At 33.2% G+C, this 115,343-nt stretch carries 93 protein-coding genes, 1 pseudogene and 1 riboswitch (1 of these 95 running past the window's edge); of the genes and pseudogenes, 65 read left to right on the plus strand and 29 right to left on the minus strand.

Annotated features, from left to right (window positions below):
• The 9 genes from ACFCYN_RS03480 to ACFCYN_RS03520 form a co-directional block, all read left to right on the plus strand.
• On the plus strand, nucleotides 1-1,937 hold a 1,937-nt coding region (locus ACFCYN_RS03480), incomplete at its 5' end, for a dockerin type I domain-containing protein (RefSeq protein ID WP_375947523.1).
• 602 nt (nucleotides 1,938-2,539) lie between these two features.
• Nucleotides 2,540-3,319 (plus strand): IclR family transcriptional regulator, encoded by a 780-nt coding sequence (locus ACFCYN_RS03485; protein ID WP_375947525.1) that lies wholly within the window; start codon nucleotides 2,540-2,542, stop codon nucleotides 3,317-3,319.
• A gap of 462 nt (nucleotides 3,320-3,781) precedes the next feature.
• Nucleotides 3,782-5,386 (plus strand): OPT/YSL family transporter, encoded by a 1,605-nt coding sequence (locus tag ACFCYN_RS03490; RefSeq protein ID WP_375947527.1) that lies wholly within the window; start codon nucleotides 3,782-3,784, stop codon nucleotides 5,384-5,386.
• An 11-nt stretch (nucleotides 5,387-5,397) separates the two neighbouring features.
• Nucleotides 5,398-6,447, plus strand: a complete 1,050-nt coding sequence (locus ACFCYN_RS03495; protein WP_375947529.1) for an S-methyl thiohydantoin desulfurase family protein — start codon at nucleotides 5,398-5,400, stop codon at nucleotides 6,445-6,447.
• 33 nt (nucleotides 6,448-6,480) lie between these two features.
• Complete coding sequence (locus ACFCYN_RS03500) at nucleotides 6,481-7,425, plus strand: DUF1177 domain-containing protein (protein ID WP_375947531.1); 945 nt, start codon at nucleotides 6,481-6,483, stop codon at nucleotides 7,423-7,425.
• A gap of 45 nt (nucleotides 7,426-7,470) precedes the next feature.
• Complete coding sequence (locus ACFCYN_RS03505) at nucleotides 7,471-8,142, plus strand: AroM family protein (protein ID WP_375947533.1); 672 nt, start codon at nucleotides 7,471-7,473, stop codon at nucleotides 8,140-8,142.
• A 412-nt stretch (nucleotides 8,143-8,554) separates the two neighbouring features.
• Nucleotides 8,555-12,697 carry a S8 family serine peptidase gene (locus ACFCYN_RS03510; RefSeq protein WP_375947535.1) on the plus strand — a complete coding sequence of 1,381 codons (4,143 nt, stop codon included), beginning with the start codon at nucleotides 8,555-8,557 and terminating at the stop codon, nucleotides 12,695-12,697.
• A 289-nt stretch (nucleotides 12,698-12,986) separates the two neighbouring features.
• On the plus strand, nucleotides 12,987-16,511 hold the full coding sequence (locus ACFCYN_RS03515; protein ID WP_375947537.1) for a S8 family serine peptidase: 3,525 nt from the start codon (nucleotides 12,987-12,989) through the stop codon (nucleotides 16,509-16,511).
• Between the two features lie 365 nt (nucleotides 16,512-16,876).
• Nucleotides 16,877-20,995 carry a S8 family serine peptidase gene (locus tag ACFCYN_RS03520; protein WP_375947539.1) on the plus strand — a complete coding sequence of 1,373 codons (4,119 nt, stop codon included), beginning with the start codon at nucleotides 16,877-16,879 and terminating at the stop codon, nucleotides 20,993-20,995.
• A gap of 341 nt (nucleotides 20,996-21,336) precedes the next feature.
• On the opposite strand, the gene ACFCYN_RS03525 is transcribed toward ACFCYN_RS03520, so the two are convergent.
• Nucleotides 21,337-21,561, minus strand: a complete 225-nt coding sequence (locus tag ACFCYN_RS03525; RefSeq protein ID WP_172446061.1) for a hypothetical protein — start codon at nucleotides 21,559-21,561, stop codon at nucleotides 21,337-21,339.
• 280 nt (nucleotides 21,562-21,841) lie between these two features.
• Here ACFCYN_RS03525 and ACFCYN_RS03530 point away from each other — a divergent pair, with 280 nt between their 5' ends.
• Nucleotides 21,842-22,153, plus strand: a complete 312-nt coding sequence (locus ACFCYN_RS03530; protein WP_375947541.1) for a hypothetical protein — start codon at nucleotides 21,842-21,844, stop codon at nucleotides 22,151-22,153.
• Between the two features lie 265 nt (nucleotides 22,154-22,418).
• On the opposite strand, the gene ACFCYN_RS03535 is transcribed toward ACFCYN_RS03530, so the two are convergent.
• A complete protein-coding gene (locus ACFCYN_RS03535; protein WP_375947543.1) occupies nucleotides 22,419-23,309 on the minus strand; it encodes a LysR family transcriptional regulator in 891 nt (296 codons plus the stop codon).
• Between the two features lie 714 nt (nucleotides 23,310-24,023).
• On the opposite strand from ACFCYN_RS03535, the gene ACFCYN_RS03540 reads away from it, so the two are divergent.
• The 5 genes from ACFCYN_RS03540 to ACFCYN_RS03560 all read left to right on the plus strand — a co-directional run bounded on the left by ACFCYN_RS03540 (nucleotide 24,024) and on the right by ACFCYN_RS03560 (nucleotide 32,144).
• On the plus strand, nucleotides 24,024-25,262 hold the full coding sequence (locus ACFCYN_RS03540; RefSeq protein ID WP_375947545.1) for a helix-turn-helix domain-containing protein: 1,239 nt from the start codon (nucleotides 24,024-24,026) through the stop codon (nucleotides 25,260-25,262).
• 312 nt (nucleotides 25,263-25,574) lie between these two features.
• A complete protein-coding gene (locus ACFCYN_RS03545) occupies nucleotides 25,575-29,759 on the plus strand; it encodes a S8 family serine peptidase (RefSeq protein ID WP_375947547.1) in 4,185 nt (1,394 codons plus the stop codon).
• A 366-nt stretch (nucleotides 29,760-30,125) separates the two neighbouring features.
• Nucleotides 30,126-30,644, plus strand: coding sequence for a cysteine hydrolase family protein (locus tag ACFCYN_RS03550; RefSeq protein ID WP_375947549.1), 519 nt, complete (start codon nucleotides 30,126-30,128; stop codon nucleotides 30,642-30,644).
• 65 nt (nucleotides 30,645-30,709) lie between these two features.
• On the plus strand, nucleotides 30,710-31,183 hold the full coding sequence (locus ACFCYN_RS03555) for an SRPBCC family protein (protein WP_375947551.1): 474 nt from the start codon (nucleotides 30,710-30,712) through the stop codon (nucleotides 31,181-31,183).
• Nucleotides 31,184-31,376: 193 nt separating this feature from the next.
• Nucleotides 31,377-32,144, plus strand: coding sequence for a putative protein N(5)-glutamine methyltransferase (locus ACFCYN_RS03560; protein ID WP_375947827.1), 768 nt, complete (start codon nucleotides 31,377-31,379; stop codon nucleotides 32,142-32,144).
• A 91-nt stretch (nucleotides 32,145-32,235) separates the two neighbouring features.
• Here the strand turns inward: ACFCYN_RS03560 and ACFCYN_RS03565 are convergent, their stop codons facing one another.
• Nucleotides 32,236-32,871 carry a YczE/YyaS/YitT family protein gene (locus tag ACFCYN_RS03565; RefSeq protein WP_375947553.1) on the minus strand — a complete coding sequence of 212 codons (636 nt, stop codon included), beginning with the start codon at nucleotides 32,869-32,871 and terminating at the stop codon, nucleotides 32,236-32,238.
• A 21-nt stretch (nucleotides 32,872-32,892) separates the two neighbouring features.
• Nucleotides 32,893-33,333: a GNAT family N-acetyltransferase gene (locus ACFCYN_RS03570; protein ID WP_172446053.1), complete on the minus strand. Its 441-nt coding sequence runs from the start codon at nucleotides 33,331-33,333 to the stop codon at nucleotides 32,893-32,895.
• 116 nt (nucleotides 33,334-33,449) lie between these two features.
• On the opposite strand from ACFCYN_RS03570, the gene ACFCYN_RS03575 reads away from it, so the two are divergent.
• The 3 genes from ACFCYN_RS03575 to ACFCYN_RS03585 are packed head-to-tail and all read left to right on the plus strand — an operon-like array spanning nucleotide 33,450 to nucleotide 34,887.
• Nucleotides 33,450-33,902 carry a MarR family winged helix-turn-helix transcriptional regulator gene (locus ACFCYN_RS03575; RefSeq protein WP_375947555.1) on the plus strand — a complete coding sequence of 151 codons (453 nt, stop codon included), beginning with the start codon at nucleotides 33,450-33,452 and terminating at the stop codon, nucleotides 33,900-33,902.
• 21 nt (nucleotides 33,903-33,923) lie between these two features.
• Complete coding sequence (paiA, locus tag ACFCYN_RS03580) at nucleotides 33,924-34,442, plus strand: spermidine/spermine N(1)-acetyltransferase (RefSeq protein ID WP_375947557.1); 519 nt, start codon at nucleotides 33,924-33,926, stop codon at nucleotides 34,440-34,442.
• Nucleotides 34,443-34,476: 34 nt separating this feature from the next.
• Nucleotides 34,477-34,887, plus strand: coding sequence for a GNAT family N-acetyltransferase (locus ACFCYN_RS03585; RefSeq protein ID WP_375947559.1), 411 nt, complete (start codon nucleotides 34,477-34,479; stop codon nucleotides 34,885-34,887).
• Between the two features lie 693 nt (nucleotides 34,888-35,580).
• Here the strand turns inward: ACFCYN_RS03585 and ACFCYN_RS03590 are convergent.
• A complete protein-coding gene (locus ACFCYN_RS03590) occupies nucleotides 35,581-37,821 on the minus strand; it encodes an MMPL family transporter (protein ID WP_375947561.1) in 2,241 nt (746 codons plus the stop codon).
• A 118-nt stretch (nucleotides 37,822-37,939) separates the two neighbouring features.
• Here ACFCYN_RS03590 and ACFCYN_RS03595 point away from each other — a divergent pair, with 118 nt between their 5' ends.
• Nucleotides 37,940-38,563 (plus strand): TetR/AcrR family transcriptional regulator, encoded by a 624-nt coding sequence (locus tag ACFCYN_RS03595; RefSeq protein WP_375947563.1) that lies wholly within the window; start codon nucleotides 37,940-37,942, stop codon nucleotides 38,561-38,563.
• 515 nt (nucleotides 38,564-39,078) lie between these two features.
• Nucleotides 39,079-39,618 (plus strand): DUF2179 domain-containing protein, encoded by a 540-nt coding sequence (locus tag ACFCYN_RS03600; RefSeq protein WP_098119906.1) that lies wholly within the window; start codon nucleotides 39,079-39,081, stop codon nucleotides 39,616-39,618.
• Nucleotides 39,619-39,690: 72 nt separating this feature from the next.
• On the opposite strand, the gene ACFCYN_RS03605 is transcribed toward ACFCYN_RS03600, so the two are convergent.
• The gene (locus ACFCYN_RS03605) at nucleotides 39,691-40,731 is read right to left on the minus strand and encodes a YeiH family protein (RefSeq protein ID WP_375947565.1); all 1,041 of its coding nucleotides are present in this window, start codon (nucleotides 40,729-40,731) and stop codon (nucleotides 39,691-39,693) included.
• Nucleotides 40,732-40,980: 249 nt separating this feature from the next.
• Nucleotides 40,981-41,748, minus strand: coding sequence for a TSUP family transporter (locus ACFCYN_RS03610; protein ID WP_375947567.1), 768 nt, complete (start codon nucleotides 41,746-41,748; stop codon nucleotides 40,981-40,983).
• Nucleotides 41,749-41,993: 245 nt separating this feature from the next.
• Here ACFCYN_RS03610 and ACFCYN_RS03615 point away from each other — a divergent pair, with 245 nt between their 5' ends.
• A complete protein-coding gene (locus tag ACFCYN_RS03615; protein ID WP_375947569.1) occupies nucleotides 41,994-42,320 on the plus strand; it encodes a hypothetical protein in 327 nt (108 codons plus the stop codon).
• Between the two features lie 275 nt (nucleotides 42,321-42,595).
• Here the strand turns inward: ACFCYN_RS03615 and ACFCYN_RS03620 are convergent, their stop codons facing one another.
• The gene (locus tag ACFCYN_RS03620) at nucleotides 42,596-42,892 is read right to left on the minus strand and encodes a hypothetical protein (protein WP_375947571.1); all 297 of its coding nucleotides are present in this window, start codon (nucleotides 42,890-42,892) and stop codon (nucleotides 42,596-42,598) included.
• Here ACFCYN_RS03620 and ACFCYN_RS03625 point away from each other — a divergent pair.
• A complete protein-coding gene (locus ACFCYN_RS03625; RefSeq protein WP_375947573.1) occupies nucleotides 42,883-43,143 on the plus strand; it encodes a hypothetical protein in 261 nt (86 codons plus the stop codon). The genes ACFCYN_RS03620 and ACFCYN_RS03625 overlap by 10 nt on opposite strands.
• A 528-nt stretch (nucleotides 43,144-43,671) precedes the next feature.
• Here the strand turns inward: ACFCYN_RS03625 and ACFCYN_RS03630 are convergent.
• Complete coding sequence (locus ACFCYN_RS03630; RefSeq protein WP_375947575.1) at nucleotides 43,672-46,785, minus strand: efflux RND transporter permease subunit; 3,114 nt, start codon at nucleotides 46,783-46,785, stop codon at nucleotides 43,672-43,674.
• A gap of 286 nt (nucleotides 46,786-47,071) precedes the next feature.
• Between ACFCYN_RS03630 and ACFCYN_RS03635 the strand changes: the two genes are divergently transcribed.
• Genes ACFCYN_RS03635 through ACFCYN_RS03645 form a run of 3 tightly spaced genes read left to right on the plus strand, consistent with a single transcriptional unit; the run spans nucleotide 47,072 to nucleotide 50,478 of the window.
• Complete coding sequence (locus tag ACFCYN_RS03635; RefSeq protein WP_375947577.1) at nucleotides 47,072-47,770, plus strand: response regulator transcription factor; 699 nt, start codon at nucleotides 47,072-47,074, stop codon at nucleotides 47,768-47,770.
• Between the two features lies 1 nt (nucleotide 47,771).
• Complete coding sequence (locus tag ACFCYN_RS03640; protein WP_172446042.1) at nucleotides 47,772-49,130, plus strand: sensor histidine kinase; 1,359 nt, start codon at nucleotides 47,772-47,774, stop codon at nucleotides 49,128-49,130.
• A 43-nt stretch (nucleotides 49,131-49,173) separates the two neighbouring features.
• Entirely contained in the window at nucleotides 49,174-50,478 is a 1,305-nt protein-coding gene (locus ACFCYN_RS03645; RefSeq protein ID WP_375947580.1) for a VTT domain-containing protein, read from the plus strand.
• Between the two features lie 85 nt (nucleotides 50,479-50,563).
• On the opposite strand, the gene ACFCYN_RS03650 is transcribed toward ACFCYN_RS03645, so the two are convergent.
• A complete protein-coding gene (locus ACFCYN_RS03650) occupies nucleotides 50,564-50,827 on the minus strand; it encodes a hypothetical protein (RefSeq protein WP_483867238.1) in 264 nt (87 codons plus the stop codon).
• Between the two features lie 1,302 nt (nucleotides 50,828-52,129).
• Between ACFCYN_RS03650 and bioD the strand changes: the two genes are divergently transcribed.
• Both bioD and bioB read left to right on the plus strand, forming a co-directional pair.
• Nucleotides 52,130-52,810 carry a dethiobiotin synthase gene (gene bioD / locus ACFCYN_RS03655; protein WP_375947582.1) on the plus strand — a complete coding sequence of 227 codons (681 nt, stop codon included), beginning with the start codon at nucleotides 52,130-52,132 and terminating at the stop codon, nucleotides 52,808-52,810.
• A gap of 23 nt (nucleotides 52,811-52,833) precedes the next feature.
• Nucleotides 52,834-53,829 (plus strand): biotin synthase BioB, encoded by a 996-nt coding sequence (bioB, locus tag ACFCYN_RS03660; protein WP_172446039.1) that lies wholly within the window; start codon nucleotides 52,834-52,836, stop codon nucleotides 53,827-53,829.
• An 83-nt stretch (nucleotides 53,830-53,912) separates the two neighbouring features.
• Here bioB and pgmB read toward each other — a convergent pair whose 3' ends face one another.
• Entirely contained in the window at nucleotides 53,913-54,584 is a 672-nt protein-coding gene (gene pgmB / locus ACFCYN_RS03665; protein WP_375947584.1) for a beta-phosphoglucomutase, read from the minus strand.
• 22 nt (nucleotides 54,585-54,606) lie between these two features.
• Complete coding sequence (locus ACFCYN_RS03670; protein WP_375947586.1) at nucleotides 54,607-55,626, minus strand: LacI family DNA-binding transcriptional regulator; 1,020 nt, start codon at nucleotides 55,624-55,626, stop codon at nucleotides 54,607-54,609.
• Nucleotides 55,627-56,103: 477 nt separating this feature from the next.
• Between ACFCYN_RS03670 and ACFCYN_RS03675 the strand changes: the two genes are divergently transcribed.
• The 9 genes from ACFCYN_RS03675 to ACFCYN_RS03715 all read left to right on the plus strand — a co-directional run bounded on the left by ACFCYN_RS03675 (nucleotide 56,104) and on the right by ACFCYN_RS03715 (nucleotide 67,318).
• Nucleotides 56,104-57,786, plus strand: coding sequence for a sugar phosphorylase (locus ACFCYN_RS03675; protein ID WP_375947588.1), 1,683 nt, complete (start codon nucleotides 56,104-56,106; stop codon nucleotides 57,784-57,786).
• A gap of 11 nt (nucleotides 57,787-57,797) precedes the next feature.
• Nucleotides 57,798-59,087 carry an ABC transporter substrate-binding protein gene (locus ACFCYN_RS03680; protein WP_375947590.1) on the plus strand — a complete coding sequence of 430 codons (1,290 nt, stop codon included), beginning with the start codon at nucleotides 57,798-57,800 and terminating at the stop codon, nucleotides 59,085-59,087.
• Between the two features lie 161 nt (nucleotides 59,088-59,248).
• Nucleotides 59,249-60,133: a carbohydrate ABC transporter permease gene (locus tag ACFCYN_RS03685; protein ID WP_375947593.1), complete on the plus strand. Its 885-nt coding sequence runs from the start codon at nucleotides 59,249-59,251 to the stop codon at nucleotides 60,131-60,133.
• Nucleotides 60,117-60,971 carry a carbohydrate ABC transporter permease gene (locus ACFCYN_RS03690; protein WP_098121570.1) on the plus strand — a complete coding sequence of 285 codons (855 nt, stop codon included), beginning with the start codon at nucleotides 60,117-60,119 and terminating at the stop codon, nucleotides 60,969-60,971. The genes ACFCYN_RS03685 and ACFCYN_RS03690 overlap by 17 nt, the downstream gene beginning before the upstream one ends.
• Before the next feature lie 31 nt (nucleotides 60,972-61,002).
• Nucleotides 61,003-62,061 carry a zinc-dependent alcohol dehydrogenase gene (locus ACFCYN_RS03695; protein WP_375947596.1) on the plus strand — a complete coding sequence of 353 codons (1,059 nt, stop codon included), beginning with the start codon at nucleotides 61,003-61,005 and terminating at the stop codon, nucleotides 62,059-62,061.
• 57 nt (nucleotides 62,062-62,118) lie between these two features.
• Nucleotides 62,119-62,913, plus strand: a complete 795-nt coding sequence (locus ACFCYN_RS03700) for a sugar phosphate isomerase/epimerase family protein (RefSeq protein ID WP_375947598.1) — start codon at nucleotides 62,119-62,121, stop codon at nucleotides 62,911-62,913.
• Nucleotides 62,914-62,929: 16 nt separating this feature from the next.
• Nucleotides 62,930-63,964, plus strand: coding sequence for a Gfo/Idh/MocA family protein (locus tag ACFCYN_RS03705; RefSeq protein WP_375947829.1), 1,035 nt, complete (start codon nucleotides 62,930-62,932; stop codon nucleotides 63,962-63,964).
• Nucleotides 63,961-66,183 (plus strand): glycoside hydrolase family 65 protein, encoded by a 2,223-nt coding sequence (locus ACFCYN_RS03710; protein ID WP_375947600.1) that lies wholly within the window; start codon nucleotides 63,961-63,963, stop codon nucleotides 66,181-66,183. The genes ACFCYN_RS03705 and ACFCYN_RS03710 overlap by 4 nt, the downstream gene beginning before the upstream one ends.
• A gap of 13 nt (nucleotides 66,184-66,196) precedes the next feature.
• Nucleotides 66,197-67,318, plus strand: coding sequence for a glycerate kinase (locus tag ACFCYN_RS03715; RefSeq protein ID WP_375947602.1), 1,122 nt, complete (start codon nucleotides 66,197-66,199; stop codon nucleotides 67,316-67,318).
• Nucleotides 67,319-68,107: 789 nt separating this feature from the next.
• Here ACFCYN_RS03715 and ACFCYN_RS03720 read toward each other — a convergent pair.
• The 7 genes from ACFCYN_RS03720 to ACFCYN_RS03750 all read right to left on the minus strand — a co-directional run bounded on the left by ACFCYN_RS03720 (nucleotide 68,108) and on the right by ACFCYN_RS03750 (nucleotide 75,280).
• Nucleotides 68,108-68,416: a hypothetical protein gene (locus ACFCYN_RS03720; RefSeq protein ID WP_375947604.1), complete on the minus strand. Its 309-nt coding sequence runs from the start codon at nucleotides 68,414-68,416 to the stop codon at nucleotides 68,108-68,110.
• 238 nt (nucleotides 68,417-68,654) lie between these two features.
• Nucleotides 68,655-69,452: a DUF2628 domain-containing protein gene (locus tag ACFCYN_RS03725; RefSeq protein WP_375947606.1), complete on the minus strand. Its 798-nt coding sequence runs from the start codon at nucleotides 69,450-69,452 to the stop codon at nucleotides 68,655-68,657.
• A gap of 538 nt (nucleotides 69,453-69,990) precedes the next feature.
• Nucleotides 69,991-70,239 carry a hypothetical protein gene (locus ACFCYN_RS03730; protein WP_375947608.1) on the minus strand — a complete coding sequence of 83 codons (249 nt, stop codon included), beginning with the start codon at nucleotides 70,237-70,239 and terminating at the stop codon, nucleotides 69,991-69,993.
• A 295-nt stretch (nucleotides 70,240-70,534) separates the two neighbouring features.
• Entirely contained in the window at nucleotides 70,535-70,681 is a 147-nt protein-coding gene (locus ACFCYN_RS03735; RefSeq protein ID WP_375947610.1) for a hypothetical protein, read from the minus strand.
• Between the two features lie 1,521 nt (nucleotides 70,682-72,202).
• On the minus strand, nucleotides 72,203-73,309 hold the full coding sequence (locus ACFCYN_RS03740) for a GerAB/ArcD/ProY family transporter (RefSeq protein WP_375947612.1): 1,107 nt from the start codon (nucleotides 73,307-73,309) through the stop codon (nucleotides 72,203-72,205).
• Nucleotides 73,310-73,690: 381 nt separating this feature from the next.
• Complete coding sequence (locus ACFCYN_RS03745; protein WP_375947614.1) at nucleotides 73,691-73,933, minus strand: hypothetical protein; 243 nt, start codon at nucleotides 73,931-73,933, stop codon at nucleotides 73,691-73,693.
• 153 nt (nucleotides 73,934-74,086) lie between these two features.
• Entirely contained in the window at nucleotides 74,087-75,280 is a 1,194-nt protein-coding gene (locus ACFCYN_RS03750; protein WP_375947616.1) for a chromate transporter, read from the minus strand.
• Between the two features lie 160 nt (nucleotides 75,281-75,440).
• Here ACFCYN_RS03750 and ACFCYN_RS03755 point away from each other — a divergent pair, with 160 nt between their 5' ends.
• From ACFCYN_RS03755 to ACFCYN_RS03795, 9 genes are all read left to right on the plus strand, one after another.
• Nucleotides 75,441-76,778: a D-serine ammonia-lyase gene (locus tag ACFCYN_RS03755; RefSeq protein ID WP_375947618.1), complete on the plus strand. Its 1,338-nt coding sequence runs from the start codon at nucleotides 75,441-75,443 to the stop codon at nucleotides 76,776-76,778.
• A 304-nt stretch (nucleotides 76,779-77,082) separates the two neighbouring features.
• Nucleotides 77,083-78,558, plus strand: coding sequence for an aminotransferase class V-fold PLP-dependent enzyme (locus tag ACFCYN_RS03760; protein ID WP_172446022.1), 1,476 nt, complete (start codon nucleotides 77,083-77,085; stop codon nucleotides 78,556-78,558).
• A 239-nt stretch (nucleotides 78,559-78,797) separates the two neighbouring features.
• A complete protein-coding gene (locus ACFCYN_RS03765) occupies nucleotides 78,798-79,058 on the plus strand; it encodes a metal-sensitive transcriptional regulator (RefSeq protein ID WP_172446021.1) in 261 nt (86 codons plus the stop codon).
• A 126-nt stretch (nucleotides 79,059-79,184) separates the two neighbouring features.
• Nucleotides 79,185-79,661 (plus strand): DsrE/DsrF/DrsH-like family protein, encoded by a 477-nt coding sequence (locus ACFCYN_RS03770; protein ID WP_098121747.1) that lies wholly within the window; start codon nucleotides 79,185-79,187, stop codon nucleotides 79,659-79,661.
• A 22-nt stretch (nucleotides 79,662-79,683) separates the two neighbouring features.
• Nucleotides 79,684-79,980: a rhodanese-like domain-containing protein gene (locus ACFCYN_RS03775; RefSeq protein WP_172446020.1), complete on the plus strand. Its 297-nt coding sequence runs from the start codon at nucleotides 79,684-79,686 to the stop codon at nucleotides 79,978-79,980.
• A 53-nt stretch (nucleotides 79,981-80,033) separates the two neighbouring features.
• A complete protein-coding gene (locus ACFCYN_RS03780; RefSeq protein ID WP_172446019.1) occupies nucleotides 80,034-80,606 on the plus strand; it encodes a sulfurtransferase TusA family protein in 573 nt (190 codons plus the stop codon).
• A gap of 42 nt (nucleotides 80,607-80,648) precedes the next feature.
• On the plus strand, nucleotides 80,649-81,776 hold the full coding sequence (locus tag ACFCYN_RS03785; RefSeq protein WP_375947622.1) for an MBL fold metallo-hydrolase: 1,128 nt from the start codon (nucleotides 80,649-80,651) through the stop codon (nucleotides 81,774-81,776).
• 25 nt (nucleotides 81,777-81,801) lie between these two features.
• Nucleotides 81,802-82,029 carry a sulfurtransferase TusA family protein gene (locus ACFCYN_RS03790; RefSeq protein ID WP_098121743.1) on the plus strand — a complete coding sequence of 76 codons (228 nt, stop codon included), beginning with the start codon at nucleotides 81,802-81,804 and terminating at the stop codon, nucleotides 82,027-82,029.
• Nucleotides 82,030-82,068: 39 nt separating this feature from the next.
• Nucleotides 82,069-82,860 (plus strand): sulfite exporter TauE/SafE family protein, encoded by a 792-nt coding sequence (locus ACFCYN_RS03795; RefSeq protein ID WP_375947625.1) that lies wholly within the window; start codon nucleotides 82,069-82,071, stop codon nucleotides 82,858-82,860.
• A 386-nt stretch (nucleotides 82,861-83,246) separates the two neighbouring features.
• Here ACFCYN_RS03795 and ACFCYN_RS03800 read toward each other — a convergent pair whose 3' ends face one another.
• A complete protein-coding gene (locus ACFCYN_RS03800) occupies nucleotides 83,247-83,372 on the minus strand; it encodes a GapA-binding peptide SR1P (RefSeq protein ID WP_172446016.1) in 126 nt (41 codons plus the stop codon).
• A gap of 338 nt (nucleotides 83,373-83,710) precedes the next feature.
• A riboswitch (SAM riboswitch) is annotated at nucleotides 83,711-83,828 on the plus strand.
• A gap of 169 nt (nucleotides 83,829-83,997) precedes the next feature.
• Between ACFCYN_RS03800 and ACFCYN_RS03805 the strand changes: the two genes are divergently transcribed.
• From ACFCYN_RS03805 to ACFCYN_RS03820, 4 genes are read left to right on the plus strand one after another with little or no spacing between them, the layout of a single operon-like run.
• Complete coding sequence (locus tag ACFCYN_RS03805) at nucleotides 83,998-85,014, plus strand: methionine ABC transporter ATP-binding protein (RefSeq protein WP_375947628.1); 1,017 nt, start codon at nucleotides 83,998-84,000, stop codon at nucleotides 85,012-85,014.
• Nucleotides 85,004-85,672 carry a methionine ABC transporter permease gene (locus tag ACFCYN_RS03810; protein WP_098121739.1) on the plus strand — a complete coding sequence of 223 codons (669 nt, stop codon included), beginning with the start codon at nucleotides 85,004-85,006 and terminating at the stop codon, nucleotides 85,670-85,672. The genes ACFCYN_RS03805 and ACFCYN_RS03810 overlap by 11 nt, the downstream gene beginning before the upstream one ends.
• Complete coding sequence (locus ACFCYN_RS03815; RefSeq protein ID WP_375947631.1) at nucleotides 85,669-86,514, plus strand: MetQ/NlpA family ABC transporter substrate-binding protein; 846 nt, start codon at nucleotides 85,669-85,671, stop codon at nucleotides 86,512-86,514. The genes ACFCYN_RS03810 and ACFCYN_RS03815 overlap by 4 nt, the downstream gene beginning before the upstream one ends.
• Nucleotides 86,515-86,570: 56 nt before the next feature.
• A complete protein-coding gene (locus ACFCYN_RS03820) occupies nucleotides 86,571-87,761 on the plus strand; it encodes a M20 family metallopeptidase (RefSeq protein WP_375947633.1) in 1,191 nt (396 codons plus the stop codon).
• A 149-nt stretch (nucleotides 87,762-87,910) separates the two neighbouring features.
• Here the strand turns inward: ACFCYN_RS03820 and iadA are convergent, their stop codons facing one another.
• Both iadA and ACFCYN_RS03830 read right to left on the minus strand, forming a co-directional pair.
• The gene (gene iadA, locus ACFCYN_RS03825; RefSeq protein ID WP_375947635.1) at nucleotides 87,911-89,083 is read right to left on the minus strand and encodes a beta-aspartyl-peptidase; all 1,173 of its coding nucleotides are present in this window, start codon (nucleotides 89,081-89,083) and stop codon (nucleotides 87,911-87,913) included.
• 42 nt (nucleotides 89,084-89,125) lie between these two features.
• Nucleotides 89,126-90,547, minus strand: a complete 1,422-nt coding sequence (locus tag ACFCYN_RS03830) for a YfcC family protein (protein WP_375947637.1) — start codon at nucleotides 90,545-90,547, stop codon at nucleotides 89,126-89,128.
• Between the two features lie 272 nt (nucleotides 90,548-90,819).
• Between ACFCYN_RS03830 and ACFCYN_RS03835 the strand changes: the two genes are divergently transcribed.
• The 4 genes from ACFCYN_RS03835 to ACFCYN_RS03850 all read left to right on the plus strand — a co-directional run bounded on the left by ACFCYN_RS03835 (nucleotide 90,820) and on the right by ACFCYN_RS03850 (nucleotide 95,401).
• Complete coding sequence (locus ACFCYN_RS03835) at nucleotides 90,820-92,892, plus strand: sigma-54 interaction domain-containing protein (RefSeq protein WP_375947831.1); 2,073 nt, start codon at nucleotides 90,820-90,822, stop codon at nucleotides 92,890-92,892.
• Between the two features lie 196 nt (nucleotides 92,893-93,088).
• On the plus strand, nucleotides 93,089-93,478 hold the full coding sequence (locus tag ACFCYN_RS03840) for a YidH family protein (RefSeq protein WP_375947639.1): 390 nt from the start codon (nucleotides 93,089-93,091) through the stop codon (nucleotides 93,476-93,478).
• A gap of 74 nt (nucleotides 93,479-93,552) precedes the next feature.
• Entirely contained in the window at nucleotides 93,553-94,440 is an 888-nt protein-coding gene (locus tag ACFCYN_RS03845; RefSeq protein WP_375947641.1) for an alpha/beta fold hydrolase, read from the plus strand.
• 136 nt (nucleotides 94,441-94,576) lie between these two features.
• Entirely contained in the window at nucleotides 94,577-95,401 is an 825-nt protein-coding gene (locus ACFCYN_RS03850; protein WP_375947643.1) for a MerR family transcriptional regulator, read from the plus strand.
• A gap of 37 nt (nucleotides 95,402-95,438) precedes the next feature.
• On the opposite strand, the gene ACFCYN_RS03855 is transcribed toward ACFCYN_RS03850, so the two are convergent.
• The 4 genes from ACFCYN_RS03855 to ACFCYN_RS03870 all read right to left on the minus strand — a co-directional run bounded on the left by ACFCYN_RS03855 (nucleotide 95,439) and on the right by ACFCYN_RS03870 (nucleotide 100,470).
• On the minus strand, nucleotides 95,439-96,560 hold the full coding sequence (locus ACFCYN_RS03855; protein WP_375947645.1) for a Ger(x)C family spore germination protein: 1,122 nt from the start codon (nucleotides 96,558-96,560) through the stop codon (nucleotides 95,439-95,441).
• Nucleotides 96,557-97,627, minus strand: coding sequence for a GerAB/ArcD/ProY family transporter (locus tag ACFCYN_RS03860; RefSeq protein WP_375947647.1), 1,071 nt, complete (start codon nucleotides 97,625-97,627; stop codon nucleotides 96,557-96,559). The genes ACFCYN_RS03855 and ACFCYN_RS03860 overlap by 4 nt, the downstream gene beginning before the upstream one ends.
• Nucleotides 97,620-98,972 (minus strand): spore germination protein, encoded by a 1,353-nt coding sequence (locus ACFCYN_RS03865; RefSeq protein WP_375947649.1) that lies wholly within the window; start codon nucleotides 98,970-98,972, stop codon nucleotides 97,620-97,622. Before ACFCYN_RS03865 ends, ACFCYN_RS03860 begins: the two co-directional genes overlap by 8 nt.
• 145 nt (nucleotides 98,973-99,117) lie before the next feature.
• Nucleotides 99,118-100,470, minus strand: coding sequence for an Nramp family divalent metal transporter (locus tag ACFCYN_RS03870; protein ID WP_375947651.1), 1,353 nt, complete (start codon nucleotides 100,468-100,470; stop codon nucleotides 99,118-99,120).
• A gap of 434 nt (nucleotides 100,471-100,904) precedes the next feature.
• On the opposite strand from ACFCYN_RS03870, the pseudogene ACFCYN_RS03875 reads away from it, so the two are divergent.
• Nucleotides 100,905-101,345, plus strand: a pseudogene (locus ACFCYN_RS03875) (cupin domain-containing protein); the annotation flags it as partial.
• A 322-nt stretch (nucleotides 101,346-101,667) separates the two neighbouring features.
• Here ACFCYN_RS03875 and ACFCYN_RS03880 read toward each other — a convergent pair.
• Entirely contained in the window at nucleotides 101,668-103,404 is a 1,737-nt protein-coding gene (locus ACFCYN_RS03880) for a M4 family metallopeptidase (RefSeq protein ID WP_375947652.1), read from the minus strand.
• Between the two features lie 242 nt (nucleotides 103,405-103,646).
• Here ACFCYN_RS03880 and ACFCYN_RS03885 point away from each other — a divergent pair, with 242 nt between their 5' ends.
• The 5 genes from ACFCYN_RS03885 (at nucleotide 103,647) to ACFCYN_RS03905 (ending at nucleotide 107,909) form a co-directional block, all read left to right on the plus strand.
• Entirely contained in the window at nucleotides 103,647-104,303 is a 657-nt protein-coding gene (locus ACFCYN_RS03885; protein ID WP_375947654.1) for a hypothetical protein, read from the plus strand.
• Entirely contained in the window at nucleotides 104,269-104,826 is a 558-nt protein-coding gene (sipW, locus tag ACFCYN_RS03890) for a signal peptidase I SipW (protein WP_375947656.1), read from the plus strand. The genes ACFCYN_RS03885 and sipW overlap by 35 nt, the downstream gene beginning before the upstream one ends.
• A gap of 68 nt (nucleotides 104,827-104,894) precedes the next feature.
• Complete coding sequence (locus ACFCYN_RS03895; protein WP_172446001.1) at nucleotides 104,895-105,548, plus strand: TasA family protein; 654 nt, start codon at nucleotides 104,895-104,897, stop codon at nucleotides 105,546-105,548.
• Between the two features lie 354 nt (nucleotides 105,549-105,902).
• Entirely contained in the window at nucleotides 105,903-107,162 is a 1,260-nt protein-coding gene (locus tag ACFCYN_RS03900; protein WP_375947658.1) for a helix-turn-helix domain-containing protein, read from the plus strand.
• 258 nt (nucleotides 107,163-107,420) lie between these two features.
• Complete coding sequence (locus ACFCYN_RS03905; protein ID WP_172445999.1) at nucleotides 107,421-107,909, plus strand: DUF4183 domain-containing protein; 489 nt, start codon at nucleotides 107,421-107,423, stop codon at nucleotides 107,907-107,909.
• 61 nt (nucleotides 107,910-107,970) lie between these two features.
• Here the strand turns inward: ACFCYN_RS03905 and ACFCYN_RS03910 are convergent, their stop codons facing one another.
• On the minus strand, nucleotides 107,971-108,354 hold the full coding sequence (locus ACFCYN_RS03910) for a DUF4183 domain-containing protein (protein WP_172445998.1): 384 nt from the start codon (nucleotides 108,352-108,354) through the stop codon (nucleotides 107,971-107,973).
• A gap of 430 nt (nucleotides 108,355-108,784) precedes the next feature.
• Here ACFCYN_RS03910 and ACFCYN_RS03915 point away from each other — a divergent pair, with 430 nt between their 5' ends.
• The 4 genes from ACFCYN_RS03915 to ACFCYN_RS03930 all read left to right on the plus strand — a co-directional run bounded on the left by ACFCYN_RS03915 (nucleotide 108,785) and on the right by ACFCYN_RS03930 (nucleotide 112,730).
• Complete coding sequence (locus ACFCYN_RS03915; protein WP_375947661.1) at nucleotides 108,785-109,462, plus strand: response regulator transcription factor; 678 nt, start codon at nucleotides 108,785-108,787, stop codon at nucleotides 109,460-109,462.
• Complete coding sequence (locus ACFCYN_RS03920; RefSeq protein WP_375947663.1) at nucleotides 109,459-110,844, plus strand: sensor histidine kinase; 1,386 nt, start codon at nucleotides 109,459-109,461, stop codon at nucleotides 110,842-110,844. Before ACFCYN_RS03915 ends, ACFCYN_RS03920 begins: the two co-directional genes overlap by 4 nt.
• Nucleotides 110,845-110,961: 117 nt before the next feature.
• On the plus strand, nucleotides 110,962-112,047 hold the full coding sequence (locus tag ACFCYN_RS03925; RefSeq protein WP_375947665.1) for an ABC transporter permease: 1,086 nt from the start codon (nucleotides 110,962-110,964) through the stop codon (nucleotides 112,045-112,047).
• The gene (locus ACFCYN_RS03930; RefSeq protein WP_172445994.1) at nucleotides 112,047-112,730 is read left to right on the plus strand and encodes an ABC transporter ATP-binding protein; all 684 of its coding nucleotides are present in this window, start codon (nucleotides 112,047-112,049) and stop codon (nucleotides 112,728-112,730) included. Before ACFCYN_RS03925 ends, ACFCYN_RS03930 begins: the two co-directional genes overlap by 1 nt.
• A gap of 206 nt (nucleotides 112,731-112,936) precedes the next feature.
• On the opposite strand, the gene poxB is transcribed toward ACFCYN_RS03930, so the two are convergent.
• Nucleotides 112,937-114,673: a ubiquinone-dependent pyruvate dehydrogenase gene (gene poxB / locus ACFCYN_RS03935; RefSeq protein WP_172445993.1), complete on the minus strand. Its 1,737-nt coding sequence runs from the start codon at nucleotides 114,671-114,673 to the stop codon at nucleotides 112,937-112,939.
• 243 nt (nucleotides 114,674-114,916) lie between these two features.
• On the opposite strand from poxB, the gene ACFCYN_RS03940 reads away from it, so the two are divergent.
• Both ACFCYN_RS03940 and ACFCYN_RS03945 read left to right on the plus strand, forming a co-directional pair.
• Entirely contained in the window at nucleotides 114,917-115,297 is a 381-nt protein-coding gene (locus ACFCYN_RS03940) for a MerR family transcriptional regulator (protein WP_216853900.1), read from the plus strand.
• A 31-nt stretch (nucleotides 115,298-115,328) separates the two neighbouring features.
• A protein-coding gene (locus ACFCYN_RS03945; RefSeq protein WP_375947667.1) for an acyl-CoA dehydrogenase family protein crosses the window boundary here: on the plus strand, nucleotides 115,329-115,343 show its 5' portion. Its footprint extends 1,650 nt past the window's final position; 15 of the gene's 1,665 nt are visible here — the first part of the coding sequence; the start codon lies at nucleotides 115,329-115,331; its stop codon lies off the right edge, out of view.

Here is a 115,343-nt window from a genome sequence, read left to right on the forward strand (position 1 = left end):
TACCAAGTACTATATCTGTAGCTGCAGGAAAATCTGTCGAAATTAATCCAACAATTAATGTACCAAAACAAGCAGTAACAGGAAGATATGAAGGATATATTTATTTTGTCAATTCAAACAATAAAGAAGAAAACTATCAAATCCCATTTGCAATTAATATAAAAAATAGTAAAGGATTTGATTATATGCACGTGAGTAGGCCAATGATGTCGGATAATCCGGAAAATATACATCCTATGTCGACATTATTTGAAAATGTGTACTTTAAATTGTCAAGCCCAGCAACAGCGATCGATGTATTAGTGAAAGATGGAAATACAGGCGAACCAATTGGAGTTGTAGGTACTTTTGCTGCAAGTAATCTATTGACAGGTAAAGACTATTTTTCTCAGAGTCTATTTACTGGTATAATCTATCCATTTACAAATGATAAAAAACGACCTATTTCCAATCAAAAGGTAAGGCTGCCTGAAGGCGACTATACCCTTGAAATGGTTACGCATGATGACCAAGGAAAATCATACAGCATGGATTCTAACTTTACGATTGACAATACGCCACCTAAATTAGAAGTAGATATGAAGCCAGGTATTTATGAAGTGAACGATTCAATGTATACGACAGAAGCTGGATATAATGGGCCAGCAATCTGGATTCATGGTAACATATTTGATGCAGGTGTTGACCGACTGAAACAAAAAGGTTTAAATGTTGATCAATCGATTAATGGTGCATTAAATTTTGAATATAGCGTATATAATTATCGTCTACTTTCAATTGATCCGGATGGTAACTTTAGATTCCCAGTAACTAAGACTGAGGTTGACGGAGTAGGTTTTGTAGATTCGAATTTATTTGCTTTTGATAACGGAACAGCAGCAGAATCTTATCCAAAAGGCATTAAGCGTTACCAGTTTATTAAAGCAGGAACAGAATACGCAGTTCCAACTTATAACAAAGACAAGATTAAACTTGGTGACGAAATTACAATGACATTGAACTTAAACAATATTAAGCAGCTAGCTTCTGGAGAGTTCACTTTGCCTTTTTCTAATAACAATTATTCATTCCAAAGCGTAAAAATAAATGATGCATTTAAAAAATATGCTGAGGAAAAAGGTGCAAAAGTTAACTTAAATTCACCAGTTTTGAGTACAGGTTCTGTTAAAGTTGGTGCTTCTATTGATCAAGGAAGTTTAACAGTTGATAAAGATTTACCTTTCTTAGATGTTACACTTAAATTGACAAAAGATAATCTATACTTACAAGAAGGATATGGATTTGATGTATCATCGTTTAAATATAAGAAAACAGCAGATGCAACTACTACTAACTTAATTAAAGTATATAAAGACAAACCATTCTATGTATTACCGAAACAATCGACGGTGAGCGGAACTATGGCACCTGAAGCTTTCATGAAAAATGGACAAATAGATACTGCGGTAGATTACTCTAAACTTGGAGCAATCGTTTATGCACAGGATGCAAATGGTAAAATTTATGATGTAAGTAGTCTTACAAAAAGTTCTTACTTTACATTTAATAACCTACCTTTTTCAGATAAAAACTATGATATCTATGTGAAGGTGCCAGGACATCTTGCAAGTAAAGTATCAACAAATTTATCAAGAAACTTCGATGGTGAACTTGCCGGGGCTCAAAAGTTAGTAGAGATTGACAAAAACAATGCAGGTGATGTAAATGGCGATAATGTCATCGACGTAATGGATGCAATTTATATTCAAACTTATTGGGGAACTAATAAACGTGCTGCGGATATTAATTTTGATGGCGTAGTTGATGCGAAAGACTTTGCATTTGTAGAGAAAAACTACTTAATGCAAAATACTTCAATCGCAAATTCACCAGCACCTAAGAAGAAATACAAAACTGCTACTTTAGAGAGCATTAAGGAAGATCTTGGAATTAACTAATATAAAAGACGAATAAATTAAAAATATTTCTTGGTTTTATTGGCTCCGGTTGTGAACCGGAGTCTTTCTATATCTATAGCAGATTCAAAATTTGTTTTATAAATAATACTAGTTTTTTACTTTTACATATGGTTACAAAGAAAAATAAAATAAAAAAGAGGAAAATTTTTACAAAAATATAATTAGATAATAGATAGTACATTTGATAAATATAGTCGATTGGAGGATATGTAAGTGCATTTGTTCGTTTATCCTTTATTACTAGTGTTTTTATTTTTAACTTCAATTATTTTAATTCTAATGATCATAAATTAATGTGTTAAAATTTATTCAGTTATTTTCCTCTTAACAAGCCATAGCCAGAGATTATTATAAGATTTTGGATTTCTTTAAAATGTTTAGACATATTATAAGACTACCAAAGTATAAAAGTTGTATGTTGTCATACTGGATCTCTTTCTGATAGACATATTGTGAAGAAAATGAAACAGTTACTTATGACGGCTCTTCATTTTTTGTTTTATTCTTCCACAATTAAAAGTTATAATATAATTAAAAAAAGAAACTGCGGTTCCTATAGAGAGACATAGAGGTGTGGCAAAATGCTAAAGACGTTAGACAATTCATTAGAGCTATTGAAATGTTTTACAAAGCAAAATCCGTCTTGGGGTGTTCGAGAGTTATCTAAGGAAATGAATATGAACCATTCAGTCGTTTATAGAATCTTATCGACGTTTGAAAGTCATGGTTTTTTATCTCAGAACTCAGAAACAAAGAAATATGAACTTGGAATTCGTTTTCTGGAATATGGTCATATTGTTCAAGAAAAAATGAATCTTTCAGATTACGTCTATCCAATTATGAAAGAGCTTTCAGAGGGAACAGAAGAGTCTACTTTTTTAACGTGGTTAGATGGAGCAGATGGTGTCACAGTAGAAATTGCTGAAACTGAAAAAAGAATTAAATTTGCTGTTTCGATTGGAACGCGAACCGTCCTATATGCAGGGGCGTCTAGTAAAGTTATGATGGCCTATCTCCCAGAAGAAAAAAGAGCAGAGATTATTAATAAAGGGCTACAGGCATTTACAAGTAAGACAATTCTAGAACCTGAAAAATTGATGGCTGATTTAGAAGTAATTCGAGCAAAAGGTTGGTGCTACTCAATCGGCGAATATTCTGAATCTATATTTGCTTTAGCTGTCCCATTATTTAACAGTAATAATGAAATTATTGCTTCATTAACAATAGGGGGACCAGAATATCGAATGCCTGAATCAATTGTTCCTGAAGTATTACCGAAGCTCCAAAAAGCCGCAGAGAAAATCCAAAGCTACTTCTCCCAATATAATATGGGAACTCAAAATAGTTACATATCAAGATGAATTATATTATTGAATGATCTTTTTTCTAAATATGCAGAGTTAATTTAGTAAAAATTTGTTATATTTATATAGATCACGCTGAAATGCACGACGAATGTTAGTACATCTAACATTCGTCGTGCATTTTTTTATGACTAAGTGATGAACCTTAAACCAATAAAGTCATGTTATTTGTTCAAAAAAAATTATTTGCAAGCAAATTGGATAGCGAGCATTCATTTTTCGTTAACAAAGTCTGGAAGAATATTAATATTGAAAATTTTTAGATTATTATATATAATTAGTTTATAAAAAGAAACAGCGTTTCTAATATAGAAACAATAAAGACAATGGAGATAAATGGGGGGATATTCGAGCAGTACCAAAACTAAAAAACCATCTAAAGGTGGGCATAACATTTAATAACTTATAGAGAGAGTTTTTATTTGATAACTTTGGAGAATTTAAATGGGGGGATTTTTTATGAACGACAAAAAGAAGCATCCAAGTATTTTTGAACCCTTTGCACTGATCTTTAATATTGTAACGAGTATTATCGGAGCAATCATTGGAATGCAAATCATTACAACACTTGGAGTAACACCTAGTACATCTATCGTTGGTGCACTTGTTGCCATGCTAGTAGCTAGAATTCCAGGAGCGATGTTTAAAAAATACAAATCGGTTCATCGACAGAATTTAGTTCAAACTTCAATTTCTTCTGCGACGTTTGGAGCAGCTAACAGTTTGTTAATACCAATAGGAATTCCATTCGTTATGGGGAACTCTAAATTAATTGTTCCTATGTTAATTGGTGCTGCCTTAGCAATGTTTGTTGATGCTGCAATCTTATACAAAATTTTTGATTCTAGGTTATTTCCAGCATCTGAAACTTGGGCACCCGGAGTTGCGACAGCTCAATCCATCTTAGCTGGAGATAAGGGAGGAAAACGTGCGGCACTTTTAGGAGTTGGTACAGGAATCGGGCTAATTGGATCTTATTTTGGTATTTCAATGTCTGCATTTGGTACAGCATTTATCGGTAATATATGGGCGCTTTCGATGTTTGGGATTGGTCTGATGATTCGCCAATATTCGATTCCTTGGTTTGATTTTGATATTAATCAGCATTACATTGCTCATGGGTTCATGATCGGAGCTGGAATTGTAGCCTTATTCCAAGTTTCATTGCTGATTTTTGGGAAACAAAAGAAAGGTAATGAGAATTTACAGACTAGTAAAGCAGAGAAATCAGCTGAGGATACTTTAACTAGACCGATTAAGGAAGCAAGAAGAGCATTAGGCTATGGGTTTATTGCATATCTCATTATAGCCCTTCTGATTGCGATTACTGGTGGACTTATTACAAAAATGTCCCTAGGGATGTTACTTGGTTTTATGTTATTTGCAGCTTTTGCAGCATTTGTACATGAGTTAATTGTTGGGATTGCAGCTATGCATTCTGGTTGGTTTCCGGCCTTCGCAGTTGCATTTATTACGCTTCTATTTGGAATGTTGATCGGATTTCCACCTGTGGCACTTGCACTGTTAGCTGGATTCAGCGCTGCTACTGGCCCGGCCTTCGCCGATATGGGATATGATTTGAAAACTGGATACATTCTTCGAGGCAATGGTGAAGACAAAGAATATGAATTACAAGGAAGAAAGCAACAATATATTACTGGGATGATTTCTTTTGGGGTTGCGCTTTTAACAGTACTTTTCACTTATAAAGGGTATTTCGCTCAAAATTTAGTGCCTCCAATTGATGCCGTATATGTTTCAACAATTAAAGCAGGCGCATCTCCTGAGGTAGCAAAACAACTTTTACTCTGGGCAATTCCAGGTGCGATTCTTCAATTAATTGGTGGTCCTGGACGACAATTAGGAGTCTTATTTGCCACAGGCTTACTAATTCTAAGTCCAAATGCATGTTGGGCAGTTTTGTTAGGGATTTTAATTCGTGTTGTTGTATTAAAGGTAAAAGGGAAAGAAGCAGAAGCTCCAATGAGTATTTTAGCCGCGGGCTTTATTGCGGGTGACGCACTGTATAGTTTCTTTAATTCTATGTTTAAAATTAAAAAGTGAGGCGAAATCAATTGGCAACTATAAAATTAGATGAAAAAATGGTGGAATATGCAGTTTATGGAGGTGCAGTTCTAGGAGGCGGCGGTGGCGGCTGGATTGAAGAAGGTCTTAAAATTGGTAAGTTGGCTCTTCAAGTTGGACAGCCGCAACTTCTTACAATTGATGAGCTTGAAGATGAGGATACGCTTGTAACTGTATCTTTAGTAGGAGCTCCTGCTGCAAAGGATCAATTTGTTAAACCAATTCACTATGCTCAGGCATTAGAGCTACTTTCCAAAAAAATTGAAAAACCAATAAAAGGGATTATAACCAATGAGAACGGTGCCGCAACTTCTGTGAATGGTTGGTTTCAAAGTGCTGTAACGAATATCCCGGTAATTGATATACCTTGTAATGGACGAGCACATCCAACAGGCTCAATGGGCTCATTAAATTTATCTGAGCTTACTGATTATGTATCCCACCAAGCTGCAATTGGTGGAAAAGATGACAGATATGTCGAGGTGAGTATTTCAGGCTCTCTTGATAAGGCATCTAATATGGTTCGAAAGGCATCAGTTGAAGCAGGTGGAGTCGTTGCCGTTGCTAGAAATCCTGTGTCTGTAGAATATGCAAAGCAAAATGGAGCACCTGGTGCAATCAGACAAGCAATAGAAGTCGGTGAGGCTTTATTAAGCCATGAAGGTGAAGCTGCAATTGATGCGGTCGTTAAAAAGTTAGATGGAAAAGTGATTACAACTGGAATTGTCACTGAGTTTCAGCTTGAAACAGCGGGCGGATTTGATGTTGGAACGCTCTGGATCAATGATTCCTATGAGTTAACATTCTGGAATGAGTATATGACACTAGAAAAAGATGGAGAGCGATATGCAACTTTCCCGGATTTAATTATGACTTTTGACGCAAAAACAGCAAAACCAATTGTGTCTGCAGCAATCGAAAAAGGACAGCATCTTTCAGTAATTGCAGTACCAAAAGAAAACTTAATCTTAAGCTCTACAATGAGTAATGAGAAACTACTTAAACAAATTGAAGGTATTATAAAAAAATCAGTTCTTTAATACACAACGTGTAAATTAGGTGGAGGTTTTTATATGACATTGAAACAAACACTTTCGGTAATTGATTTACTAGATAATGCATATGTAAATGGGGAAAAAGTAAAGGAATTATTTACTTCATATCCTAATGTTACAGTAGAAGTAACAACGGTATCAGGAGAGCAAGGTAGTACAGATTTTATTAAAGTAATAATTCCTGGAGTAGAAGGAAAAAGTAGGGGTGGTGTGGCCCCTACTATTGGAATTGTAGGTCGTCTTGGTGGTATTGGTGCACGCCCTAGCCGTATTGGACTAGTTTCTGATGCAGATGGTGCCGTTGCAGCAGTTGCTTCTGCATTAAAATTAGCAGATATGCAAGTAAAAGGAGATACCTTAAAAGGTGACGTCATTGTTACAACTCATATTTGTCCAGATGCACCAACCTTGCCACATGAACCTGTAGATTTTATGGATTCACCAGTCGATATATTAACAATGAATAAATATGAAGTCCTATCCGAAATGGAAGTTGTTTTATCTATTGATACTACAAAAGGTAATCGAGTGATTAATCATAAGGGAATTGCGATCTCACCGACTGTAAAAGAAGGGTATATTCTTCGTGTCAGTGATGATTTGCTACGAATAATGGAGATGACTTCAGGACAGCTTCCTGTTACGTATCCAATTACAATGCAGGATATAACACCTTATGGAAATGACATCTATCATATTAATTCTATTCTACAGCCGTCCGTTGCTACGGATTCGCCTGTTGTAGGTTTAGCAATTACAGCGCAATCAGCTGTACCAGGATGTGGTACAGGAGCAAGTCATGAAACAGATATAGCATTAGCCGCTCGATTTGCAATTGAAGTTGCAAAGGAAACAACAAATGGTACTTGCAAATTTTATGATGAAGTTGAATTTGATAAAATTACGAAACTCTATGGTTCTATGAAAATCTTACAAACAATGGGGAATGAAGTTATTCATTGAAAGTAAGTGGTATGCCCACTTGCCTTTTAATGGGAGGAGTAGTAGATGGCAAAACTAGGAATGATTACAATCGGTCAAGCTCCGCGTCAAGATGTTGCACCAGTTTTTGAAAAATATATAGATGGCCGATCTGAATTAGTTCAGGTTGGTGTATTGGACGGTTTGAAGAAGGAATATATTGAGGAACATCTGTCACCCGAATTGGGTGATTATGTGTTAACTACTCGTTTAACAAATGGTGATTCTGTCGTGATGTCAAGGGAGAAAATACAGCCAATTTTACAAGAAAAGATCAATCAATTTGAGAAGATGGGAATCAAGCAAATTCTACTTCTTTGTACTGGCGTATTTCCAGGAATACACACAAAATCATCTTATTTGATTGAACCAGATAAAATTATTCCTCCTGTCGTTAAATCAATAGTTGGTCAGCGTCGATTTGGCGTTATTTTGCCTTTGGCAGAACAAGAAGAAAGTTTAAGGAGTAAGTTTACATCATTTGGAATGAATCCACACTTTGCGGTTGCTTCTCCTTTTAAGAATGACTTGACAAACTATGAAAATGCAGGAAATGAACTGAAGGATAAAGTAGATATTATTTTACTAGATTGCATGGCATACTCAGAACAGTCAAGACAATTAGTGTCAAAAGTAACTGGCCTTCCTGTGATTGTATCGAATGTAATGATGGGAAAACTAGTTTCAGAAATGATTTAATCGTTTCAACAGCATTCCTTTTAGTATAAAGCAATTACTCACCAAAAAAAAACGCTATTCTTTCTGTGTATTTTTAAGAAAGAATAGCGTTTTATTTATGAAGAAGTTTTTCGATAAAATATTACATTCATTTCCAATAGTTAACAACTTCATTAAAACGCTTATAGAAAACGCCAATCAATTGTTAGGACAGGGATTGGCGTTTGTTAATTCTATTAAGAAGATTTATTTAACTATTTTTTTTATTAGTTTAAATTAATCTTCTTGTTGAAAATTATCGATTTATATTTGGTAGTTGAATGATTTTGTCAAAATAGCAAATAAATCAATTCTCATTATAATGTGATTAGAATTTTAAGAAAATTCGAAATAACTAAACTATTTTATATTCAGAAGGGAGAGTACTAGATCAATGAGGCAACATAGTACCAATAAAAGAAAAAATGCTTTTAATGTAGTAATGAGCTTAGGCGTATTATTAGGAACAGTGACACCATTAAACTATCATTCTGTTGTAAAAGCTGAATCGAATGTAGATTCACAAGAAACTTTATCGCACTTAACTCAGGAGCAACGTTCTGCTTTGAGAAAGATGGAATTAAATGATAGTTCAGGTATAAAGCTTGATCCGAGTGTTGACCTAAATAGTGAAAAAGAAATTTCAGTTATTGTTGAATTTAAACAAAAGCCTGAAAAAGTTGCGCAGCTAGAAGCAGAGGTTAATGGAAATAGTTTAACTGCCAGTAAAGCAAGAAGTTTACGTGACAAAGACCAAGCTACATTTCAACAAGATTTAAAATCAATTTTTAAAGAAGATATTCAAAAAAAGAAATCTTCTTTTAAAGTAAAGCGCGTCTATAAGAACGCCTTTAATGGGGTGGCAATGACGCTCCCTGCAAACAAGGTTAAGAGCTTATTAGCTTCTGATGCTGTTAAATCTATTTGGAGTGATAAGGCTGTTCAACTAGATCTTCCAAAACAAGAAAATACAACAAAGCAGAATGCATCGGCGGTAAACATCCCTGGAGGAAACTCGTATCTTGGTGTTGATAAATTACATGATGAAGGTTATACGGGTAAGGGAGTTAAAGTCGGAGTTATTGATACAGGAATAGACTATAATCATCCTGATTTAAAGGGTGCCTATAAAGGCGGATATGATTTTGTAGATAATGATACAGATCCAATGGAAACGACATATACGGATTGGAAGAATTCTAAGAAAGCTGAAACAACCAATGGTTCAACGTATTATACAGAACATGGAACACATGTCTCCGGTATGATTGCAGGGCGTGGCGTAAACAATAGTGAGTATGCAACAACTGGTATTGCATCTGATGCTGACCTTTATGTATACCGTGTACTTGGTCCATACGGTTCAGGAACAACCGATGCTATTTTATCAGGGATCGATAAGGCAGTTGCGGACGGCATGGATGTAATAAATTTATCACTCGGTGCTGCTGTAAATGATCCACTTTTTCCAACAAGTATGGCAGTTAATTATGCCGTGTTAAGTGGAGTAACAACGGTTGTAGCAGCAGGGAATTCTGGCAGTGATCTGTATACATTAGGGTCACCTGGTGCAGCTGCACTGCCAATATCAGTCGGAGCAAGTGATGTACCAATTGACATGGAAACATTTACAATCTCGACTGATGGAGAAGATCCTGTACAAGCTCATGTACAATTAATGGCGAAAGCGTATTCAGATAATATACCAGGTTTAAAAGGAAAAACATTTCCTATTGTAGATGTTGGAGTTGGTAGTTCAAGCAACTATTTAGGTAAGGATGTAAAAGGAAAGTTTGTACTTGTCGCTCGAGGTTCGATTACTTTACAAGACAAAGTGAAGTATGCGCAACTAAAGGGAGCAGCAGGAATTTTAATGTATAACGACAATCCAAATGAAGGACTTATACCTTATTACCTTGGAGAAGGTACAACGAATATTCCAACATTCTCGTTATCAAATGCTGAAGGATTAGCTTTATTAAAACAAGTACAAGCAAGTAATGCATCTTTTACGTTTACAGAAATGGGCAAAGGTAGCTTGGAGGGAGACACATTAGCAGACTTCAGTTCTCGTGGACCTTCTCGTGTAAATTATGATATTAAGCCGGAAATCGTGGCACCTGGTGTTTCGATTTTGTCAACGGTTCCTTCCTATATAAACAGTAAGGATAATCAAAGTGACTATCATTATGCTTATCAAAGATTATCTGGAACTTCAATGGCATCACCTTATACTGCAGGGGTCGCAGCTGTAATGTTGCAAGCAAATCCGAATCTTCAGCCCGAAGATATAAAGTCGATAATGATGAATACGGCCGATGAATTGAAGAAACCGTACAGCGTATTTGAAGTTGGGGCAGGTCGAATTGACCCTTATAGAGCGGTCCATACAGGGATGGAGATTGAAGTCATAGATAAAACGCCACTTATTAGTAATGGGGTACAAACATCTATTGAAGAAAAAACAGGCGGAATCAGTTACGGTTCGTTTGGATCTACTGGCAATGATATTTTAGAGAGCCGTAAAATTAGTCTAACTAATATGGAAAGTGAGACTAAAACCTTTAGTGTAGATGTACAATTCCAAACTGGTGTAAGGGGTTCAATGGATGCAAAACAAAATGATGTACATTTAATTACAGATTCAGAAATTAAGGTGAAAGGGAACAGTCAAAAGCAGACGAAGGTGTCTATTTTTGTTCCGAAAACAGCTGAGAATGGTACATATGAAGGTTATATCGTTTATACAAACAAAGCTAATCCAAATGAGTCGTATAAAGTTCCTTTTGCAATTCGGACAGTTGAAGAAGGAATGGGTGATTTATCTATTGCTAATCCTTCAATGGCTACCGTAACAAATGGAGCGGATCAAGTTTATCCAACAAATTTACTTTTTGGCTTTAGTGTAAAGTCTCATATGAAAGTGATTGATGCAGTATTAGTAGATGGAGAAACAGGTAAGGATCTAGGTTATATTGGTCAGTTTGATGGAATAGCAGTCAATGAAAATGTAGACTATGGATGGCTTGGATATGATGGGTCATATTTTCCATATACTGGAGATAAAAATCAGCCAATCTCTGATAAAATTGTAAAAGCGCCACAAGGACATTACAAGCTTAAATTAATTGGTACAAATGATCATGGAAAGACATTTCCGATTGAAAAAGATTTCTTCGTAGACAACACAAATCCAGATTTTCAAACGAATGTCGACGATAAAAATGTAATTGAATATCCTGCCAATCAAACATCTTATCCAATTAAAGCGACAGTTATTGATCATGAAGTGGCAGAAATGCAATCTCTTGGTTTTGATATTGACCAATCTAAAAATAAAGTAGGATTTACGTATTCTGGTTTTTCCGGTTATCCTGACTCTATTAAACAAGTAGATACTAACGGGCAATTAGATTATGATATTCCACTAGATAATCGTAAGGATGTCATTACTGCATATATAGATGGACTTGATGCTGCAAACAATAGAAAGAGTCGTAAAACAGTTTATTTCTTGAAAGAAGGCACGACTTATTTAACAGGGGAAATGGACAAAGATGTAGTGAGGCCAGGGGAAACAGTAAAATATTCAATAACTGCTCAAAACCTAAAGAATTTTAAGCAGGTACAATTTAGACCATATATCGATCCGAAGCAAGTTGAAGTTGTAAAAGTAGATGTACGCCCTGAACTCTCCAAATATGGTTCAGTTGATCTAAAGCATGAAACTAGACCAGTAAATGGTGGAATGTATTCAAGCGAAATCTATACATTGACGATGGATGGCACTCAGGATGTGACAGGTGATATACCGATGGTTGATGTATATCTAAAAGTAAAAGAAGATAATCAGTCGAATTCAACCGGGTTTTTAAGTTTTGCTTCAACGTTCTATGATACAGCAGGAAAATGGGTATCACCTCAACCTTTCTTTCCTTACAATGGTATTCAAATTGCTCAAAAACAATCAATTGTATCAGGAAAGGTTATTTCTCAAGGTTTACTCACTGAAACTAATGCATGGAATGGGGCATTAGATTACTCAAAAATAGGTGGGAAGATTAAGCTGGAAGACTCTCAAGGAACCGTACTTGAACAAAACTTAGGATCTACTAGTTCATACAACTTTGGAAATGTACCACTGAATGATAAGGGATATACTGTATCAATTGATGTACCAGGACATTTCACATATTATGACACAGTTACAACTACTACTAAAAAAGGAAATTTCCAAGCTGGCTTAAACGCATTAGTTAGCGATGCGTACGTTATTGCAGGAGATGTGAATAAAGATAACGTTATTGATGTACTGGATGCTGAGTACATTAAAACTTATTGGGGAACGAACAAGCGTGCAGCTGACATTAATTTTGATGGCGTTGTAGATGAAAAAGATATGAAACTCGTAAAATTAAACTATTTAAAGAAAAATTCAACGTTAGAATATTTACATCCAGGTACATCTCCAGAAGCAAAGAAAAAATATAAAGGGGATACATTGGAATCCATTATGAGTGAGCTTGGAATAGAATAATATAGTTATGGTGTAATCAATTAAGTGACTGGTTCAATGAAAGCTAATGATGCAATCATTGAATCAGCCATTATTGATTGTTATCTATGCTAATTTTTTATTCACAAAGAGAATTTAAAAATAGTAAATAGTCTAACTTTTTAATTCTGAATATTCAGTAAAAAATGCGGATATATAATAGCTCGAGGTTATACATTCAAGTTGGAGTTGCTTACAGCCTAAAAGCTTCTTACTTGGAGTTAACATAAATTAATAATTTAATAGATTACGAGGGGAGAGTTTTAAGTTTATGGGTAATCGAAAGAAATTTCCATTCCGTGTCATTACGGCAACTACTTTAGCAGCAATGTTTATAACTACAACAGGATATGCACAAATTACAAAGGAGAATCAACCTTCTAGTTCGAAAGTTGATGAGATTGTGCATGAAGGGTTAAAAAGCTATTTAGCAGATCTTAATAAACAAGCATCTAAAACTTCTGATAAAGATGGTTATAGTAGCATCGATAAGAATAGCGTAAAAGCGTATGACCCTAATGAAAAAGTACGTGTAATTGTCGAAGTTCAAGAACCAGGGCAAGCTACACAAACGAAAGCTAAGTTAAGTAAAAAAGCTCTAATGAAACAAAATCAGGACGATGTCGTTTCTAAAATGACGAAAAAGAAATTAAATCCAAAGATTAGACACCGATTTTATGATGGCTTTAATGGGTTCAGCTTAGATACCGCATATAAAAATATTAAAGATTTACAGGCAACCCCTGGTGTAACAAATGTACATATTGCAAGAACTTATGAACCAACAATGAAAACAAGTAAAGAATTAGTACAAGCACAAAGTGTATGGGAAAAATATGGTTATCAAGGCGAAGGGCTAGTTGTTGGTGTAGTTGATTCAGGGATCGATTATACTCACCAAGATATGACGTTAACTGAAAAAGGAAAACAAAAAGAGAAGCTAACACAAAGTAATATTCAAAGTAAATTATCTGAAACTGCCGTTAATGATCAGTGGTATAGTGATAAAGTTCCGACTGGATACGACTGGGCTGATAATGATACGGATGTTATCCCACGTGGTGCAAATGGAAATCCTCATGGTACACATGTTTCAGGAACAATTGGTGCAAATGGGGATGAAGAGAATGATGGTGTACTAGGAATCGCACCAGGTGTTCAGCTGCTAGCAGAAAAAGTATTCTCTGATAGCGGAGGTGGAGCATACGAAGATGATATTATTGCAGGAATTGACCATGCTGTTGCCATGGGAGCAGATGTCATTAATATGAGTCTTGGAACTGATTCAGGATTCGTTGGCGAGGATAAAGATCCAATTCAAAAGGCAATTCGTGAAGCAACTGAACATGGAACACTTGTCGTAGTTGCAGGAGGAAACGCAGCATATAGTACGAAAAATAACATCATGTCGGCTTCTACTCAACCGTATGCAGATAATCCTGATATTGGGACTGTAGGAGAACCAGGCGTCAGTCCATTTGCTTTGTCAGTAGCTTCCTATGAAAATACGAAATACGAATTAAATACATTGGGGGAAGAAAATGGTTTACAACTCCCATATCAAGATCAATCTCAATATAATTTCAAACTTTCAAGAGTACTTTCTCCTAATGAAAGTTATGAGCTAGTTTACGTTGGTGAAGGATTTAAAGATGAGCATTATGCAGGTAAAGATGTAGCTGGAAAAATTGTAGTTTTTAAACCAAATACATCTTATTCAACCTATTCTTCAATGCAAAATCAGGCTAAAAAGCGTGGTGCTAAGGCAGTTATTTTAGTTCCGGCTACTAATATGGCAGATTATCCATACGTGAATTTAGGTAGTAATCTTACCCCTACAGCGACAACTAGTAAAGAAGCAGGGGATGCTTTAATTAATAAGTTAAATAGTGGACAAGTTGTCAAAATGAAATTAACAAAGAGTACATGGATAGATAATCCACTTCGAGATACAATGTCTTATTTTTCATCTTATGGAGCGCCAACTACTTTAGATTTTAAACCTGAAATTTCTGCACCAGGAGGAAAAATATACTCTACAGTACCAGGAAATGAGTACGAAGTTATGAGCGGTACATCAATGGCAACTCCGCATGTCGCAGGTGGTGCTGCATTAGTTCTACAATCACTTTATGAAAAAGGATTAACGCATTCAGAAGATACAGCATTAAAGGCAAAAATTGCTTTAATGAATACCTCTAATGTAGTAATGGATCCTCAAACTGATAGCAAAATCCCATATTCACCTCGTATACAGGGATCTGGTTTAATGCAAATACAAAATGCAATTAAAACACCTGTTATTGTGACGAGAAAAAATACACCTCTTGAGCAAGCGGGAGCAGTTGCATTAAAAGAAATTAAAAACGATAGAGCTATCCTCAATTTAAATGTTGAATCTCTTGTAGCAAAAGATACGAAAAAAGATTATGAATACACTATTAATGTAGACTTACTAACAGATGGAATTGATACAAAACAATTTGACTTTAATGGTGATGGAACTTTAGAATCAAAAGACTATTTATCATTAAAAAGTAAACGTATTGAGGGTGCCTCAATCTATGTAAATGGAGAGAAGCTTACTAGTGCTGAAGGTTCAACATTGCAAATTAAAGCAGGACAAACGAAAAATCTGAATGTAGAGATTCGCTTACCTAGAACATTAAGGAAAAATGAATTTGTTGAAGGATTTGTCCGCCTTGTACCAACTGGACAAAATAGTGACTCTGCAGTTCCTTTAACTGTACCTTATATGGGCTTTAATGGTGACTGGACTGAACCAAATAATATTGATCCTGCAGCTTGGGATCGAGAGGATGCATTTTTAGGTTATACAGCACTTTGGAATGATGAAGGTGCATCAGCTCCGATGGGATACGATGCTAAAACGGGTAAATTTAACATGAATGCAATCGCTACATCTCCAAATTCAATACTAAAAGGCGTATTCCCAACATTTACAGCATTTAGAAACTTGGCAAAAGCAGAGATGTATATTGAAGACAAAAAAGGAAAGATGATTAAGTATCTTGGAGACTTTAGTGAATATAATGGTGGTAAGCCTAATCCGCTTCGTAAAAACGTTATTTCCTCAACACGTTTCTATACGGGATATAACTGGGATGCAAAAGATCAAAACGGTAATACAGTAAGTGATGATACGTATAGTTTTGTCATTAAAACGACTTTAGACTATCCAAATGCGAAGCCACAAAAAGTAAAACTGCCGATTAAAGTCGACTCAGTTGGTCCAAATGTATCGAATGTTCAAGTGAAGCCAAAAGATGGTCAATATGAAATTTCATTCGACGCGGTAGATGCTGGAAGTGGTTCGGGCTATAAAGGGGCTATTATTTGGTATAATGGCACATATAAATCATTGCCAGTAGGTGCAACTTCAGTATTAGTCAATGAAGAACCAAAAAGCGTGGTTGTAATGGGAATTGATAATGCTATGAATGTCAGTTATAAAGTTTGGGGCGATACTAGTTATATAAACCCTAGTATGTTAGTAACTGTTTTCAATGTTTCTCCAAGCGCAAATGTTAGTCCGAGTAAGCCTGCTCAAATTACTGGATTAGCGAATACTCGTGTAAATTGGACAATTTATATGAAGGATTCAACTGGTAAAGTAGTAGAGAGTACAACAGTAAATAATGAGCATGAACTTCATCTGAAATGGACACCAGATGCAGATTTCCCGGCTGGAACATATTATTTTTCAGCTGATGCAGTTGATAAGCAAGGATTTAAAGTAACAACAAAAACAGTGTCCGTTACAATAGTAAAATAAGATAATGGAAGCCGATCTTCTTAATGGAAGGTCGGTTTTTTTATAACTCGAATTAATAATTTTCTAAACTCGTAATTAGTAACTCTTCAAAACTATCATCTGTCGAAAAGTCTTTGTTGAAGGACACGTATCTAAATTGCCAATTTCTCTAAGGTAGACAAGGAATTGAGCTTTCTAGGTAAAGGTCGAAGGGTGATATGATAGCTAGTTTCAAGTAGTTTATATAAAATTACTTGTTGAAATTTATCGATTAATATTAGTTAGTTGAACAAATTTGTCAAAATAACAAACTTATCAATTGTCATTATAATAAAATTAGATTTTTGTGAAAATTCTAAATTGTATTATGGAAGGACTTGATAAGATTGAAAAAGTCGAATAAGATAAAGCCTTTTGCTTCGGTGAAAAAGGCTGCAGTTGTCGTGTTAAGTACTGGTCTTTTACTAGGGCCAGTAGCGAATCTAAATTATACTTCTGTTGCACATGCACAAACAAATACAAATGCAGAAAGTATATTAGCGAGTCTGACGAAAGAGCAACGTGAGGCATTACAAAACTTAGATAATCATAAATTAAAAACTGGATTACAATTATCACGTGATATTGATTTATCAAGTGATAAAGATGTAACTGTTATCGTGGAATTTAAAGAGCTACCAGCAAAAGCAGCACAAATTGCCAAAGCGATTAAAGGCGAGAAGCTTTCTCTTGCGCAAGCAAATGAGAATGTAGAAAAATCACAAGTACAGTTTAAAAAAGATCTACAAACAAAAATAAAGAAGTCAAAATCAGGTAAAGAAGCCTATCACGTGAAATATACGTATAAGGATTCGATGAATGGTGTTGCATTAACCTTACCGGCAAATCAAGTAAAATCATTGCTAAATTCGAATGTCGTAAAGGCTGTTTATAGTGATTACACAGTACATGTTGATCCACCTGCTCAAACGGAAGAATCAGAAACGAAGGATCAAACAAAGGTTGATAGTATTCCGTTCCTAAATCTTGATAAACTACATGACGAAGGATACACAGGAAAAGGTGTTAAAGTAGGGGTTATTGATACAGGTGTTGACTATAATCACCCGGATTTGAAGCATGCATATAAAGGTGGATATGACTTTGTTGACAACGATAATGATCCGATGGAAACAACCTATGCGGATTGGCAAAAGTCAAAAAAGGCAGAGTATTCCAATGGTGAAACATATTATACAGATCATGGAACACATGTATCAGGAACAATTGCGGGGCGTGCAGAGAACAATTCTGATTATAAGGTCATTGGAGTAGCTCCAGAGTCTGATTTATATGTTTACCGTGTATTAGGACCGTACGGAAGTGGAACAACAGCTGCAATACTGGCAGGGGTCGATAAAGCGGTTAAAGATGGAATGGACGTTATTAACTTGTCGTTAGGTGCTTCCATTAATGATCCGTTATATGCGACTAGTATAGCAATTGATAATGCTGTATTAAGCGGAGTGACTGCGGTTGTTGCAGCTGGGAACTCTGGAGATGCGCTATATACGTTAGGATCACCAGGAGCTGCTGCGCTAGCACTAACCGTAGGAGCAAGTACGGTTACAAGTAAAGCTACAAATTTTGAGAGTCAATTTGTCTCTGGCAGCAGTAATACTGGTGCGACAATGCAGTTGATGACGAAAAAATGGACAGATGATTTCAGCAGTATATCTGGAAAATCCTTTGACATTGTAAATGTGGGCTTAGGCGGTCCTAACGATTACACAGGAAAAGATGTGAATGGTAAAATCGCGTTTGTTCAGCGTGGTACGTATGCATTGATTGAGAAGATGGAGTATGCAAGAGATCATGGAGCAGCAGGAGTAATCATCTATAATTCGAATCCAGACGAAGGACAAATTCCAATTTTCTTAGGTGAGAGTAACGATAATATCCCGACATTTTCCATGACAAATCATGATGGACTAGCTATCAATGATTTATTTGCAAAAGGTGTACCGACTGTCACATTTGGCGCAAAAAGTGAAAAAGATCTTCCAGGAGATGAATTGGCAACATTTAGCTCTAGAGGACCATCTGGCACTTTATATGATATTAAGCCAGAAGTAACAGCACCAGGTGTGGACATCTTATCAACAGTGCCTTCTTACATATCAAATAAAGATAATACGTCTGATTATTCATCGGCATATTTAAGAATGTCAGGTACGTCTATGGCGTCTCCGCATGTAGCGGGAGTTGCGGCATTACTGTTGCAAGCTCATCCAGAATATACGCCTGGTGATGTAAAGACTGTATTGATGAATACAGCAGATCCACTAAAAAATCCATACAGTGTATTTGAAGTCGGAGCTGGTAGAATCGATCCTATGCAAGCAATTCATTCCGATACATTTGTTAGTGTTCAAGATAATACACCTTATATTGATAATGGCGTAGAAAAAATTATTCCAGAACAAACAGGTGGCCTCAGTTACGGATTCGTTGCAGTTTCTTCAGATAAGGATTATACAGATACTAGGAAACTATCATTTAAAAACTTTGGTAGTAAAGATAAAAAGTACGAACTATCAGTTGAGTACAATGTAGGTGTAAAAGGTTCATTGGATGCGAAGAAAAATGGTGTAACTTTACAGGTGCCAAATACACTTACGGTAAAGGCTAATAGTACTAAACAACTTTCTGCAATACTAGATATTCCGAAAGTAGCTGAAAAAGGCATTTATGAGGGATATATTAATATTAAAGACAAGAACAATCCAGAAGAAAGCTATCGTATTCCATTTGGTGTAAAAGCTGCAGACGAAGGCTTGGCTTACTTTGAACCATATACTAAGAGTATTTCAACGAACCGAGTCATCAATTTATTCAGTCGAAAGGATACTGATTTAGATTTTAGATTAAACTCTTCGATGCAAACATTGGACTGGGTACTAGTTGATCCGAAAACAAATAAAGATCTCGGACTAATTTATTCTTCTAGTGCGACTGGTGTAGCTGTTGATACAGATTACACGTTAGACGGCGGGTTTTACGGCAGATATTTTCCGTTCACTGGAGATGAAAAAAATCCAATCGGTTATATGTCTGAAAAAGCGCCGGATGGAGTTTATGACATTAAAATGATTGGGACAAATAGAGCGGGTAAACAATTTGTGAAAACATCGAAAGTAAGTGTTGATAATAATGGGCCAACAATCAAGTTCGATGACACAAATGCAATGCCAAAAGGGGATACCCAAATTGTAGAACTGGCAGAAGGACAAAATACGGTAACAGTTTCTGGAACGATATTGGACCCTGAAATAAACAAAACACAAGAAGCAGGAATTCCTCTTACACAGGCGAATAATAAATTATTTTATGGTCCTGGTTCATCATCAGCGTATTCAATAAGTGCAGATGAAACTGGAAAGTTTAAAACTGATGTTAGTGTGGCTGGAACGATTAATCCAATCCAATATGTAGGTGCTGATTACGCAGGTAATGCAACATTACCTAAAATGGTTTATTATACGAAGCCAGGAGCTTCCTATATCTATGCAAAACCAAATAAAGATGCAATCGAATTTGGTGACAAAATTACCTATACATTCTATGCACATAATTTACGAAAAGCTAACACACTTAATTTCAGTATGGACTACGTAGCTAAATATATGGACAGCGTTGAGTTTAAAAAAGCAAATAGTTTACCAGAAGGTTCAGACCTAACAACAACTATAAAAGGTACTACAAGTTTAAATACGACAGTGAAACTTACTGTACCAGGTGATGGAATTACAGGAGATGTGGCGTTATTTGATATGAACGTTGATACAAACGCTAACGAATTCCTTAACCCATTTCCTCAAATTTTTAGTTTTACTACGGTGCAAGTAAATAACGAAAGTGCGAATAGACTTCAAATCATTTTAGGTACATTACCGATGTATCCAATTTACTCGACTGCAACAGCTAAGATCAATGGTGTTGGCTTATATACGGCTGCAGGTACTTACAACAGTAGCATTGATTATACGAAAGTTGGAGCAACAATGAAGCTAAAAGGTATGAATGGTGTTATGTACGATGGAGCAATAGAAAAAAATGGAAATGTTACGTTTAAAGGCATTCCTGCAGCAGTTCAAAAATATACAGTAATTATGGATATTCCGGGACATTTCACGACGTATACACCGCTAGAAATTGGCAGAACAGAGAGAGGAATTAATATTGGAGAAGCAGTTAACTACTCAACAGTTGGTGCTAAGCCAGGTGATATTAATAAAGATAATGTGATTGATGTGATGGATGCTTTAATGATTCAAACATATTGGGGCACGAATAAGCGAAGTGCTGATATTAATTTTGATGGAATTGTTGATGCAAAAGACTTAGCATTAGTTGAGAAAAACTACTTAATAGCAAATCCTTTTGTGACAGTAGCACCAAAGGCAGTCAAAAAATATAAAGGAAGTACGTTAGAATCAATTAAAAGTGATTTAGGATTGCAGTAAAACTTAATTTCATTTTTACAGCAGTACTAGAAGACATTTAAGTTTTTAGGTTTTGAAATAATGTAATGTAATTTATCCCCTTATAAAAGACAGTCAAACTTATTGAATTGCATTTTATAAAGGGGATTTTTTTGAGAAATTATACCAATATAATCATTGTTGCATTGTGGAAGACTATTTGAAAAGGCGATAAATCACTGCTTTTTTATATATTAATATAATTTTAAATAAAAAAAGACCTACATATAATATGCAGGTCTTTATTGTTCTTTTTAATGTTTACAATGTGATCTAAGGCAAGTGAATGAAAAAATAAATACCTAGAAAAATGATTCATTACATTAATAAAGTGGTTGTTGAGTATGACAAGGTGGAAATCCATTAATATCTTGAATCGTATGGAAATCGTACTGTTTTAAAGCAAATTGTGCTTGGTACATATATTCATAAACTAGAAGCTTATTACCGGATACACCACACAATACACCTGATGTACCTTGCCCGTTTGTAAATGAAACTCCAACGGGTTGACCGATTAAATATCTAACTTTTTGAGTCCAAGGCATTTTGATCACTCCTTTTAAAATAACTATATTAAAACGAGTAGAAAGTGGTGCTTGTGTAATTTTTATTGTGAGAGTTATATTACAAATAATTAAAAAAAGTTCAGGTTGATATTTTTTTTCAAAATTAAAATCAAATCAACTATGCATATAATGAAATTGCCAACTAAAATGATAACAGTTTAGATTTTGCTATGAGGAATCTTATTTTTAAATAAGATTTCTCCTTCCCTGTTAGATTCTATTATTTATATATTAAGTGGTGTAATATAGGAGGAACTGTATGAAAATTGAACAATTAAGTCATCTAAATGAAATAATAAAAAGTGGTTCCTATCGTATTGCAGCAGAAGTATTTTTAGTAAGTGAAGAGGTTATTAGAGAATCGATTATTTGTTTAGAAATTGATTTTGGTTTTAAATTAATTGAGTGTGATGACGATTCTAAAGTGGTACCCACATTTGAAGGATTAGGAATTATTAGTATAGTTAACGAAGTATTAAAGAAATATGAGGAGTTTGAAGAAAAAGTTAACTCACTAAGAAAGAATTCTGTTTCAAATTGCAATTTGATGTATGATGTGAGTATATTATAAATTATTTCTATGCCGAGCAATGAAATCTACTTTTCATTGCTTATATATATTGATTCGATAAAACTCTTAAAGATCTTCAATTAGAAGGTTTTTTTTTTGCGAAAATATATGTTAAAAACATACTAAACCGTTAGATATCCTATTCTATTATTACAAAGGAAAACGGATAAAAAGTGCTCTTGTAATGAAGTAATAATAGAATTCTAATATAATTTAAAAAGACCAAACCACTAAAGATTTGGTCTTTTTGGATATAATTTTGATGTTAGTTTTCTATACTAGCTTGAATATAATTAATAAAGATCTTTGAAATTTTAGTAAGAGGTTTACTTTTAAGATAAACAGTCCAGAGTTCATCACTAATATATGGTGAGAATTTTAAAGGAATTGACTTAAGTTGACCAGAAAAAGTATCCGGATGATTTTTGATTGTAATATCTCGGACAAAACTAATCCCTAAACCATTTTTTACTGCCTCTCGTATACTTTCTGTATTATTTGAAATAAAATGTATATTCATATTTTTTACGATTTGACGACTGTGCTCTACAAGTGAAGGAGTGTTATACAGGACAAAATTTTCATGGAGTAAATCTTCAGGTGTAACTTCGTCTAAATTATACAAAGGAGAGTTTTTTCCAACAAGTGCGCAATATTTAGTCATTGTCAAAAGTTCATATTGTACATCTTTATTTTCTTTTAGTTTACTTTCATCTGAAAATATGAATGCAATATCTGGCTGACCAACTGGTATATTACTTAGGACTTGGTCTGGAGCATATTCATAAACCTGAACATCAATCTTTGGGAAATCTTTTTTGAAATTAATAATCGATTCGTTTACTAAATAAACTAATCCAGGAGGGGTTGCAATTTTTAATTGAGTTTGATTTGTATCATTTTGAATTGCAATCTTTTCCTCTAATATTTCAAATTCATTTATTATTTTCTTAGCTTGATTAATGATTTCTTTGCCAGCTTCAGTAGGAACTGTCTTCATTTTTAAACGGATAAATAACTTCAAATTTATTCTCTTTTCAAACTCTCTAAGAGCTTGACTAACGGCTGAAGCAGAAATATGTAAATTTTTAGCCGCCTTAGTGATCGATTCTTCCTTCGATATTTCAACGATATATTTTAATTGTTCAATATTCATTGTTAATTACTTCTCCCCCATCAAACGTAAATGAATTATATATATGTTTCTAAACATTTTAAATTATTAATAAGTAATATGATAATGGAAAAATTTACTATTTTTATGTTTGTGAATAGTTTTACCATTTATTATGCGAATATAATTACTGAAAATTACAGAATTAAGAAATACTTAATACGTTGTAAACTATTATGCGTTTTACAGGACAAATTCAAATAACTACAATATAGATAATATAATATTTGGGAAGTTTAAGTGGTTCCTTTTCTGAAATTTTAGAAAAAAACAAAAATATTAAAATTGTTACTTTTTTAACTGTATTAAGTTGGAAGTGCAATTGGTTTTGTATTCTATAATAATTTTTTTATTCATTTTTTCCTCATTATTGTTATTTATTACTATTGGGAAATATTAACTTGTTGCGATCCACTTAATATGAGTATGGACAGGTTATGTGGATGTTGAATTCAGAATGCAATCCCTCTAGCACCGGACAAGTTATACTTGTCGTTGTTGCAGCTACATGGAAAATGGGATTAATCACAAAATCTTATACACGCAAATTTAAACAGCATCTTAGCATTTCAACATATTTAATTCCAATAAACAATAATTTTGATGCTGTAAACCATTTGTAAAATGGTTTATGGCATTTTTGCTTTTTATATTTAGAGATTAAAAATTATTAATATTAGGTGGGTGGGGTGCAACATGAATGATTTTCTACTTTATGAATTTACCAAGTTGATGAAGAAAAAAAAATGGAATCTTAAAGAGTTAGCATTTAATGCTGATATTCATTACAGTGACATGAGTAGAATTTTTAATAACAAAAAAGCACTTTCTTTACATTATTTGGATGCCATAACAGAAGCTTTCGATCTACCTAAAGGATCCTTTTATAAGGGGTATGTAAAGTTATGCTTTAATGAACGAAATCTTTTAGATAAAAGGAGAAGTGATGCTTTTGTTTATGAGTGTGCGAAAAATGGTTTTAAATCGGAATTATCTTATATTTTATCAGTTATGATTGAGGAAAAGTCAAAGGCAATTCGAACTAAATATTTTCAAAATTTATTTTTTACTGCTGAACAACTGTTTTTAGAAGGGAAAGAAAAAGAAGCATTACCTTTATACGAACTAATTATTGAACATATGCCTAATACAGCGACAGAGGAAGTTGCAATTAGTTATTTTCGAAAGTTTTATATGACGCGTTTAACAAACGAAGGGAGTTTAGTTTTAGTTCGTGTTTTAGAATATATTTCATATATGCCACCAAAATTTCAAGAATTAACGATCTTATGGATTACGGCTACTTACTATATGTTAAAACAATGGGATGAGGTTTTACATTATGCTAAGCGATTAGAAAAAATTGCGAAAATAGAAGACCATTTAGGCCGTGCATTAATGTACCAAGCATTTGCTTTAACTAGACTAGGAAACAATTTAGATGAGGTTTTAAACTTAATTGATCGATATGAAGAAATTAATGACTATTATGCAGATCTTGCTGCAGGAAATCGATATGTAGCGCAGATTGATTTTGGTGATGTTCAAGTTGTTGATTCATATTTTAATTGGTTGCGAAGCCGTGATGATTTTTATGTTGGAATACCAAGAATTCTAGAAAGTTATGTCAAATTAGGTCGTTTAAAAGATGCTGAAAACTTTATTGAAGATCACCATGACCAAATCGTCGAAATGAGCAATTCTACTAATTTATTAAAACAACATCTTTATTTAGATTACTGCTATGCGCTTGGTGTTTTAAAATGTGAAACAAATCAAATAAACGAAGGCTTAGATGAAATTTTAAACGTCGCATTAAAGGTGAAAAACTCTGAAATTCACGAGAGATTTCAAAAATGTTTAATAGCAATCTGGCATTATAGAGATTTTTTAAGTAAAGAACTAGAAGAAAAATATATTCGTATTTTAAGTTGAATAATTATTATAAAGGCTCTGGGTGTGTATTAAACCGGAGTCTTTTATTTTTATATTAATGAAAATCATGTATGGAATTCGGTGTTAATTTCTGAATAAACAAAATATAAAGGTTGGATTTTGTTGAAATTTATTAGAAAAAAATAGATTTAGATTAAAATTTAGTCGAAAATAATTGTTTTAATGTTGGGAATTGTCGGAATTTATCGATAAAAATGATGAAATTGATAATTTTTGTCAAAATGTCGAAACTGTAAACTCTCCGTATAATCAATTTTGAAAGAGAAATTTTTAAATGGGGGAGACAATAGGATGAAGCGTTTAATCAAAAGTACAGCAGTTTTGACATTAAGTACTGGTGTATTATTCAATGCATTTCCAGTAACTCAACATCAGTCGATTGTAAAGGCAGCAACACAATCTTCAATTGAAGAAGTGCTTGCAAAGCTTACGCCTGAGCAGCGTCAAGCTTTAAAAAAATTAGATGTTACTAGTCAAGAAGGATTACAGTTACCTTCTTCAGTAGACTTACAGAGTTCTAAAAATCTATCAGTAATCGTCGAGTTTAAAGAACAGCCAGCAAAAGTTGCCGTTTTAGAAGAGGCTGTAGAAGGTACCAGTTTATCTCTTGATGATGCAAAACAAAAGGCAGACGATGCTCAAGATACATTTAAAACTGATTTACAAACCATTTTTAAAGATGATTTAAAAGAAAATAAAAATCTTTATAAAATTAACCGAACTTACAAGAATACCTTAAACGGTGTTGCGATTGACTTGCCAGCGAATAAAGTTAAGTCATTGTTAAAATCTAAAGCTGTTAAGGCTGTTTGGCCAAATAATGTGATTCAAATTGAGCCAGAAAAAGCAACTGAAAGTGCACAAGGTACGACAACGAAAACGGAAACGGAAGTATTTCCTGGTGTAAGCAAATTACACGCAGAAGGATTTACTGGAAAGGGCGTTAAAGTAGGAGTCATTGATACAGGAATTGATTATAATCACCCGGATTTAACGGATGCTTATAAAGGCTATCGCGCACAACCTGGTGTTGATCCAAAGACAATCAGTCCTAGTTCTGTAAAAGGTTGGGATTTTGTTGACAATGATGCAGACCCAATGGAAACAACTTACGATGATTGGAAAAAATCTGGGCTAGGGGAAAAAGATCCACTTACTGGTGAAGCATACTACACAGAACATGGAACACATGTATCAGGAATCATCGCTGGTCGCGGTAAAAATAATACGGACTATGCTGTAACGGGTGTAGCACCTGATGCTGATTTGTATGTATACCGTGTATTAGGAAAATTTGGTTCAGGTACAACAGAAAATGTTTTAGGTGGAATTGATAAGGCAATATCTGACGGCATGGATGTTATCAATTTATCACTTGGCGCTAGCGTAAATGATCCAGAAAATGTTGAAAGTCTTGCATTAAACAACGCGGTCCTTTCTGGTGTAACGGCAGTTGTAGCGGCTGGTAATGCTGGTAATGGCATGTATACAGTAGGTGCACCTGGAGCTGCGGCATTGCCAATTACAGTGGGTGCAAATGATACAAAAACAGTCATTGCTACATCAAAAGGTACATTACATGGAACGTCTGATGTAAGTGCTGATTTAAAATTATTAGGTAAAGGTTTAAACGACAACGTAGATAGTTTAAAAGGTAAAAATTTACCAATCGTTTTAGTACCGAATTACGGTGCAGATACTGATTATAAAAATATCGATGTGAATGGTAAAATCGTACTCGTAAAACGAGGTTTAAATGCGCTGATTGATAAAATCACAATTGCCCAAAAACATGGTGCAGCAGCAGTTCTTATGGCTGACAATATAGCTGGTGAAGGGTTTATTCCAGCATACTTAGGTGCGGGCTATGGAATGATTCCGACCTTCTCTATGTCATATGAGCAAGGTAATGACCTGATCGCTAAACTTGGTACAGGTACGCCAACATTCTCATTTGATGAAATGGGACAAATAACGAATCCAGGAAGTACATTGGCGTCATTCAGTTCTCGTGGACCAGCTCGTATCACATATGATATTAAACCAGAAGTAACTGCACCAGGTGTTGCAGTATTCTCAACAGTTCCATCCTATATGCATGGTGCAGATCAAATTGGAAATTATCAGTATGCGTACGATAATTTATCTGGTACATCGATGGCTACACCTAACGTAGCTGGAGTTGCAGCTTTATTATTACAAGCAAATCCAAATTTAACACCAGCACAAGTGAAACAAACATTAATGAATACAGCTGACCCATTAAATGGTGATTATAGTGTATTTGAAACTGGTGCTGGACAAGTAGATCCTTATGAAGCTATTCACTCACAAACGAGAATTGAAGTAGTGGACGAAACGAAAGGTATAGCAGATAAAAAAGGAAATCTTAAAACAGTTAAAGACTTAACTGGCGCGCTTGCATTTGGTGTGTTTGCACCAGCTGGACAAAATATAAGTGACCAACGTTCAGTTAATATATATAACAATAGTAATCAAGCAAAAACTTATGATGTAAAAGTAACGTACCAAGCTGACCGCCGAGGATCATTAAATGCTGACGACAATGGTGTGCAAATTGTGACGGATAAATCCATTAAAGTTGGGGCAAATTCGAAAAAGAAATCAACTGTAGCGATTACGGTACCAAAATCAGCTAAATTAGGTATTTACGAAGGATTTGTAACTTATACAAACCATGATAATCCAGCTGAAACATACCAATTACCTTTCGCGATTAAAACAGTGGAAGAAGGAATCAATCCAATATCGTTTACACCACAAGCAATTACGCAAGTATTTGACTATGCGATTCCAGGCCAATTAGTGTATACAAATGCGATGATGAGTCTTAAATCACATATGCGTACATTTGACGCGATTCTTGAAGATGGCAACACAGGTAAAGAAATAGGGTATATCGGATCAATGGACGGTCTCGGAATGGATGAAAATATTAAATACACAGTAAATGATGTATTTAATGGCCAATATTACAAGCCGACAGGAAACGACGACCAACCATTCGAGTACACTTCAGATATGGCGAAACCTGGATACTACAAAATTAAAATAATTGGTACAAATGATGCAGGCAAAACATTCTCACAGGAAGCACCAATTTATTTTGACAACACAGCCCCTAAACTAACAGTAAATGCTCCAGATATTGTTAAATATAAAAATGGTGAATCTAGTGTCACATTTACTGGTTCGGTTTATGATAAAGAAACAGAAGAAATGCAAAAGCTTGGTATGAACTTTAATCAAGGTAGTACAAAAGTTTATTATAAAGATTATTTAGGTGGAAGAGATATTGCAGTACCAGTAAATCCTGACGGTACATTCTCTGTTACAATTCCAACAGTTGCAACAAGATCAATGGAACTTAATTTCTATGCAGTTGATGCGGCAACGAATAAAACTTATGTAGGCGGTAGAGATATATTTGTTACTCGTGATGACGTAACATATGGATATATACAACCTCAAGATCGTTCGGCAAAAATGGGTGAAACAACTCATGCGACATTCATGTTAAACAAAGCAAAAGATGTCAAACAAGTTGTTTATAAATTTACTCATTATGCAAATGTTGCATCAATGAATCTTTCACTTGATCCAAGTGTAGCTGATAAAGTGGACATGACTGTGACAGATAATCCGGTTGCTCCAGGAGCAAGTAATTATACAACTACAGTTACAATCAAAACAAAAGATGGAGTAGCTCCATTATCAGGTGATTTAAAACTTGCGGATGCAGCATTTAAAATGAGTAATACGTATACTGCAGCTCCTGCCATTTACGAAGGGTTAGCAGGATTAAGTAGCGTGACAGTAACTGATAGCAATAACTCGACAACTGCAGTTCAGGCTGGCAACCCAGTCGTAGCATACATGGACCCGACTTATTCTTTACTTCGTGGACCGAAAGCTGCAGAAGCATTCTTGGCTCCAAATGGTCAACCAATAGGTGGAACTACGCTTGATTATTCAAAATTGGGCATAAAAATAACAGCAACAAGTTCAAACGGTACTGTTTACCAGGGGTTAAATGATTCTTCTAATACATTCCAAGTACCAAATTTACCATTAACGGATGATACGTACGAGCTACAAGTCAATATCCCTGGACATTTTACAGTGCACAAAAACTTTACGATTGGATTCCATGAAGATGGAAAAGTAACTCATCAAAACCTTTATCTATATGGATTACAACCAACGTATGCAGGGGATGTAAATAAAGATGATGTCATCGATGTAAAGGATGCACTTTACTTACAAACATACTGGGGAACAAATAAACGTGAAGCAGATATTAACTTTGACGGTGTAGTTGATGAAAAAGATATGGCATATTTAGAGAATAATTACTTAATGCAAAACCCTACAATTAACTATGCTCCAACACCGATAACGAAATATAAAGGGCAAACTTTAGAAACTGTTAAGAGTGCATTAGGAATTAAGTAATAGAATCATAAATTTATAGTGTTAAGGGCTCCGGTATAAAACCGGAGTCTTTTTTGTTCAATATATAGAAATGACATATCACCAAAAAGAAAGATTTAAAAATATAAGTACAATGAAAACTTTAAAAAAAATCGAGAGAAGCTTGTCGAATTTTATCGGGAAATTAAAGCAACTCATTCATCATGTTATCTACGTTACCCTTATGGAGGTATAGATGACAGAGATAAGCAAATAGAGTGGTGATTAAACTTATACGTTTTAATTTGGAACAATACACTTAAATCTTATGATTAAAATAAAAACGAATACTACCCCTTTAAATGATAAAATGATAAATAAAATACTAATTTAATTGAGGTGAAAGTAATGAATACATGTGCAGATGTTTTAATTGTGATCGATTTGCAAAACGGAGTATGTAACAGCGGCGAGAACTTATTTGAATTAGAAAATTTACTTTTTAAAGTAAATAAAAGAATTTCCTTATATAGAAAATTGAATAAACCAATTGTTTTTGTTCAACATTGTGATGAAGAATTAATACCAGGAGAAAAACTTTGGGCTATACATGCTAATCTTGATGTTCAAGAACAAGATTTTTTTATTCAGAAAATACATGCAAATTCTTTTTACAAAACGAACTTAAAAAAACTTTTAGATCAATTAGATATACGCAGTATAGAATTTTGCGGAGCACAAACGGAATACTGTATGGACGCTACAATTAAATATGCTCAAGGATTAGGTTACGAAAACATGATGGTACATAGAGCAACGTCTACATTAAATAATCAGTTTATGTCTGCAAAAGAGACGATAGATTTTTATGAAAATATATGGAATCAGAGATTTTTAAAGTTCATAGAGGATGAAGTATCTAGCTAAAAGTTGAATAACTCTATACAACATGCGGATAAACTTAGTTTTATAGAATAAATGGAGGGATGGTCATGGAGCAAAATAAAGCAGCAAGTAAAATCACAACTCAAGTAGGTGATAATGAGATTGTGATTACCCGAATTTTTGATTCTCCACGTGAACTTGTGTTTGATGCATGGATGAAAGAGGAGCACTTGTCAAAATGGTGGGGTCCTAATGGGTTTACATCAACTTTTCAAAAGTTTGACATGAAGCCTGGTGGTAGATGGGAGTTTATAATGCACGGTCCTGATGGAGTTGATTTCCCTAATACTAATCTTATTGTAGAGCTCGTTCAACTCGAGAGAATCGTATTCAAACATGATGTTTTTCCACATTTTGTTGCAACAGCAATCTTTGAGGAGTTGGATGGTAAGACGAAACTGACTTATCGATCGCTTTTTGAAGAAGAATCTACTGTATTCGATAAAGTGAAAACATATGCCGTTCCAGGTGCTGAACAGACAATGGAACGCCTTGAAGAATACCTGGCAAATATGTCATAATGTACGTAACAATAAATAAAAAGCCCAAAAAACTAGAATATCTCAGTAGAAGGTATTCTTTTTTTTGTAATAAAATATTCACTACTAGCAAAAGAAGGTATATTCCATTTTTTAACGAACACCCATTAATAAACTTTATAAAGATTGGGTGGTAATTATAGTAAAGCTAAATCAAATTTATGGTAGTGGGCAAATAGAAAATAAAATTATAGAGAAACTTCGGAACGCTGGATGTGTTTATGCAGAAGAAGAGACTGAATTACTAATTTCAAAAGCTCAAACAATAGAAGAACTTATAACAATGGTAAACCTTCGAGCAACTGGTTCCCCTTTAGAACTCATACTAGGTTGGGCAGAGTTTTACGGCATAAAAATCGAAGTAGCCCCAGCTGTATTTGTTCCGCGCCGCCGGACAGAATTCCTTGTTCAAAAGGCTGTTGAATTTTCGATACCTGGTGTCAAAGTGGTCGATCTTTGTTGTGGTACTGGCGCAGTAGGTGTAGCGATTTCCAATGCTGTGGAGATGGTTGAATTGTACGCAGTCGATATTGATCATAATGCAGTACAATGTGCTAAACGCAATGTTTCTAAACAAGGTGGTTTTGTATTTGAAGGCGACCTTTATAATTCACTGCCTGCTCACTTACTTGGAAATGTTGATATTATAGTAGCAAACGCGCCATATGTTCCAACTGGGGCAATAAAATCTCTTCCTCTGGAAGCACGGCTATATGAACCAAAAGTGGCACTTGATGGCGGTATTGATGGTAATGATATTCATAGAAGAGTAGCAGAAGATGCCCCTTTATGGTTAGCTTCAGGTGGCCATCTATTAGTAGAGACAAGCAAGATGCAAGCTCCTCAAACTGTAGAATTTTTTACACAATGTGGATTAGTAGCTCATTCTCTATATAATAGAGAATTCGACGCTACAATTGTAATTGGTAAAAAGCCTTGCTAGTGAAATAAACAAAAAAAAACAGAAAAGCCAAAATTAAGGTTTTCTGTTTTTTAGTTTATTCAGCATTCGAGAAATAATAGGTTAATTTATGCTAAATAGAATGTTTTTTTTCTTGATCATAGCTACTAGAATGACTTAATACATGATCCAATATTTTTTTAGTAAAGGGCATAAAATAATTGAGTATTATACCTCCAAAACAAACTGTTATTACAGTTCCAACGCCAATTGGTCCCTTAAAAATTAATGCCATTATGAAGAATATGAGGTAGATTAATGTTTTTGAAAAAAATAAATTTGTTTTAGTTAATTCCTGTATGATTAATGTTAGTCGATCAACTGGAATCGGGGCGAAATTTGTGTGTAAATAGGTTGAAGTTCCTAGTCCTGAAACAATTAGGCCAATTCCAAACCAAATAACTTTGCTATACCATAACTCGGGTACTAAAAAATCGTGTAATATAAAAAGCCACATATCAATACTAGCACCTGTTATAAATGCAGTTATCAGCCCTAAAAATTCTGGTCTTTTTCTTTTTAAAATTGAATTTAAACATATCAATAGTAAAGCAATAATTATTTCCCAACTTCCAACAGTAAGCCCCACATTTTTGGATAACCCTACTAAAAGTGCATCAAAAGGGGGAACTCCAAGATTCGATTGAATAGTGATCGAAACACCAAGTGCTAAAATTAAAATTCCTAATACAAAAAAAACATAACTCATTTTCCTTGTTCGATTTAACATTTAATTAGCAGACAATTCTTTTTGCATTAGAATATGTGGAATTCCATCTTCCATAAAGATATCAGATGAAGTATGATAGCCAAGTTTTTTATAAAAACCTTCTGCATGTGTTTGACCATGCAATTTAACTTTTGTAGCCCCACGTTCTACCGCGATTTTTTCTAGTGCTTTAATAATAATTTTACCCAGACCGAATTTACGGAAAGACTCAAGGAGACAGATTCTTTCCAATTTACCTACTCCATCAACAAACCTAATTCTTCCAGTTCCGACTGGTTTCTCATTGTAATGAACTAATATGTGTTCGCAAATTCCATCTAGTGTATCAAATTGATCAAATTCATCTTCTAGTGGTACGCCTTGCTCTTTCACAAATACATCTTTTCTTATAGAAAACGCGATCTTTAAATCCTCATCATTTATTACCTTTTTTGCATTCATTTTGATCAGTCCTTTTAATTTAGAGTGTTTTGTTGCAAATACAACAAAATTAGATTAAATTAAATATATACAAATTTTATTGCATTTACAACAAAAATGATTACAAGGAGTAAATTATGAAGGAAATACTTCGTGAAATTGGAATGATTGCAAGGGCATTAGATTCGATCAGCAATATTGAATTTAAAGAATATGATCTTACAAAAGGACAGTATTTGTATCTCGTACGAATAGTTGAAAATCCAGGAATCATTCAAGAAAAGTTAGCTGAGATGATAAAAGTAGATCGAACAACAGCTGCACGGGCTATAAAGAAACTTGAAATTGCTGGCTTTATTGAAAAGAAAGAGGATAAGGAGAATAAAAAAATAAAAAAACTTTTTGCGACTGAACAAGGAGAAAATGTTTACCCGTTTATAAAAAGGGAAAATGATTATTCTAACCTCGTTGCATTAGAGGGATTTACAAATAGTGAAATGGAAACGGTTTTTGATCTCCTACAGAGAGTAAGAAAAAATGTAGAAAAAGATTGGGAATTTGTAAAAAAAGGAAACAAGAGAAACTATTGATATAGGGGGAATGTCATTTATATGTCTATACAAGTAAAAAAGTGTAGCTATGAGGATTCGCAATTATTACAGGAAATTGGTTTTGAAACATTTAATGAGACGTTTAAGGATCAAAATACTAAAGCAAATATGATTGCTTATCTGGAGAAAGCATTTAATTTAAAACAAGTAAAAAAAGAATTATCCAATACTTATTCAAAGTTCTTTTTCGTTTATTTTAATGATGCAATCGCCGGATATTTAAAGATAAATACTAGTGTTGCTCAATCCGAAGAAATGGGTGAGGAAACACTTGAAATTGAGAGAATTTATATAAAGAAAAATTATCAAAAACTTGGACTTGGTAAATATTTGTTTAATAAAGCTTCGGAAATTGCGCTGGAGCTTAATAAAAAGAAAATCTGGCTGGGTGTCTGGGAAAAGAATGAAAATGCAATTTCTTTTTATAAAACATTGGGTTTTGTACAGATTGGCGCGCATTCATTTTTTATGGGAGACGAAGAACAAATAGACTTTATAATGATGAAAACACTCGAATAATCTCATTTATTAGAACGAAGCAAAGGAGTAAAATATGGAAATCACAATTAGGAAAGTAGATAAAGAAGAAGTGTGGGAAATAAGACATAAAGTTATGTGGCCAGATAAGGCTTTTGATTATATAAAATTAAATGATGATGGTCTTGGGATGCATTTTGGACTTTTTAAAGAATCTACTTTAATTTCAGTCATTTCACTTTTTATAAGTAATAGTGAATGCCAGTTTCGTAAATTTGCAACTCTTCATCAAGAACAAGGTAAAGGATATGGAAGTTCTCTGTTAGATTATGCTATGAAAGAAGCGCAAAACAATGGTGTGAAGAAAATTTGGTGTAATGCCAGAATGAATAAAGCAAATTTCTATAAAAAGTTTGGCTTAGAAGAGACTAATGCTAGCTTTATAAAAGATGGCAAACAATACGTTATTATGAAGAAATATATGTAAGTGATTATTTAGTAGATAAAAAGTATTGACATTGAAATTGATAATCATTATCATTTAAATATGGCAACAGTTAATACAAACCACCCCGGTATTGATAAGTGGTGCCAAAAAGCCTTAATGTAATGAAAATTCCCCAACCCCTATTTCATATGATTAAACCAGAAAAGCTTGATTAGTCACCAAGCTTTTTTGGTGTTTTTAGGGAAATATTTGTCTAATTAATTGGATATTTAATGAAAATATGAAAATAATAATCAAATCACAACCAAATAATAAATTTGAAAGGAATTCACTTGAAAACTTTACTAATCGGTAGCATTATTATTTTCCCTATTATCATGTATGGATTAGCAAGAACTTATCCTATACTTAATACCGTTTTTAATTTCATAGCAATTATTTGTTATATAGTCTTTGGGGGAATAGTAGCAATATCAATTTATGAAATTATAAAACATAATGTTGTTTTTATGACAAATATTCATGCTGTTTTTCTTAATATTTATTTTATTATTTCTGGTTCTTATTTGGGTTTATATGGCTTGTATCAATTGATTAATTTGACGATGAAACAGCCTAATCCAACTAATAAATAATTTACTTAATTCAATTCAATAAAAAGATAGTTCTAACGAAAAACACCACAACGCATCATTTTCTGTAGATGGAATTACGTTGTGGTGTTTTTAAGTTTTATTTTTCTATTTGAAATTCTTGCTTATGGTCAAAATCCTTTTTCGAGAGTTCGCCTGGCCAATATGCGAATCTACCTAAAACAGTAGTGATTGCTGGAACTAAAAGTGGTCGAACGATGAATGTATCAATTAATACTCCAACACAAGTAACGATACCAAATTGTACTAATACTTGAATTGGTAGTGTTGCTAACACTAGAAATGTACCAGCTAAAATCAAACCAGCCGATGAAATAACGGCCCCAGTTTTTGCAACTCCATTCGATACTGCATCGCGATGGGGTTGTTTATTTTTATTTTTCCATATTTCAGAGACCATGAATATATTATAATCTTCACCTAATGCTACTAAAAATACAAATGAATATAAAGGAATTGAACCTTGTATTGCGCTAGCCCCAAAACCGTAGTGAAGAATTAGCCAGCCAGCACCTAATGCCGAAAGATATGATAATATGACCGTTAGAATTAAATAAATCATTGCCGTAAAGGAACGTAAGTAAGTTAACAACAATAATGCAATCAATCCAATCATGACCGGAATAATAACTGATTGATCTCTTTCAGTTGTATTTTTTGTATCTAAATTAGTTACTGTTTCTCCACCAATCCAGTAATGCTTATTTACTTTTTGGATATCATTTTTGTTCAATAGCTTCTTAATTTTTTTCTCAAGTTGAGGAATTCGCTCTAAACCTTTAATAGAATAAGGATTATCGACTAATGAAATCTCATATAATTGTAAATTTTTATGATCTTTACCTGTAATCGGTTCAGAAACTTCTTTTACGAATGAAAGTGATTCTAATTCTTTTTTTACAGGAATATTTTTATTTTCTGTATCGATAATCACTTTAACAGGTGCCAATAAACCTGATGAATAGTGGTCTGATATTAAATCAAATCCTTCTCTAGAAGGCATATCTTTAGGAAATGATTGAAGCAGATCATATGTGTATTGTACTCGAGGCACAAATAAAGCTAGCCCACCTAATAAAATGGTAGAAGCTAAAATAATTGTCCAAGGTTTAAGAGTAACTAGTTTTCCTATTTTTTGATTAATTGACAATTTGGTTTGCTCTGTTTTTATTAATTTTCCTTTTTTCTTAGCTCTTAATGCTTCCATTTCTTTTGTTCTAGGGATAAAAGGATAAAATGAAACTCTACCAAATATAGAAAGTAGGGCGGGAAGGATTGTTATTGCAGCAATACCCATAATAAGAACTGCCAAACTAAATGGAACTGCGAAACGATGGAACGCACCATAATGAGCAAATAAGAGTGTGCCTAACCCAATAACGACCGTTAAAGCACTCATCGAAATGGCCCCACTAGATTCTTTAATTGCGAGTTGCAATGCTTTATATTTATTTTCTTCATTAAGTAAACATTCACGATATCTAGATATTAAAAATAAACAATAATCAGTACCTGCACCAAATAATAATACTGTCATGATCGAAACGGCTTGTGAATCAACTGTAATAATACCTTTTTCACCTAAAACACCTAATAAAGGGTTTACGATTCCGTATGCGAAACCGACTACTATTAACGGCACAATTGCCATAATTGGTGAACGATATAGGAGGATTAAGAAAACTAATACAAGTGATACAGTAGATAATAAAAGTTTAACATCGGCTTGTGAAAATAAACTTACAGCGTCTGTTTGAATACCTACTGGACCAGAAAAGCGAACCTTTAGACCAGATTCTGATAATTTTCGTTTAACTGGGTCATCAACCGTATTATTTTTAATTAACTTTTCTAGTTTGTCGATATTTTTTTGTAGTACTTTATCATCAGCTTTTTTATCAAAAAGAACAGCTGTAATGATTGTAGTACCATCCTCAGAAGAACTTTGTTTAATTGCCTCGGTAGGCATCAAATCATATGACGGTGATGTTAATTGTTTTTCCAATGGATTGTTTCGAAGCGCTTTATAAACATTTTTAATGGCATTGAAATCTTCTCCATTTAGACCGTCTTTACGATTCCAAACAATTAATAAAGGGTTTCCAGAATCAGTTGGAAACTCTTTTTTAATTAACTGCTCTGCTTTTTGCGACATGGATTGCTTAGGTAGGTTATCTGCTGCATTATTTTCTACTTCATTTACAGATGGAAAAGTAAAAGATAATACTACCGTTAATAAAACCCACACCAACAATGTTATCCATCTTGTACGTTTACTACCAACAAATTTGCCCCATGAATGAAAGGGGTGATGTTTCATATGGAATTCACCTCTCGTAAAATTGATTACCATAATTATATATACTGGTCAGTTAATTATTCAAGAACTTTTAATATGATATAATGAAAAGGAATTAAAAGGTTAGGAGAGAAGCATATTGGAACAAATGAAACGTCCCCTCGGTAGACCGCCACAGGATTCTAAAAAAAAGCCTACAAAAACAATAATCGTTGAAAATGCAATCCAATTGTTTCTTCAAAACGGATATCAATTAGTTTCAATGGATGACGTAGCTAAACAGTGTGGTGTGACCAAAGCAACGGTTTATTACTATTATCCAACAAAAGCAGATCTCTTTACGGATGCAATGGTTCAAATGATGCTACGAATAAGTGACCGGATTGCTGAGATTTTATCAACGGAACAGTCTTTAAAAGAAAACCTCCACGAAATGGTAAAAGTTCATTTAAGAGCTACCTTTGAAATTGATTTAAAAACTTTTACGAAGGAAGCGAAAGTTTCTTTATCAGATGAACAATTACAACAGATGAATAACGCTGAAGAGAAGATGTATAATGTGATTGAAAAAGCAATGACAACTGCAATTGAGAACGGAGAAATACCTCAAGGGAATCCAAAGTTCTATACTCAATTGTTCTTTGCAATTCTATCCATTGGAAATTATAAAGACACAGATCAAAAGTCAATCTTTTCGACAATAGATGAAATGGCCGAACAAATCATCGATTTCTTTTGGAATGGAATAATGGGTAAAAAATAAAAAAAGATGATTTGAAAGTTGTTAGAAAACCCGCTTGGAATTGTGAATGAATTCCTGGCGGTTTTTTTTATTTGTTTGAAGATGATATTAAGCAAAATTAGTGAAGGGCGACTCAGAATGGATGATTTACGAGCCGGTTATAGTTAAATATTAACGAGTATTCGCATATATCAACGAATTTCAGCAAAATATCAACGAGCATTAGCAAAATATCCACCAAGTTCACAACTTTATCAACAATGTTCAAAATTTGTTCTCATAATTCAATATTTTAATCTTTAGAATGTCCTTAAAGAAAAGCAGGAATTTAATTGAACAAGTTGAATTACATACTACAACTGGTAAATAATACAAAAAAACAATTTAAAAAGGTAGTCGCATTGAGCATTCATTAATCCGTCATTTCTACTAGGCTCTCACTTTGAACTACTAGCAAAAGTGTTTAAAAGTAAGGCTTAGGGTGAATGATTTACATAAAATTGCTTTCCCGAAATTTGAACTTTGAGGTGTCAACATTGAAAGATATTTTGCTGATTTTATTATTGCAACTGATTTATGTACCTGTCTTAACTTTGAGAACTATTTTCCTTGTTAAAGGCTTGAGTGTGTCTGCCGCGCTTTTTGGTTTTTTAGAAGCAATTATTTATGTATTTGGATTATCACTTGTGTTTTCTGGAGACCAAAGTACATTATCAATGATTGTTTATGCGGTTGGATTTGGAATTGGTATTCTAATTGGAAGTTACGTAGAAAATCGCTTAGCGATTGGCTATACGACATTAGTAGTTAATTTAACGAATAAAAATAAATTGCTTATTAACCGACTTCGCGAGGAAGGATTCGGAGTGACGGTTTTCCAAGGTGAAGGAAGAGACAGTGAGAGGTATCATTTAGATATATTGACAAAGCGAAATAGAGAACCTGAACTAATGGATCTTATTGAGCATTATGAACCGAGTGCCTTTATTATTTCATATGAAGCGAGAAGATTTAAAGGTGGATTTTTATTAAACGCAATGAAGAAAGCAAAACATAAGAAATCGAATGTATTATAGCCACTAGATAAATAAAAAATCAGAGAAACAGGCGTATCGTTTCTCTGATTTTTTTGATTTAAAGGGTAGTTGTTAAATAAAAATATAAGTTACGAAAGACAGAAGAATTGATGTAATGATTATGGCGATTAGAGGGCGTAATGATTTAGTACGTAGTTCTTTTAGGTTAATATTAAATCCTAAGCCAGTCATAGACATTGTTAAGATAAAAGATGTAAAGGCAGCAATGTCTGACATGGATTTTTTTGAGATTGGAACTTCTTTACCAAGAATGTAACTCCCTACAAAACTCATAATGACGAATCCAATTAAAAACCATGGGAACTCCAATTTTGCTTCTCCGTCTAATTTTCCTTTTCTTTTCATCCAGAATAAAAGGATAAAACAAACCGGAATTAATAGAAAAACACGTGCAAGTTTGGCAAGAAGTGCATGAGCAAGAGCATCTTGACCAGTAGGAGCAGCTGCTAAAGCAACATGAGCAATCTCGTGAAGACTTATTCCGGCCCATGCCCCGTATTCAGTTGGACTAATCGGTAATAATGGATAGATTAAAGTATAAATAATGGAAAAAATTGTGCCAACTAATGCTATAATACCGACGGCCATAGCGGTGTCTTCATCTTTCGATTTAATGATTGGAGATACGGCAGCGACTGCAGCAGCACCGCAAATACCTGTTCCAATACTTAATAATAATGACAGATTAAAATCTGCTTTAAGCCATTTTGCAATAGCCAAAAGAACAACTATCGAAAAGATGATTGTTCCAGCACCTTTTAATAATAAAGGCAAACCATCGTTAAAAATAACAACCATGTTCAATTTCAAACCGTACAGAATGATGGCGAATCTTAAAAGTCTTTTTGAAGAAAATTGAATGCCAGCTCGTAATTTTTCAGGATATCCAAAAAATTGTCTATAAACTAGAGCTAGCAAAATGGCACATGCAAGTGGTCCAACATGATCGAATCCTGGTAACTTTGCCAATTGAAAGCCTAAAGTAGCTATGATGAATGTAAAAGTGATTCCATATATCATAGAAACATTTAATTGTTTAGAAGGTTTTTTTTGTTGATCAGGTTTTGTAGCAATTATAGCTTTTTGTTCCATCTTGTTCATCTCCTTGTGGGGTTCTTTATATTTATCCTATCGAATCATTTACTATAAGGAAAATAAATAATTATTATAATAATGATAGGTAAATACGATAATAAGAAGATGAAATGGATTAACTGCTATCAGTCTTGATGTTAGTGAATCATTTAAAAAGTATCTTATAAAAAAAAGGATAAGAAAATTATTAGTAATTTTGCTTATCCTTTATAGAATATTTCATTAGAGGACTTCAACATCAACATCTTAATGAAGATAATCAAAAGTATTTTTTGCTAACAGTAAAAACGTTACTGTGATAAAGAGGATGCGGACATAGCCACTTCCTTTTTTTATTGCAAATTTTGAACCACAAATTGCACCGGCTATTTGTGCAATACCCATAGCTAAACCATAGGCATAATGAATTTGTCCTAAATACATAAACATCAATAATGCAGCAATATTACTGCCGAAATTTAAAAATTTTGCATTCCCGGCTGCTTTTAAAAAATCAAATCCTATCATTAAAAAAGCAAATATTAAGAATGAACCTGTTCCAGGACCAATAAAACCATCATAAAAACCAATTGCAAAAATCAAAACCATAAACATGATAATACGAGTAGCTGACAGCTTTTTGTTGGAAGTAGTATCTCCCCAATTTTTCTTAAAAATAGTATAAATTGCGACTGCCGCAAGCATTACAAGCATTAGAGGTTTAAGAACTGTAGGGTCTATTAAATGGACAGTCCAAGCTCCAAAAATAGAACCAATAAAAGTGAGTGGGAATAACTTATAAACAGATTTTATATCAAGCTTACCTGAACGATAAAACATGATTGTGCTCGTTAAAGATCCAATTGACCCAGCTAATTTGTTCGTTGCAACAGCAGCAGCAGGAGAAAGCCCAGTAAATAACAATACTGGCAAAGTAATTAATCCTCCGCCACCAACTACGGAATCAATAAATGCAGCTAAAAATCCAAATACAATTAAAGTTAATAATAACGATGGATCAAGATGGAATATCATCAAATCTACCTTTCTTTTATCTACTAATTAGATAGTAGTTAAAATAATAAATAAAGTAAATCATTAATTTAGTAATATAAGAATATTTTTACTTTAACAACTGTAAAAAGCAGCTACGACACGTTTTTAATTTGCTAAAATTATTTATTGCAAAACTAAATGAGTTTTTAAATGTTACTTGTACCACTCTCTCTAAATTTTGCATATATTGGTATGTGATAAATTGCGGAAGGGGTGTACATGGTTTGAATATCGAACATTCAAATACTACAGGCTTAGGACAAGCAAAAGAGAAATATTTTGAAAAAAATATAAATCGTTTAATGAAAGAGGTTGTTTCAAAAATCGAAATGAAGATGGCACTTGAAGAACTCAAAATAGACCGTAATATCAGATTAGAAGGTCTGGAAAATACTGATGAAGTGATTAAACAAGTGCAAAAGGAATTAACTAAAATATTAGAAGATGCAATTGAAGAAATTCAACTTAAAATGAGTGAAATTGAGATTTATTTTAATTCATTAGAAGAAATAAAAGGCATTTCAACAAGGAAAGAAGATTTCAATAAATAAATATAGAGTGAGAAACACTAGGTTTCTACACTCTATTTTTTTGCCTTTGTTTGAGTTAGATTCATCAAGAGAAATTACTTATTTATTGTTAATGTTGATATTAATAGTAATTTGCTTATCACAATGAGATGATGATTGACTATTTTTTACAGCACTTAATATTTTAGCAATTAAATCTGTACAACAATCACATTTCTTGTGATCGTGACGGTCACAGTCATGGTCTTCGCAGCAGTTGCATTCATTTTTTTTACAACCACAATCAATATTAATATTCACCTTAATTCTGCAATCACAATTCTTGTGCTCATGACAATCGCATTTTTTATGCTCATGACATTCACAATCATGATGCTTGTGGCAATCACAATCACGATGCTTGTGGCAATCACAATCACGATGCTTGTGGCAATCACAATCACGATGTTTGTGGCAATCACAATCACGATGTTTGTGGCAATCACAATCACGATGTTTGTGGCAATCGCAGTCATGATGTTTGTGGCAATCACAGTCATGATGTTTGTGGCAATCACAGTCATGATGTTTGTGGCAATCACACTTGTGTTCACAGCAGTCACACTTCCTATGTTCACAACAATGGCATGGCGGACAAGGAGGACATGGTCGGCACGGTGGACAAGGTGGGCAAGGTGGAGTCGGCGGACTTGGCGGACTCGGTGGACTTGGCGGACTCGGTGGACTTGGCGGACTCGGCGGACTTGGCGGACTCGGTGGGCTCGGTGGACTCGGCGGACTCGGCGGACAAGGTGGAGTTGGTGGACACGGTGGTTTAATTGGCTTAAGTCTATCTTTCATTTAAATATCACCCATTAAAATAGTTTTATTTAGGTCTTCTAACTATTAATATGTTTAACTTGGACAGCTTGTCAGTGTTTTTGACTATACTTACTTTATTTATTTAGATGAAAATAAGTACAAGATTTTAGTCTAAAAAATATTTCTAAAAATTAATGGGCTTTTTTTCCAGCATAACAAGTTGAGTGCTGTTTTTGTAAGTAATTTTTAAACGTTCCTATCGCGGGTTCAGGTGATAATTAGGTCAGTACTATCAATATTAACTCCGAGTTGACATAGTGTACGTGCTCTTTGATTTCAAAACACATAATTTCAATAACTTAAAAATGGTCTGATCAAATTTATGAGCAAAATGCACTGTTTTATGAACAAAAAACCTAGATTTATGAACAAAATTCGTTACTTTATGAACAAAGTACATAATTTGTTCGTATTTCCTGCCATTCATCTCCATCATTCAATTACTCGATGACAAATAAAAAAGCCGCCCAAAAAGTCATCTGACTTTATGGACAGCCCCTTTAATTTGAAGTTAAAGTGAATTAACTTCCTCAGTTGAAATTACTTTATTCGACTGCTTTTTGTGCAACCATTGATAAATAATTGGTATGACTAAAAAGCTATTTAGAGTAGATGTGATCATTCCGCCTATTACAACTATTCCTAATGTCTGTGAAATAACTGTATCACCTTGATGTGAAAATGCTAGTGGTAATAGTGTTAAAATTGTTGTAGCTGCTGTAATTAAAATTGGTCTAATCCTTGAAAGACTTCCTGAAATAACGGCGTCTTCAATGTTCATACCGTTTTTACGATTACGTTCAATCTTATCAACAAGTACAATCCCATTTGTCACTACAATTCCTGTTAACATTAATACCCCAATTAATGCTGCTAAATTCCACTCTCCACCTGCGATTACTAAAGAGATGACAACACCACTTAATGCTAGTGGGATACTTAATAATACTGAAACTGGAGCTCTCCATCCCTTAAATAAGGTTGAAGTAATGACCATAACTAAAAGAATAGAGAAGGCTACCGCAATTGACATATCAAATATCATGTCTTTAACTTGTTGAGTTATACCTCCCATTGAGTAACTTACACCTTTAGGAAGAGCTTGTTTACTAATTACGTCATCAACTTGTTTAGAAACTTGGCTAATATCATTTGAAGTAATTTGTCCCGTTACGATTGAATAAGGCTCACCATTCCGTTCATTAATCGTTGAAGGAGCATTATCTTTCGTAATAGATGCAAGTTGTTCAAGTTTAATTGTCTTATTTCCTTTTGTTAGGAAAGTTTCATTTTTAAGAGAATTGATTACATCCGCAGGTGATGCATTTAATTGAACTTGCATTTTTCCACTACTGATTTGATCAAGGTACATGTCCACGGGTAGACTCATATGGTCCACTACAAATGTAGCGTCTTTAGATTGTGACATATAACGATTAATCACTTTCATTACATCTGCTAATTGAATTCCATTTTGATCAATTGCTTGTTGGTTAAATGTTATTTTATATTTTGGAAGACCGGATGTTAAATCGATTTTACCATCAACACTTAGACCGTTAATTTTCATAAGTTTTGATCTCATTTGATCTGCAACCTTATCTAGTGTTGCTTGATCAGAGCCAGTAAACATTACTTTCAATAATGAATCATCACCAGCAATACTTTGACTTGAAACAGTATAAGCTACATTCTTCGATAATTGTGGTAGCTGATTTCCAAGTTCTTTAATAACTTGGTCTGAGTCTTTATCATCCTTTAATACAACAGAAAGATTTGCTACATTAGGTTTTTGTAGGAATCCACCACCTTGGTCAAATACATCATCACTTTGAGGCGTGTTAGTCGTTCCAAAATTAGATGTATAAGATTTTACTTTTGGATTTTCTTTTAATTGGTTCTCTACCTTTTGAACCTCTGTATCTACTTGCGCTAGTGTACTTCCTTGAGGTAATTCTAGTTTAATTGCAACTTGACCAGTTTTAGCACTTGGCAAGAATGAAACTGGTAAAAATGAACCAAAGGCTACTGCAAAAATAAATAATAAAGCTGAAATGAAAATTGTAAGTTTTTTCTTCTTAAATGATGATTTTAGGATTGGTTTCATCAGTGGTTCTAAAGAAACTGCTTTTGTTTTCTTTGCATTGTTTTTCCAACCCATTAACGCAAGCGCTGGAATTACAAGGATTGCTACAAAGAACGATATAATTAATGAAATTACAACAGACCATGCAAAACCGCTATATGAAGCACTTATTGCTCCACCTACAAAGGCAATTGGAATATAAACAGCAATTGTCGTAAGTGTAGATCCTAAAATTGCAGGTGTCATTTCATAAACTGCCGAACTTAATGAAGATAGTAATGGTTGATCAGAATTTTGTTCTCTTTTACGGTACATATTATCAAGGATAACGATTGAATCATCAACAATACGGCCCATCGCGACAATTAAACCTGAAACCGTTAAAATATTAAGTGTAATGCCCATTGATTTTAGTATAGCTGTTGTTGCTAATAAAGAAATTGGTAATGAAATCGCAATGACTAATGTTGATTTTACATTGCGGAAGAAGAAAAATACGCAAATCATTGAGAAAAGACATCCAAGTAAACCTTCACGTATTAAACCATTTAATGAATCGTTTAATTCTTTTTCACGGTCTAATTGCGGAGTCAATTTGACAGTACCGTCTTTAACTTCTTGTAAACCACTAATTCTTTCCTTTACAGCCTTAGCTACGTCGGTAATGTTTGCACTTTGGGTTTTAATAACGTTTAATTGAACGCTTGTTTTTCCATCTGTTCTTGCAACAGTTTTTACATCATTTAAAGCGTGAGTAACAGTTGCAAATGCTGAAAGTGGAACTTGGTCACCATTTGAATTTTTGATTTTTACGTCGCTTATTTGTTTCTCATTTATTTTTAAACTATCAAATTTAACTGGGATGGACAATTGATTTTGAAAGATCGTTCCTTCAGGTAAGGATGGAACTGATACAGCTAATGCTTTATTTAAGTCGTCTAAAGTTAAATTGTTTTTTGCAAGGTCTTTCATTCTAACAGTTAGCACATAACCATCTTTAGCACCACCGAATACTGATACATCGGATACACCAGGAACAGTTTTAAGATGTTGTACAATATCCATTTGAGTAATTGATTTTAATGTATTATCATCTAATGAATCACTAGTTAAACTATAAGTTAAGATTGGAAATGAACTAGTAGTAAGTCTAGTAACAAGTGGTTTTGATGTAATTGTAGGTGGAATATCCGCATTTTCTAAAGCTCTATTTACATCAATTTCGGCTTGCTTCATATCTGTATTCATTGGAAAATACAGACTCATAAAAACTCCACCATCATAAGAGCTAGTTTCAATGTCTTGTAATCCTTCTGTTGTTCTTACAGCACTTTCAAGATTATTGGTAATATTTTGTTTTACTTGATCAGCTTGGTACATTGGTAGACGCATGCTAACTGTAAGAGTCGTATTATTAATACCTGGTAAATAATCACGTTGCATTTGGAAAGCTGATATAGCACCCCAAGCTACGATCATCACTACACAGACAATCATTAATATTGCTCTTTGCATGGTCCCTTCTACAAGTTTTTTCATTATTTTCCTCCTATTTTTAAATTTTAAGAAAGTTTGTTCAATCAATTCCATGTCATTGTAAAATTCCTAACTGAAACTTTAATGAATAATCAATTAAATTTAGATTAAAATGAAAAAAATGCGATTTAAAAGTTCTATAATGGCATGTATACAAGAAGAGAAATAGATTGGAAACATCACTCCTTGTACGGTTTCAAACTACTAAAGACTAATGTTTTCTATCAGTCTTAAATTTAGAATAGAGTTTGTGGACACACTAAACCATTAATAGAAATAGGTGAGTTAGATGACGAAAATCTTAATTATCGAGGATGAAGTGAATATTGCTCGAGTTTTAAAATTAGAAATAGAATATGAGGGTTTTGAAGTACTAGTCGAACATAATGGAAAATCCGGTCTAGAATCTGCTCTGAACAACAATGTAGATCTAATTTTATTAGATGTTATGTTACCTGAATTGAGTGGAATTGAAGTATTAAGAAGAATAAGAAAAACAAATCAATTTGTTCCTGTCATTTTATTAACAGCTAGGGATGCTACACATGATAAGATTATTGGTCTTGATTATGGTGCAAATGATTATATTACAAAGCCCTTTGAAATCGAAGAAGTATTAGCAAGGATACGTTCATGTCTTAGATCAAGCAAACTTGTTCATGAATTTAAGAAAAATGAAGACTCTGAACCTACTTTAGCGATTGAGGATTTAGTTGTTAATTTGGAATCTAGAGAAGTAAAGCGAAATGATAAAGTTATTGCATTAACACCAAAGGAGTATGATTTATTAGTTTATCTATTAACAAATCAAAATAAAATTGTGACAAGAGAAGGTATTATTACAACAGTTTGGGGTTATGAGTACGAAGGTGAGACAAATGTTGTTGATGTGTATATTAGACACTTAAGAAAGAAAATTGAAGAGGAATTTGATGTTCCTTTAATTCGAACGATACGAGGTGTGGGGTACACAATGAGGAAGGGTTAAGATGAAAATAACGACTAAAATAAACTTATTAATCACTTCATGGATCTTAATCATTCTCATTTTAATTAACGGTTTAGTTTTTTATTTGTTTATGAAAACGACTGTAAATATGGAAGAACATGTTGTCAGCCAAAAAGCACATGAAATCTTAAAAAAACTTGAAATACCAAAAAAATTGAATATGAAAAATGAAGGATTATATCCATTTATGTCCAATCATTCTTATATTCGAATTATTGATCCAAACTCAAAAATTGTGACAGAAATTAGTAACGATAAATTACTGAATCGTATAAAACCTAAGTTCACTAGAAAAGAAGAGACAAAACTAATCCCTTTTAGTGAGCATCAAAATATAGTCGTGCGCGTACCAATTATACAGAACCAACAAGTAATTGGAACACTAGAAATTGGGGAGTTGTTAGTTGGACTTGAAAGTCGAAAAGATATGTTATTAACAATTATGACAATCGTTACTGGCATTTCTGCAATACTATCAATGATGGCTGGAAGATGGTTAACACGCATTATAATGAACCCGATTACTTCTATGATTACAACTATGGAAGATATTGAACAAAGTGGAGTTCCCAAAAAGATTTTAATCAAAAATGAAACGAAAGATGAATTACACAAAATGGCAAGCACGTTTAATCGAATGATTAGCAGGCTGCAAGAAAACATTGAGAAACAAAAGCAGTTTGTTTCAGATGCATCTCATGAGCTAAAAACTCCAATTACTGTCATTAGTAGCTTTGCTAACTTATTAAGAAGACGTGGGTTTAAAAATGAGGAAATGGCAATGGAAGCTATTGAGACGATATATTCTGAAGCCAATCGAATGCAAGATTTAACGAAAACATTATTAACATTGGCCGAATCGGAACATTTAAAGAATATCGAAATGAATCCAGTAGATCTAGTAGCATTGTGCCATTCAACGCTAGTGCAACTGCAAAGTGTATATAAACGAGAAATTACATTACATGCACAAAAACAGAAAATAATAATTAATGGAAATGAACTTAAAATTAAACAAGTTATTATTATCTTTTTAGATAATGCAATAAAGTACAGTTCCGACAAAATTGAAGTAAGGATTAGTTGTAAGAGTGAAGCCGTTATTCTTAAAATAAAAGATTATGGAATTGGTATTCGAGAGGAAGAATTAGAAAATATTTTCGAACGATTTTATAGAGTCGATAAAGCACGTAGCCGTGAAATCAGTGGAGGTACTGGACTTGGTCTGTCGATAGCTAAGAATATAATTAACTTGCATAATGGGAAAATTAGTATAAAAAGTGTTGAAAATGTAGGGACGGAAGTAGAGATAGTATTTCCATTAAATGGGATTATGTGAAAATAGTAAGTACTTTAGAGTATTGAAAGATTGAGGTCTGAATATGAACGAAATCATCCATTTATTAAATGAATATGGGTATATCATTTTATTTTTATCATTGATGTTGGAATTGATCATAGTTCCTATTCCAAATGAAGCATTGATGAGTTATGTTGGGGTTTTATGTTTTCATGGGGAAATGAATATAGTATTGTCCATTATTTCTGCCGGCCTTGGAGGAATTGTTGGGGTTACTATTTCTTATTGGTTAGGATATAAACTAGGTACACCGTTTTTTCGGAAATTTGGTCATTATATCCATATGGGCCCAGAGAAGATAGAGAGAATGTCAAAATGGTATGAAAAATATGGGAAAGTATTATTACTAGTATCGTTCTTTATTCCAGGTATTAGACATTTCGCAAGCATTATTTCAGGGATCATCAAATTACCTTATCGCTCATTTGCCATTTTTTCATATATTGGTGTATTTCTTTGGATTGGAACGTTTATTTGGTTAGGAAAGGTAATGGGACCAAACTGGGATATATACCAAGTAGAAATAAAAAAATGGTTAGTATTAGGTAGCATATTATTAGGTATCATAGTTCTCACTTTTATTGTTGTAAAAGCAAAAAAAGAATTAATAAAAGAATCGTTAATATTAATATTTGAATCAAGTTTTAAGAGATTTAAAAGCTTCATGAAAATAAAATTGCTCATCTTAACGTGTTTAATTTTTTTCGTTACGTTTGTTATCTTAATGGTAGGGCTAATTCAAAACACAATTAGCAATGAATTTGATAAATTCAATTCTGTATTTAAGACCATTGTGTTTAATTTATTTAATCAACACTGGCATGGGCCGATGAACTTTATTTATTCATTATCGACCTGGAAGGTTTTATTGACAGTCTCACTTGCTACTATAATAGTCATTTTAATAAATAATAAAAATAAATGGCTAGAGTTGCTCTTTCTAATCGCAAGTTTAGCTGGAATCCTTATACTATCAGTAGGGATACCTTGGATTTTCAACTTTATGCTAGGTAGTAATGTAGGTAAAAACTTTCCAAATGAAAAGTCTATGTTGATTCTGACAGTATTAGGTTACTTCATCATTATGTTAATTCGGCACAACAAAGCTTATATGCTTAATACGATTATGTTCTTCTGTTTTATATTTGTTGTAGTACTATTTTCCATTAGCAGCGTCTATTTACACCACTTATTGCCTAGCGACATTGCTGCTGGATTCGTATTCAGCTCAGTTTGGCTAAGTGGAATCCTATTCTCACTGGAGTTGTTTCGTTTTGTCTCGCTGTTAAAAGAGAATATAAGTAAGGAAAAATTGATAAAATCGTGAATCAAATAGTCTTTATTAAATAAAAATCTATACAAAGAGAATCCCCGTAGTAAACACTATACGGGGATTCTTTATTTTTGATAGTTTAATTATCAAGACATTCTAACTCAATCTTTAAAAGTTTTATAAATTTATCATACAGCATCGACGAAACTGAGTTATTTGAACGAACCCATCCGATTGGTATTGTAGAAGGCTCCACATGGATTAAAGGAATTGAAACAGTCTGTCCATTCAATATGGAGGCCTCATTTTTTAAGGAAATACTTGTATCAAATGTGATTGCCAAGTCTTCAATTACTGCACCCCTTATAACCTCTAAATTTTCAGTTACAAATAATACATTCAATGGAAAATCCCTTAAATACTCAGATAAAGAGTTTATATAGTCTTCATTATAAAGGACAAAGTTTTCATTTTTTAAATCGTTAATTGTGACAGAATTTTTTAAAGCTAAATGAAATGACTTACTTACTCAAATATGAATAGGGCTTGTCAGTATAACTTCTGACTGAACACTTTTTATATCATTCATTAAATAATCTCGAAATTGAATTAGGCCAAAATCATATTTTTACTTTATTACACCTTCTAATAATATTAGTTATTACGAGCAGTACGGGGAAAAATTATATTCATATTATATTGAGCTTAATCAGTATGAAAAAGCGATTGAATTAGATATGGAATTCAAACCAGCATCCTATTTAAAATAGCAATGCAAACTAAAACCTTGTCATTAAGACAAGGTTTTAGTTTGCATTGCCAGCTCATTATTCCTATAAAATTCTCCATTTAGTAGACAATATAGAATCTTTCTTTTTACTGACTACTATAAAGAGAGGATTCCAATTAAGTTCTCAATAATTTTAATTTTTAAATGTATAATTATTTTTTAATTTTGTAAAAAAAGTAATATTACAGGAAATGATTTCTAGTATTTTTAAGTTGCACTTTGTATAAGTGGTTATTCATCAATTGTGGGTACACTACTAAATTGATAAAAATAATATTTTTGACCATTTATAAAAATTGTAAATCCTTTTTTACTAAGAGTAAGCTCTTCGTTGTTAAACTTTTTACTCCTTATTATATATTTTAAGTTTGATTTTTTTACATATGTACCAATATCTACTTTGCTGTTTACAGATAAATCCGGATTATAATAATAGAATTTATTGTGATCTCACTTGATCAAATACCATAGTCACTCGAGGGAGTTTTTTACATAAATAGGTTCCCCTTAAACTATGATTCTCAGCTTTTAAACTACAGCTACTAACTAAAATTAAAAAAACAAAAGCAAACGACGTTATACTAATTAATCTTTTCATTATAAATACTCCTGTCGTTTTATTTTCAACGGTTTTACATTTAGCTTAGTTGAATATTTCAAATAAACCAAGAATGCAGTAAAAAGACATATGTAAAAATTGGTAACTTTTTTAAGATAATTCCCGATATAGTTAATGGTTTATAAATGTTATTCTCCGAAAATGTATATGTTAACTTAAAATTAAATCAAGGTTGACATATAATTTAATTGCATGTAAATTTAATTTTGTCTGATTGTCAAATTTTACTAATTTTTCAAACTCAAAAATTAATGTTGCTAAGGCTAGAGACAATGAAAAAAAGGTGGCTGCTTAAGATGGGAAAAGGATATTTTGTTACTGGAATTGATACAAATATTGGAAAAACCTATGTAACTACTCAAATGGTAGCATGCTTGCAACGTAAAGGTATTGATGCCATTCCTTATAAACCAATTCAGAGTGGAGTAGTTAAAGTAAATGATAGATTTATAGGCGAAGATGTAGCGTTCTATAAAGAAAAATTACCGCTTTTAGAAGACGATCATTACTACAATACCTACACACTTGAAACACCTGTTTCACCACATTTAGCTAGTAAACTAGAAAATGTGTTTATTGATGAGCAAGTTATTTTGGAAAAATATAAGCAATTAGAAAACAAACATGATGTTGTTGTTGTTGATGGTGCTGGCGGAGTTGCAGTTCCGTTAAAAGAAAACTTTGGAACGATTGATTTAATTAAGCTGTTAAATCTACCTGTAATTCTTGTTACTACATTAAGGCTAGGAACGCTTAATCATACAGTTCTAACAACTGAGTACTTAAAGTCACACCAAATTAATATTTTAGGCTTACTTATTAATAAGGTACCGTCTACGATGAGTGAAATGGAAAAAGATAATTTAATGATGCTAGAGAAATTAACTGGTCAAATCATACTAGGCGTTATACCGGAACAGTCGGACTTTTTTACGGAAGATCATATTTTTGAAATTCAACAATTATTGACGAAATGATAAATGAGTAGGAGCGATACAAAGTGAATTGGACTAATTTGGCACATGAAGTTATTTTAGGTAAGGAAATTTCGGACGAAGAAGCATTAAGTATATTATCATGTGAAGATGATGACTTACTTTCACTTTTACAAGGGGCATTTATTATTCGCAAACACTATTATGGAAAAAAAGTTAAACTTAATATGATCATTAATGCTAAAAGTGGTTATTGCCCTGAGGATTGTGGCTATTGTTCACAGTCTTCAATTTCAAGTGCACCAATCGAGAAATATGCTTTTCTATCGAAAGAAGAAATTCTTGAGGGAGCAAAGCGCGCCTTTGATTTAAAGGCAGGAACATATTGTATAGTCGCAAGTGGACGCGGGCCGACTAACAAGGATGTAAATGTTGTTACTGATGCAGTTAAGGAAATTAAAGAATTATATGGTTTGAAAGTCTGTGCTTGTTTAGGACTTATTAAGGATCATCAAGCAAATGAACTTAAAGAAGCAGGGGTTGATCGTTATAATCATAATTTAAATACCTCAGCTGAGCATCATAATTATATAACAACAACCCATACATATCAGGATCGAATTGATACGGTTGAGAAAGTTAAACAGTCTGGTATATCTCCTTGTTCAGGGGCTATTATAGGGATGAAGGAAACAAAACAAGATGTTATTTCAATCGCGAGGTCATTACGACTATTGGATGCCGACTCTATTCCTGTAAACTTTTTACATGCGATTAATGGAACGAAACTAGAAGGTGTGAACGAATTAAATCCACGTTATTGTTTAAAAGTTTTGGCACTTTTTAGATTCATTAATCCAACAAAAGAAATACGTATTTCAGGAGGACGTGAAGTAAATCTTCGAAGTTTACAACCACTTGGACTTTACGCCGCAAATAGTATTTTTATAGGTGATTATTTGACTACGGAGGGACAGGAAACTAATCGTGATCATGCGATGCTTGAAGATTTAGGTTTTGAAATTGAGTTAGTTGAAAAGCAAGAATTGATGTTATCGTAATTAAAAAAACGAAAATCTCTAAAAATGAGATTTTCGTTTTTTTATAGTTTTATTATTATTCTGAGATAATTAATCTTTGTAAGTTATGATATTAAATACTTATCAATAATTCTATTAAGCTCTAATTCTTCTGTTGATGATAAAACTAAATTAGCATGGTTTAAAACAGTCGAGTCCCCAATAGCAACAGAGTACATATTTGCAGCATTAATTGCATCAACACCAGCAGCAGCATCCTCGACACCGATGCAATTTTCAGGATTAGCAGAAACTGCTTGGGCAGCTTTTAAAAATACTTCTGGATCCGGTTTTGAATTAATGACAGTTGCAGCGTCAACGATGTGATCAAAATAGTCAGTAATTCCTAAAGCATTTGCTACCATTAATGCATTTTTTGATGCAGAGGCCATTGCGATTTTAATGCCTTCTTTTTTTATTTGAATTAAGAAAGATTCAATTCCAGGTAATAGATCCTTTTCAGAAATATTACGGATTAACTCAACATAATGAGTATTCTTTTTTGTTGCTAACTCAATTTTATCAGCTTCGGAGAAATCATTTTGGCGGTCGCCTAGTTTCAGGATTCTTTCTAATGAGTCTGTTCGACTTACACCTTTTAGCGTTTCATTAAATTCACGATCAAACGGAATTCCTAAATCTGCACCTAGCTTCTTCCATGCTAAATAATGAAATTCAGCTGTATCGGTAATTACACCATCTAAGTCAAATATAATTGCTTCAATTTGTTTTTTCAAAATGGTACCCCCATCATTTCAATCAATTTATTTTGGCAACTGATTTTCGTTCGACCAGCTTTGTTGGAACAATAATATGTTCTGTTTTTTCTGGTTCATTTTTTATGCGTTTAAATAGTAAATCTGTCGCTGTTTCACCTAGCTTCATAACTGGAATTTCGATCCCGGTTAGAGGCGGAGAGAATAACGGTGAAAAAATGCCATTATTATATCCTATAATTGATAAATCTTTCGGAATTGAAATGCCTAACTTTGCAGTTGTATTATAAAGTCCAATCACTTTTAGATCATCTATTGCAAATATTGCAGTTGGTAAATCTTTAGATTTTAAAAGGGTTTCTGAAGTTTCATATGCTCTTTCCATTGTGTATCCGCTATCAATAATTCGATCGGAACGAAGTGGAATTCCGTTATCAATTAAACATTTTTTATAACCTTCCAATCTGTCAATTGAAACGTGGTAATCAAGAGAAGAATGAAGGCAAGCAATGTCAGTATGTCCCTGATTAATCAAGTGTTGGACTAGTTGATAGCTGTCATTAAAATTATCAGTATCCACAGAATAGATGTGTTGATAGTTTCCTTCAACTCTTCCAATAACGACTACAGGAATTTTATATTTATCTAATTCTTTGAAAAAATCCTCATTTGCAGGCGAACTCAACATAAGAATTCCCTTAATCATTTTGCCGCGAATTTTCTCAATACATTTATTTAACTCATCTTTGCTATTTTTTGATGTTTGTATGATGACATCGAAATTTTCTACTTCTGATCTCGTTGATATAGAGTGAATAATTTCAGAGAAAAACGTGTTTCCAGCAGTTGTTTTTGTCGAACGAGACATTACCAAAATTGCATCAAATCCAGATGATGTAAGAGCCCTAGCTAACTTATTAGGTTGGTAATTTAATTCTTCTATTGCCTTTAAAACTCGCAAGCGACTTTCTTCTGAAATATTTTCTTTATTATTAAGTACTCGAGATACAGTGGACTTTGAAACGTTAGCCACGCGAGCAATATCGTAAATTGTAGGGCCCATTTGTATGCTCCATTCATTTTTTATAATGTAGTAAAAACGTTTACATTTTATCTTTAATTAATTAGTTAAATTATTTTAGAAAAGAACTATTTAAATCGGTAAAGTTATATCGAAATATCATTTCTGGTTAGTAACTAGGAGCGGTTACCAGAAAAAATAATGCTGATAATATATCATGATAGTAACGACTTTTTTTAAAATTTGTCAAGACTGTGAACATAGCATAGTGAAAAATTAACTATTTATTACTAGGGCAATTATATGGAGAATATAAAAAAGTAGCAATACTAAATGTTTAGTCATAAAGAATTAAGAAATCCGAATGAATCGATCAGAGTAAATTCAAATCAAAAAAAAAATAAATTTTTTAAATTGACAGTAAGCGCTTTCTATAATATATTGAGTTTGGGAGCGGTACCAATTGAGTACCAATTTTTTTTACATCTCTGTGGGAGCGATACCACAAGGAGGAATCATATGAGTAAAATAAAAGAAAGATTAGCTTTTATTTATGAAAATGAAGATATAAATCGAATTAATAGTTTGATAGAGAAACGAATTGAAGAAGCAAAATTAAAAATTTCAAAAAAAAGAAAACAAAATTGGGACGAGTCAGATGTTGTTTTAATAACTTACGGTGATCAGTTTCAAGAAGAGGGAATACCAACTTTAGAAACCTTCAAAAAAATGTTTGATGAACATTTATCAAATAAATTTGAACTTGTTCACATTTTACCTTTTTACCCTTATACATCTGATGATGGTTTTTCAGTTGTTAACTATAAGAAAGTAAATCCAACACTCGGGGATTGGTCACATATTGAAAGCTTATCAAATTCAGCGAGAATCATGTTTGATTATGTATGTAATCATATCTCTAGTAAGAGTGAGTGGTTCCAAGGCTATTTGAACAATGATCCAAAATATAATGATTACTTCACTGAAATGGATCCATCAATTGATTTAAGCTCAGTGACTAGACCTAGGGCACTTCCATTGCTATCAAAATTTAAACTAGCTAATGGTGAGGAAAAACACATTTGGACAACGTTTAGTGATGATCAAATTGACCTGAACTTTAGTAATCCACAAGTTTTATTAGATATGATTGATGTTTTACTATTTTACCTTGAACAAGGAGCAGAATATGTAAGACTTGATGCTGTAGGCTATATGTGGAAAGAAGTAGGTACATCTTGTATCCATCTTGAAAAAACACATGAAATCGTTAAATTATTCCGAGATTTATTAGATGAAGCAGCTAAGGGTACAGTAATGATTACTGAAACAAATGTACCTCACTTAGATAATATTTCGTACTTTGGTAACGGACATGATGAGGCTCACATGGTCTATCAATTTCCACTGCCTCCATTAGTCTTATATTCACTTCATAAAGGAAATGGAAGTGCATTAACTAATTGGGCGAAGAATCTTGAAGGTTCTGGAGAAGATACTACGTTCTTTAACTTCTTAGCTTCTCATGATGGAATTGGTTTAAATCCAATTCGTGGAATTATTCCTGAAGAAGAAATTTTATCATTAGTAGGAGAGCTAAAAGAAGAAGGAGCATTAGTAAATTATAAGAAGAATTCGGACGGTACTGAGAGTCCATACGAAATTAATGTAACTTACCTAGATGCTTTAAATAAACAATCTTCAAGTGATGACCAACGAGTAAAGAAATTCTTACTAGCACATTCAATCTTGTTAACTTTCCAAGGAGTACCGGCAATTTATATTCAAAGTATGCTTGGCTCAAGAAATGATTATGCGGGCGTTGAAAAAACAGGTATGAATCGTTCAATTAATCGCCAAAAATATTCGCTTGTTGAAATTGAAAAAGAATTAAATGAAGAGGGAACTTTAAGAAATAAGGTTTTTACAGAACTGACAAACATTATTCAAGTACGTAAAGAAGAGAAACTATTTAATCCGAATGTATTAATGGAAGTACTTGAACTGAATGAGAAAATATTTGCTATTAAACGTACGAGTGAAGATGATCACATCATCATTCTTCATAATCTATCAAATGAACAAGTTTTATGTGGTTTAAATGGAAAGTATTTGAATATTTTAACTGGAGTTGTTGAAGAATTTAATGAATTTAATTCTTTAGATCCATATCAATTCCTTTGGTTAAAACCAGTAAATTAGGAGGAAGAACAATGAAGAAATTTCTAAGTATGTTCTTGGTTTTAATGTTAGCAATCGGATTAACTGCTTGTGGTGGCGGTAAAAAAGAGAATGGTAAAGTAACGATTGAGTTTATGCATTCTTCAGTTGAACAAGAAAGATTAGCGGTTATTACAGACTTAATTTCTAAATTTGAAAAAGCAAATCCAAATATTACAGTAAAGCAAGTTCCTGTTGAGGAAGATTCTTATAATACAAAGGTTGTAACTTTAGCAAGCTCTGGTAAACTTCCAGCTATTATTGAAGTAGGACAAGATTATGCAAAAGTTATGGACAAGGATCAATTAATTGATAAAGATGCAGTAAAATCAGTCATCTCTAAAGTAGGAGAAGATAAGTATTACGAAGGTGCATTAAAGTTATTAAAAACTGAGGACGGAAAAGATTATACAGGTGTACCAATGAGTGGTTGGGTACAAGGAATTTGGTACAACAAGCAAATGCTTGCGGACAAAGGATTTTCTGAGCCTAAAAACTGGGATGATATTTTAAAAGTTGCGAAGGCATTTACTAATAGTGGAAACAAAAAATATGGTATTGCAATCCCTACTGTTGAAGGTGGATTCTCTGAGCAAGCATTCTCACAATTTGCTTTATCAAACAATGCAAATATGTTCGATAGTAAAGGTGATTTAACATTAAATACGCCTGAAATGAAAGAAGCTTTAAACTACTATAAAGAATTAGCAAAATACACAATGCCAGGTTCAAACGATGTTACGGAAGTAAAAGACGCATTTATGAATGGCTCTGCTCCAATGGCTGTTTATTCAACTTATATTCTTCCATCAGTATATGAAGAAGGTAAAACAGACAATATTGGATTTGTGATTCCAACTGAAAAAACAAAAGCAGTATATGGAACAGTATCTGCATACACAATTTCTTCTGGTTTAGATGATGCACAAAAAGCTGCAGCTAAAAAATTCGTAGAGTTTATGGCTGAACCAGAAAATAATACGAAGTTAGTATTAATGTCTCCAGGTGGATCTCAACCTGTAAATAAAGATGTAACAGAAAGCAAAGAATATAAAGAAAATAAAGTTGTAAATTCATTTGGTGAGCTTTCAACTGAAATCGCAAGTTCGTTTGATAACATTCAAGTATTCGGTCTTGTTGATAACAAGAACTACTTAAAAATGGGCGATGTTACAAGTTCAGGCGCAATTGCTAAGTTAATTAATGAAGTAACTGTTGGTGGAAAAAGTGTAGATTCTGCTGTTAAAGATGCGGGAGAAAAATTAAAAGGTGTATTAAAATAATTACTTTTTAATTCAATTTATAATAGTTATTTAATTCTTAATTATTGAAAGTTGTTTAAAAAGAACGAACGCTTGAAAGCAAGCTAAGTTGCTTTTTAAACAACTTTTCTTTATCACCAATCTATCGAGCGAGGAAATAGATTGTTTTTTAGGAGGTATTTATGAAACCGATTGTCCGGAAAAAATCTGATATAAAACTAGCGCTAGCATTACTATTACCAAGTATTTTTTTACTATTGTTACTAGTTGCTTATCCTATGTTGTCTAATATTAAAATAAGTTTTTTTGATCAACCAATTAACCCTAGATTACCAGCTACATTTGTTGGTCTTTCTCATTACATTGATGTTATTAAAGATATTGAGTTTTATAAATCTTTAGGTATTACGATTTTATATACAGTTTTAACTGTAGTTGGTAGTACAGCAGTTGGGCTTGCGGTAGCATTGTTCTTCAATCGCCCATTTAAGTTTCGAAAAACAGCTCGTTCTTTAATTATTCTATCTTATGTAACGCCATCTATTTCACTAGTTTTTGCGTGGAAATATATGTTCAATAACACATATGGGATTATTAATTACTTAGGTACAGATGTTTTCCATTTATTTAAAACTGCTCCGTTATGGTTTGATAATCCAGTTAGTAGTTTTATAGTCGTAGTTGTTTTCGCGATTTGGAAGTACTTCCCATATGCGTTTATATCGTTCTTAGCAATTTTGCAAACGGTTGATAAAACATTATATGAAGCAGCTGAAATCGACGGGGCTACACTTTGGCAAAAATTTAAAGTTGTAACTTTACCAGCGATCATGCCGGTACTTCTAACTGTTGTAACTTTACGATTTATTTGGATGTTCTATATGTTTACAGATGTTTATTTATTAACAAACAAAGTAAATATTTTAGGTATTTATTTATATGAAACAGCGTTTGCTTTCAATAATTTAGGAAAAGCTTCGTCAATTTCCGTAATCTTATTCATTATCTTATTCATTGTTATTATCGTATCAAGAAAGAAGGTGAACTTAAATGGCAGCAGTAAGTAGTAAAAGAAACAAAATTATTAAGAAGACTGGATTTTACGTTGTACTAATCCTTCTTTTAGGAATCATGTTATTTCCATTCTTTATTATGCTAATGACGTCATTAAAAAGTTCAAAAGAAGCAATTGCAACACATCCAACAATCTTACCGCATGAATGGACTTTCCAGCATTATATCGATATTTTTAATCCGACAATATTCCCATATTTAAACTACTTTAAAAATAGTTTAATTGTTTCGCTAATCGCAGCTGCATTATCAGTAGTACTAGGAATATTAGGAGCTTACGCTTTATCAAAACTTAAATTTAAAGGCAGAGTAACGATCAACGCTAGTTTTTACACTGTTTATATGTTTTCAGGGATTTTACTAGTAGTCCCTTTATTCAAAATCATTTCTGGCTTTGGGTTATATGACACAAAACTGGCATTGATTATTACGATGATCGTTCAAACCCTTCCAACAGCAATATTTATGTTAAAGAGTTATTTCGATACAATCCCAGAGGATTTAGAAGAAGCAGCTATGATTGATGGTTTAAGTCGAATAAAAATAATCATCTATATCATTATTCCATTGTCAATTTCGGGCATAGTATCAGTTTTCGTATATGCTTTCATGATTGCATGGAATGACTATTTATTTGCATCAATTTTCTTATCGAGTTCAGAAAACTTTACGTTACCGATTGGATTAAATACTTTATTTAGCACGCCAGATTATGTATGGGGTCGTATGATGGCAGCCTCATTGGTTACAGCTATACCAGTAGTTATTATGTATGCAATATCAGAGCACTTTATTAAAGGCAATTTAACTGAAGGCGGAGTAAAAGGCTAAACAATTTTTTACTGAAGGGATGAAATAATAAATGAAAAAGTTAGTAGCAGTTGAACCAAGAGTTGCAGCATTAGTTGAGTATGAAGATCGCAAAGTAAAACCAAATGAAGTGAAAATTAAAGTAGAATTTGCATCTCCAAAGCACGGCACAGAAGTTGTTGATTTTAGAGGACTTAGCCCATTTATTGATGAGGAGTTCAATGATGAGTGGAAAATGTTTATGCCACGTGAAGAAGGAACTGCTAGAGGAATTGTCTTCGGAGAATTTCAATTAGGAAACATGGTTGTCGGTAGCATTTGTGAAATTGGTGATGAAGTAACTGAGTATAAACTAGGAGATCAAGTTTGTACTTACGGCCCGATTATGGAAACTGTCATTGTGAATGCAGTAGATAACTATAAATTACGTAAAATGCCTGAAGGTTCTTCTTGGAAGAATGCAGTTTATTATGATCCAGCACAATTTGCGATGAGCGGAGTTAGAGATGCAAATGTTAGAGCTGGTGATTATGTAGTAGTTATCGGTTTAGGAGCGATTGGACAAATCGCGATTCAATTAGCGAAAAAAGCTGGAGCGAGTATTGTAATCGGTGTAGATCCAATTAGTCACAGATGTGATATCGCTTTAAAAAATGGAGCGGACTATTGCTTTGATCCGACAGCATGCGATCTAGGATATGAAATTAAAAAAATTACAAATAAACTAGGTGCAGATTCAATTATTGAAACAAGTGGTGTTTCAAGTGCGCTGCAAGCAGCATTAAGAGGAATTGCATACGGTGGAACAATTTCTTATATTGCATTTGCTAAACCGTTCCTAGAAGGATTTAATCTTGGTCGAGAGGCACATTTTAACAATGCTAAAATCGTATTTTCAAGAGGCAGTAGTGAGCCAAACCCTGACTACCCTCGTTGGGATCGTAAACGAATCGAAAATACTTGTTGGGAATTATTAATGAACGGTTATTTAAACTGTGAAGATTTAATTGAGCCAGTTGTTTCATTTAATGAAGTAGCGGAATCATATATGGAATTTGTAGACCAAAAGCCAGAGCTAAGTATTAAGATGGGTGTTCAATTTAATAAGTAAGCGATGTAAATTTATTTGGAGTGTATTACACTCCCATCTGTTTAGGAGTGAATATTAATGAAAATCGGAACACAAAATCAAGCTTTTTTCCCAGAAAACATTAAAGAAAAATTTAACTATTTAAAAGAAATCGGTTTTGAAGGCTTTGAAATTGATGGCAAATATTTAGTTGAACATTTAGACGAAGTGAAAGAAGCAATCGCAGAGACTGGATTGCCTGTAACAACAGCTTGCGGTGGTTATGATGGCTGGATAGGAGACTTTATTGAAGAACGTCGTTTAAGAGGGTTAGCTGAAATTGAAGAGATTTTAAAAGCATTAAAAGAAGTTGGGGGTAAAGGGATTGTAGTTCCTGCAGCATGGGGGATGTTTACATTCCGATTACCACCTATGTCTTCACCAAGAAGCTTAGACGATGATCGAAAAGCTGTAACCGATTCACTAGTATTTCTAGATAAAGTAGCAGTTGAAACTGGAACTACAATTTACTTAGAACCTTTAAATCGTTATCAAGATCATATGATTAATACTTTAGCTGATGCACGCAAATATATTGAAGATAATCAGTTTAAACATGTCAAAATAATTGCTGATTTTTACCACATGAATATCGAGGAAGATGGTATATCAGAAGCACTTCACACTAATCGTGATTTAGTTGAACATGTACACATTGCAGATAATCATCGTTTCCAGCCTGGCAGTGGTTCATTAGATTTTAAAAAGCATTTTAATCAATTAAAAAGTGATGGTTATGAAGGGTTTTTAACATTTGAGTGCCGTGTTCGTGGAAATAACTTAGAGGATGAATATATTAAAGCATTTCACCATATAAAAGAAGCTCTGGCTTGAGAGGGGGAGCATTGTGATTAAAAAAAAGGTAGCTATTATCGGTGGGGGACAAATAGCTGAAAAAGTTCACGTTGCTTACTATCAAACTAGATCCGAAATAGAAATAGTTGCTGTTGTTGGTATAAATGAGGAAGCACTTAAAAGCTTTGCAGAACGTAATCATATTCCAAACTATTATACTAATGCAGTTGAAATGTACGAGAAAGAAAGACCGGATATCGTTAGCGTTTGCACACCTAATAAATTTCATTTTGAAAATGTCATGTTAGCATTAGAAAATAATTGCGATGTTTTTTGTGAAAAACCACCAGCAATTTTAGCCGAAGATGCTAGAAAGATGCATGAAACTGCTTTAGCAAAAGGACTAATCCTTGCATATGATTTTCACCACCGTTTTGCCGATGATGTAACGATTTTAAAAGAAAAAATTGATCAAGGTTTACTAGGTGATGTTTATTTTGTAAAAGTAAAAGCTTTAAGAAGAAATGGAATTCCAGGCTGGGGTACTTTCACAAATAAAGAAATCCAAGGTGGAGGTCCTCTAATCGACTTAGGTATTCATATGCTTGATGCGGCACTATATGTTTTGGATTACCCAAAAGTTAAAAAAGTTACTGCAAAAATGTTTAAGAAGATTGGTCATAAGAAAAATGAAGGTGCATTTGGCAAATGGGATCCATCAAAATTTGAAGTAGAAGATTCTTTATTTTCACATATCGAATTAGAGAATGGATGTTTAATTCAATTAGAAACATCTTTTGCATTAAATATAAAAGAAAAATCAGAAATGAATGTAGAACTTTGTGGAGATGAGGCTGGTGCTTCGATGTTTCCAGCGGAAATTTATACAGATGAAAAAGGAGAGCTTGTATCCCTTTTAAAAAGAGAAGAAGCTGATCCCGACCGTCATACAAAAAGTATGGCTGCCTTTGTTAATAGCTGCTTAGGGCAGAATGTTATGCTAGCAGATGGTAAACAAGGATATGCGATTCAACGACTTGTAGAAGCGATCTATCAATCAGCCAAAAAAGGTGAGAGTGTATCTTTATGAATGAAGTAAATGTAATGAATGAAAGCCAATTTGACTTACAATATATAAATAAGTATGCAACGATCATGGCACTAGGGAATGGATATTTAGGTTTACGTGCAAGCCATGAAGAGTATTATGCTGAACAAACTCGTGGCATGTATGTAGCAGGAATATATAATAAATCTACGCAAAATGATGTGACAGAGTTAGTAAATTTACCAGATTTAGTTGGTATGAAAATTGAAATTAATGACGAAATTTTTTCTGTCCTTTCAGGGGAAATCCTTTCTTATAATCGTAATTTAAATATGCAAAAAGGTGAACTAACTAGAGAAATCGTATGGAAAAACAAAGATGGCAACCGTTTTTGTATAAAATTTCAACGATTTGTATCAAAAGATAACTTACATTTACTTGCATCTAAAATGAATGTAATCAGTTTAGACTGTGATGCAACGATTAAAGTAACAACTGGTATTGATGCGCAAACGTCAAATTTCGGAAAGCAACATTTAGTAGAAGAAAACATACGAGTGATTGATAAAAAAATATTACATGCTGTCTATAAAACGACTGAAAGTAATCACATGATTGCTTTAGCAACATCATGTAATACACCGGATACAAGTGATGTTTCATTTGTGGCTAAAAATCGTCAACTTATGGCTATTATAAAACAAGATGTAATCGTCGATCAGCCATTCGAATTTGAAAAAATTAGTTCGGTTTATACTTCAATTGATAAGTCAGAAGAAGATCCCGAGCAAGCTAGTATTCATGCAGTTCAAGAAAATAGCTCAGCAGGATACGAAAGTTTACTAGAAAGTTCATCTAGTATGTGGGAAGACTTTTGGAAAAAGAAGCGTGTAATCATTTCTTCAAAAGATGAGAGCGATCAAATTGCATTAGATTTTTCTCTATATCATATTGAAATGATGACACCTTCACATGACGAACGTTTTAGTGTTGGCGCAAAAGGTTTAACAGGTGAAGGATATAAAGGACATGTTTTCTGGGATACAGAAATTTTTATTGCACCTTTTCATTTATTCACTGAACCAGAAGTTGCTAGAAAACTATTGACGTATCGATATCTTCATATAAAAGAAGCAAAAGAAAAAGCTGCTAAAAATGGTTATGCTGGTGCGCTGTTTCCTTGGGAAAGTGCGTTTACTGGTATGGAAGAAACTCCAGAATATGCTGCTATTAATATATTAACTGGTAAACGACAAAAGGTTGCCTCGGCTTTAGCTGAGCATCATATTGTAGCTGACATTGCCTATGCGGTATGTCAATACTATGAAAATACATTTGATGAAGCATTTATGGAGTGTGTTGGGCTAGAGCTACTAAAAGAAACAGCACGTTTTTGGATTAGTCGCACGACGGATGAAAATGGAGTACTCTCTATTAAAGATGTAATTGGTCCAGATGAATATACAGAACATATTAACAACAATGCTTATACAAATTACATGGCTAATTATAATGTACAGCAAGCATTAAAATATATGGAGAAGTATAATAAGATTGATGAGGTATTATTTGAAAGTGGAAAGGATTTTCTGAAAAGAATTTATTTACCACAAGCAAACGAAGATAAAATTATTCCTCAAGATGATACATTCTTAACGAAACCAGAGATTGATTTATCGACTTATAAACAAAAACAAGGTAGCCAGGCAATACTCCTAGATTATTCACGTCAAGAAGTGAATGAGATGCAGATTTTAAAACAGGCTGATGTAGTGATGTTACTATATTTATTCCCTACTTTATTTGAAGCAGATGTAGTGAAAAAGAATTTGCAATATTACGAGCAGCATACAATCCACGATTCATCCCTTAGTAAAGCAATACATGCAATTGTTGCTTCAAGATGTGGAGATGTAGAGAATGCTTACCGATTTTTCCAAGAAGCTTGTCTAATCGATTTAGGCTCAAATCCGAAGTCATCAGATGAAGGAATACATGCAGCATCTCTAGGTGCCAATTGGTTAGCAACGATCTTTGGTTTTGCAAACATTACGATGGAAAAGAATAAGTTAAAAATCAATCCAAACTTACCTGGAAACTGGGACAAACTATCATTCCCGTTCCACTTTCAAGGTACAAATCTTGAAATTACGATTACACATGAATCCGTAACTGTGACAAAGCAATCTGGTACGGAAATTGAAATCGAAATTAATGGTGAAGTATTTCACTTGAAGAATCAAATTTCCACATTATTTTAATGGAGGAGAACAAATGAAAGTTGTAATCTTACCTGATTCTTTTAAAGAAAGCTTGGATGCAATGAATGTAGCGAAAGCCATACATAACGGCTTTCAAACAGTTTTTCCGAATGCAGAGTATCACTTATTACCTCTAGCGGACGGAGGAGAGGGTACTGTTCAAGCTTTAATCGCTTCAAATGGAGGCACAATTGAAACGATTAATGTAACTGGCCCTCTTAATGAAAAGGTTCTAGCTAAAATTGCATTTTCAAAAGATCATAAAACAGCGTTTATTGAAATGGCTGAAGCATGCGGTTTACATCTTGTACCAGTTGAAAAACGCAATCCATTACAAACAACGTCATTTGGTGTCGGTGAATTAATCTTACATGCAATTGAGCGTGGAGCTTCTGAGCTTATTATTGGTGTTGGAGGAAGTTCAACAAATGATGGTGGGATTGGTATGGCAACCGCATTAGGTTATCAATTCTTCGATCAAAACGGTGAAAAAGTTGAAAATAATGGTGAAGCGTTACTAAAAGTAGCATCAATAAGTGAACGAAACAAATCACCACTTTTAGACAAAGTGAACATCACGATTGCCGCAGATGTTATTAATCCATTGACTGGTAAAAACGGAGCAACCTATATTTTTGGTCCACAAAAAGGACTTTTAGCTAATCAATTAGCTGAATTAGATGAGGCAATGGGACGTTTCTATCAGATTGCCGAACAATTTCTAAGTAAAACTGTATCAGAAATACCTGGTAGTGGAGCAGGTGGAGGCATGGGTGCAGGTCTAATGCTATTCGCAAATGCTACCATAAAAAAAGGAATTGAACTTGTTCTTGAACAATTAAATGTAGTAGAAGTATGTAAGGATGCAGACATCGTAATCGTAGGTGAAGGCAGAATGGACGGCCAAACTGTATTTGGTAAAGCCCCTGTTGGAGCGGCTGCTTGTGCGCCTCCAAATGCGAAAGTGATTGCAATTTGTGGCAGCATTGGTAATGGAATAGAGGAACTGTATAAGCATGGAATCGATGCTATTTTTCCTACGATTCCTGCAATCATGCCGATTGAAGATGTTATGAAAAATGCATTTGAAAATGTTGAAAGAACGGCAAGGAATATTGCTGTGCTATTAAAGTAATTGAAGTAAAAAAGCAGAAAAAACTTTAAAGAGTTTTTCTGCTTTTATTTTTATTTTAGGCTCTGATAAACTAAAATGTTGAATTATTTGTTCTAAAATATGTTGTTACATATCGTTTTCTGAAATTATATATAAATCTATAATATCGCACATTACTATATTAATCTGGTTCTTCTTCAACTAAATTCCAATTTAGAACCCAAAAAAATCGACTTTTCAGCCGATCACGTTGACACTAAAGCCATGCGTTAGCCATCCATGAATCCAGAATTAACAACAGTGAATGGAAGTTTAAATTGTACTCCCATAGTAGTTGATTAAGAAAATATTTCCCATAAACAACAAATTATCAGAATTAAAGGGGCAATAATACGTGTTAAAGTTATTGATTTTCTTTCTTTAAAATATTGTTTTCGTTTTTTTAAAAGATGTAATACTGACAAAATACATATTATACCAATTATGCCAAATAAAGTTTTTTGAATGAATATATTTTTATTATTCTGTGCTATAAAAATCATTATAAAGACTACTATACTCATAATTAATCTCATATATTTTTTCAGTTAAATCCCCCCTAAAAAAAATTAGTTTTTCTACTTTCCTCGAAATGAATATTTCTAATAAAACTCCTATTTTCATAATAAGGTAAATTGACGTAATTCTAACTTTGCAAAAATATGTAAACTTTAATTCTTATTTCACTTTCCAGTCATTTTGTTAAATAAAAAAGACCGACAAAATCGTCGGTCAGTTGTTGAACTAATGCATCAGTTAGTTGAACAACTTTTATTTTTTTGGAAGAACCCCATTAGTAATCTTTTTAAGCGTTTTTTCTAAAATGTTACCAAATATAATAAGAGTTAGAATAATAACTATGATTTGAATCAATTTTCTTACAAATAGATTTGAAAGACTTTCTCCAATCCAATTGCCACCGTAATAAATGCAAATAAACATAAAAAAAATCGTAATAAGATAGGTTAAAAATACACCTGAAATCTGAAGTTTTGTTAGTTCCTTTATTATTTTTCTGCTTTTCAATATTTTATAAATCGTGATTACAATGAACAAAATCGTCATTAAACTACCTATCATTGTACCGCCTCCTACATAACCTCTTCTATAAATCCCTTTAAATTACCTTTTCTCTTATGCAACTAAACTGCCATTTACTTCAATAAAAAAAGCCGCAAATTAGCAGCTTGTGATCTTCAACTATTGCACGCGTTAGCCATCCATGAATCCTCAGATTCACAACAGTGAATGGAAGTTTATATCGTACTCCCATGGTAGTTGAATAACTATTGTTTTTTTTAGATAGTGCACTTAACTATTAACCATTTATATAATTTTCATAATCTTCCATTTCTTGATCATTTAACAACTTACCGTTCAGATAAACTTTCTCCCAATCATACACATCTTTATAAAAATAAACACGGAAAAGTATCCGAACATTTTCGTGATAACTATAATCAAATCCTTTGAATTCCACCACATAATACCCATCTTTCTTTTCTAGTACTTTCCAATTTGGATTGTTAGTATAATCTTCCAAATTAAATCCTTCACTAGTACCTGCAACAGAGGTGGTGATGTTATATTTCGTTGGAATATAGGTAGCCAATGTTCCAATTACAACATCTGAAATGATTAAAAGAGAAATTAAGCCAACAAGCATACCGACATGGGTTCCACCTTTGTTTTGGATATAATACTCTCTTCGTTTTTCTGACATTTTTTTAGAACGTTTTAATATTTTCCCTACATGGTGATAATACAACCGATTACCTTGCCATCCTAATACAAAAGAAATCCCTAAAGGTACTACCAAATAAAGAATGATTTTCATCCTAACAGAGAGATCGAAAATTAGAAAAGACACTATCCAAACTGTCACGATGAAACCTAGTAGAATAAAAGGCTTATACATTTTTCGATACGCGAACCAGTGTAAAGTAAAGAAAAAAGCGGCCCAGTTCCAAGTGTTTTTCTTCGTTGGGTCTGAAACCTGTCCCCATTTAAAACCATAATACGACTGATTCGTTTTCACCACTTTTTCATATTCTTCTAATCGATGTTCCAACGATTTTTGGGCATTGAATCTTTCATCATAGTCAGAGGGACACACATCATCATCTCCAATCTCTCTTTAGTTATTTCACTATTTAGTTTTTTGTTGTTTAGCAACAAACTTTACAAAAACAGTGCTTTTCTTTATCAATAACAATCTTCTCATTTTTTTATCTTCCATTAATAATTTGATAAAGAAATCCAATATAGACCTTACACATTATGCGATCCTCCACAAAAAAATACCTTTTACATCGGCATATATGCCGTAAGTAATGCGAAATACTGATTCTATAACTAATTACTTTTTCAACTTCCCGACAGTAACCCCAATAAAAAAAACGAGCTGCAAACAACTCGTAATTTAAAACTAACTCATTTATTAAATGAATAAAAAATATAGTTCTTTATCAAAAGCAAAAAAGCTAAAGTTAATCTATACGAAAACAGCATAAAGTAAATAACCCATTATTAGAATAATCCTTATTAATAACTAAAAATACCTTTATTCCTTGTTCAACTAAACTGCCATTTTGTTGAATAAAAAAACGGACTATACAGCCGATCTTGTTGTTCAACTAAAGCAGTGCGTTAGTTTAATATAATAAATTATGAAAGCCATAAGCTATCATAGTAAAACCCAATCCAAAAACTAATCCATAAACTAATCCCCAAAAATCGTTAAAAATAGAGTTATGTACTACACTCCATTTTTTCTTAGCAGATTTTGCTTCCTTAAAATCAGAGATGCTAAATCTTATAGCCATTACGATTAAAAAAATACCTGCAACTATACATATAAAACCTGCCACTATGGACATAGCTCCCAAAATTATATCCCACACAAATTATTCACCTCAAAACCTAATATATTAAAAGTTAAATCAAATACTAATACCATTATTATCGCTCCGAGATCCCTTAAAATTTGTAACCTATTAGTTTAAATTATATAGCTCATATCGACTTTTGTAATTAGGGGGATTTCACATTTTTTTCATATAAAATCAGACAATCCTTATTGAACTAATCTGCCATTTACTTGAATAAGAAAAAGCTACCGAAGTAGCTTTAGGTTGTTCAACTAATGCATCAGTTAGTTGCATAAGGGTTCATAAAATAGAGAAATAAAAATAGAAATTACTTAAAGTAATTCCAAATGATAGAACCTAAAATAATAATAGCGATTAATGTAAGCATAACACCTGGACTTCCAAAAAAAGCACGGTCGAACGAATCGTCATTTCTATGATTTTGATTGTTTCTATTATCTGGATTTCTATTCAATTTTTAACTCTCCTTTAACTTATATACACTAATTATAATGAAAATTGATAGGGATTTTATATTAAGAAAATCGTTCAACTTTTAAACATTAACCGACAAATTACAACATTTTTAAGCCGATAATTTTAGATTAACATCCATACCTTGCTCAACTAATGCATGCGTGTGCGGCCGAGCCTAGGTCGTATCATATAGCGGGTGGGATTCCCGTCGAGAAAGAACTAGCCATTCACTCGTAGCGAGTCTTGGAGGATTAAAGGTAACTTTAATCTTTAAGCGTAGACAGTTAGGTTGCGGGCCGAAAGCCAAATGGTTGAAGGGATTGAGCTTCGAAATGTTAGTAAATCGAGAGGGCTGATGCCTTACGCATAGCAGAAAGCAACATTTTACCTTTCGTTAAGGCAAGAAGGGTAAAGCCTCTCCGGAGTCAGAGACCTTGGCACGTAACACATTGATATGATACGGCAACTCGGGAGACCCTACCGGTCTTTTCATTTAATAGAAGAGTATGGTGTACAAGCGATAACAAGTAAGGAAACCAAATGCCGATGTAGGGAGTCGGATAGCAGTGTAGTACCTATGAAGTTGGGTAATGCCGATGGAGGAAAGACTGCTACCAAAGTATCACCCTTAATAAGGACACATTTACTACACACAGAGGTAGAATAAATGGAAACAAAACTATTATGGATAGTAGAATTAGCAATATTTAAGATTGCTACATTCTGTGAATGATAAGTTGGAGGAGCCGTGTGCATTAATAGTGCAAGCACGGTTCTGGGAGGGGGTGGAGTTCAATTTACCGCAAGGTAAAGAGACTCCATTCTACTCGACTAGTTGTATAAGGAAAAGAAATGTTGCGTGGCTTTAGAATTTTTCTTTTGTAAAACTACTCCAGATAAATGCAAAAAGAAAAAATACAGTGAAACAAATAACTAATTTAGTTAATTGGTTAAGAATCCAAAAGTGGGATATATCTAAACCTTCCATACTATCTAGAGTTATATAAACTAGCCAAATGGTGATAACTGATTTTTTATCCATATATTACCCCTTAATATTTTGAGAAAGTAGCATTCCTACTTTCCTCGAAATTAATTATTTCTAATAAAACTCCTAATTTCATAATACGGTCAGTTGACGTGATTCTAACTTTGTTAAAATATGTAAATTTTAATTCTTATTTCACTATCCTGCCATTTTGTTGAATAAAAAAAAGCGATCTTCTATTGAAGAGTCGCATGCGTTAGTTGCATAAGCTTGTAAATATTAAAGCAAATATATTAAACCAAGTTACAAGAAATAAATCTTTAGTATTAGATTTGTTATCAAAATATACATTTATATAACCAATGATTATGTTAACTAGAATTGAATACCTTCAACAGAAGATGGAGTCGCTTTTAAATGATGAACCTATGGGGATAGTAAGGTATTCAATGAATCTTATTGCTCCAATATCCTGTAGGACGTGAAAGAAAAAGTACTAGCATCCAAATATTGTTATACGAACGAAATATGTTAAATTTTCGCATCTATATTTCCTCTTATAAAGGAGATGATTAGTAGTAAGATTGGAAGTATACTAAATAAATAAATAGCAACATTTCCTTGCATTCCTCCCATTTTAAATACCTCATTGATATTCCTAGGAACACTTGCAATGATAAAAATAATAGGAATCATACCAAAAAGAAAAGGTCGAATAGATTTTTTTTTCAAAATTTGTGTCATTCCTAAAGCGGATAGAAAAAGACCAATTGTATACGTAGTAAATATTTGCATAATCCAAATTACAATGAATAAAGAGTCGAACCTTTCAAAAAAAAGACCTGGAATTTCATAACCTCGAATATATGTGAGTACTGGCCATGTTTGTAACAATACTCCGTCTACTGAAAGTGCTCCAACTACTATAATTGTAGTCATTGTATAGAAAAAAATAGGAATTCCAAGTCCAATAATAACGACTTTGGGTGCTTGTTTTTTTTCTTTCATAAACATAAATATAAAGAGAATAATTTCAAATCCAGAGAATACTGAATTAGCAGTTATTATTCCTTTACGGATTGGTTTTACTCCCATCCCTAATACAGGACGTAAATTATCAGCTTCGAATATACCGATACCTAAAAATATAACTAATAGTAAGCAGATAGCCGCAATAGGAAATATAATCTCTAACATTCGAGCCAAAGAATTAATGCCACCAAGTACTAAGTATAGACCGATCCAAATAAATGGTATCATAATAGCCCACATTGGAGTGCCTTGAAGCATATATATTCCTATCGTTTCAACCAAGGTTCGAACTTCAAATGCTGAAAGCACTATGTAATAGAAAATTACAATTAAGCTTAGAAATAAGCCTATCCATTTTCCAACAATTTTTTGATTAAATTGAAAAAACGTTTCATTCGGGTATTTTTGGCATAGTTTAACATGTAAAAGTACGACAAGAATACATAATAAGCCACCTAAAATGACTGATATCCACGAATCTGGAGTTTTTACTTTTTCTGTTACTACTTTAGGAAGAACTAAGATTCCAGTTCCTAAAATAAAGTTTGTTAAAAACATAATTGCTTGAAAATTGCTAATTCGATCAGTTGAACTATTAATATTCATTCAATAAGATCCTTTCATGATGCAATAACTTTTAACTCCTACTAAATGGATGCAAATCAATAGGAAGAATAAAAAAGGCCCGATTCGTGTTATTTTTACCAACATAAAACAATTACATTACAAATGCAGAAATAATAAATGGGAATATAAGTTACGTAGATAATTAATATAGTTAAATTTCCCTATTAGAATGTTAATATTCACCAACGTTTTTATTGCCGAGAAGCGTATTTATGTAACCTAGATTTGAATACAATATTCATAGAAAATGCTCAGAATCTTATTCAACTTTCCTGCCATTTAGCTGCATAAGAAAAACGATCCTTCGTTTTTGAAGAATCGCACTGTTAGATAAATAAGAATTCATTTAATTTCCTCTGCCTAATTGTTAATTCCTCTCTCTTTCAGATTATTGGCATAAGCAGCTTTTACTTTATCGGATTTTGGTGTATCTGTTGAAAGTCTTTTATTAATCGATACTAATAGACTTATAATAATTCCTAAAAATATAGAAAGTGTAATAGCAAATGCATTATCCGTGTCAAATCCAATTATTATAAAAAGGTTTAGTAATAAATAAAAAATTATTGGTGATAACACAACATATATGATATTTCTTTTCATTTTTCTCTCCTGATAAAATTAAATTTAATAGATATTATTCGACGTTATGTACAAAAATCCTTGTTCAACTAGTCGTATAAGAAAATCAACAATCTACTTTAAAAGCGCATTTATTTTAAGTTTTTAGCAATCATATTTGAATCATCAACTACTTTAGAATCTAGATAAAATTTCTCCACAAATAGCTCCGACAACTACAATAATCCAAGGCGGCAATTTTATAAACACCAACATACTAAACAATACAGCCACAATCACAAAATCATAAATGGATAACACTGAGGTAATCCATATTGGGTTACAAAAAGCGGAGATTAAAATCCCGACTACTGCAGCGTTTACGCCTAATAGAGCTCGCCTTAAATTTGAATTGCGACGCATACTTGACCAAAAAGGTAGTGTACCGAAAATAAGTAGGAATGCAGGTAAAAAGATGGCAATCGTTGCGATTAATCCTCCTTGCCAACCCTTCATAATAGTTCCCAAATAGGCTGCAAACGTAAATAATGGCCCAGGTACAGCCTGTGTCATGCCATATCCCGCCAAAAAGGTTTCTTTGCTTAGCCACCCTGTTGGGACAAACTCATGTTCAAGTAAAGGAAGAACGACATGCCCTCCTCCGAATACCATTGATCCAGCCCTATAAAAACTGTCAAATAAAGATATCCATTTAGAAGATGTAAAAGAATTAATTAATGGTAATAGAACTAAAAGCATAAAAAATATGACTAAACAAATCACGGAAAACCTTTTTGAGATATTTGAAATAAGTGTAGCTTCATCACTACTTTCATTATCTTGATATAGGAAATATCCGAAGGTTGAAGAAACTAAAATGACCGCAATTTGAGTGAAAGTTGTTTGCCAAATTAATGTAGCCATCATTGCAATTAACGCAATTGCTTTCTTTTTTAAATCAGAAGTTAAGTTCTTAATCATCCCCAAAATAGCTTGTGCGACAATCGGGACCGCAACCAATTTTAAACCGTGAATTAATCCAGAATTGTTTAGATTAAAGTCGTGTAGAAATAATGCGAATAAAATAAGTGCGATTATAGAAGGTAATGTAAATCCAATAAATGAAACGATGCCGCCTATTATTCCTGCACGTAATACACCAATACCAATTCCCATTTGGCTGCTAGCCGGTCCTGGTAAAAACTGTGATAATGCTACTAAGTCTGCATAGCTTTTATCGTCAATCCAATTTCTTTTTCTTACATATTCTTTATGGAAATAACCTAAATGAGCAATAGGTCCTCCAAAACAAGTTAAACCTAGTTTAGTAGAAACAATCAATAATTCTAGAAAAACATTTAACTTCTTATTTTTATGGTTAAGATTCATATTTTCCTCCAGTTGCAATTACTTATAAATAGTATAGTTTCATTCATCTTCTAAACCAATGCAGCTTCATAGACTTTTACATAAGATTTACATTAAGGGCAGGAAGTACATGATATCTGTTAAACTACATATAAAATGATTAAAGTTAGGTGGAAAATAGATGGAGAAAATAAATATCCAGATATATAAAAAAATGTATCCTATGCTAGATCAACTGATTAATTTAGATGAATATTTTTGGCTAAATCCTAATCTTGTGGAGTTTCAATCAGCGATAAAAAACTCACCACTTACGCAAGATGATGTAAAGGACGCAGATGAGCGATTAATACGCTTTGCCCCATATATTTCAAAGGTTTTTCCAGAAACTCAAGTCACAAATGGGATGATTGAATCTCCTTTAGTACAAATTCCCTCAATGAAACAAGAATTAGTAAAAAATTATCACCAAACTATATCTGGAGAACTATTATTAAAATGTGATAGTCACTTACCGATATCTGGTTCTATAAAAGCAAGAGGTGGCATTTATGAAATCTTAAAGCATGCCGAAGACTTAGCTTTTGAGCATGAGTTATTAACGCGAGAAGATGATTATTCGATTTTAGCAAGCGACAAATTTAAAGAATTTTACTCACAATATTCAATCGCTGTCGGTTCTACAGGGAATCTAGGACTAAGTATTGGGATTATTAGTGCAAAGTTAGGTTTTAAAGTAACAGTACATATGTCGGCAGATGCAAAGCAATGGAAAAAGGATTTACTTAGAAGTAAAAACGTTCATGTTGTTGAGTACGAAGCGGATTATAGTAAGGCAGTAGAGGTAGGGAGAAAACAAGCGGAAGCAGATCCTACATGTTATTTTGTGGACGATGAAAATTCACATGATTTATTTCTAGGTTATGCGGTAGCAGCCTCACGTTTGAAAAAGCAATTAGAGGAAATGGATATTACAGTTGATGAAAATAATCCTTTATTTGTTTACTTGCCTTGTGGTGTAGGAGGAGGACCAGGTGGTGTTGCATTTGGATTGAAATTATTATTCGAAGATAATGTCCACTGCTTCTTTGCAGAGCCAACTCATTCTCCTTGTATGTTACTTGGATTAATGACTGGACTAAATGAAAAAGTTTCTGTACAAGATTTTGGAATTGATAATATAACAGCAGCTGATGGGCTAGCTGTTGGTAGACCATCTGGATTTGTTGGAAAAGTGATGGGGCCCCATTTAAGCGGTAGTTATACAATCAGTGATGAAAAACTATATTCGATGTTAACCGATCTAGCTGATACTGAAAATATTTATCTAGAACCATCAGCACTAGCTGGTATGATCGGCCCAATAAAGTTATTTAAAGAAGGTAGTAAATATTTACTAAAAAATAATTTGTTAGCAAAAATGGAGAATAGTACTCATATTATTTGGGGAACGGGTGGCAGTATGGTACCTGAAAAAATGATGAAAGAGTACTATCAAAAAGGCTCACTTTTTAAATAAAATGTATAGTGTTTAATTTTTTTAATGTTTTAAAAGTGAAAAAAATTCTTTCAATGCAGAATAATATGACATATATTTGTATATGTAAATAAGTTTTCTATTTAGATTTTGACGCAAGATATTTTCATTTTAATTGCTAAGTTAAAAAAGGATGATAAAAGCCATTCCGTTATGAACGGATGGCTTATATTTCAAAAAAAATAATACCCCATTGGGTATTGGAATACTTGGTATTATTGTATTACTTTTAACAGAGCTCTTGAATTAAAAAGCACAAACTATATTCTCATTAGGAGCGATAAAATTGAATTTAGAAAAGTATTTTTCACAATTTAGAAAAGAAATAATTGGAAATGAAAGATTATTTTTATCACCATTTGGTGAACAAAAAATAATCTACTTAGATTGGGCTGCTAGCGGTAGATTATATCAACCGATTGAAGAAAAACTAGTTTCAACATTTGGACCGTATGTTGCAAATACACATACTGAATCTAATATAACTGGAAGTACGATGACGAATTGCTACCACGAAGCATTAAAGATCATAAAGGAGCATGTGAATGCAAGCGCTTTCGATACAATCATAACTGATGGCTCAGGAATGACGGGCGTAATGAATAAGTTTCAACGTATTTTAGGGCTAAAAATTCATGAGAATTTTCATTTCCGTTTAAGTTTACCTAAAGAAGAAAGACCGGTTGTATTTATAACAAGCATGGAGCATCATAGCAATCATACTTCATGGTTAGAAACAATTTGTGATGTAGAAATTATACCTAATTGTGCCAATCATGTAGTCGATTTAGAATTTTTAAGAGAACGACTTGAGTTTTATAAAAATAAGCGAAAATTAATTGGATCATTTAGTGCTTGCTCGAATGTATCTGGTTTAATTACACCTTATCATAAACTAGCTAGATTAATGCATGAATACAATGGTGTTTGTTTTGTTGACTTCTCAGCTTCAGCGCCATACGTTGACATTGATATGCATCCTAGTGATCCAATGGAAAAACTTGATGCAATTTTGTTTTCTCCACACAAGTTTTTAGGAGGACCTGGTAGTAGTGGAGTATTAATTTTTGATTCTTCTTTATATCAAAATAAAATTCCAGATCACCCAGGTGGAGGAACAGTTGAATGGACGAACCCATGGGGTGAAAAAAAATATATTAATAATATTCGAGAAAGAGAAGATGGAGGGACTCCAGGATTTCTTCAAACAATTAGAACAGCTCTTGCTATAAAAGTAAAAGAGGCAATGGGCACAACGAATATATTAAATCGAGAAGAAGAATTAGCACATATCGTATTAGATGAGCTTAGAACAATTGAAAATGTTGTGTTACTTGAAGATTCTATGAATCCTAGATTAGGCTTTTATTCTTTTTACTTAAAGGATATTCATCATAATTTAGTCGTTAGATTATTAAATGATCGTTTCGGAATCCAAGTACGCGGTGGTTGTTCATGTGCGGGAACTTATGGACATATGCTACTAAACATCACAAGAGAAATGTCTAAATCAATTACAGATGAAATCGACAATGGAAATATTAGTGTTAAGCCAGGCTGGATTCGTATGAGTGTGCATCCAACAACAACGGATGAAGAAGTATTAATTTTTACTAGTGCTTTAAAAGACCTTATTGAAAATATTGTTGAATGGTCAAAAGACTATGTTTATTTAAAAGAAAAAAATGATTTTATTCATAAAGACGAAGCAGTTATGGAAGTGGGCACTTATTTTGAGATAGAAATGGCAGTGAAATCTTAAAAACATAAAAGTATTGATAACTTTATAAAAGATCACTCTGGTGTGATCTTTTTTACTGATAGAGTTTCATGCAGTTTTCAATATAGTAAAGATTTACGAAAAAATTGCCGTTAGATAACCAAACTTGTTTAAAATTAATTGATTGACAATATACCCTATGGGGTATATATTACGGATAAGAATATTCCACATGTATTCTTTGTTAAATTTATTTAGTTCTATCAGTTAGGGGTGATTTAATGAAATATAATGATCCAGTAAAAAATAGAATAAGGCGAGTAGAGGGACAGCTTCGTGGTATTTTAAAAATGATGGAAGATGATAAGGATTGTAAAGAAGTCATCACTCAATTATCAGCAGTTAAATCAGCTTTGGATCGTACGATTGGTGTAATAGTAAGCTCGAACTTAGTTGACTGTGTCCGAAATGCGAGTGAAAATGGGCAAGATGCTGAAGATTTAGTAAAAGAAGCTGTAAATCTTCTTGTAAAAAGTAGATAAAATGCGAATTTGCACCGTTTTTTATTTTCATATCATATACCCATAGGGGTAACAGTATATATAAGAGATATTTTTTTGTTTGGTTATATACCCCAACGGGTATAAAGAACGATAAGGAGAAAGAATATGACAACGAAGAAAACAAATATCATTCTATTTAGTGGAGATTACGATAAAGCGATGGCAGCTTACATTATTGCGAATGGAGCAGCAGCTTTTGATCATGAAGTAACTATTTTTCATACATTTTGGGGGTTAAATGCTCTACGTAAAGATGAGCATGTAGCAACGAAAAAAGGTTTTATTGAAAAAATGTTTGGAAAAATGATGCCTAGAGGCGCAAATAAAATGGGACTTTCTAAAATGAATTTTGCCGGTTTTGGGCCCAAAATGATTAAGGATATTATTAAAAAGCATAATGCACTACCATTGCCGCAACTAATTGAGATGGCACAAGAGCAAGAAATCAATTTAGTTGCTTGTACAATGACTATGGATTTACTAGGACTTCATTCAGAAGAATTATTAGATAATATTGAGTATGCAGGTGTAGCAGCTTACATTGGTGAAGCCGAGGAAGGTAAAGTTAACTTATTTATATAATTAAAAAGGGGACTTGATTAACATGAAAGAAATAACTTCGATTGAACTTGAGAATCATTTAAAAACTGGTAAAGAAGTAAATATAATCGACGTTCGCGAAGTAGATGAGGTTGCTGCAGGTAAGATTCCTGAGGCTGTTCATATACCGCTTGGATTGATTGAATTTCGATTACACGAATTAGATAAATCAAAAGAATATATCATGGTCTGTCGCTCTGGTGCTAGAAGTGGTCGTGCAACAGATTTCCTACAAATTCATGGGTATAATGCAACAAATATGATCGGCGGCATGCTTTCTTGGGAAGGAAGCGTGGAATAATTTTTTGAATAAATAGATACCCATGGTGGTATTTAATGTACGGAGGACTGAAAATGGAATTCATAAAATCAAACGTAAAATTAGATGCTAAAGGCTTAGCATGTCCAATGCCGATTGTGAAGACAAGAAAGGCAATGAAGGAATTAGAAAATGGGCAAGTAATCGAGGTTCAAGCAACTGATCGAGGATCAAAGGCAGATATTAAAGCTTGGGCTGAAAGTACTGGAAATCAGTATTTAGGAACAATCGAAAACGGTGAAGTATTATTACATTATTTAAGAAAATCTTCGGATGAAAATACAGTAGAAAAAAAGTTTGAAAATGTCATATCGAATGATGAATTAAACAAAAAGCTACAAAGCGAAGATGCTATCATATTAGATGTAAGAGAAGAAGCAGAATATGTGTTTAATCATATACCAAATGCTGTATCGATCCCTTTAGGTGAATTAGAAAATCGCCTGACTGAATTAAATAAAGATAGAGAAATATATATTGTTTGCAGGACTGGAAGCCGTAGTGATCTTGCAGCTCAAATGCTTGTTTCAAGTGGTTTTACAAGCGTATATAATGTTATACCTGGAATGAGCGAGTGGTCTGGAGAAACAGTTAGCATTAGAGGATAATTAATTTTTTTAGAAAAAATAATACGGTAGGGGGTATGAAAAATGACAGTCATTTCAATGTCTGCAGAAGAAATTACAAAAAAAATAATGAATAAAGAAGAGTTATTTATGTTAGATGTTCGAAATACTGACGACTATAATGACTGGAAAATTGAAGGTTTAAATTTTGAACATTTAAATATACCTTATTTTGATTTACTTGATGGGGTTGAGGATATTTTACATAATATCCCTTCAAATAAAGAAGTCTTAGTAGTGTGTGCGAAAGAAGGATCTTCTATTATGGTCGCGGAGATGCTTTCAGACGAGGGATTAGATGTAGCTTATCTTGCAGGTGGAATGAAAGAGTGGAGCGAGTATCTAGAACCAGTAAAAATTGCAGAGTTAAAAAATGGTGGAGAACTATATCAATTTGTGAGAATCGGTAAAGGATGTTTATCTTACATGATTATTTCAAATGGAGAAGCTGCTATTATCGATTCAACTCGAATGACGGATATTTACATCGATTTTGCAAACAAGAAAAACGCTAAAATTACACATGTATTAGATACTCACCTTCACGCAGACCATATTTCAGGTGGAAGAAAAATTGCTGAGTTAACGGACGCAACATACTGGTTATCTTCAAAAGATGCATCAGACGTAACTTTTGAATATAGATCATTAGAAGATGGAAATAAAATAATGATTGGTGAGTCATCAATTAGTATTGAGGCTTTATATTCACCTGGCCATACAATCGGTTCAACATCATTTGTAGTTGACGACAGCTTCCTTCTTTCCGGTGATATTTTATTTATCGATTCAATTGGAAGACCTGATCTAGCTGGGATGGCGGAAGATTGGGTAGGTGATCTGCGTGAGACACTTTATAAAAAATATCGAAACTTATCAACGGAATTAATCGTACTCCCATCACACTTCATGGTAGTTGGCGAATTAAATGAAGATGGTAGTGTTTATAAAAAACTTGGCTATTTATTTGCTGAGAATCATGGCTTGAACATTGAAGATGAGAACGAATTTAGAAGAACAGTTACCGAGAATTTACCACCACAACCAAACTCATATCAAGAAATTCGTGAAATGAATATGGGGAAAATAGATTTAGACGAAGAAACGCAAAGAGAAATGGAAATTGGTCCAAATCGATGTGCGGTAAGATAATTAAACAAACTAGGAGGAAACTAAAATGGAATCTACAAAATTATTAGATGCAAAAGGCTTAGCATGCCCAATCCCAATTGTAAAAACAAGAAAAGCAATTGCAGAGATTGGTGTTGGTGACGTACTAGAAATTCATGTTACAGATAAAGGGGCTAAAAATGATCTAGCAGCTTGGGCTAAATCAGGTGGTCATGAATTACTAGAATATGTAGAAGAAAATAATGTATTAAAATTTTGGATCAAAAAAGGATAAATTAATCGATTCATAGTTTCAATTATAGGGGGTCTTCAATTGGACTGGACCTTAATTTTAGTACTGTTTTTAGTGGGCTTTATTGGTTCTTTCATCTCAGGCATGGTAGGGATAGGTGGAGCGATTATAAACTATCCAATGCTTTTATTTGTTCCTCCATTGTTAGGATTTGCATCTTTCACTTCTCATCAAGTTTCGGGGATCAGTGCCGTACAAGTAGTATTTGCAACTTTAGGTGGAGTATTAAGCTATCGTAAAAGTGGCTACTTAAATAAACGAGTTATATTAAGCATGGGAATTAGTGTACTAATCGGAAGTTTTCTTGGTGGATTCGGCTCAAATTTACTTTCAGAGCATGGGATTAATCTTGTTTACGGTATTTTAGCAGTGATTGCGGTCGTTTTAATGTTCATTCCTAGAAAAGAGATTGAAATGGCAGAAAATGGTCAAATTTCAATTAATATTTGGCTTGCGGCGGGTTTAGCATTTGTCGTTGGTACTAGTGCTGGTATAGTTGGAGCAGGCGGAGCATTTCTTTTAGTACCAATCATGCTAACAATCTTAAAAATACCAACACGAATTACAATTGCTTCCTCATTAGCGATTACATTCATTTCTTCAATAGGTGTAACAATCGGTAAAGTCTCTACTGGTCAAGTTACAATTTTGCCTACTATTATCGTTGTAGTTGCCAGTTTAATTGCTTCACCATTAGGAGCAAAAATAGGCAAAAAAACAAAAACGCAGGTTTTACGAGGAATTTTAGCAGTGTTAATCGGATTTACTGCGTTGAAAATTTGGTTTACGATTATTAAAACATGGATTACTTGAATACGGATTTATATAAAAAAGCAGAATAACTTGAAAGAGAGTTTTTCTGTTTTTTTATCGCCCTTTTTTATGTACTAACTAATAGGATTGTAAAAAAAGGAATACTTAATTGTCTACGAACAAACAAGGCTTAAAATTAGTATGTGAGGTATTAACGCTTGTTAGATTATCCGTGTTGAATTACCTCTTGAACCCTTTAAAAAGCTTGAACGGGTTTAACAAATTTATAGCGTAATAGTATCGATGAGCATGTCTACAAATTTACTTAAAATAATACTAATGTTCGTAAAATAAAAAGCAAAAAGGATCTTCATTTTTTTAATGGAAGATCCTTTTTGCATTAAAGCCTTGATAACAAAATTTATCTATTTTTTTAGTATATTAAATTATTTTAAAGTTGAAGTACTTTCTTCGGTTTTGCAATGTTCGCATGTTGAATAGATTTTTACTACTTTTTTATACTCCGCGTACTCAATGGTTTCTTCACATTCTTTACAGATTAAAATTTGCATGAGAAACACCTCCTACACCCACTATAGCACGTTCAATTCGTTATTTCTCCAGGGACTTTACCCACCCTGTGGACGGGAAATGTCCATAGGTAGAGAACGTTGAATTAGCAAGGTTTCTTAACAAAAATCTACTCAAAATATTTTTTTCTTGGTATTAAAAAATAGATCTAAAAACTATATAAAAATATGTTTTTGACAAGCATATGCTAATTAATACAAACAGAAAAACTTACTATTGTTAGCTAAAATTTCTCAAAAAAATTGTAAAATACTACTTGACGTATTAAAAAAAGAGGGATAATATTAACTCAATAATTTTAAAACTTAATAAATTCTATTACTTATCCAGAGAGGTGGAGGGACTGGCCCTACGATACCTCGGCAACGGGTTTGTTATTTCGTAACAAATACCGTGCTAATTCCTGCAAATCGTTTAAGCGATTTGAAAGATAAGAAGTAAAGTGGCTTATATATTTAACCCCTCTTCTTATCTGTGTTATTGGATAAGGAGAGGGGTTTTTTGATAGTTTACAAGAGAAAAAAGGGGGAAACACACATACAAAACCTAGTTTACATATAAGAATACTTTGTTATTTTTAAGATTACTAGCATTGGAGGAATAAATTTGATTGAGATTAAAAACGTCTCCAAGGTTTATCCTGGAAGGCCACCAATTAAAGCGCTAAATAATATTAATATGAAAATTGAGAAGGGGGAGATTTATGGAATCATTGGCTTTTCGGGAGCAGGTAAAAGTACATTGATTCGCTGTTTAAATAGACTTGAAGAACCAACAGAAGGATCAGTTCTGATTGATAGTTTAGACTTGTTGGCTTTGAACGATGAACAGTTACGTAAAACGCGTAGAAAAATTGGCGTTATATTCCAGCACTTTAATCTTCTTTCAGCGAAAACGGTTTTTGATAATATAGCAATGCCGCTTTACCTTGAAGGAAAGAAGAAAGGTGATGTTCAAAAAAAGGTAATGGAATTAATTGAATTTGTTGGACTTTCGGGGAAACAAGATGTTTATCCAGGGCATTTATCGGGAGGACAAAAGCAAAGAGTGGGAATAGCAAGGGCATTAGTAACAGACCCAGACGTTCTGCTTTGCGATGAGGCAACATCAGCATTGGACCCAGAAACAACGAAGAATGTACTGGATCTTTTAAGGAAGGTAAATAAATCCTATAATCTTACCATTTTCCTAATTACGCATGAAATGAGTGTCATTCGTGATTTATGTGACAAAGTTGCCGTCATTGAGAATGGAGAAATTGTTGAAGAAGGCCATGTGTACGATGTTTTTACGAGTCCACAAAAAAGCATTACAAAAAATTTCGTTAACACTGTATTACAACATGAGGTACCCCCTAAGTTATCGAACTCATTGGCAAAGGGAAAATATTATCAATTAGTCTTTTTAGGAGAAAAGGCAGCCAATCCTCTATTATCAGAGGTTCTTAAAAAGTTCGATATTCACCTAAACATTCTTTATGGATCTATTACAGAGCTGCAGGAAAGACCTTATGGTAATTTGCTTGTTGCACTAGAGGGAACAGAAGATGAAAGTGAAAAAGCTATTAAATATATTTTGGAAAAAGGAATAGATGTAAAGGAGGTTGAGTTAAATGGAGCTTAATTGGGAATTCTTCTGGCCACAGTTTCTGCAAGCATGCAATGAAACATTTCTGACAGTACTCGGTTCATTTATTTTTGGAACAATTATAGGTTTGCCATTAGGTATTATCCTAGTTGTAACAAGACCTGGACATATAATGGCAAACAGACCTGTATTTACGGTGTTAAATACTATTATTAATATTTTGCGATCGGTGCCATTTATCATTTTACTAGTTGCCATTATTCCGTTTACTAGATTAATAACTGGAACATCAATTGGTGTAGTTGCGGCAATCGTTCCACTATCAATTTTCGTTGGACCTTATTTGGCAAGATTGATTGAGAATTCAATGCTAGAAGTAGATAAGGGAGTGCTGGAAACAGCCTATGCAATGGGAGCTACAAAGTTTCAAATTATTACTAAGTTTATTCTACCTGAGGCGATCCCATCGTTAATATTGTCATTTACAACAGCAACGATTGGGCTAATTGGATCAACCGCAGCAGCGGGTGCTGTTGGGGCTGGCGGTTTAGGTGACTTAGCGATTACATATGGTTATCAACGTTTTGAAACAATCGTTATTATCATCACAGTAGTATTGCTAGTATTCATTGTTCAAATCATTCAAAGCTTAGGAAATACGTGGTCAAGATATGTGAGGAGGAAAAGAGGATGAAAAAGTTTTTTAGTATTTTTGCAGTAGTATTATTAACAGTTTCGGTATTAGCAGCATGTGGTTCTAAAGAATCATCAGGTAATGGAAAAAAAACAATTAAGATTGGAATAAACGGTGATGACGGTGAACTTTGGAGAATTGTCCAAAAACAAGTCAAAAATGATGGCATTAAGTTGAAAATCATTTCTTTTTCAGATTATGTACAGCCAAACACAGCACTTAATGATGGTAGTCTTGATTTAAATGCTTTTCAAACAATCACATATATGAACCAATTTAAAAAGGATCATAATTTAGATATTTCTGCGATTGGTTCGACTGTTATTGCTCCAATGGGAATTTATTCTCATAAATATAAAAATCTAAATGATATACCAGATGGTGCAACAATTACCATTCCAAATGACGTAACGAATGCAGGACGTGCACTTAAACTATTACAATCTTCAAAGTTAATTAGTTTAGTAGATAATTTTGATCCAAAAGGAAGTATTGAGCAAATTAAAGAGAATCCTAAGCATCTAAAAATCAAACCTATTGCTGCAGGTCAAACAGCTAGATCATTAGATGATGTAGGAGCAGCTATCATTAATAATGGTTTTGCTGTTCAAGCCGGATTAGATCCTGCAAAAGACCCGCTTTATAAAGAAGATCCAAATGATAAATCCGCTATGCCATATATTAATGTTATTGCATCACGTACAAAGGATAAAAATGACAAGGATTATTTGAAAATTGTGAAGGCATACCAATCGAAAGAAGTTCATGATTACATTATTAAACGTGACAAAGGTGCAACAGTTCCGGTTGTTATTACGATTGGGAAAATTAAAAATTTATAAGTATCGTACTTTTGAGTTTCATTCTTATATAAGAGAGCAAAGGGGAGAATAATTACATGACAGTCAAAACTGAAACACATAGAGACCAAATTGTGAAAAGTATTGAGAAATTAAAAGAAACATACATTCAGATTAGTCATCAAATTCATGAGAAACCTGAAATAGGCAATCAAGAGTTTTTTGCTTCAGAAACTCACACTAAAACATTAGTCGAAGCAGGTTTTGATGTAACACGTAATATCGCCGGACATGAAACAGGTTTTGTAGCACGAAAAAAATCGTCTAAGCAAGGCCCAACGATTGCCTTTTTGGCAGAATACGATGCACTGCCTGGTCTTGGTCATGCATGTGGACATAATATTATTGGGACTACGAGTGTGGCTGCAGGAATTGCCCTCGCCGAAGTTATTTCCGAGACAGGGGGAGAGGTTGTTATATTTGGAACTCCTGCAGAGGAGGGGGGACCAAATGGAAGTGCAAAAGGTAGTTTTGTAAAAAACGGATTATTAGAAGACGTTGATGCAGCTCTTATGCTTCACCCAAGTGGTAAAACAGGATTAACAAGCCCATCTCTTGCAGTAAATCCATTGGACTTCCACTTTTATGGTAGAGCGGCCCATGCGGCTGGTTCACCAGAACATGGAATTAATGCACTAGATGCCGTAATCCAATTATTTAATGGAATAAATGCCCTTCGTCAGCAACTTACTAGTGATGTACGAATCCACGGAATTATTACTCACGGAGGTGATGCGCCTAATATTATTCCGGAATATGCTTCAGCGAGATTCTTTATCCGCGCTAGTACATGGAAGCATGCAGAGGAAGTATCCAATAAGATTCGTAATATTGCCGAAGGAGCTGCACTTGCGACTGGTAGTACTGTGAAAATTGAAAGATTCCAAAATGAAGTTCACGATTTTATTATCAATCAATCACTTGATCGCATCGTAGGTGAAGAATTAGCTTTATTAGGAGAAACAATCAGTGGCAAAAACGGAGGAATTGGATCGACTGACGCTGGTAATGTCAGCCATGTTGTTCCGACTTCCCACGCATATATAAAAATTGGACCTGATGATTTAGTAGCTCATACGAATGAATTCCGTGAAGCTGCTAGGTCGCTACAAGGTGATCACGCTCTAATCACGGGTGCAAAGGCATTGGCTTTAACGGGTTACCGATTAATTACTGATAAAAATCTTTTAGAAAAGGTACAAACTGAATTTCAGCAAACTGAAAAATAGTTAACTTAAACAGTCAGGAAGATGGTCGGAATCCATTTTTCTGACGTATTTACTTTTTGATAGTTCATTCGATTTGTATTTTTTTAAGTAATAATTAAAATCTAAAAAACCAGAAAAACTAAGTGATAGTTTTTCTGGTTTATTTCTCCTTACTCGAATGTTCCTTTAACGATCGGAATTCCTTTCTCTAACATAATCTTGCCATTTGCAATAACAGTCTCAATTTCCAAATTATCTTGTCGTAATAATACAAGGTCTGCATCCTTACCTACTTGTAAACAGCCTTTTTGAGGCAGCTTTAGCACTTGTGCAGGATTGGATGTGATCACTTGAATAGCTGTTTCTAATGGAATTGCTTCCTCTAATATTGCATCTTTTACTTCTTGGAAAAGAGAGGACATCTTTCCGACTTGAAGGCCAAGATACTCACCATTTTTATCGAAATAAGGGAGACTTGCCTGTGCATCAGATGAAAAGGTAATATTCCCAATAGGTACACCGTGATCGAGCATCAATCGCAATGCTTTGCTACACTTGACCTCACCTTCCTCTAAAAACTGAGGGATTGTACTCGTTGTAAAATCGACATATCCACCCCTTAATGCGTATTGAATTCCTGATTCAAATAACTCTTCATTACGATTAATATGTGTAGGATGGAAATGACGTATTGGGATGTTTGTTTTATCAATTATTTCATGTAATAGTGTGAGTTTATCTGATCCATCGCCCACATGAATTTCCAATACTCCAGCCTTACCAGACAAAATCCCACCATTTCGTGCGGCAGTAGCGATTTTCACCAATTCTTCAAATGTGGGCTCAGATGAACGATGATCTGAAATAGCAATCTCACCGACACCAATTATTTTATCAATTAATATGATATCATCTTCAATTTTGCTTGTTAATGTTTTTACGGGGACATGATAAGAACCTGTATGAATATAACATGTAATTCCTTCTTCCTCTAAACCTCTTGCCTTTGCAAGGAGGCTTTCCATTCTTCTTGTTGTTCCATCTGTACCAAGTAAACCAACCAGAGTAGTGACACCTGCAGTAGTAGCAGAAGTTAACATGAGTTCTGGCGTGCGTGTTTTGAAGCCGCCTTCACCTCCGCCACCGATAATATGAACATGTGAATCAATAAAACCAGGTACTACAATATTGTTGGTAGCATCTATTAAGTTGCAATTGTATGAGTCTGGAGGTAGTGGAATACAATCCCCTATTAAGATAATTTTTCCGCCCGCAATGAGTATGTCTTTGCGACCAATCGAATGTGGTGTGTATACTTGACCGTTTTTTATTAAAGTTAACAACTTGTGATCCTCCTAATATTGTAAGTTACTTCTATTTTATTTTTAAAATGGGCCGTAGTGAATAAAGTGAGCGACCAGCACTGCTATTAATCCAATCAAATATTGAAGAAATACTAATGGGAAAATCCATTTAGCCCATTTAGTCCACGGAATACCTGCAATTGCCAGTCCTGCCATTAATGTACCTGCTGTTGGGAAAATGATGTTTCCGATTCCATCTGCAAAGGAGAAAGATAAGACAGCGGTTTGACGCGTTATGTCTAATAGGTCAGCTAGCGGTGCCATAATCGGCATTGTTAACATTGCATGTCCACTCCCTGAGGCTAATATAAAGTGGATGGCAGTTTGGAAATTATACATTCCAATAACACTTAAGTAAGAGGGGATCTGCTTAATTCCTTCTGAAACCTCATGAAGCATTGGGTCAACGATATGACCTTGGTTTAAAACAACTACTATTGCGCGCGAAACGCCAATAATGAGTGCACCGGTTATTAATGAAGCAGAACCTTGAGTAAATGATTTAACGAGATGATCAATTGATAATTTTCCTATGATTCCAATTGCAACAGTTAGAATGATAAACAAAGCAGCAATTTCTGTTATATACCATTGGTACTTTATTACGCCAAAAGCTAGAACGATATAATTGATTAGAAATGCCATGAAAATTAGTTTATGTCTTGAAGTGAGTTTTTCTTTAGATGTTAAAAACAAATTTGTTTGTTTCGGTGAGTACTTGCCATAAATTCCTATGGTAGGATTTTTCAATACCTTCATTGTATAACGGTAGACGAATAGGACTGAAACAAGATAAACAATTACGAATAATACTAGTCGAAAGCCAATTCCTGAAAAGGTAGGTAGTTCAGCTATCCCTTGTGCAATTCCAACTGTGAAAGGATTCATTATTGCTGTTGTAAAACCTGAAGATGCACCAACTAACACAATTGCCGTTCCTGTAATTGTGTCAAAACCTAACGCGAGTGCTAGCGGAATTAATAATGGAATATAGGCTAATGTTTCTTCAGCCATCCCCATTAAAGAACCTCCTATAGCAAAGAAAAACATCATAATCGGGATTAACAACTTTTCACGAGAAGCTAACTTTTTTGCCATTGTCGAGATTAATACTTTAACTGTTCCAGTAGCATTTAATACTCCAAAAAATCCGCCGATAATTAAAATAAAAAAGATGATATTTGCAGCTTCTACCATTCCTAAATGAATTGCTTTTGTCATTTCAAAAAAGCTAACTGGTGTAGACTTAATCCATTTAAAAGAATTTGGATCCACTGTAGTATGCCCAGCTCGTTCAATTCGTGCATATTCACCCGAAGGTAAAAAATGAGTAAGGATTGTCGCGACTGCTAAAATGATAAGTAATAATGCAAAAACATTTGTTGTTCTTTCTTTTTTAGCTATAGTTTTAGGTATCATTTCCTGTGATTGTAGTTGATTCATCTATTTTCTCCTTTTAATAGAATAGAAACAGTTAATAAATCTCTTCGTTTTTAATAAGAAAATATGAAAATAGTAAAGCTGTCCCCTTTCCTCCTTTAATAGAATCCAATTTAATAAAATGACGACTACTTTCTTATATTAAGCAAATAGTGTGCCAAATTTAAAAAGGCTACTTTTAAGACCTTCTAATCTATTTACGAATTTATTTGGGTGTTTTTGGTTCTTTGGATGTTATAATAAACCCAATTACTTAAGATAAGGCATGGTGTTGTATTGTGAAAATGTCTCTAACATTAATAACAGGAAGTGTAAAAACAAAGCAGGCATTGTATAGTCAACTTTCACATTTGTTAGGAGACTATCTATCAATAAAAAGTTATTCAATTGAAGAAGGATTTGATTTTGAATTAAAGGATGATATTATCCTTTATTCATCAAATGAAGCAAAAATAGAGTCAGAAAAAATGTCTCATATTCATGCGAAGAATGTAGTGGTTGGGAAAAGAACACCTAATCATGAAAACTTAGACAAGCTCTTAAGAATTACTAGAGAAACAAAAGTACTAGTAGTTAATGATGACTATAATTCTACAATTGAGCTGATTCAGTCTTTGTATCAATTGGGTATTAATCACTTGGACTATTTTCCGTACAAATTAGATCAAGTCTATTATCCTGACATAAATATAGCGATTTCCCCGGGGGAAATTCATCTATGTCCACATCATATAAATGAAGTCATTGATATTGGCGTACGTCTTTTTGATATGACGACGATCTTGCAAATTGTTGAATACTCTCATCTGGATAAAGCAATTGCTTCCTTAATTTCAGAGAAATACATCCGAAATATAATTGAATTGCAAAGAAAGCTCATACTTGCAGAGCATGGAACCAAAAAAGTAAATGAACATATTCAAAATGTCGTTGATGCAGTTGATGATGGTATTTTAGCAATTGATAAATTTAGTACAATTACAGTGTTTAATGATCGATTGGCGGCACTTTATCAAATATCAACTGAAAACGCGGTAGGGAAAAAGATTGATCAAATCATTTCGCAGCAAATAATTAAAGAATTTATTTTAAATGGAGAAGAAGAAAGTAAGTTTTTTACAATAAATAACGTTGATATTGTAATCTATCGATTTTTTATTAAAGAAGAAGATAGAGTTGTAGCGACGTTTAAAAGTGTGAATCAAGCAGTTGAAATCGAAAAAACAGCACAAAGAGAGTTTAGAAACCAAGGATTTTATGCCAGATATGATTTTGATGATATTATCGGTGAACATCAGTCGATTGTTAAATGCATGGCAATCGCGAAAAAGCTTGCGGTTGCTGAACATCCCATCTTAATTCAAGGTGAAACAGGGACGGGAAAAGAACTTTTTGCACATTCTATCCATCAACACTCACCTAGGAAGAATGGACCATTTTTGGCAGTAAATTGTAGCGCGTTTACCGAGAGCTTGCTAGAGAGTGAATTGTTTGGCTATGAAGAAGGGACTTTCACAGGAGCTAAAAAGGGCGGAAAAAAAGGTCTTTTTGAAATGGCAGATGGAGGCACTATTTTCTTAGATGAAATAGGAGATATTAGTTTAAACGTTCAGTCACATTTATTACGGGTTCTACAAGAACAGGAAATTCGTAGAATAGGTGGTAGGAAAATTATCCCGATTAATGTTCGAGTGATTGCAGCTACGAATAAGAATATTCAACAAAAAATATCAGAAGGTGCATTTCGTACGGACCTATTTTACCGACTGAACGTTTTAAGTCTTTTTATTCCTCCATTGCGTCTAAGAAGAAGTGATATACCATTATTAACAAAGCATTTTATAACGAAAAGTGGTAAGTGGATCCCGATGCAGAATGATGTATTAGAAGATTTAATGTTACGTGATTGGTTTGGTAATATTCGAGAATTAAAAGGTATGATCGATTATATGCTGACGGTTTGTGATGGCCATATTGTTAGTAAGAATGATTTTCCACATCATATTGTTTCAGATTTCAAAAAATCAACTGATCTAGAAACAAATGTATTTAAAATGCCGACTAGTATCCTTGAATTAAAAGAACATATTATTATTCTAAAAGCAATAAAACAATATAATGATTTAGGCAAATCTGCAAGCCGAGAATTTATTTCAAATAGTAGTAAAAAATCAGGCACATTTTTAACAACTCAACAAATTAGGCTTCGTTTAGATCATTTGGAATCAGTTGGGTTTATAACAAAAGGTAGAGGTAGAGCAGGTACAAAAATCACTACAGATGGTGTAGATTACTTGCAGCATCTTATGTCAAAATCGATACAATCCGAAAAAAATATAGAAGGTTAATTCAAACGGAAATGCTCTAAAAAAGTTCTTTTTAGGGCATTTCTAATTTACTAGTAGTTTTCATTTCCCAGGCTCTTCATATAATCGTAAGCAGAACTTTACGATAAATTAACTTAGAGAGTGTAAACTAATTGTAAAGAAGTAAGTTTTTTCCGATTTATTAGATTGATGCTTTATAAGTAAGGAGTAATTCATAGTGGAATCCTTAAATAATCAAAAAGGAATACCTGATGAAAGTGTTAAATATGCACAACAGCATTTAGCAAATGAAAGAACATATTTAGCATGGTTGCGTACAGCAATCTCGATCACTGGTGTAGGATTTTTAACAACCTCAATTCATTTTACAATTAAAATTAGCAACAATCATTTCATCAATACACTAGCAATTTTTCTTGGTATTTATGCATGTGTTGTTGGTTTTATTACAGGAGTATTAGCCACAATTCAGTACAGTAAAAAGCGAAAAGAAATTCAAAATGGGAAATTTTTACCTGCGAATAATTCAGTTATTCTTGTATCAATTTTATTTTCATTTTTAATATTCATGATTGTGATGTATCTTTCGTTATTATTATTTAAATGAAAAGAGTTTAAAAATCCTCCGTTTGCCTGTCCTTTTTATAGGGATAATTTAAAAAAAATCGAATATTTAATAGAGTGGACAGTAAAACGAATGGAGTGATTAATATTTTAAATCCTATTTCTCGATTTGAATCAATTAATGGAATGGAGCTTCATTTTACAGAATGGGGCGAAAGGAAAAATCCAACTGTTGTTTGTTGGCATGGTCTAACTAGGAATGGTAGGGATTTTGATATTTTAGCACGTCATTTAGCAAATAATTATCATGTAATTTGCCCTGATACGATTGGACGAGGATTTAGTCAGTGGAGTTCTAAACCTGAGCAGGACTACTGTTTTGAAAACTATGTAAATATTGCGATTGGTTTATTAGATCGATTAGAGATCGAACAAGTTCGCTGGGTAGGGACATCGATGGGTGGAGCAATTGCAATGAGACTTGCTGGAACACCGCAACACCAAGAGCGTATCACTCATTTAGTTTTAAATGATATTGGGGCTGGAGCTTTAGAAAATCAGCCACAAGACATCGAAGGAATTAAGAGAATTATTACTTACGTAGGTGCGCCTCCACAATTTAAAACATTTACTGAATTGAAGAGTTATTATAAGTTAATTTACAATTCATTTGGTGTATCAAGTGAGGAAGAATGGAATGATTTTACTCAAAACTCTTGCCGTAGAAGAGATGAAGGTGGAATAAGTCCTGACTATGATCCTAAAATTTCATTACAATTTCAACACTCTGAAGATCTAAATTTGTGGAATTATTGGGAGGCTATTCAGTCTAAGATTTTACTCATTAGAGGAGAAATTTCAGACGTATTGCCACTTGATGTAGCTTTAAAAATGCAAGAAACACAAAGCTTTAAAATGGAAACAATACCTAAGGTCGGTCATGCTCCCGCATTAAATACAAATGAGCAAATATCAATTGTTGAGAATTTTTTAAAAGAAGTATAGTTAATTTTCAATTTCCACTATAAAATGTTTTTGGAATACAAAAGGAAGCCCTCTAAGAGGGTTTTTCTTTTTTCATTTAGTATTGACTATGACACTACGTCACCGTATAAACTGTGAAAAAAAGGAGGAATAGAGAATGGATAGCAAGTTTTATTATATAACTGAATTTGCGAGAAAAACTTCTATTTCAGTTAGAACGCTAAGGTACTACGATAAGATTGGATTGTTAAAACCAACATATACGGATGAATCGGGCTATAAATTATACACAGATACTGATTTAGTTCACCTTCAATCAATACTTACATTCAAATTTTTAGGTTTTTCACTAAAGGATATACAAACAATATTATCGGAAAGTAGTTTAGACTTAACAAAAAAGTTAAAAGAGCAAAAAGAGCTACTGGAAGCTAAAAAAGATCAAATCAACCAAATAATAAATGCGATTGAACAGGTGGAATCATCATTAATTTCGGATTCGTTTAATTATGAAAGTGTTACAGAGTTGATTCAAATGGCACATTTTAATTTAAGGCCGGAATGGGTCAGTAAATATTTATCTACTGAGGATCGTAAAATCATGAGAAACATCGCAAAACAGTCATACACAAAGGAAACGTTACAAAAATTAGCTGATCGAGGATGGACTGAGGAAGAACATTTACGTCATTTAAATGATTATAAATATTTTAGGGATAAATTATCAGAACTTGTTAAAGAAGGATATAAGGTTGAGAGTATTGAGGCGCAAGAACTTGTAAAATTTTTAATGGATATGAATAATCGTTATAGTCAAAATGATCCACAAATTAAAGAAGGAATGAAAAAATCTTGGGAAAGATTTAAATCGTTACCTGAGAGTCAAAAGCCCAAAATATATTCGATACCTGATTCTGAAGCGGAATTTATAAGACATGCAAGTATGCATTACCATCAAAAATTAAATGGTTATACGAAATAAAAAACAGAAAAATCATAAAGATTTTTCTGTTTTTTATTTAAGTTTCAAGAATTCCTGTATTTGAAATATAGATATTAAATCTTGGATGGACTTGAATTGTAGGATATTTTTTATCCCAGTCCAAGGATTTCCATAATTTTGGATTATGCTCTTTAATATAGCGCCCTACTCCTAAAACATCGCTATTAGCTTGTTGGGCTTCCTTAATTACAATTTTTGCTCTCTTATTTAAATCTTTTTCAATAATCGATTTTATTTCTTTTTCAGATATATGCTGTATATTCGTTGATTCTCCAATTCTTATTTTTGCTTTTATTGGAATATCAACATCTATTTTATTTTTTGACGCATGAACGATAAATTCTCTTGAAGGGCGACGTAATTCGTAGGATATGATATTATACGGTGCTTCAGCGGAACTCTTATTTTGAATTCTAGTAACGAATAAACTTGTATTATTAAACTGATCCATCATCATTAATAGTATTGGAGCTTCCGACTTTTCAATAAATTTACCAGTATATGATCCTTTATGGAATAAACCAGCGCCTAATACGCCAACATGTTCATCTTTTGTTTTATCAACAACAGGTAGTAGAATATCAATCCCAATTTCTGTAACCATTGTATAAATTTTTTGAAGATCTATATTCGGAATGATTGATATCCTCTTTGCGCGATCAACCGTTTCATTAATAACAAATGAAATCGGTCTATTCAAGGTTTCTAATTCTAATATATCCTTCGCTTTTTGTTTGTTCGTTATAACTACATTCACATTTACATTAGTAAATGGAGTTCGATTAAATTGATCTAAGATAAATTGGAATTTTTCCTTTGCAAAGTCTTCTCCTAATAAGAAAAGTCTAGTTTTCGCTGTTTCAATCCCACCAGGTAAAACCGTTTGGACTTTTATACCAGCATCAACCACTGAATTTGCTTCTGTTGTAATTAATTCATTTTCTAAATCAAATGCTCCAGTTCCTTTACCAATAATATTTAAAATAGAAGCATTTAATTCAATTTTATGATCTTGATTAATATCAAAACCTAGTCCATTAATTAGCATTCTATCCTTTATAGGTCTCTGATCCCAGCAACCGGTACATATTACTATAGCTAAAAGTAGAGAAATCAAACTGATTATTTTTTTAATCAAGCTATTAACCTCCTTACTTTATTTACTATAAATAATAGACATGGAATGAGAATTATGAAAATAGAGTCAAAGTAAATACTGATACTTAAAAATTGTAATTTATCTAAAATTGGAATTGAAAATATAGGATATATACTGACCAAAAATAATGATATTATGACGACAACTAAAGTGCGATTATGGACCTTAGATTTGAACTGTTTTAGAATACCTTCACTAAGAATATATAAGTAAATGATAAATGATAATGCCATTATAATCGTCCAAAATGATAATAAAACTATATGGAGATTTTCAACCATTTGTAATTGAAATCCTTTAATAATATAGAGTATAGGATACTTTACTGTTTTGCTTTGATAGTGACTTAATGATACATAACATGTCAATATAACAAATGTAAATAACGTTGTTGAAACTAGATTAGCCAAAGAAATTGTAGATAACTTTTTCTTTGTATTTTCAAAATCAGTGCCTAGGAAGAGAAATACTTCAAATCCTAACATATTTACAAATGCAGGACTTATTCCAAAAGCAATTTTTTTTATTCCACTGTCACCAATTGGAAGTAGTCTCCCAAAGTGCGCATTTTTATAAGCAAACATGATAAAGAGAATGACAAAGAAAAATATAAAAGAAAAAGATAAAAACGTTCTTCCAATCGTTTGGATGTTCTCTTTTGCGATAAATATAGCCGTGAGTATAAATAAAATAAGAACAACCCATGTTGGAGTATTTGGAAACATCCATATATTAATTACGTCAACGAATTCGATTGATAATTTAATACAAATATAAAGAAAGTATATAAAATAACAGATGTTAATGAAGCTTCCAATGTAAGTATTCATAAGAATTTTTGTATACTCAGTAAACCCTTTTTCTGGAAATGACTTATACAAACTGTAATAAATGAATAATAGGATTTGAATCAACACACCAGTAAGTAAGACTGATATCCAGCCATCAGATCCCGTTATTTTATAAACTGAAAAAGGAAGACGAGAAATTGTAACTCCAAATTGTGTAAATAGAATAATAAAGAATAAATGTTTATTTTTAATCATGATTTTTTACCTTTTTACTATTAAAAAACGGAAATTCTTTAAATCCAGGGTTTTCAACATAACGTTCTCCAAATGTCTTAATTTTAGATAAGTGGCATACAATCATTAATATTCCTAAAGAGATACCTAAAAATCCAAACATTGAAGCTAAAAGTGTAAGCGGTACACCGATTATTCTGGCTGCAGTTGACAATTCTTTTACTGGCATCGTAAAAGATGCTACAGCTGTTATTGCAATAACAACGATCATTGAATTTGAAATTAAATTCGTTTGAACAATCGAAGTTCCAATGACGATTGCACCAACTGTTCCAATTGTAGAACCAACGGCCTGCGGTAAACGTACGGACGCTTCTCTTAATAGCTCTAAGAAAATTTGCATCGTTAAAGCTTCCAATAATGGTGGGAATGGTACATTTTCAACCGATAATTTAAGCGTATAAAATATACCAATCGGTAAAATATTTGAATGAAATGAAGTAACTGCGATATAGAACGCTGGTAATAAGACAGACATCCAAAAAGCAAAAATCCTAATTGCATAATAAAATATTCCGAGCAACCATCTTAAATTTAAATCCTCGGGACTTTTAAAAAAACTATAAATATTTGAAGGAAATAATAAAGCGTTCGGGTCGTTATCGACTAAAATTGCAGGCTTGCCTTTTAATAAATGCTGGTATGTGCGATCAGGCCTCTCCGTTCGTAAAACTTGCGGGAAAGGAGATGAAGGAAATTCTTCTAGTAATGTATGTATTTGTATAGATTCGACAGAAGCTTTAGACTCGAGCGCTTTTAACTTTTCTTCTAATTGTTCAATCATTTCGTTTGGAGTTAAGTTCTTAATATATAACAATGAGAGAGTTGTAGGAAATTGAGTTCCAAGTATCATATTTTTAATGACGAAATCTTTCGAACGAATTCTTTTTCTAAGTAAAGAAGTATTTGTTTTTAAACTTTCTACGAACCCATCATGTGTTCCCGCAACAACACGTTCTGAACTTGATTCTTCAATTGACCGGTCATTTTTTTGTGGCGTAGAAAATGCTGTTCCTTTTTCTCCGTAAATAACGACCACATTACCATCAATCATTGCTTGAATACAATCTTCTCTTGAATGCAGTTCCTTTGTTTGCAAAACACTAGACTCAACTTTATCTTCTTTTGGATTATAAATATCCTTTTGTAGCAAATGGGTTTGAACATCTTTAGAATCTATCATCGTATCTAAATAGCAAAGATGAAGAACTTTTCCATCACTTATAAATTTTTGGTACTGAAAATCAGCACTTGAATGAAATTCATCTTTTAAGTCCTTTATAAAAGGGATTGGTTCATTTTCCATCAAAGTGCATCAACTCCTTTACGATATAAATAGTATGAGTCAGCACATAATTGGTTATGTATGGAAAGGGAGAAATTAGTAGGTAAATAAAAAAAGATTGAACAAATGTCACTTAAACATCTGTTCAATCTTTTTTTGTATCATTTTATTTGAAGAATGTTGCCCAAAGTAAGTATACATTTAAGACTGCTATTACGGATGCAATCGTCCATGCAATATATTTAAGCCAAGTTTTGTTAGCAAATTTACCCATCTTCTTTGGATCACTCGTAAACATAACTAGTGGAATTACGGCAAATGATAACTGTAATGATAGGATAACTTGACTAAGGATTAATAAATCTGCGGTTCCTTTTGAACCGTAAAGATAAGTTACGATCAGAGCTGGTGTAACAGCAATTAAACGAGTAATTAATCTTCTTATCCAAGGTTTAAGTTTAATATTTAAAAAGCCTTCCATTACAATTTGCCCAGCTATCGTACCAGTTAAAGTAGAATTTTGACCTGATGCTAATAATGCCACTCCAAAAAATGTACTAGCTAAAGTCGTTCCGAGTAATGGAGTAAGCAGCTGGAACGCGTCTTCAATTGATGCGACATTTGTATTACCTGATTTATAGAAAGTAGAAGCGGCTAAAATTAATATTGCTGCATTGACAAACAATGCGATCATTAATGCAACTGTTGAGTCAATTGTAGCAAATTTAATTGCTTCTTTCTTACCAATATCAGACGTATCAAACTTTCTAGTTTGAACGATTGACGAGTGAAGATATAAATTATGAGGCATAACAGTTGCCCCTAAAATTCCTAAAGAAATATAAAGCATTTTTGGATCTGTAATAACTTGAGAACTTGGAATGAATCCACCAAATACAGCTTTTATATCAGGTTGAGACATGATTAGTTCAAAAACAAAACTACCTGTGATTAAAATAATTAAAGAAATAACAAATGCTTCGATGTATCTAAAACCTTTATTTTGTAAAATTAAAATAAGAAATATATCTAACGTCGTCAAACAAATTCCGTAAAACAAAGGAATACCAAATAATAAATTTAGAGCGATGGCTGATCCAATCAATTCAGCTAAGTCACATGCTGCAATTGCAGCCTCACAAAGTAACCAAAGTACAAATGATACAGGTTTACTAAAGTGGTCTCGACATGCTTGAGCTAAATCTCTACCAGTAACAATTCCTAATTTAGCTGCTAAAGATTGAAGGATGATGGCCATTAGATTTGAAATTAAAATAACTGATAATAAATTGTAGTTAAAAGCAGATCCACCTGCTATTGATGTTGCCCAGTTTCCAGGATCCATATAACCAACTGCAACTAAATAACCTGGTCCTGCAAATGCTAGAAATTTGCGGAAAGAACTAGCTTTCTTTGGAACAGATAATGATCGATGGACTTCTTGCAAACTAGGTTGTGATTGTTCCTGTCTCCAGCCGGCCTCGTCATAAACGACTTTTTCTTGTGTTTTTTGTGACATGTTTCCCACCACCTGTTTTATTGTGCGCATCTAATAGTTTTTCCCTAGGGAAAGTTTTTAAATTATATGCTGATTTTAACACAATAGTTCTTATTTGTAATAAAAAATTTTTTATAACTTCGTTAATTTTCTGTAAATAGTTGATAAACGTTGATTAATAGGGTTTTCTTTGGTTTCTGCTTTTTTAATATTTTCTATACTATTTTGAGATTATGGGAGAAGTTAGGCATTTATAATGAGTGATCAGTACATTATGCATATGTATATGAAGCAAGTGATGCAAACCAACTTGGTTACTTAATTCGCAAAGTTGAGAAAGAATACGGAATTCACCATAGTAAAACTAGATAAAACATATATTTTATTGGTGATGTACTTAAGATTGAGAAAGAAAATTCATGGAAAAAAAGTGAACATTTACTGACAATATTCCACAACCAATTATTACTCCAGGAGGAACAGCAATGGTAGTTGATTCTACTAATTTTCCTATTTCAAAAAATATTGCTTCTACTCTTGTAGAAATAAAACCAGGTGGAATGAGAGAAATGCATTGGCATCCGAACAATGACGAATGGCAGTATTATTTAACTGGTACGGGTCGAATGACTGTATTTGGTGGCGGTGGAAATGCACATACTTTTAACTATCGAGCTGGAGACGTGGGATACGTACCTTTTGCATTTGGACATTATATAGAAAATACAGGGGATACAAGTCTTTGGTTTCTCGAAATCTTTAAAAGTAATCGATTCGAAGATGTATCACTTAATCAATGGATGGCACTTACTCCACATGAATTAGTAAAAGAGAATTTAAATGTAGGCAATGATTTAATTGAGAAACTCCGTAAACAAAAGTGGCCAGTTGTTTGAAAGAGTAAGAATAACCTGCAAATTTGTTTTAGTGATATAGTCGGAGGTTTTTCTACAGCTAAAAAGGGACATCAGTTTTCAAAGATATATAGGGAAATTTAAATTAAAAGCATTGGAAGAATGTTATTGGTAACCAAATTTCGGTTAAGAATAAGAAGAATGATAGAAGGTTTGATATTCTAAGTTGCTTTTATATCAACTTAAATAAACTTCAAATTAAATAATAATCAATAGAAGAAAGCGACTAATTGTAGAAATAGTTTGAAATGAAGTTTTTATGTAAAAAAATAAGAAGGGGTAGATCCCCTTCCTACAAGATATATTATTGAGCTGGAACTCCAACTGCATCGTAAGCAGCGATAACTGCGCTTGTTTCAGCAGATGGTACAGTAGTTGTTCCACTCTTCTTGTCTGGATATAAGTCACGAGCAGCTTGAATGGCAGATTGACGCATTTCTTTAAATCCAGATGAAGGTGTTAAGTACATTGTTAAAGCACGGTATAAAATTTTCTCCAATTTACTTCTTCCGATCCCCGTTACAGTTACATCATTAAAAGTTCCACCAGCAGAGATTAAGTAAGCAGCTTTGTTATTAATGCTACTATTAACGTGAACGCCACCTTTATCTTCTGTTCCTAAATAGCGTTCAGAGTAAGTAGTTGGGTATTTATTATCTTTCATTCCAAAATAAGCAGGTACTGATTTAGTTTTTGGGTCACTTAATGAGCGAAGTCCACCGTCTCCAGCTTTGTTAGGTGTGTAAACATCTTCTCCAATTTCCCAATCATCAGGGCTAGTTGTTCCTGCAGTATACATTTCAGCTAATACACCAAAAATATCTGCTAATGACTCATTTAATGCACCTGATTCGTCTTGATATGTTAAATTAGCAGAATTCGTTATCACACCATGTGTCATTTCGTGACCAGCTACATCAAGTCCACCTGCTAATGATCCTAAAACAACACCATCTCCATCTCCGTATAACATTTGCTTTCCGTTCCATGCAGCATTATTCCACTTAGTTCCGATATGTACTGTACTAATTAATGTCATACCTTTATTATCTAAGCTATTTCGTTTATGGACAGTTTGATAATATTTATTAATTTTATCAGAGTTAATATGAGCAGAAACAGCAGCAGGATCTGCAAAGAAATTTAAAGAGTTTGATTTTACATCAAATCCCGGTAGACCGAAAAGTAAATTTGCTAATAAAAACGCTGTTTCACCCATTCCACGCGCTGAAAATGTTGCGAGAGGAACAAGATTTGGATTAGTTGTTGTCCCACCAGCAGCAGAAATACCATACAGATAACTAGTATTCGTCGTACTATCTTTCGCTGCAATAAAACTTTGCTTTTTACCAAATACATCTAAACCTGTTGCAGTAGTAATCGTTGCATTTTTCGGATCAAATACTTCAGCAGCAGCATCAAATGATTTTACTACTTCCCCAGAATTAGCATCAACAAAATAATGGAAATAACCAGGAGCTGGTACTGAGGTTGATAATTTAACTAAATACGTTAAACGATATTTAGATCCTTGCGGTAAAAGCGTTAACTGTGTGTCAATACCGTCATATTTATTTACTGTACCAATTTGTGATTCTACGCCTTCTTTAGCAATCTCAACTGCGTCATCCTCTGTAATTGAAGCCTCAGTGTGAATAATTGAACGACTTAAATTTTGTGTTACATTACCAATCGAAGCGTAAACATTGTTGTTTGCATCTAGGGCTACAGTTTGTCCAGAACCATAAATAGGAATTCCTTTATATTGCTCAACTGTGCGTACATGAGATGTATTTGTTGCACTATCAGTGATACTGTCAATTACTTTAAATTGGTTAATAGGTAGAGATTTTGTAAAGTTTGTAACTTGAGATTGAAGATAAGCGACCGCCGCGTCTTCAGAACTTCCTTTCACTTGAGTTTCTTCTGCAAAAACTTTTGGTGCTGCTGTTGGAATAACGCCTCCAGCCAATAATGATAATGCTAGTACAGCCGGAATAGCTGCCTTTTTACTCATTTTCTTTTGTTTCTTCTTTTTCAATCCAATCACCTCTTAGGTTTAATGTTGTAAAGCTCAATCTCATTATTTAAAAAATTCAGATAAAACGCAATATAAGGTTGTCGGGTTCTTAATCTCAAGATAAATAGACATTTTTCTGCGGTTTAGCAAAAAAATGACAAAAAACTACAAACTTTACACTGTAAAATAACCCGGTTTCAATTTTCTGATAATTAAGACATAATGAAAATCAGAGTTTGGTTTCGAAAGAGGTGAAAATCAGAATGAAAACTTCATTACGTAGAATACTGATTTTTCCTTGTTTATGTAGCATCTCATTTTATTTAGGATCAGAACTAGTTGGAAAAACTGAAGCTTCATTTTCTAGCACTTTTCATTTAGATAATGTAGAGATATCGGCAGCTTATGTTTTTCCAGCTACTATAAAAAGCTTAGATAAAGATGCAGTTAAACTGAGGGATAATGCTTTTCAACAATATGACAAAATAATAAATACTTCATCAAAAGGTTCTATAGACGAGCTAACAGCAAGTTTAGAAAATATCTCACTAAGTGAAGATGAGTTGAATACCAATTTAGAATCTTTATCTTCTATAAAAGAAGTGATGCTAAAGTATTACAATCTTATGCCAGAAGATGAGCATTCTTATGACTATGTTCTTCAAGGGAATAAACAAGTCCAGAATACCTATAAAGAAGTAGAGTCTAAAATAGATTTTGAGAAAATAGCTTCTATTAAATTAAACATTAAGGAACAAATAATGGTTCTAGAAAACCAAGAAGCTAATACAGAAAACAGCAAGCAAAATAAAGAGGACTTAAAAAATCAAAAAACAACTGGTACAAACACAGTAGATTCAAAAGCAAAGGATGAGGTGACAGAAAATGAAAAACAAACTATCAAAAATAGTAATAAGTAGTTTCAGAGTATTGTTTACGTTAATTGTATGTATTCTTGCAATTTTTGTATTAATCTCTCGATTTTCGGAAAAAGATCCAACAGTAGCAGGCTATCAAATGAAAGCTGTATTATCTGGATCGATGGAGCCTACGTTTCATACTGGCTCGATAATTGGGATAAACATTAAACAAAATCCAGAGAACTATAAAGTTCAAGATATTATTACATTTCAAAAAGACAATAAGTTAATTACTCATAGAATTGTGACAGTAACAAAAAAAGGTGGACATGTTCTTTATAAAACAAAAGGTGACAACAATAATGCTGAAGACTTATGGACAGTTTCTTCGTCAGAGGTTGTTGGACAATATACTGGATTTACAATTCCTTATGTAGGATATGCTTTGAATTATGTATCTACAAAAATAGGTTCAGCTTTGCTACTGTTTGTTCCTGGTGTCCTACTATTTTTGTCTGCATTTATTTCAATCATTACTTCTATGAAACAATTAGAAGTAACGAAGCATTCTAAAACTGGATAATCTACTTATGTATTTTTAAAGTACATAGGAGTTTATATTTAATACATAATTATTTAGGAGGAAGAGAGATGAGCTTTTTTAAAACAATTAGTACAAGCGTAATGACTGCAAGTTTAGGTTTAGCTTTGATGGGTGGAGGAACGTTTGCATATTTTAGTGACAGCGTAAAAACGCAAAATACGTTTGCAGCTGGTACGGTAGATTTAGCTGTAAATCCTAAAACGGTTGTTAATATTGGCAACTTAAAGCCTGGTGATACAATCTACCGTGAGTTCAATTTAGAGAATACAGGGTCATTAGATATTAATAAAGTTTTATTAGGTACAAAGTATCAAGTAACTGATGCAGGTAAGAACGATACAGATGATTTTGCTAAACATATTAAGGTTACAATGATGTACAATCAAAGTAGTGCATATACTCCAATCGTTGAAACTACTCTAGCAGATTTAAAAGATCAAACTCCAGATTTAACAGCGATTCAACAGTTTATTGGAAGTACTGATAATAACCCATCAAACCCTGTTCCAGATGGAATTCCTGCTGATGATGGTAAAGGTTTAGGAAATAATAAGGAAAAATTATTCGTTTACTTTGAATTTGTAGATAATGGGCAAGACCAAAACCAATTCCAAGGCGACAAATTAAATGTTGAATGGACATTCAATGCACAAACAGGCGGCGGAACAGACTTCTTAGATACTGACCCAGATAGCAACTAATCCTCAGAAGAAGACTTGGTTATATCTTTTGAAGATATCAAAAACTATAACAGTCTTATAAAGTTAATTGTGATATATACCTAAAAAAAGTATCTTTTACATAAAGGCAAACGTATATGAGTGCATATGTATTTAGAGTATATAAGGTTAAGACCATGAACAAACTAGTCTGTTCATGGTTTTCTTGTTTTCTGGTACTTTTTTCCTAGTGAAATAAAAAATTAGTGATAAAACACTAGTGCATTTATTGTTTTTTCATTAAAAAAAACTTAATAAATTATGTAAATAGAACTATTAAAACTAGGTAAATATGTTATATATTTAATATAAATTTTAGGATAGGGGGAGCATTCAATGATCGAAGGAGAAGTTATAAAATTTTATCGTACAAAAGCCGGACTAACACAAGAAGAACTAGGAAAAGGAATATGCTCTTCCAAGCACGTAGGGAAAATTGAGCGGGGAACTACATCTTATTCATCTGAGATTATTACCCTATTTTCTGAGCGATTACATATTGATATTAGAAAAGAAATTGCTAACTTTGAAAAGCTTGAAAAGAAACTACAAAATTGGCATACAGCAATTATTAAACTTAGAATGAAGGAAGTTGAATCATATAAAAATGAGCTGGAAGAAAGCCCCTTTATTAATTCATCAAGATATGATGCGCTATATCAATTACTTCTAGCAAGATATTATCTCTTACACAACGATTTTAAGAAAACTATTACGATTATTCAAAGTTTACAAAGAAACTATAAGGACCTACCTCCTTTTGAAAGAAATCTCCTTTTGCACGTAATAGGAAATTATTATTTAGGTAATTATAATAACTCAAGTACAGAGAACCACCATAAAGCAATACAAACTTTAAAGAAGATAGATATTAATGAGTACGGCAATCCTGAGTACTACTATCACTTAGCAATGGCCTATGCATGGACTGATTCTAAGGTTATGGCATATGTATATGCAGAAAAAGCACTTAATCATTTTAAAGAAACAAGTAACTATTTACGCGCAATAAATGCTGAATCAGTTATGCTTTTACAAGCAAGCACTGATGTACATATAGATTTTAAAAAATTAAAACAATCTTATAAAAACTTAATCCATGACAGTGAAGCTCTTAATGCACCAGATAAAACGGGGATGTTGTTAAATAACTTTGCATTGGAATATTATAAAAGAAAAGAGTATGAAAAAGCGCAAAAATATTATAAAGCAGCATTACAGTTGGAGAAAAAGCCTTCTGTCATCTATCTCCAACGACTGAATAATTATCTTAAAAGTTCATTTGAAGGCAAATTAATGCGAAAATCTGCCTTATTGAATAGTGCTCAAAAGGGACTAACGATTGCAGAGGATCTAAAAAATCAACACTATCAAGTACTTTTTACATTACTAATCTATTCCATTGAAAATAAAACGAAAGAATCTCTTGAGTACACAGAAAAGACAGCATTTCCTTATTTTAAATCACGTAATCATACTGTTCTAATGAAACGATATGGTAAGCAGTTGTATGATTATTATGTAAAAGAAAAAGAGTTTGAGAAGGCAGTTGAAATGTCTAACTACTTAATGGGTACAGTTAAACTAGATAACTAAAGGACTGTTAATGGACAGTTCTTTTATTTCACATTAAGAAAGGGTCAATAGTTAGAAGCCAATGTATAAGTGCAACTATGCTTCTGTCTTCGCCTTTAGAGCTCGCCGATCGGCGAGTTTTTGTATTTCAGCCAAATAATAATTAAAAAATTAATAGAATAGTGCATTACATTCTCAATAAAAAACATATATTTATACAAACTCATTCTTTAAAAAAATAAGAGCTTTATATTGGAATATTTAACGTAATGGGGGTGAATGGACATAACTAAGGATGTATTTGATCATAATTTTGTGATAAATGCAGGAAATATTCCCTCAATACAAGCAGGTACATATGCAACTCGTCCAGATAGTCCTGAAACAGGAAGTATCTATTTAGATACAAAACATCGCATTTTTTATCGATATAATGGTTCTAAATGGGAAGCGCTAATCACAAATGTTAATTTGGGAGGTGGAGGCTGGGCTGCTCCATCAACTCCTTTAAAAACTACGAATCAGTTATTTTTCGCCGTGTCTGACGGTTTTAGGAAAATATATACTAATCGTGATGGAATTGAGGAATATGGATTAACAACGATTAAATCACCAGATGAGGTTTCCTATATTAATTTGTTTATTAATGGAATGCTTCAGCCAATCGTAAATTATAAAATTGAACAAAGTAGGTTGACGCTTCTTACAGAAGATGTTCCTTTAAAGGGTACAATTATCATCATCCAATTTATCTCTTTATTTTTATGACGACTACTTATTGAGCAAAATCAAAAAAAGTTCCATCTAGGAACTTTTTTTTTGAGCATTTTTAAGTTGAAACAGTAATATCGGAAGTAGGTGCAAAACTTACTATTTCTAACACAATTGGAGTGTCAGCTAAAATTCCGTCTCCTCCAGCAGGTACAGTGATCGCTAATGAACCAACGCCTGTTGCACCAGGAGTGTATGCTGAAATGCCACTCATTTGTAGAACGCCGTTAATATAGACATTAAAGTAACTATTATTTGTAGGTAATGTTGGTAGTGTAGTAACTGCTGCACCAGTATCAGATAAAAAGCTAGCTGCATCAATTGTTAAAGTTGCACCAGCTGCAGTAGAAGTAGTTGTAACGTAGAAGAATCTTGAATCTGTAGGGACAGTTTCAATTGTTGAAGAAGCAGAAACGAGAATTTTCATTAGTTGAAGTGCCATTTGGATTTGCTCCTTTCTATTATGATTGACTCTTTTCGAAATGATTGTCGTTTATAACATGTCTTTTAAAACACACAGTAAATAAAGAAGTTGATTGAAAAAAATGTGGGGTTTCTGTAGGAGTATCAGAAAAAGTGAAACTTTAAGATGATAAGCCAACTGCTCTATATTAAAAACATATAGGAGCGTAATCAACTAGTCATCTTCTTAAAGAGCAACAAGATTTACGAAAACAGTCTTAATTATGAAACTACAATATTAATTTTATGTTTGAAATGACAGAAATGTATGGGGGACAAACTATATTACAGAAATATTTTTAATCACGTTAAAATACATCGGCATTTCTACCCATGCAATAAAATGAAAAAAGATATTAAAATTAAAATATGATATGATTTGTACTAATTTCAAAGAATGGGGATAAATTATGATTCGAATTTTAATCGTTGATGACGACTCACATATTAGAGAATTGCTGAAAATGTATTTACAATCAGAAGGCTATACTACATTTGAAGCAGCTAATGGAGATGAAGCTTCTACATTACTCGAAAATCAACAAATAAATTTAGCGATTGTAGATGTAATGATGCCAGGTAAAGATGGGTACCAGCTTTGCGAAGAAATAAGAGAGTATTATGATTTTCCAGTCATATTATTAACTGCAAAAAGTGAGCTGTCGGATAAAGAAAAAGGATTTGCTGTTGGGACAGATGATTATTTAACAAAGCCTTTTGAACCAAAAGAAATACTCTTTAGGATTAAGGCGTTGTTAAGGCGATACAATATGATTAGCGCTCAAAAAATTAAGCTGAACGAGACTGTTATTGATCGAAAAAGCTACGAGGTTTACTGCAATGGAAAGTTACTAATGCTTCCAATGAAGGAATTTGAATTATTATCTCAATTGGCAAGTTATCCGGATCGAATATTTACACGGGATGAGCTAATCCAATTAATATGGGGTGCTGATTTTGAAGGCGATGATCGAACAATAAATGTTCATATAAAACGTTTGCGTGAAAGGTTTTCAATTTTAACAGATGACTTTAGTATAAAAACTGTTCGTGGTGTTGGATATAAATTGGAGGTCACTAAAAAGTGAAAACTTTATACATAAGAATTGTTCTTACAATCATCGTTGTTATGATCAGTAGCAGCTTATTGGCTTTCTTTTTTTCTAATGTGTATTACCACTATCAATTAAAGCCTTATAATGATAAAAAATTAACTAAAATGGCTCTAGATATCGGTGCTTTTTATGAAGAAAATAACGAAATTAAGCTTAGTAACTATTTAAAGAGTGTTAGTAAATTAGGATATCAAATTTTAGTGGTGGATGAAAAAGGAGATAAATCCTTTTATGGAGGTTCTTTTAGAAATAAAAAACTAGGCCATAATGTTATTGATTCTGTCTTAAACGGAAAGGTTTATCACGGTATTGCTGAATTTCCAACATCATTATTTGTAACTGGTTTTTTTGACAACACTTTGAGTAATACAATTGGTGTTCCGATCAAGTCAGGGAATAATCAGCTGGCACTTTTTATGCGACCAAATGTACAGCTTCAATTTGGTGAATTGCGTATTCTTTTTTCGATTCTCCTATTACTGACAATCGTATTAAGTATCATATTTGTTTTAGTTAGTACAAGGTATATTGTCAAACCAATCATTAAATTAACTGAAGCAACTAAGAGGATTGCAGAGGGAAAATATAATGTTAAATTGCAAATTAACCGCCAAGACGAAATAGGAAAACTTGCAAATAACTTTTCACACATGTCGCAAAAATTGGGACAAATTGAGGCAATGCGCCAGGAATTTGTTTCGAATGTTTCTCATGAAATTCAATCTCCACTTGCATCAATTCAAGGTTTTTCGCAATCACTTCAAACTAAAAGCTTAACTGAAGATCAGAGAAATCATTACTTATCGATAATAGAAGAAGAAAGTAGAAGAATGTCCGTATTAAGTAAACAATTATTAACGTTAGCTGCATTAGATAAGGAAGAAAGTATTTTACAAAAAACAACTTTTGATGTTGCAGAACAAATTAAGCAGGTGGTTTTTACAACTGAATGGAGTTGGAGAAACAAGGATTTGGCTATTGATTTAGAATTACCACAAACTTTAGTCTTTGCTGATAAAAATTTACTGCATCAAGTTTGGACAAATTTAATGACAAATAGTATTAAATTTAGTCATGAAGGCGGATCAATCTCAATAAAGCTCAGTAGCAATGAAGAACATGTACAAATTGAATTTCAAGATACTGGAATAGGCATTTCTGAACATGATTTAAAACAAATATTTAATCGGTTTTTTATTGTTGATAAAGCAAGGACGCGAAAAGAATCTAGCAGCGGCTTAGGTTTAGCCATCGTAAAACAAATTATTGAATTGCATAATGGGCGAATTGAAGTAAGTAGTAAGGTTGGCGAAGGAACTAAATTTTATTTATCCATTCCGCATCATATTTCATAATTGTCATCGACTGTTCACCTGTTGTTCATCTAACATTCCTATACTTTAAATTACAAAGAGTAATTCTTTTTTTTAACACTCTTTAAAATTAAGTATATTAAAGGAGATGAATGACAGGTGTTTCTTGCATTAAGGGAATTTAAACACGCAAAATTACGTTTTTTATTAATTAGTCTAATCATGATCCTTATATCATTCCTAGTATTATTCGTTTCAGGATTAGCGAAAGGATTATCTTTTGATAATGCTTCTTCAATTGATAGCATGGCCTCAAACTATTTTGTTTTACAAAAGGAATCAGGTAAACAAATTAATCATTCAATGTTAACAGAAAGTCAAATAAATGAAGTTCAGAAACTTATTGGTGAGAAAAATTCAACTAATATTGGTGTTCAAATGACTACTTTTCTGAAGGATGGAACAGCTAAAAAAATTGATGCTACTTTATTTGGAATTGATGTGAATGGATTAGCTGCTCCTAAAGTAATTGAAGGGAAAATGATTAATAATACAACAACGAATGAAGTTGTTGGAGATATTTCCTTGAAAGAAAAAGGAATCAAACTTGGTGATCATATTTCAGATCAAATCTCGGGTAAAGAGTTTAAACTTGTAGGATTTACAGAGAACCAGTCATATAGTCATGCACCGGTTATTCATATGAATGATAAAGAATGGTCAATGGTCAATAGTAAGAAATCAATTAATACAATCGCTTTGAAAACAAATGAAAGCATGGCAAAAAAAGTAAATGAAAAAGTCTCAGGAATAGAAGTAATTAATAAAAAACAAACATTAAAAGGAATACCTGGTTATAAAGAAGAACAGGGATCATTACTAATGATGATTGTATTTCTATTCTTTATTGGAGCATTTGTATTAGCAGTCTTTTTCTATATCATTACAATTCAAAAAATTAATCAATTTGGAGTGCTAAAAGCTATTGGTTCTAAAACTAGTTATTTAGCGAAAAACATCATTTTTCAAGTTTTAGCCCTTACACTTTTGAGCTTAATCATTAGCATTTCAATAACATTTGGATTATCAAAAATATTACCAGCTGGCTTACCTTTTGTATTTGATGCTCAATTAATTATAGGAAGTTCTTTATTATTTCTATTTGTTGCAATTGTCGGCTCATTAATTTCTTTATTAAAAGTAGTAAAAATAGACGCGATTGAAGCAATAGGGAGGGCTTTTTAATGAGTAATAAATTAGTGCTAGATAATATTAGCAAAATATACAATGACGGAGATTCGTCAGCAACAACTGTATTAGATCAAGTTTCCATTCAAGTAAAAGCTGGGGAACTAGTAGCAGTCGTAGGTCCGTCAGGCTCTGGTAAAAGTACTTTCCTTTCAATTGCGGGAGCATTACTATCCCCGACTAATGGAAGAATTTTAATAGATGATATTGAAATTAGCAAACTCCCTGCAAACAAGCTGAATGAATTTAGACTTTCAAAAATCGGATTCATTTTTCAAATGTCTAATTTAATCCCTTACTTAACAGTTAAAGATCAGCTATTATTAATTGCTGAGTTAGCCGGCATAAAAAATAAAATTGCAGAAAAGAAAGCTAATGAATTACTTGATCAATTAGGATTATCAAAAAGGATGAGGAATTATCCAGAAAATTTATCAGGTGGAGAAAGACAACGAGTAGCAATTGCAAGAGCACTAATGAATGATCCAGAAGTGATTTTTGCGGATGAGCCAACTGCTAGCCTCGATTCTGAAAGAGGAAGAGCAGTAGTAGAAATGCTTTCTAAAGAAGTTAAGCAAAGACAAAAAGCTGCGATCATGGTAACCCACGATAAAAGAATGCTAGATTTATGTGACCGTGTTGTTTTTATTGAAAATGGCAAACTAACTGAACAGATTTAAAATCAAGCTAAAAAGATAACAACAGTTTATCAACAAAAATAGCCGCTATATCAATAAAAGTAATTATTTTATCAACAAAAAATCCCACTTTATCAACAAAGTTCACAGCTTTATCAATAAAGTTCACTTAATGTTCGTGTATATCTATTTTGACTGTATAAAATTTGCTGCAAAAAGAACCCGTTCGTCTTGAACGGGTTCTTCTATCATAAATGGAATCGATCTAAAAGATTCGTCTTAGCAAGGTCGATCACGTCATTAGCGTGACCATTTAATACGGCTTTTAACGTCCAGAGAGTAAAGCCATGAGCTTGCTCGATACTTACTTTAGGAGGCATTGCTAATTCTTGGCGGTTTACTAATACATCAATTAATGCAGGTCCATTATGCTCAAATGCATGGTTTAGAGCGGATTCTAAATCAGCAGGGTCTTCTACACGAATGCCTTTCATTCCCACGGCTTCTGCAAGTGAGGCAAAGTTAGGATTTTCTAAAGTTGTTCCAGTTTCTAAGTAACCAGCAGCTTTCATTTCTAATTCTACAAAACTTAAAGCACTATTATTAAATACAACTATTTTTACAGGTAATTTATGCTGGTGTATTGTTAATAAATCGCCCATCAACATGGACAGCCCGCCATCTCCACATAAAGCGACTACTTGGCGATTAGATTGTGATACTTGGGCACCAATTGCTTGAGGCATCGCATTGGCCATTGTGCCGTGGTTAAATGATCCAAGTAATCTTCTTTTTCCATTCATTTGTAAATATCTTGCAGACCATAATGTAGGAGTACCGACATCGCATGTAAAAATCGTGTCTTCATTTGCAAGGTCACTTACCATCTTAGTTAAATATTGAGGGTGAATCGGTGTACGACCTGGATTTCCTACAGCAAATTTATCTAAATCTTCACGTACATTTTTGTATGCTGAGACATATTTTTCTAAGTGACTTGAATCTTTCACATCTGTTAATAGAGGTAATAGCTGACTAATCGTTTCTTTTACATCCCCACATAACCCATAAGTGAGGGCAGCTCGTCGACCTAAATGCTCTGCTCGAATATCAACTTGTAAGATGACAGTATCATCGGGATAAAATTGACGGTAAGGAAAATCGGTGCCAAGCATTAATAAGACATCACAGTCCATAATAGCGTGGTATCCTGATGAGTAACCAATTAACCCAGTTAACCCGGCATTATATGGATTATCATATTCTAAGAATTCTTTACCTCTAAGTGCAATAACCATTGGAGATTTTAATTTTTCGCAAAGGAGCATTAAATGAGAATGTGCACCTTCACAGCCTGCTCCACAAAGTAACGTAACTTTTTTCCCATCATTTAGATATCCAGCAAGTTTCTCTAACTCAGGTTTAGAAGGACTAATCAATGGATTAGTAACATGAATAACTTGTTCTGGAACAGTTTGTCGATCTTCTAGCGCAGCAATGTCACCTGGTAACACAAGTACAGATACACCTTTTCTTGCAATAGCATGCTGCATTGCAATCGTTGCTAGACGAGGCATTTGTTCTGCTCTATATACCGTTTCACAAAAATGGCTGCAATCTTTAAATAGTTGCTCAGGACGAGTTTGTTGAAAATACTCACTTCCAATTTCAATACTTGGAATTTGAGCAGCAATAGCTAGAACAGGAATCCGGCTTCGATGACAATCGTATAATCCGTTAATTAAATGAAGATTTCCAGGACCGCTGCTTCCCGCACAAACCGCGATACTTCCACTCAAAAGTGAATCTGAACCCGCAGCAAACGCCGCAACCTCCTCATGGCGAACGCCAATCCATTCAATTCTTTCAGAGCTTTTAATTGAATCCAAAACCGCATTTAAAGAATCGCCAACGATCCCATAAATTCTAGTAACTCCTGCCTGAATCAATGAATCAATCAGTAAATCAGCAATAGTTTTCCGCATCGTAATCTCCTTCTTAGTTCATCATTATGTAATTACTACAATCTATTAAGCCTTAGGCTACAGATAAACTTATGTTTTGCAGGAACACAATATGTTATACCAAAAAAAGGAAGGAAAAGCAGAAGGTCTTAAGAATTATTACTTTAAAGCCTTTTAAAATGAATCTCTCTAAATTTGTCGAAGGATTCTATCTTGAAACTTACGTTAACGTAAGATTTATAATCTAGCTAGAAGGGGGAAGAGATGGTGAAGCTTTATTCGATTCGGGAGATGACTAATGAATTTAATACAACACATAGAACCCTTAGATATTATGAGGAAATAGGATTATTACACCCGACGTATTCTGAAAGTGGTAGAAGAAAATATTCTCCAAAAGATCGTACACGTCTTTTTTTAATTCAAAGGGGGAAGAATTTAGGTTTTAATTTACAAGAAATAAAAGAAATGATTGATTTATTTATGGTAGATCGAACAGGTGAAAAACAATTACAAAAAACAATTGAGTATGGGAATCAAAAAATTAGTGAAGTAGATAAGAAAATTAATGATTTGATCCTATTAAAAGAAGAGATTATTAGAATGAAGAACGAGCTTGAGCGAAAATTTTTAGAGATTAAGTAATATTGCTAAAGAATAGTAGGAGGGAGAACCTATGAATTTTTATAAA

Origin of the sequence: Gottfriedia sp. NPDC056225, assembly GCF_042267765.1 — a bacterium.
Classification (GTDB): domain Bacteria; phylum Bacillota; class Bacilli; order Bacillales; family Bacillaceae_G; genus Gottfriedia.

Coding starts and splice junctions, on each gene's coding strand:
- ACFCYN_RS03530 (WP_375947541.1), top strand. CDS start 21,842: ATGAAAATTGAACAATTAAGTCATCTAAATGAAATAATAAAAAGTGGT.
- ACFCYN_RS03790 (WP_098121743.1), top strand. CDS start 81,802: ATGGAATCTACAAAATTATTAGATGCAAAAGGCTTAGCATGCCCAATC.
- paiA (WP_375947557.1), top strand. CDS start 33,924: ATGTCTATACAAGTAAAAAAGTGTAGCTATGAGGATTCGCAATTATTA.
- ACFCYN_RS03715 (WP_375947602.1), top strand. CDS start 66,197: ATGAAAGTTGTAATCTTACCTGATTCTTTTAAAGAAAGCTTGGATGCA.
- ACFCYN_RS03635 (WP_375947577.1), top strand. CDS start 47,072: ATGACGAAAATCTTAATTATCGAGGATGAAGTGAATATTGCTCGAGTT.
- ACFCYN_RS03605 (WP_375947565.1), bottom strand. CDS start 40,731: ATGGAACAAAAAGCTATAATTGCTACAAAACCTGATCAACAAAAAAAA.
- ACFCYN_RS03750 (WP_375947616.1), bottom strand. CDS start 75,280: ATGAATCTTAACCATAAAAATAAGAAGTTAAATGTTTTTCTAGAATTA.
- ACFCYN_RS03570 (WP_172446053.1), bottom strand. CDS start 33,333: ATGAATGCAAAAAAGGTAATAAATGATGAGGATTTAAAGATCGCGTTT.
- ACFCYN_RS03700 (WP_375947598.1), top strand. CDS start 62,119: ATGAAAATCGGAACACAAAATCAAGCTTTTTTCCCAGAAAACATTAAA.
- ACFCYN_RS03930 (WP_172445994.1), top strand. CDS start 112,047: ATGAGTAATAAATTAGTGCTAGATAATATTAGCAAAATATACAATGAC.
- ACFCYN_RS03590 (WP_375947561.1), bottom strand. CDS start 37,821: ATGAAACATCACCCCTTTCATTCATGGGGCAAATTTGTTGGTAGTAAA.
- ACFCYN_RS03645 (WP_375947580.1), top strand. CDS start 49,174: ATGAACGAAATCATCCATTTATTAAATGAATATGGGTATATCATTTTA.
- bioD (WP_375947582.1), top strand. CDS start 52,130: ATGGGAAAAGGATATTTTGTTACTGGAATTGATACAAATATTGGAAAA.
- ACFCYN_RS03525 (WP_172446061.1), bottom strand. CDS start 21,561: ATGCCTTGGACTCAAAAAGTTAGATATTTAATCGGTCAACCCGTTGGA.
- ACFCYN_RS03900 (WP_375947658.1), top strand. CDS start 105,903: ATGATCGAAGGAGAAGTTATAAAATTTTATCGTACAAAAGCCGGACTA.
- ACFCYN_RS03535 (WP_375947543.1), bottom strand. CDS start 23,309: ATGAATATTGAACAATTAAAATATATCGTTGAAATATCGAAGGAAGAA.
- ACFCYN_RS03575 (WP_375947555.1), top strand. CDS start 33,450: ATGAAGGAAATACTTCGTGAAATTGGAATGATTGCAAGGGCATTAGAT.
- ACFCYN_RS03785 (WP_375947622.1), top strand. CDS start 80,649: ATGACAGTCATTTCAATGTCTGCAGAAGAAATTACAAAAAAAATAATG.
- ACFCYN_RS03585 (WP_375947559.1), top strand. CDS start 34,477: ATGGAAATCACAATTAGGAAAGTAGATAAAGAAGAAGTGTGGGAAATA.
- ACFCYN_RS03940 (WP_216853900.1), top strand. CDS start 114,917: ATGGTGAAGCTTTATTCGATTCGGGAGATGACTAATGAATTTAATACA.
- ACFCYN_RS03850 (WP_375947643.1), top strand. CDS start 94,577: ATGGATAGCAAGTTTTATTATATAACTGAATTTGCGAGAAAAACTTCT.
- ACFCYN_RS03780 (WP_172446019.1), top strand. CDS start 80,034: ATGGAATTCATAAAATCAAACGTAAAATTAGATGCTAAAGGCTTAGCA.
- ACFCYN_RS03485 (WP_375947525.1), top strand. CDS start 2,540: ATGCTAAAGACGTTAGACAATTCATTAGAGCTATTGAAATGTTTTACA.
- ACFCYN_RS03830 (WP_375947637.1), bottom strand. CDS start 90,547: ATGAATCAACTACAATCACAGGAAATGATACCTAAAACTATAGCTAAA.
- ACFCYN_RS03685 (WP_375947593.1), top strand. CDS start 59,249: ATGAAACCGATTGTCCGGAAAAAATCTGATATAAAACTAGCGCTAGCA.
- ACFCYN_RS03870 (WP_375947651.1), bottom strand. CDS start 100,470: ATGTCACAAAAAACACAAGAAAAAGTCGTTTATGACGAGGCCGGCTGG.
- ACFCYN_RS03800 (WP_172446016.1), bottom strand. CDS start 83,372: ATGCAAATTTTAATCTGTAAAGAATGTGAAGAAACCATTGAGTACGCG.
- ACFCYN_RS03740 (WP_375947612.1), bottom strand. CDS start 73,309: ATGAATATTAATAGTTCAACTGATCGAATTAGCAATTTTCAAGCAATT.
- ACFCYN_RS03555 (WP_375947551.1), top strand. CDS start 30,710: ATGGAGCAAAATAAAGCAGCAAGTAAAATCACAACTCAAGTAGGTGAT.
- poxB (WP_172445993.1), bottom strand. CDS start 114,673: ATGCGGAAAACTATTGCTGATTTACTGATTGATTCATTGATTCAGGCA.
- ACFCYN_RS03770 (WP_098121747.1), top strand. CDS start 79,185: ATGACAACGAAGAAAACAAATATCATTCTATTTAGTGGAGATTACGAT.
- ACFCYN_RS03540 (WP_375947545.1), top strand. CDS start 24,024: ATGAATGATTTTCTACTTTATGAATTTACCAAGTTGATGAAGAAAAAA.
- ACFCYN_RS03905 (WP_172445999.1), top strand. CDS start 107,421: ATGGACATAACTAAGGATGTATTTGATCATAATTTTGTGATAAATGCA.
- ACFCYN_RS03860 (WP_375947647.1), bottom strand. CDS start 97,627: ATGATTAAAAATAAACATTTATTCTTTATTATTCTATTTACACAATTT.
- ACFCYN_RS03865 (WP_375947649.1), bottom strand. CDS start 98,972: ATGGAAAATGAACCAATCCCTTTTATAAAGGACTTAAAAGATGAATTT.
- ACFCYN_RS03820 (WP_375947633.1), top strand. CDS start 86,571: ATGACAGTCAAAACTGAAACACATAGAGACCAAATTGTGAAAAGTATT.
- ACFCYN_RS03765 (WP_172446021.1), top strand. CDS start 78,798: ATGAAATATAATGATCCAGTAAAAAATAGAATAAGGCGAGTAGAGGGA.
- ACFCYN_RS03745 (WP_375947614.1), bottom strand. CDS start 73,933: ATGAAAAGAAATATCATATATGTTGTGTTATCACCAATAATTTTTTAT.
- ACFCYN_RS03710 (WP_375947600.1), top strand. CDS start 63,961: ATGAATGAAGTAAATGTAATGAATGAAAGCCAATTTGACTTACAATAT.
- ACFCYN_RS03695 (WP_375947596.1), top strand. CDS start 61,003: ATGAAAAAGTTAGTAGCAGTTGAACCAAGAGTTGCAGCATTAGTTGAG.
- ACFCYN_RS03810 (WP_098121739.1), top strand. CDS start 85,004: ATGGAGCTTAATTGGGAATTCTTCTGGCCACAGTTTCTGCAAGCATGC.
- ACFCYN_RS03550 (WP_375947549.1), top strand. CDS start 30,126: ATGAATACATGTGCAGATGTTTTAATTGTGATCGATTTGCAAAACGGA.
- ACFCYN_RS03670 (WP_375947586.1), bottom strand. CDS start 55,626: ATGGGCCCTACAATTTACGATATTGCTCGCGTGGCTAACGTTTCAAAG.
- ACFCYN_RS03505 (WP_375947533.1), top strand. CDS start 7,471: ATGGCAAAACTAGGAATGATTACAATCGGTCAAGCTCCGCGTCAAGAT.
- ACFCYN_RS03690 (WP_098121570.1), top strand. CDS start 60,117: ATGGCAGCAGTAAGTAGTAAAAGAAACAAAATTATTAAGAAGACTGGA.
- ACFCYN_RS03885 (WP_375947654.1), top strand. CDS start 103,647: ATGAAAACTTCATTACGTAGAATACTGATTTTTCCTTGTTTATGTAGC.
- ACFCYN_RS03895 (WP_172446001.1), top strand. CDS start 104,895: ATGAGCTTTTTTAAAACAATTAGTACAAGCGTAATGACTGCAAGTTTA.
- ACFCYN_RS03910 (WP_172445998.1), bottom strand. CDS start 108,354: ATGGCACTTCAACTAATGAAAATTCTCGTTTCTGCTTCTTCAACAATT.
- ACFCYN_RS03500 (WP_375947531.1), top strand. CDS start 6,481: ATGACATTGAAACAAACACTTTCGGTAATTGATTTACTAGATAATGCA.
- ACFCYN_RS03675 (WP_375947588.1), top strand. CDS start 56,104: ATGAGTAAAATAAAAGAAAGATTAGCTTTTATTTATGAAAATGAAGAT.
- ACFCYN_RS03545 (WP_375947547.1), top strand. CDS start 25,575: ATGAAGCGTTTAATCAAAAGTACAGCAGTTTTGACATTAAGTACTGGT.
- ACFCYN_RS03775 (WP_172446020.1), top strand. CDS start 79,684: ATGAAAGAAATAACTTCGATTGAACTTGAGAATCATTTAAAAACTGGT.
- ACFCYN_RS03915 (WP_375947661.1), top strand. CDS start 108,785: ATGATTCGAATTTTAATCGTTGATGACGACTCACATATTAGAGAATTG.
- ACFCYN_RS03490 (WP_375947527.1), top strand. CDS start 3,782: ATGAACGACAAAAAGAAGCATCCAAGTATTTTTGAACCCTTTGCACTG.
- ACFCYN_RS03755 (WP_375947618.1), top strand. CDS start 75,441: ATGGAGAAAATAAATATCCAGATATATAAAAAAATGTATCCTATGCTA.
- ACFCYN_RS03565 (WP_375947553.1), bottom strand. CDS start 32,871: ATGAGTTATGTTTTTTTTGTATTAGGAATTTTAATTTTAGCACTTGGT.
- ACFCYN_RS03815 (WP_375947631.1), top strand. CDS start 85,669: ATGAAAAAGTTTTTTAGTATTTTTGCAGTAGTATTATTAACAGTTTCG.
- ACFCYN_RS03510 (WP_375947535.1), top strand. CDS start 8,555: ATGAGGCAACATAGTACCAATAAAAGAAAAAATGCTTTTAATGTAGTA.
- ACFCYN_RS03515 (WP_375947537.1), top strand. CDS start 12,987: ATGGGTAATCGAAAGAAATTTCCATTCCGTGTCATTACGGCAACTACT.
- ACFCYN_RS03720 (WP_375947604.1), bottom strand. CDS start 68,416: ATGATAGGTAGTTTAATGACGATTTTGTTCATTGTAATCACGATTTAT.
- ACFCYN_RS03610 (WP_375947567.1), bottom strand. CDS start 41,748: ATGATATTCCATCTTGATCCATCGTTATTATTAACTTTAATTGTATTT.
- ACFCYN_RS03630 (WP_375947575.1), bottom strand. CDS start 46,785: ATGAAAAAACTTGTAGAAGGGACCATGCAAAGAGCAATATTAATGATT.
- ACFCYN_RS03680 (WP_375947590.1), top strand. CDS start 57,798: ATGAAGAAATTTCTAAGTATGTTCTTGGTTTTAATGTTAGCAATCGGA.
- ACFCYN_RS03640 (WP_172446042.1), top strand. CDS start 47,772: ATGAAAATAACGACTAAAATAAACTTATTAATCACTTCATGGATCTTA.
- sipW (WP_375947656.1), top strand. CDS start 104,269: ATGAAAAACAAACTATCAAAAATAGTAATAAGTAGTTTCAGAGTATTG.